The sequence below is a fragment of the Metasolibacillus sp. FSL K6-0083 genome (genome assembly GCF_038630865.1).
GTDB classification, from domain to species: domain Bacteria; phylum Bacillota; class Bacilli; order Bacillales_A; family Planococcaceae; genus Metasolibacillus; species Metasolibacillus fluoroglycofenilyticus.
This window is the reverse complement of the sequence record NZ_CP152046.1, coordinates 1,960,829-2,076,171: the sequence shown is the minus strand read 5'-3', so window position 1 is coordinate 2,076,171 and position 115,343 is coordinate 1,960,829. Positions and strand designations below refer to the sequence as shown.

Below are 115,343 nucleotides of genomic sequence, written 5' to 3'. Positions count from 1 at the left end.
CGGATACATTAAAATCAACAGGTGGGCTTGGTACTGTAGCAACGCGTGCGGATATTATCGAAAAGCTTTTTAACTCATTTATGATTGAAAAGCGCTGTGGCAAGGATATTTTTATTACTTCAAAAGGCCGTCAGTTACTCGATTTAGCACCGGAGGAGCTGCGTTCACCCGCGACAACTGCCGAGTGGGAACAGAAGCTTGAATTAATTGCTAAAGGCAAGCTACAAAAGGATGTCTTTATTAATGAAATGAAGGAGCATACGAAGGAAATTGTAGCAGATATTAAAAATAGCGATAAAAAATATAAGCATGATAATATTTCAACAAAAACATGTCCAGACTGCGGAAAGCCAATGCTTGAGGTTAATGGTAAAAAGGGTAAAATGCTTGTCTGTCAAGACCGTGAGTGTGGCCATCGTAAAAATGTTTCGCGTACGACAAATGCACGTTGCCCACAATGCAAGAAGAAACTTGAGTTACGTGGTGAGGGAGAGGGTCAAATTTTCGTATGTAAATGTGGTTATCGTGAAAAGCTATCTGCATTTGAAGCGCGCCGCAAAAAGGAAGGCACAGGCAAAGTCGATAAGCGTGCTGTTCAAAAATATATGAAGCAGCAGGATAAAGAAGCAGAGCCATTAAATAACGCATTTGCAGCATTATTGAAGGATTTTGATGTGAAAAAGTGATTTCAAGCTGGCGGAGTTCGTGAATGTAGATTCCGCATTAAAACATAAGCCATCATTTAATGTCTTTTAGTAGAAGTCGGGGCTGTCCAAAAAGCCTAGCATAGCCGGCATTTTGGACAGGAGCGATGATGTTTCACAAAATGTTGATTCCTATAAAGTGAACCTTCAATCAGTGGGGGCTTTGCCCCCCACTGATTGGTGATAGAGGAACACAAGCTAGAATCTTCGCATCCTGCGAAAACGCTTGTGTGACCAACATCGTGTTGGCCTCATTCTTAGTTTTTACAGGCTGTTTGATCCCCCACTTAAACATCTTGTTTTTATCTGCTGTTTTGAAGTGGGGGTATTATAGCCTGCTCCTGCGATTACTCGTCGCAAACAAATTTGTTAATACGCGATAAATAGAGAACGCCTCTTTTAAAATGGGATGAACATTGACTTTAGCAGTGTACTCCTTCAGTAAAAGGGAAGCGATGAAAACATTGATTTCAATGCGGTGGCAAAACAAAATGGACTTTTCAGACAACTACAGCTTGCGTGGTGCTGGTCAGTCAACTGTTGGCACGTGTCATGACAATTTTAGATTGCTTACTCGAGGCGTAATTGATACGAAAATAAGCTAGGACTATCTAAAGTATGCGTGTTGCTACTTGGATAGTCCTAATTTTGTTTCAAATTTATCCCGCATTAACGGGCAGTAAGATTCTCACTTCAAGACTTAAGTGAAGAGCGGTTTAAGGATAAGAGGGAGTCTTACTGCCCGTAAAAACCCGATTGAAGTTGCACTTTATAATGAAAATCTAGGTTTCAAAAAGCTATTTTCAAGAATGAACTTTGAAATTTATTAAAGCAATATTACTTACGAACCAATTATCGTTTTATTTAATGAAAGAAAGCGCTGTTATCTGATATAATCGTCTTAATAAAGTGAGGCTAGCGGTATGTGAAGGGCTTTATTTCCCTCAAACTGTTAGATTCATCAATCGGAGCTTTAACGTCTTTCGGCAATTTTTACTGGGACGAGTAACTGTAGGAGCATATGTTTTTTGTGCGCAAGGCGTAGCGACAAATTATATTTATACCGATAGCAAGTCGACAGGTACAGAAGTCATTCACCTCTACGGATGGCGAGATGAATGCGAGCAGTAGACCGATTTTCAGTAGCGGTCACAGGCTGTGACGATTTTAGGTTAACTTCCACTAAACAGCTTAGAAAAAATTGGACACAATTACGCCGATGCGTAATTGATAAAGAGGGAAGAGGTGAAATTTATGAAAATAGCAAGCTTGATGCAAAATAGGCTACTAGATTTTGAGGATCGTAAAAAAGCGTTGCAGCGTAGGGAAATGGGCGAGGCTTATAAAAGAACAGCGCAGTTCGCAAAGGCTAGTCAAAATCCGATGCTAGTGGCGCTAGAAAATTTATTGTCTGGTAAAACGGAGAAGGATTTACTAGCCGCAGATGCAAAAACAAGCAATCTCCAACAGGACAAAATACAAGAAAAGATAGAAACACCTGAAACAAAAGCCCATTTGCGCCAGCTACAAATGACAGAGGACGAAGTGAAGGCGCATGAACAAGCACATAAGGCAGCAGGAGCAAGTGTGACTGGACCAGTTTCGTATACGTATACGAAAGGACCAGACGACCAGCTTTACGTGAGTGGTGGAGAAGTATCGATTCAAGTACCTACAAGTGGCACAGATGATGAAACAATTAAAATATTAGAGCAAGTACGGAAGGCGGCGTTAGCACCAGCTCAACCATCTCCACAAGATTTGCGAGTGGCAGCGAGCGCAACAGCACAAATTCAGCAGGTGCAGACAGGGACGACTGTTGAGGAGGAGCTACAAGAGGAGCCCCCATTTGCCGATGAAGATTTAACTGTTCGTGTGCCTGCGCATTTTATGAATGAAGTTGAACGAGACGTGACAGCACCAACTATTTTCGGTAAGGAATTAGAAAATTTAATTGTACAAAGAGCGTATAATAAAGCGAAAATACAATATCAAAGTCATATCGAGATGGTGAAAAATGGCTATCGTGCAGGTACGGAGTCGGTATTTTCAAGAATTGCGTAAATCGAAAAGTTGTTCTAGTATGTATGCTAGAACAGCTTTTTTTGTACGCGAAAATAGGAGGATTTTCAAATGGCAAAGAAAACAGCCAAAACAAATGCGATTCGCATGATTGAGCAACAGAAAATTCCACATGAAGTGCTAGAATATACAATTGATGATAGCGCAGTAGATGGGATATCAGTGGCACAAAAAATAAATCAGAAAATAGAAATGGTATTTAAAACGCTTATTGCAGCGAACGGAAAAGGACAGTTTTATGTATTTGTCATTCCGGTGGCAAAGGAGCTAGATTTAAAGGCAGCTGCAAAAATAGCGGGTGAGAAAAAAGTGGAGCTTATTGCGGTGAAGGAGCTATTAGGCTTAACAGGCTATGTTCGAGGGGGTTGCTCACCAGTGGGGATGAAAAAGCTTTTTCCAACTTTTATTGATCAGTCAGCGGAGCAGCTAGATTTTATGATTGTTAGCGCAGGAAAAATCGGTATGCAAATGAAATTATCACCAGCACATTTGCTTAAAGTAGTGAATGCAAAATATGGAGAGCTAACGGTTTAACGTCTTTCAGCAATGTTTACTGCGACGAGTAACCATAGGAGCACATGTTTTTGTGCCGATAGCATAGCGACAAATCTAATTTGTATCGCTAGCCTAGCGACAGGTACAGAAGTCTACCACCTCTATAGGTAACGAGGTGCATGCAAGCAATAGACCGATTGTCCAATCACTCGCTGAATCATAGGAACTCACATTCTAAGCTAACAACTGAGTGACCAACATCGTGTTGCCCTAAAACCTCTGGCAGATGTCACAGGACGTGAGGGTTTTAAGTTAACTCCAGCAAATAGCCTGGAAAAATCCAGAAACAATTACGCTGAGGTGTAATAGATTAAAACACAAACGAAGCATCCGAAAAGCAGTGTTTTATATGATTTTCGGATGCCTTTATTAACGAAAGAAGGCAATTATATGCAAAAAAAATTTGCGTGGCAGTGGACATTCTTTTTTATCGGTCTCGCTGTTATGTCATTAGGTATTTCTTTAACAATTAAGGGGAATGCTCTTGGAACGGGTCCCTGGGATGTATTACATATTGGTTTGTTTAAGCAGTTTGGTTTGACAATTGGAACTTGGTCTATTTTAACTGGACTAATTATTGTTGTGAGTACATCTATCTTTTTACGCCGATTACCGAAAGTTGCAACATGGTTGAATATGCTGTTAATTGGCTCCTTTATTGACTTATTTAATTGGTTGTTGCCATCAACATCCGCTTTTGTAGGTGAGCTTTCTTATTTTATCTCAGGGTTTTTTGTAATGAGTGTTGGCTGTGCTTTATATATTTCAGCGAATGTTGGGGCGGGTCCACGCGATACGATTATGATGATTATTGTGGAGCAGTTTGGAGGTTCAGTGCGTTTGGCGAGGACGATTATGGAGGTTTTTGCGGCGACAGCTGGCTGGTTGCTTGGTGGACCGGTTGGCGTAGGAACAGTGATACTTGCGCTAGGCACGGGGCAAATTATTCAATGGGCATTGCCGTTCTTTAGAAATAAGCTAGAGCAGCTAGTTGGCGAGTCAGTACAGTAAATAATGTAATTATGTTAAAATCAAAATAAAGCCTCTAGTTAACTTCAAAGGCTGGGGCGTATTTTATCTTACACGAAGGGATGAAGTGCTTTGTCAAAAATATTAGATGCATTTTTAGAAGAAAACTTACAAGCGTTGCATGAGCAAGGGTTATATAATGAAATCGATCCAGTAGAAGGGGCAAATGGACCGATTATTAAAGTGCGCGGTCAAAATTTAATTAATTTATCTTCTAATAATTATTTGGGCTTAGCTACAAATGATGAGCTGAAAGAAGTGGCGAAAAAGACGCTCGATAAATACGGCGTTGGCGCGGGGGCTGTACGTACAATTAATGGAACGCTTGATTTGCACGTGAAATTAGAGGAAAAGCTAGCTGAATTCAAAGGTACAGAGGCAGCTATTTCATACCAATCAGGCTTTAACTGTAATATGGCAGCCATTTCGGCTGTGATGGATAAAAATGATGCCATTTTATCAGACCAATTAAATCATGCTTCAATTATTGATGGTTGCCGCTTATCAAAAGCGAAAATTATTGCTTATAATCACTCCGATATGGATGATTTACGCACAAAAGCAAAAGCAGCGAAGGAGTCGGGTCTATATAATAAAATAATGGTGATTACAGATGGCGTGTTCTCGATGGATGGCGATATTGCAAAGCTTCCAGAAATCGTTGAAATCGCAAAGGAATATGACCTTATTACTTACGTGGACGATGCACATGGTTCAGGTGTGACAGGTAAAGGGAAAGGAACAGTAAAGCATTTTGGCTTAGAAAATGAGATTGACTTCCAAATCGGTACATTATCAAAAGCAATTGGCGTTGTTGGCGGCTATGTAGCAGGGAAGAAGCAGTTAATTGATTGGTTAAAAGTACGCTCACGTCCGTTTTTATTCTCAACGGCATTACCGCCAGCGGATGTTGCAGCAATTACAAGCGCAGTGCAAATGATTATTGACTCTACAGAGCTACATGATAAGCTGTGGGAAAATGGCGATTATTTGAAAAAAGGCTTAGCTGAATTAGGCTTCAATATCGGCGAGTCCGAAACACCAATTACACCATGTATTATTGGAGATGAAAAGCTAACACAGGAGTTTTCAAAGCGCTTATTTGAAGAGGGTGTTTATGCGAAATCAATTGTCTTCCCAACGGTACCAAAAGGAACAGGGCGCGTGCGCAACATGCCTACAGCAGCACACACGAAAGAAATGTTAGATGACGCATTAGCGATTTATGCAAAAGTAGGTCGCGAGCTTGGCGTAATTAAATAGAGAAACTAAAAAGGTTGTCTGGAAAGCATGCGAACGCGCGCTTTTCAGGCAATTTTTTTTGCTATTGTGTGGAATTAGGAAAAGGGATGTCTAAAACACCGATTTTAAAATAACTAAAATTAAGATGTCTATTGTATTAAAGATAATTTAGTTTGCCCCTCAGCTTTTTGAAAAAAGTATATTTTAATATTTTTTAGCATATATCAAGTTAGTCCTTATTGATGAGCAGACAGCGAAAATGATTGGAAAACAGATTGCTTTACACAGGGTAATAATGACCCTAGTAGCCACTAGGGAAATTATCATTAGAACAAAAATGATTGGGAGATTGCCAGAGCAACTACAACAACAAGGCAATTTCTTTAAAAAGCTCTTTACATCATGGATTGAACAACATTCCGAGGAAAGCGTGGATTGATTGTGGTGAAAAAGGAAATTTTAATGGTAAGAAAACAAGATAGGCGTATTTTATCGAATATTCCAGACCCGGAAAATACACGTAGCTTAGTTGACCGTCGAGGAGCTAGCTATCAGCAAGCAGAAATAGATGTAGCAGATGTGAATGAATTATTTTGGCTTCAGTCATTAAGCTTACGTTATAGTACGGCATTTCCTGTGAAAATTTTAAAGTCAGATGTTTCAGCTAAGTTTATTTGTGAGGATATTTCTGTAACTGGCATTCTCATTTCTTGTGACATATCAAATGCGTTCCAAATAGATGAGGTGATGCGAATGCGCTTCACAATACCTGATGGTGCAATGCCTGAAGGCTACGAGGCTAATGTCAAGCTAAAGGGAAGGGTTATTCGCACGTTTACAAAAGAGGTAGAGGGGCAAATTCGCTATTACTATGCATACGAATTTTTACAGCCATTGCATAAATATTTGAGCAAGAGACGCTGGGGACTGTCTGTCTTTACTGCTAGTCTCATACTGCTGGCGGCTGCATTGACGATTATGCTGATGCGGGCTGAAAGTGTCATTTATTTCAAATTTAATAAATCTTTATATTTATATAGTATGATTGCTGCTGCATTTTTGCTAAGTCGCTATTTATTTGGCATGTTTTATCGTAACTTAGTGATAAATCCTCATTATGAGCCCGGTGTATCAATTATTATTCCCGTTTTTAATGAAGAAAAATGGATTCAAAGTACAATATTAAGCTGCATAAATCAATACTATCCAGTTGACAAGCTTGAAGTAATTATCGTTGATGATTGCTCTACTGATCAAACAAAGCAAAGGGCTGAAGAAATAGCTGCTCTTATTCATCAAGAAGGTGAACGCTTTAAAACGAAAGGGCGTTTAATTGTGCATCAATTGCCACAAAACGGTGGAAAGCGTGAGGCATTAATGACAGGAGTACGTATGGCAAAGCATGATTTAGTTATTTTTGTTGATTCTGATAGTTTCTTAGAGCCTCATGCTGTACGCAATTTAGTGCAGCCATTTCAGGACCCCAAAATGGGTGGTGTAGCAGGACGCACGGAAGTAGCAAATAAATTTACCAATGCTTTAACGAAATTACAAACAGTTCGCTATTATGTTGCATTTCGTATTATGAAGGCGGCAGAATCATGGTTTGATGCAGTGACCTGTTTATCTGGCCCGCTCTCCTGCTATCGCAAGGAGCTTGTTTTGCAAAATGGAGAAGCATGGCTTAATCAAAAGTTTCTTGGGCAGCCTGCTACGTTTGGCGATGACCGTAGTATGACAAATTATATTTTAAAAACACATCGGACAGCATATCAAGATAGCGCTGTTTGCTCAACAATCGTTCCATCGAGCACAATGGCCTTTTTATCACAGCAAATGCGCTGGAAACGTTCGTGGCTTAGGGAATCATTACGGGCTTGTACATTTATTTGGAGAAAAGAGCCATTCATGTTTTTGTTTTTTATTATCGGTTTAATTGTGCCAATCGCAGCACCCATTGTCGTTGTTTATAATTTACTTTGGGTTCCTTTTACTCAAGGGATTTTCCCTAGAACGTTTCTTGTTGGTCTATTATTAATGGCAATGCTAATGAGCTTAGCGCATCTTTATTTTAAAAGAAGTAAGCTCTGGTCATTCGGTTTTATTTTTGTTTTATTTTATGAGTTTGTATTGCTTTGGCAAATGCCTGTTGCTTGGGTAACGTTTTGGAAATCAACATGGGGTACACGGGAAACGCCGCAGGATGTATTAGCGAAACAAAGGAAGCTAGAAAGAAAAGCGCGGCGCAAAGAAAAACGTCTATTAAAAGATGCGGGTGATAAAGATGAATAACAAGAAAGTAGCATTAAATGCTCAATTAAAAAATCGTAAAAAAATCATTCGCTCTATTATTCAAGCAGTTATCATTGCTTTTCTTGCAACAATTTTAATACGTACAATCTTTTTGTTAAATCAGTTTGAAGATAGCGCAATAGCAATGGAAAATACGGAAGGCTTTATTGCATTATCGTATTTTGGGGTGAGTCGTGGTGAGTCACCAAAGTACGTGACAAAAGGCAATTTAGATAAGCAATTATCGCTACTAGCAAAGCAAGGCTATGAAACAATTTCCCAGCAGGATATTATTGATTTTTATGAGCTAGGGAAGCCGCTGCCTGAAAAAGCTTTATATTTATCATTTGAGGATGGGCGCACAGATTCAAGTATTTTCGCTCAAAAAATATTAGAAAAATTGAATTATAAAGCAACGATGTATACGTATGCCAATAAAATGGATACAAAAGATACAAAATTTTTAAAGCCTAAGCATTTGAGGTTAATGGAAGATAGCGGATTTTGGGAGCTCGGCTCGAATGGCTATCGCTTAACATATATTAATATATTTAATGATGAGGGACAGTCGTTAGGTGTTATTGATGAAAATGATGTACCTGATAAAATGATGATTGAGTATTACAATCATTATTTAATGGATTTTATTCGAGATGAATATATGATTCCTACAGAAACAAGAGCGGAGATGGAGGCACGCATTGCAGGTGACTATGAATTGATGCAGGAAATTTATATGAATACGCTTGAGGAAGTGCCAAAGGCTTATGCGATTATGCACGCCAATTCACTTTATAATAATATGGATACGCTCGTGGAAAACGTCAATGACCGACATATTAAAAAATTATATAAAATGCATTTTAATTTAGAGCTAGATGCTTATAATGACGCAGATGCAAATATTTATAATCTAAGCAGACTTCAAGTTTCACCATATTGGTCTACAAATCATTTGATGATGAAAATTCAGCAGGCTAGCAAACGGCGTGTTGAGTTTGTAATTGGTGATAAAAAGCTTGCGGAACAGTGGGAAATTTCTAATGGGGCGGCAGAGTTTTTAAATAATGAGATTATTTTAACTTCCTTGCCTTCAGAGGAAGCGACAATGTTTTTACAGCAAAGGATGCCGACAGCCTATCATCTAGAATTTGATTTTCACGGAAATGTTGTCGGAGAGCAGTCGGTTTACATTTATCATAAGAATATGAGCTATATGCGTATCATGCTAAAGGATAATGAGGTAATTATTTTTGAAAAGCAACTAAATAAAACGGAGACTGAAATCGAGCGTCATTCTTTGCAGGAAATCGGGTGGAGCGGTGAAGATTATGCTTTCAATAAGGCAACGGTTTATTCCTATCATGATACACAGCAAGGCTCACGTATTGATGAAGAAGAGTATCCACGCAATTTAAAAAATCGACGTCATTTTTCGTTACAAGTAGAGCAAGGTGAAATCAAGCTCGCTATTGATGAGGAGCTAGTAACAACGCTTGCAATTAGCGATGCAATCGAAGGTACACAAATTGGCTTCGGCGCAGCATACTCAAAAAAGGATACAACGCATGAGCAATATGCGGATGATATATACGATACAGTAATTGAAAATATAAAAATAACAGACGAGGCTCAGCAGGTTCTTTTCACAAATCAATATACAAAGGCAGCGAAAATAAAATATAACTTAGGGACATGGTTCAATAGTTTAGTAGATTTTTTTATTAAAACTTTTTAATGTTTTATCATTTATATTGTGGAAGGAAACAATACAAGCTAAATCTTTTGCAATGTTGGAGAAAAACAAGCGCTTCTACGGGCGTATTTTGGTGTGACCGCAGAAGTGCATATGTTTTTTTACAAAAGAATAAGAAAGCAAAGGTTTTTAGCATTTGAACAGTGTTTAGGCTAAAACGCCAGCCTCTCGGTTATTTCAAGTATTCATGTAAAAGTGGTGAGCGTTTATTTTTGCATCTGTACTTTCCAATGTCTATCGGCGCTAGACGAACGCTTTTCTAATGTATGATTTTATTCGGAAATTTCCTCGTTAAAAAATATTCAGTGCGGCAATTCGCTGCATTGCCTCGCGTAGCCGCTCCTCATTTACAAGTAAGCCAACACGTACATAGCCTTCACCGAATTGTCCAAAGCCATTTCCACTAGCGACAGCAACATTCGCTTTGTTTAGTAACAGGTTAGTAAATTGCTCGCTCGTGTAACCTTCTGGCACAGGTAGCCAAGCGAAGAAGGAGCCAGCGGGAGCTTCTACCTGCCAGCCAATTTTATGGGCCTCATCAATTAATGCATTGCGTCTGTTTTCATACGTGGCGCGTAGTTGCTCGACAGCACTTTGCTCAGCTGTAAGGGCATGTGCGGCTGCATGCTGAATAGCTGGGAATAGACTGCAAAATAGATGGTCTTGTAATAGCTGGATAGCTTCAATCATTTGGGCATTTCCGACCGCAAAGCCAACGCGCCAGCCAGCCATATTAAATGTTTTTGATAATGTATAAAACTCGATTCCAACATCCTTTGCACCGTCCACTTGTAAGAAGCTAATCGGCTTTTGCCCATCAAAGCCAATCGCACCATAGGCAAAGTCATGTGCAACTGCGATGTTATGCTGTTTGGCGAATGCGACTGTTTCTTCAAAAAACCCATAGGTTGCAATTGCACCAGTTGGATTGTTAGGATAGTTAATATAGAGTAGCTTTGCGCGCTCTTTTATTTCGTCATTTAAGGCGTTGTAATCAGGTAAAAATTGATTTTCTGGTAGCAAGGGCATCGTATCAAATTTCACATCTGCCAATGCAACACCTGATAAATAATCCGGATACCCTGGGTCTGGCAATAGCATATAATCACCTGGATTCATTAATGCAAGTGGCAACTCAACAAGCCCAATTTTCGTGCCACCTACGATAGCGACTTCTGTTTTAGGGTCGATTGTCACGCCGTATTCACGTAAATAAAATGCTGCCGCTGCCTCGCGTAGCTCCTCAATTCCGCGAAATGGCGGATATTTATGGCTAAGTGGGTTTTCGGCTGTTTGCTGTAAAGCTTCAATTATATGTGCTGGTGTTGGTTGGTCAGGATTGCCTTGACCTAAATTAATAACATCTCGTCCTTCAGCGATTGCTGCATTGACGTTTTGAACGAGTGAAGCGAAAAATTGCGGTGGTAGCTGCTGTAGTTTTTTTGAAAATTCCATGCAAATCCCTCGTTTTCTGAATATAATGAAATATGGTAACCTTTTTTTTCTAAAATGTCTATATAGGAAGTGAAGCAATGAAAATAGGATGTATTCAATTAAATGTTCGCTTTGGTAAAGTCGATGAAAATTTTGAGAGAGCAGAGCAATTTATTCGTCAAGCTGCACAAGGTGGCGCTGAAATAATCGTGCTACCAGAAATGTGGAATACAGGCTATGCACTTGAAAAATTGCCCGAGCTAGCAGATGAAAATGGCGAGCGCACAAAGCAATTTTTAAGCTTTCTTGCCAAGGAACTGTCCGTTCATATTGTTGGTGGTTCTGTTGCCATTCGTGTTGGTGATGAATTTTTTAATACGATGTACACGTTTAATAAAGAAGGAGAGCTTGTTGGTGAATATAGTAAAGCGCATTTATTCCGTTTAATGGACGAGCATTTATATTTACAGGCTGGAGATAAGCTAAATCGCTTTGCACTTGGCGATATAGAAGCAGGCGGTGTTATTTGCTACGATATTCGTTTCCCAGAATGGTTACGCTCACATGCATTACAAGGCGCTAAAGTGCTTTTTGTGCCAGCGCAATGGCCTACGCCGCGTATCGACCATTGGAAAACATTATTACAGGCACGTGCCATTGAAAATCAATGCTTCGTCATAGCAGTTAATCGTATTGCAAATAAGGTAGAAAACTTCAACGGTCAATCGATGATTATTCAGCCTTGGGGCGAGGTGCTTTGGACAGGTGCGGAGAACGAAGAGTTAGCGATTATTGAAGTTGATTTTTCAATTGTTGACGAAGTGCGGACACGCATCCCAGTATACGATGACCGCAGACCAAATTTATATGAGGAAGTTGTGAAGGTAGCGTCTGAAAAGCCATTTTAAGACGACCTTTTTGTGCTGAAAGCGAAGCGACAGGTACAGAAGTTTCCCACCTTTATAGGAGGCGAGATGAATGCAAGTATAAGACCGATTCCAGTTGGTGTCAAACACTCACTGATAAAGATGAACCCAGTCTAAGAACATCGCATATTAAGATAACAACTGAGTGACCAACATCTCGTGTTGGCCTAAAGCCTTCGGTGGATGTCAGGAATTTTGAATTGTGCTTGCACAATTCAAAATCCCGACATGATTAAGCGGAGGCGTAATTGAATATAGAAGCAAGGGCTATTCGAAAAGTGTACATCTTTTCGGATAGCCTCTTTTTTGTGGGGAATAGCTAAATGAAATTGCTATCCTCAAAAGCTTTCGATTTGATAGCATTTTTACACGAAAAGAAAATTAATGATTGTCTTTTTCAAAAGAACATTTTATAATTAATTTCAATAAAAGTACAAATGAACCGCGTCATTGCAATGTTTAAATGTCTTTTTAGGGTGTACAAATGTATAACGCCACAGGAGGGTACGGGAATGAAAAAAATTATTGTGACAGGTGCACTTGGTCAAATTGGCTCAGAGTTAGTAGGGAAATTACGTGCAATTTATGGAACTGATGCTGTTTTAGCGACAGATATTCGCGCAGCACAGCAAGATGGTCCATTTGAAATATTAGATGTAACAGACGGTAAGCGAATGCATGAGCTTGCAAAGGATTTTGGTGCAGATACGATGATTCATATGGCTGCACTATTATCAGCAACCGCTGAAAAAAATCCTGTTTTTGCATGGAATTTGAATATGGGTGGCTTAATGAACGCATTGGAAGTATCACGTGAGCTGAATTTGCAGTTTTTCACACCAAGCTCGATTGGTGCATTCGGTCCATCTACGCCAAAGGATAATACGCCACAGGATACGTTACAGCGTCCTACAACAATGTATGGTGTCAATAAAGTAGCAGGAGAATTGCTATGTGATTATTACTTCACAAGATTTGGTGTGGATACACGAGGTGTTCGTTTCCCAGGCTTAATCTCTTACGCTACGCCACCAGGTGGGGGAACGACGGATTATGCAGTCGATATTTATTATAAAGCGATTGAAGAAGGGAAATACACATCTTATATCGCCGAAGGCACGTATATGGATATGATGTATATGCCTGACGCATTGCAGGCGATTGTTGATTTAATGGAGGCGGATGGTTCGAAGTTAGCGCATCGTAATGCTTTCAATATTTCAGCGATGAGCTTTGAGCCTTCACAAATTGCGGCAGAAATTAAGAAGCATATCCCAGGCTTTGAAATTGCCTACGATGTTGACCCGGTGCGTCAAGCAATCGCTGATAGCTGGCCAAACTCGATTGATTCATCTGCGGCAAAAGCTGAATGGGGCTTTAACGCACAATACGATTTAGCTTCAATGACTGTTGATATGCTAGGGAAATTGAAATAAGTAGGGCGTCCAAAATGCCGTGCGTTTGCCGGCGTTTTGGACGCTGTTGTTTGGTGTTATGGTGCTAGGAAGCTATGTTTGAAAATGGGAGAAACACGGACTTTAGCGGTGTTTATTCTCAGTAAAAATCAAGAGGCAACAATTTTTTCATTGCGTTGCTAATACAAAACTGCATTCAATGGCTTTCTTTTTTTTCCTTAGAGGCGTTAACTAATGCTTCTACCGTCTGCCAATCTCCATTTGCTAATGCGTCGACAATTTTACTGCCAACGATGACACCGTCGCTAAAGCGAGCGAATTTTTTTACTTGCTCAGGTGTGGAAATACCGAAGCCCGCTAGGACAGGTAAGGAGCTGACTGCTTTCAATTTGGCGAAATGCTCTTCTAGCTCGTTTGCAAAATCACTACGTGCACCCGTAATGCCGTTAACTGTAACCGCATAAATAAAGCCTTCACTTGCTGTAGCGAGTTGTGCGATACGCTTAGTAGGGCTTGTTAAGGAGACAAGCTGCACGAGTGCGATTTGTTCCTTTTGTAATGCGCTATAAATAATTGCGCGTTCCTCTAAAGGCATATCAGGAATGATGACACCGTGAATGCCAGCTTGCTTTGCATCATATGCGAATTTTTCTGCCCCATAGGCTAAAACAGGGTTCAAATAGGTCATTGCAACGAGAGGTACAGTGATTTCATTTGCAAAGCTTGCCAATGTCGCTAAGACAGATTTTAATGTTGTACCATTTTGTAATGCGCGTTGTCCTGCTAGCTCAATGGTTGGCCCATCTGCGACAGGGTCTGTAAAGGGAATGCCGACTTCAATCGCTGTTACGCCTATTCGCTGTAAGCGTAAAATAGTTGATTTTAATGTCGCTAAGCCACCGTCACCTGCCATAATATAAGGAACGAAGGCGCGGTCACCACGTGCTAAAACCTGTTCAATTGCTTGTTGAATCATGCCTCTTTACCTCCAATCGCATCAATTAATGTATGGACATCTTTATCGCCACGACCTGATAAACAAACGACAATGATTTCATCAGCCGATTTCGACCTAGCAAGCTGAGCCGCATAATAAATGGCATGGGCACTTTCTAATGCAGGTAAAATTCCCTCTGTTTCAGCGAGCAATTTAACACCCTCCAAAGCTTCTACATCTGTCACACTTTCGTAAAGAGCACGTCCGATATCGTTTAAATAGCAATGCTCAGGTCCAACTCCTGGGTAATCAAGCCCTGCTGAAATCGAATGTGCCTCCTGTATAAAGCCGTTGTCATCCTGCAATAAATACATATAAGCACCGTGTAGTACACCTTTTTGCGCACCGTAAATCGCTGCCGCATGCTTGTCTGTAGTAAGTCCAGCACCCGCCGCCTCAACACCAATTAACTGTACATTTTGGTCTTCAACAAATGGATAAAACATACCAATGGCATTACTACCACCACCGATACAAGCGATGACCGTGTCTGGCAGCCGACCTTCCTGCTCGATGATTTGTGTGCGTGTTTCATCACCAATGACGCGCTGGAAATCACGTACAATCGTTGGAAAAGGATGTGGACCAAGCGCAGAGCCTAAAATATAATGTGTATCCTCCACATTCGTTACCCAGTGACGTAAAGCCTCATTCACTGCGTCCTTTAAAGTAGCCGAGCCTTTATCGACAGCAACGACCTTTGCACCAAGCAGCTCCATACGGAAAACATTCAATGCTTGACGTTTTACATCCTCTGCCCCCATATAAACGATGCATTCTAAATCAAGCAAAGCACATGCAGTAGCTGTTGCGACACCGTGCTGACCTGCACCTGTTTCAGCAACAACTTTCTTTTTGCCCATACGCTTTGCAAGGAGTGCCTGTCCAATCGCATTATTTATTTTATGTGCGCCTGTATGGTTTAAATCTTCGCGCTTTAAATAAATTTTTGCACCGCCACATTTAGCCGTTAAGCGCTCCGCAAAATAGAGAGGCGTTTCGCGCCCTACATATTGCTGCAAATAATAATGAAATAGTGCTAAAAATTCAGGGTCATTTTTGGTCTTTTCATAAGCCCGTTCTAGCTCAAGAAGAGGCGTCATTAATGTTTCGGGGACGAATTGCCCACCGTATTCACCGAAACGTCCTTTTACAGTTGTCATTGTATTGCTCCTTTCGCATTGCGAATAAATGTTTGGATTAAGGTAGCATCTTTTATACCGTTCTTTTCAACACCGCTTGACACATCAACCACCGCTGGACGAATTAATTGAATCGCATCGGCAACATTGCTAGGCGTTAAGCCACCAGCGACGATTACTTTTTCCTGTGCTATATTGGCTTTCTTTAATAAAGACCAATCGAAAGTATGTCCGCTACCCCCACGAAAATCTGTGCCGGGTGCATCGAATAAATAGTATTCAACAGCAAAGGTGGCAGCCTTTTTAATATCATCAGCATTGCGCACGGAAAAAGCTTTCAATGCAGGCAAGCCGACCTGCTGAACAAAATCATTCGTTTCATCGCCGTGATACTGGATATAATCAAGTGAAACAGCTTTTGCAATGGTTTGAATAACGTCTGCCTCCTCATTAACGAAGACACCAACCTTTTTGATATGTGCAGGTATATGTTTAGCGAGCAGTGCTGCTTCCTCTATCGAAACACGGCGTTTGCTAGGTGCGAAGACGAAGCCGACAAAATCCGCCCCAGCCTTCACTGCCGCTTCGACATGCTCAGCCGTCTTTAAGCCACAAATTTTGACCATTGTCATTCTATTTCACCAGCCTTTGCTAATGGAATTTGCAATGCCTGTAAATCAGTAGCTACGTTATTGCTACGCATAAGCGATTCGCCAACAAGCACACCACAAGCCCCAGCCGCCGCTACAATTTCTACATCCTCTGGTCCCCAAATACCGCTTTCGCTAATAAAGGCGATATCGTCATTTGTTAAATGTTGAGCCACCTCAGCGGTTTGTGCCAAATCAACCTCAAATGTTTTTAAATTACGGTTATTCACACCGATTATTTTTGGATTTATTTGCAATGCGCGTTGTAGCTCATCTATGTCATGCACCTCTACTAAAACATCGAGCTGTAAAGCTGTTGCATAGGCATGTAGAGAGGCAAGCTCCTCATCTGTTAAAGCAGCGACAATGAGCAAAATTACTGATGCACCAGCAGCCTTTGCATAATCGATTTGCACTGGATCAATAATAAAATCCTTGCATAGTACAGGAATATGAACAGCCTGTGCCACCGCATGTAAGTCAGCAAAAGAGCCTTTGAAAAATTTCCCTTCAGTTAAAACTGAAATACAAATAGCGCCTGCCTGTTCATAAATTTTTGCTTGCTCTACTGGTTCAACATTTGTTGCAATATCGCCCTTTGAGGGGGAGGCGCGCTTCATCTCTGCAATAATCTGAACAGTTGTAGCTTGACGCAGCCGCTCGTAAAGAGAGGGGCGTTTTACCGTTTCAGTAAAATTAGGTTTTACAGTGCGTAAATTAGCTAGTTCGGTTTTTTTATGCTCAATAATTTGAGTTAAAATCGTCATTGGATTTCCTCCTTTTGCTGCGAATAGGCAATAACCGCCTGTAATTTTTCGAGAGCACGCCCTGAAAAAATGCTATCCTTGGCGATTTCGATTCCCTCTTTAATTGTTTGTGCGGAGCCGTATGCAAAGAAACCAATTCCTGCATTGAGCAGCACTGTATCTAAATAAGCGCCCTGCTGTCCATTTAATAAATCAAGCATAATTTTTGCATTTTCCTGTGCATTCCCCCCGCGAACTGCTGACAATGGTGCAGCGCGTAAGCCGACATCCTCAGCACGTAGCTTGAACGGGATAATGTCGCCAAGGTCGAGTAATGCAAGTGTGTTTTCTCCCTCTAACGATGCCTCATCCATGCCTCTCGTGCCAGATACGACAATTGCCCGTTTGCGACCAAGCATATCTAATACTTGCGCATAATCTGTCGTAAAATGCGGACGATTAATTCCGACAAATTGTGTTTTTAATGGGACAGGATTCGTCAAAGGTCCAACTAAATTGAAAATAGTCGGTTTGCCGATAGCCTGACGTATTGCGCCTATACGCTTTAATTTAGGATGCATATTAGGTGCGTGTAAAAAAGCGATACCATGCTGTGCAAGCAACTCAGTTGTTTCCTCTACGGAAGGAAGCAGCCGAATTTGCAGCGCCTCCAATACGTCAGAGCTACCAGCAGCACTTGATATTTTACGATTGCCATGCTTTGCCACGAGCAGACCGCCACCAGCGAGAACGAATGCTGTTGTTGTACTAATATTAAAGCTTTGCAAGCCATCGCCACCTGTACCGCAATTATCGATATAAATGCCCTCAGGCACATTAATTTTTACCGCATTATCACGCATAATCATTGCTAGACCTGCAACCTCTTGTGCTGTTTCTCCTTTGACACTAAGGTTTATTAAAAAATCAGCAATATCCTCTGCTGCTGTTGCCTCGGAAAAAATGAACGTTGCTGCGTCCTTCATTTCATCAATCGTTAAATTTTCATTTTTTTTAACTTTCGCTATATATTGTTGTAATACCATTTGATTCACCCCTCCGTTGTAAAATCAATTTGCCCATTAAAGCCGATATAGCCTAACATAGATGGAATGTTTTTGGCTGCTTCAGCTAATGCATCAATCGAGTGAGCAGAAGGGGGGAGTTGCCCATCTTCAGCCCATTCAATCACTTCAGGAATCTTCGTTGTGACAGTACTATTTTTCACGTTAATGACGCTATTTGTCGATGAACCAATCAAGATGTCATTGGAAAACTCTACATAATATAAATAAGCTGCTCTTTGCTCTACGCGAAATGTGCGGTAGTCAGCAAAAGCTCCATTTATACTGTGCATGTTGTTGCCATTTGTTAATTGTTCAATTAGTAGGTCAAAATTTGGGGCTTGCTGCTCGATTTCGATATTGGTATGAACAATCGCCAGCTCGTCTGTCATATGGTCAAAAATAATGACGGTATCATACACTTGAAACAGTACCTCATTGTCGTGAATGTAACCGATAGCACCTCCCATGAAAGGGTATTCTGTATGCTGAGAAATGCGCGGCATCATTTGCTTGAGTGATTGAATTAAGTCGCCATAATGCGTATAGGTTTGATTTGTTAAATGATTGATTTCCTGTAAAATATCACCGCTACCGCTATATGTTTTGCGTGGGTTTGCACCAATAAAGGAATAGCGTCCAGCCGTTTCGTGCTTCATGGCACTTTCTAATAAAAACTTTTGTGTACCTTGCAACCGATTAAAAATAATAATAGGGGTTAGACAATCGCCATTTATTTTTCGAATCGTTGTCCGTGAAAATTTTTGCATATTTTTTCCTCCTTCTAAAATAAAAAAAGTCCTCTACAAAAAGGAATTTCCTTTTTGTAGAGGACGATAAATACCGCGTTGCCACCTCAGCTTGAAGCATATTTGCTTCCACTCAATCCCCTTATAACGTAGGGGAATTCCGTCCGTCGACAAGCTAATGCCAACAGCTCTCCTAAGGCCCATTCACAATTGTTTATGGTACATTTTCACCAGCCATGCACTCTCTCAAACATAAAACAATTGCTACTATTCTTAGTCATCAATTTTTCTCAGCTCAAACTAAACTCTACTCATCTCGTCTTATGGTGGTCGCGCTCCCGCAACCTGCTACCATGCCCGAACAAAGATGTAGTGCCATTGTAAAAGGTATGTGTAAAAAAGTCAATCAATTCTGATAAATTAGGCGGAAAAATTGCAATTGAAAAGCATTTTCAAAGAAGGCAGTAATGGCTGCTGCAGAGGTAAAGACTTTTTTATATAAAAGCGAAGGCTGTCCGAAAAGATAAAATCTTTTCGGACAGCCTTTCCTGACACAGCCTTAGAGCGCCACGCACGCGCAACAGCTTTATATTAGTTTATTAAAATCAAGTCGCTTGTTCAATAAATACATAATTGGGGCGCTAATCGCTAACACAGTGAATTCACCAACTGCAACGACAAGCCAAGTTTCCCAAAATGGTAGCTCTAATACTAAATTTAATTGGAACGCAATAATAAACATCGTAAACGTAAATAGAAACGTATTGATGATTAAGCGAGCCCAAATATTTTTGACATATTTACAAATAAAAATAAAGATGCCCAGCGTTACAACAGTATGTCCTACGCCAAAAATTAAATCAATTGGTCCAACTGAAGAAAATAAAAAGTTGGAAATAAGTACGCCAAGTACGACACCAACCATGTAACGAGGGTTAAATGCCACTAAATGGTTAAACATTTCAGCAATGCGGAACTGCACTTGCCCAAAGCTAATAGGAGCAACGAGCATTGTCACTGCGATATACAGTGCTGCAATAATGGCACTCGCTGCTAAAAATTTTACCTTCATATTGAATTCCTCCTAGTTTTTTTGCGTGGGATGGTTGCGAACCACGGTGTATAAACACAAATAGATATTATAACTAAAATTTTATACTAGAGCAATAGAGAACATAAAATAATTAGTCATCTTAATTCAGTGAATGTTTTCTAGAAGGAGTGAAACTTTACCTTACGAAAAGCGGGAGTTGAGTGGCATAAAGACTTAATAACATCACGAATTTTTAAAAGACTACTAACTCGTTGTAAGCTATAAAAATAGGGTGAGAGTTAGCTGGTGCACAATTAATCAAAAAAGACACAAAAAGTTCACAATTTATAAAACGCTTTAGTTTAGCGGTTTAAAGCGCCAAATTGTAAGAATATTTATGTATTTCGTCATCGGAACATTTTTAATATTATTGACTACGTAAAAGGTCACGTGTAATATTACGATAATTATCACTTTATTCAAATGAAGTGAGGCAAGAATTATGGGGGGATTCATTTACTATGAGAAACAAACTAGCATTTTTACTTGTAGCAGTACTTTTGCTTCTAGCAGCATGTGGTACTGGCTCAGATAATCAGTCATCTACTAATACAGAGACAAACAATAATAATGCTTCAGACGAGGCAAAAACTTATAAAATTGGGGTGACACAAATTGTCGAGCACCCTTCATTAGATGCAGCATATAAAGGCTTCCAGGCGGCATTTGCGGATGCGGGTATTGAAGCAGAATTTATTTACAACACGGCAAATGGTGATAATAATGCGAATATGTCGATTGCACAAAAGCTAGTAGGAGATCAAGTAGATTTAATTTTTGCAAACTCTACACCATCTGCTCAAGCGGCAAAAAGTGCAACATCTGATATTCCGATTGTTTTCACATCTGTAACTGATGCAATGGATGCACAATTAATAGATTCAATGGAAGCACCGGGTGGCAATGTAACAGGAACGATTGACTTACATCCAGATACTATCGCCAACACGATAGCCTTTATGAAAAACGAGCTGGGTGCAACAAAAGTCGGCACAGTTTATAATTCAGGTGAGCAAAACTCGGTTGCACAAATTGCGCAAGTGAAGCAAGCATTAACAGATGCGGGTTTAGAATTAGTTGAAGCATCAGTAGCAACATCTGCTGAGGTAAAGCAAGCAACAGAGTCATTAGTAGGAAAAGTAGACGCACTCTATATCGTAACAGATAATACAGTCGTTTCCGCATTAGAATCGGTAATCGATGTAGCAAAAGCAAACAATCTACCAACGATGGTAGGGGAGCTAGATTCAGTTGCACGCGGTGGCTTAGGTGCATATGGCTTTGAATATTACGATATCGGCTATGAAGCAGGACAGATGGCAATTAAAATTTTACAAGAGGGTAAATCGCCAAGCGAAGTACCTGCAGCATATCCTGCGAATTTAAAACTAGTAATCAATAAAGATACAGCAGATTCATTAGGCATTGAAGTGGAAGATGCGTGGAATGCTGAAGTAAAATAATTTTTTTGGGAGATGATTCAATATGTTTACAGCATTATTTGGCTCAGTGGAGCAAGGAATCATCTATGCAATTATGGCACTCGGAGTGTATTTAACATTCCGAGTGTTAGACTTTCCAGATTTAACGGTTGATGGAAGCTTTGTGACAGGAGCAGCGACAGCAGCGATGATGATTGTGCTCGGCTATCATCCAATTATCGCTACATTAGTGGCAATTGTGGCTGGATTTATTGCAGGATGTATGACGGGCTTACTACACACAAAAGGAAAAATAAATCCACTGCTTTCTGGGATTTTAATGATGATCGCATTATGGTCAATTAATTTGCGAATAATGGGGTTAACTGCTGAAAACTCAATCGGACGTTCGAATATCCCTTTATTAAATGAGGGTACAATTTTTACACAGTTTTATGATTTTTGGCGTAATTTGGGTATTGATGATGCACTCAATAATATTTTGAAGAGCATGGGCATTACTCCAGTACCTTCAACATGGGGTACGTTGCTTGTCGTGATTATTATTACGGTTATTATTAAATTTATTGTGGATTGGTTCTTAAAAACAGAGGTAGGACTTGCGATTCGTGCGACAGGTGACAACAAGCGAATGATTCGTAGTTTTTCGGCTAATACAGATAAATTAATTATTTTAGGGCTAGGCATTTCGAATGCACTTGTCGCATTTTCTGGTGCTTTAATTGCGCAATATGCAAAATATGCTGATATTGGGCTTGGCATAGGGATGATTGTTATTGGCCTTGCATCGGTTATTATTGGCGAAGCAATTTTCGGCACAAAAACAATTTTCCGCACGACTTTAGCAGTTGTTGTTGGGGCAATTATTTATCGTATTATTTATGCGATTGCATTGCGTATCGATTGGCTCGATACAGGCGATATGAAGCTTATTACAGCAGTAATTGTTATTTTAGCGCTTGTTATTCCGCAAATAGTAAATAAGCGTAAACAGCAAAAAAATAAGACAAAGCGTTTAGCAGAGCGACAATTAACCAAGCAGGGAGGTAAACCACTTGCTTAAATTAGAACAGATTAATAAAATTTTTAATGAAGGCACACCAGATGAAAAGGTAGCATTAAATGATATTAATTTATCCCTAGCTCCTGGTGATTTTGTCACAATAATTGGCAGTAATGGTGCTGGAAAATCCACAATGATGAATATGATTTCTGGTGCGTTAACACCTGATTATGGCACTGTCTCAATTGAGGATACAGATGTTACACGTTTACCAGAATATAAGCGTTCACAATATCTTGGACGTGTGTTCCAAGACCCGATGGCAGGAACTGCACCCTCTATGACGATTGAAGAGAACTTAGCCATTGCCTATTCACGTCATGCGAAACGTACTTTACGTCGTGGTGTTGACCGCGAGCGTCGAGACTTTTTCCGCACATCGCTTGAGAGGCTACACTTAAATTTAGAAAATCGCCTTAACGCAAAAGTCGGCTTATTGTCGGGCGGAGAGCGTCAAGCCTTATCGTTATTAATGGCTACATTCACAAAGCCGGCAATCCTTTTGTTAGACGAGCATACCGCAGCGTTAGACCCTTCACGCGCGGAGCTTATTACCCGTTTAACAAAGGAGCTAGTAGAGGCGGATAATTTAACAACATTAATGGTCACACATAATATGCAACAAGCTTTAGATTTAGGAAATCGCTTAATTATGATGGACAAAGGGCAAATCATTTTACAAGTAGATGAGCAATCAAAACAAGGCTTAACAATTCCAGACCTAATGGCAGAATTCGAGCGCATCCGCGGTGAAAAAATGAATTCCGACCGTGCGCTGTTAGGCTAATGATGGAAAAGCGCAGGGAATCATTATTTCCCTGCGCTTTTTAACCTCCAATATTTTTAAAATAAAAAGAAATTTCCTGGGGAATATTATATAATATTGTCTAAAAAGGAGGGATGCTAGTGATTGTAATGGCAAGGAATATGCCAGATTATCTGCTTTATTTAGAAACCTTGCTTCAAAGAAATAGTCAGGATACAAGCTTGTATGAATTGTACCAAAGAACGAAGGTCGGCTACTTGGGGGAAAGTAGAGTAGACCGTGAATGGGCGGATATTTTTTTAGAGCAGAAGCATTATCTTTTTCATGATTATCAAATAACGAACCTAGCAAATTTCACACATCAGATTGACACCATTTTTATTTGCCAATCCTTTGTGCTGCTTCTTGAAGTAAAGCATATCATGGGGCGGTTGGATTTTGAATCACGAACACATCAATTTATCCGCACTAAAAGTGATGGCACCCAGGACGTTTATCGCAATCCAATCGACCAAATTGAACGCCATCGACTTTTCATCGAAATACTTCTTCGTAAATGGGGGATTGGACTACCTGTAATACCCGCAATTATCATGACAAGCGCCTCATCTCATATCGGTATGACACCACCGCAATATTTAATTTTCCACGTGACAGGCTTACGCACAAAACTTCAGCAACTTTTCAAAAAGTACTCCCCAACCATAACGAGTGAACAACTAACGAGTTTAAAAGAATTATTGCTTGCAAACTATGAAAGAAAACTATTTAGCAGGCCAGCTATTCCACCTGAAACAGTACTAGGTGCAATATGTCCGCATTGCCAGCCTGCTGTCCGTTTACAGCATTGGCGCGGCAAAAGCTTTCAATGCCCTTACTGTACTAAACGTTTTGATGATGCGATTTTAACAGGGTTGCATGATTATAAAATATTATTTGGCGAAAGGCTGACAAATCGCACATTTCGGGAGTTTTTTGGTATTGCTGATGTGAAGGTGGCTAGCAATTTATTAGCTCAGCTTAATTTAGAGGGAATTGGAGAAAGAAAAAAGAGGGAATATATCATACCTGAAAGTGTAACATGGAATAAAGTCTAAAAAACATGGAATAAACTCCAGAAAACATGGAATAAATCTCGAAAAACATGGAATAAATCTCGAAAAACATGGAATAAATCAAAAAATCCCCCGTACAGCAAGGGGATTTTCTTGTTCCTACACTAACAACGCAAACAATGTGCTATCTTTATTTACTTCTTTATATTCGAAGCCGTTTTCGCGCATTCGTTCTAGCAAGCCTTGATAGTCGTCACGCTGTGTGACCTCGATGCCTACGAGCGCGGGGCCGCTTTCTTTGTTGTTTTTCTTTGTATACTCAAATGTTGTAATATCGTCATTTGGACCGAGTACGGATGTTAAGAATTGGCGCAGTGCACCTGAGCGCTGAGGGAAGCTGACGATAAAGTAGTAGAGTAAGCCCTCGTAAATAAGTGAACGCTCTTTAATTTCCTGCATGCGCCCGATATCATTATTGCCGCCGCTAATAATGATGACAACCGATTTTCCTTTGATGTCCTCCGCGTAAAAATCTAGTGCTGCAACAGAAAGGGCGCCAGCCGGCTCAGCAACAATAGCGTGTTTATTATATAAATCTAAAATGGTTGTACATACTTTACCTTCTGGCACAAGAACGATATCGTCTAAATATTTGCGGCATGTATTATATGTTTCTGTGCCAACGCATTGGACGGCAGCACCATCGACGAATTTGTCGATTGTCTCGAGCGCAGTAGGGGCATCATTAGCAAACGCCGCCTTCATACTGCTAGCACCAGCTGGCTCAGCGCCGATAATTTTGCTAGAAGGAGAAAGGTTTTTCACATATGTTGAAACACCAGCCATCAGACCGCCGCCGCCAATGCTACCAAAAATATAATCGATTGGCTCTTCAATATCATTCATAATCTCGACAGCGACTGTACCTTGTCCAGCTATTACATCGAAATCATCAAAAGGATGGATGAAGATTTTCTCGTGCTCCTCGCAATAGGCTAAAGCACTTTTTGCGGAGTCGTCAAATGTATCACCAGCAAGCACAATTTCTGCATAGTTACGACCAAACATACGAACTTGGTCAATTTTTTGCTTTGGTGTTGTTTTTGGCATGAAAATAGTTGCTTGTATTTGTAAATGAGCGCACGCATAGGCAACACCTTGTGCATGATTGCCTGCACTTGCGCAAACAACCCCAACCTCACGCGCCTGAGCTTCAATTTGCTTTATTTTATAGTATGCTCCTCGTAATTTGAACGAACGAACATGCTGTAAATCTTCACGCTTTAAATAAATATTTGCCCCATATTTCTCCGATAAATAGTCATTTTTTTGAAGCGGGGTATGTGCAACGACATCCTTTAAAAAATGATGGGCAATTAAAATATTTTCAACAGCGACCGCTTTTGATTGTGCAACTTCTTCCATATATAGTAACCTCCATAATTGTTTACACCTCAGCTTATTGTTTATCTGAGGCTTTATCTAAATCCAGATAAAATATTCATTAATTCTAACATAAAATAATGACGAAATGTTGAAAATATTTAGTAAATTCAAGTGTTTACAAAATGTTCACAATGAAAGCGCATACGTTTCAAAAAAATAGAAAAAGGCCGTCTGAAAAGTTATTTTGAGACGGTTCTTTGAGATGAGGGGAGTACGAAATGAAGCTGGATACCCCTTTTTTAATTTAGAAAATCCAGTGTGCAATTACCGCAACAATTGGAATTGAAATGATTGTACGAATTAAGAAAATAATAAATAAATCCCAAAGCTTTAATGGTAATCTCGTTCCTAAAATTAACCCACCTACCTCAGATAAGTAAATTAATTGAGTGACAGAAACGGTTGCAATGAAGAAACGAGTCATATCAGATTCGATGCCTGAGCCTAGCACAGCTGGTAATAGCATATCAGCAAAGCCAACAATCATTGTTTGTGCTGCTTCGCCAGCTTCAGGAATTTGTAAAAGTGCCAAAATCGGTTCGAATGGCATACCTAAAATACGGAAAAAGCTTGTAAACTCAGCTAATACTAAAGCGATTGTAGCGAATGCCATAATAATTGGTGTAATAGCCAACCACATCTCTAAGACGTTTTTAGAGCCAGATGCGAAAATTTTACCAAGATTTTTATTTTCCTCAGCTTTTTCTAATGCATTTTTCAAACCGTATGAAAAGACGTTAAAGCCTTCCTCCACTTTTTCACGTTCTCCTACAGGTGTTTTACCATTATAAAACTTGTCAGGCTTTTTACTTAATGGATAAATGCGTGGCATAATAACCGCTAAAACAATTGTAGCGAAAATGACTGTGCCGTAAAATTGCAGGAAGTATTGTTCAATGCGAATTGTTTCCACAACTACTAAACAGAAGGTAATAGATACAACTGAAAATGTTGTAGCAATGGTTGCTGCTTCACGTGCAGTATAATTGTTTTCCTCATATTGACGATTCGTTAGTAAAACGCCAATTGTGCCATCACCAACGAAGGAAGCAAGGCAGTCAATAGCAGCACGTCCTGGAATTTTAAATAATGGGCGCATCACTTTGACCATCATCGAGCCAAAGAAATCAAGTAAGCCGAAATCTGTTAATAGCGGTAGTAATAAACCTGCAAAGAAAAATAGGACAAACATGTATGTCACAAGACCACCAGCAGGGTCAAGTAAAATACCTGCTGTATCGTCGCTATTAACTTGTTCAGGTCCAAAATCGAATAAATACATTGCGGCAAACACAACGGCTAGTACACGTACAATTGTCCAAAACCAATTAACACGGAATAGTGAATCAAGTAGTGTATGTGGGCCATTCTTTTTAGGAAAGGCTTTAATAATGAGTGCCCCTGCTGCTGCAATAATAAAGACTGCGAGTGCGAACCAATGAATAAACGGCTCTACAATGCTAGCAAGATAGTTAGCAAGTACAGCTATAGGCACTTTAATACCGCTCTCTGTACCTACAGGAACGATAAATAAAAAAACACCTAAGCTAGATAATGCAATGAACAGAAACCAAATATAAAACGAATGCTTTTTCATAAACTTAATTAAACTCCTTTTTTAATACCTGTATAATTATAAGTACATTAAACGAAAAAATCTACTCCTATTTTAACTTTATACTAAAATAATTTATAAAAATACATTTAAGAGGTCTTAAAATTAAAATAGCTGCTAGGAACAATTTTCCTAACAGCTATAAATTCAAAATGATTTTTCTAATATACCTCTTAATAAGCTACTCGTTGAATTGGTGTATTAAGCTCATCTGATTGTTGAACGACATAAAATTTCTCTATATTTAACCAGCTTTCACTCATTGGCTGCCCTTCATCTATACGTTTCGCTGTTTCTGCCATCATCCAAGCAGTTTGTGATGCATGTGCTTGCAATGCCTTCACTTTATAGTCTTTAACATTCTCGATATTCACTGTAATATGTGGCTCACCAAGCTCTTCTAAAGTATTGTTCGCAAAGGCGCAGCCAAGTAGACGGGGACGTGTCGCCTTATCGATGCGACGTACAGCCTCTTTTACAGCTCGTGCTGTGGCTTCGTGATCAGGATGTACAGCGTAGCGAGGATAGAATGAATAAATAACAGATGGGTTTAATTCTTCAATTAGTGATGTGACAAGCTGTACCATCTTTTCATCATCTTCAAATTCAAGTGTTTTATCGCGTAAGCCCATCATGCGTAAATCGGGAATAGCCATTGCCTCACATGCAGCAATTAGCTCTTGACGGCGAATATTAGGTAAAGATTCTCGCGTTGCAAATGGTGGATTGCCTAAATTACGTCCCATTTCGCCAAGCGTTAGGCAGGCATACGTAACAGGTACACCCATTTGATGATAGAGTCTCGCGACACCTGCGACAGAAAAGGCCTCATCGTCAGGATGAGGGAAAATAATTAATACATGGCGCTCTGAAGGTAATGTCATTTCTTTCACTCCTTAATAAGAAAATGGTGTTTCACTAATTTGCAAGGCAATGGCTAATTTACCTGTATAATCTAAACCAGCCATTAATAAGCGTCCATGCTCGTCTAGCTCATAGTGCGTAATTCCTTGTGCATATACCCAGCCATGCTCCATTTTTAAGCCGACACGATGCGGTGTGTCGCTGACAATTTTGCCAAGCTCGTAACGAATTTTCGCATTGCGAATAAAAGCACCAGCATTAAAAACATTAGCGTCAAAATGGCTTGCATAAGCCCCATTTGTCGTTTCTAAATGAATATAAACATCTTTATTAGCAAAAGAGTTAAGCAATTCCTGAAGTGTTTCGATATGTACCTCTTTCATTTATCGGAACTCCTTTCTAAACTATCTAAATGATAGTATAGTAGAATTTTTTTCAGAATGAAAAGAAGATGTCTCACAAATAGCGATTATTTAAAATAAAAATGAATTGGGAGGCAAGTTATAACCATTAGGAAAGACAATAATCAACGCAAAAATAGTCTAAAGAAGTGATTCATCCAATTCAATCTTCTTGGCAAAAAAGGAACTAGTTGTCGCAAACAACTAGCTCCTCTTACTTTAAATCGTCGTAACAGTAACTTCCGGTGCACCGAAGCGTGATTTTGCGCCGTGCATTACAGGACCAACATATTCATTTAATGCCCAGCCATGTGCGATAGCAGCTGAAACAAATTCTTTTGCTTCGATAACAGCCTCCTCTACAGAAAGTCCATTCGCTAAGTTTGCACAGACGCTTGCAGCGAATGTACAGCCTGCCCCGTGATTATAAGTAGATGCTACTTTTTCAGAGGCTAGCAGCTTGTATGAAGTGCCGTCATAGAATAAATCAACAGCTTTATCTGAAGCTAATGCTTTACCCCCTTTAATAACAACATTTTTAGCGCCAAGTGCATGAATTTTTGCTGCGGCTGTTTTCATTTCCTCGATTGTTTTTGGTGTGCCCGTACCAGCAAGCTGCCCCGCTTCAAAAAGATTTGGCGTTATAACGGTTGCGTATGGAAGTAAGTAGTCAATCATGGCTGTTGTGTTGCCAGGGTTTAATACCTCATCTTCGCCTTTACATACCATAACAGGGTCGATGACAACGATGCCTGTGCCAGACTTTTGAATGGCTGTGCTTGCTATTTTAATAATTTCCTCAGTTGAAAGCATTCCTGTTTTAATGGCATCTACTTTTGTTGATAACGCTGTATCGATTTGTTGTTGTAATAGCTTTGTTGGCAATGGCGTCACTTGATGATGCCAACCATTTGGATCCATCGTTACGATAACCGTTAAAGCGACCATCCCATATGTGCCGTGCTCCTGAAATGCTTTTAAATCCGCCTGCATACCAGCACCGGCAGAAGTATCAGAGCCAGCAATTGTTAATGTCTTTTTTAATGTCATAATTAAGTACTCCTTCTAAAATTATTTACATACAACTATACATTTATTCTGACTTTATAAAAATAGTCAGAAATAGTTTTTTCTTTGGTGTCAGTTGCTAAAGAATATTGTAGTATACTATTAAATAGAGGTGAGTTTGATGGCAAAGCAAGCATTTAACAACGATTGGCAGCAAGTAATCGGTGATGAATTAGATAAGCCATATTTTAATGAGCTGCGTTCATTTATTGCAAAAGAATATAGTACAGGGATAGTGTATCCGAAGCAAGAGGATGTGATGAATGCCTTCCATGCAACGAGCTATCAAGATGTGAAGGTAGTCATTTTAGGGCAAGATCCATATCATGGACCTAATCAAGCGCATGGCATGAGCTTCTCGGTTCAGCCGGGTATTCCACAGCCACCAAGCCTTCGCAATATGTTACAAGAGCTACAGGACGATTTAGGTTATCAAATGCCGAATCATGGGTACTTAATGAAGTGGGCACAGCAAGGTGTACTATTGCTAAACACAGTGTTAACTGTGCGTGCTGGACAAGCCCATTCGCATAAAGATAAAGGCTGGGAGCAGTTTACAGATGCAGTTATTCAAAAGCTAGCAGAGCGTGGAGAGCCAATTATTTTTATTTTATGGGGAAGACCTGCACAAGCAAAAACATCTATTATTAAGCGTAGTAAAACACCGCATATTATATTACAGGCCCCGCATCCAAGCCCATTGAGTGCATATCGAGGTTTTTTTGGCAGCAAGCCCTATTCTAAAGTGAATGCACAGCTAATTGCATGGGGTAAAGAGCCAATTGATTGGAGCTTATAAGCATAAAGGAGGGAAATCATGACAGTGAACTGTTTTAAATGTCGCTATTTTCGTGTCACATGGGAGCCTGCAAATCCCAGAGCTTGTACGGCATATGGCTTTAAAACAAAACAAATTCCTTCAGCTGTTGTGAGGCGATCTTCTGGAATGGACTGTTTAAAATATACACCGAGGCAGGAGGACAAGCGATGATATCATATGATGTGTTATTGAAGCAATTAGAGCAACATGTCATGCAAGCAAAAAATGCAGCAACTGAACAGGAAATGCGCGAGCAATTAACAGCGGTACGCGCGCTATGTGAAGTCGTATTGACTTCAGATGGCAAGCCACAAATGCCAGCACAAATAGCAATGGGGACACCGCAATTGCCTACGCAGTCAACTCCATTGCGTGAAAACGATGCAAATGGTCATTCTATTTTTGATTTTTAGTAATTTACGAGAGGATGTTATTTGAATGAAAGGTTCTATTATTTCAGGTGCAATTCATGGCTTTTTAGCTGTTGCACTCGGTGCGTTTGGAGCGCATGCCTTAGAAGATATACTAGACGATTATAGCACTGGCATTTGGGATACAGCAGTGCAATACCAAATGTTCCACGCTGGAGCATTGATTCTCATTGGCATTTTAATGAGCGCTAAAATATTCGGTGAAATAAAGCAATTAAAAATTGCAATGATTTGCTTGAATTTAGGCATTGTCTTCTTCTCAGGCAGTTTATTCATTTTAGCATTAACAGGCATCGGTGTTTTAGGTGCGGTTACACCAATTGGTGGCGTCTTATTTTTAACGTCATGGGTGCTAATTATTGTCGCAACATTAAAAAAAGCGTAATGTAAAAAGCTGTTCAAAAAGATTTCATTTTTGAACGGCTTTTTCGATTTACAATCTATTAAAATTTTCGGAAAAAGATGTTATATTCAAAAAAGAGGAATTGCAAATATATTTTTTCTTTAAAAGTAGTGAAAATAAATACTACTTTATTTTTTTAAGTAAGTAATGTAATTTAAAGGAAAATAAATCGATTTTAAGATTTTTTTGCAATGAAAAAGATTTTCTAAAACGTGCAGTTAAAATTTAATGGAGGAATTAATTATGAGCATAGGAAAAAAGTTAAATTTAGTATTTCTGCTTATTATCGTATTGTTAATAGCTTCTACTGGTCTTGGTTATTTGAATTTAGTAAATATTGAAAAGAAGGTAGATGAAGCGTTAGATGTACGGGTTGCAACGGTGCGTTCAATTGACCAAATCAAGCTTGCTGGTGCATCTCAGGGCTTGTTTGCACGAGCACTTGTAATTGAGTATACACAAGCAAATGATGATAATTTTGTGCGTTTTAATACATTGCTAAATGAAGAAATGGAGCGTTTAGAGGGACTGATTATTAGCGAGCAAATGCGCGGCTACTATACAGATTTAGCAGCATCCGTAGAGTCGTTTAATGGCGTTGCAGAGCAGTATTTAGCGGCTATTCGTAAGGGAGATAAAAACCTTGCAATCGGTTTAGTTATTAACGATTTGCAGCAAACTAATAAAGACATTACTGCATTTTCTGATAGCATATTGACTTATCAGGAAGAGGAGCTAAAAAAAGCTGTTGATGCATCGGATGTAGCAATGAATATGTCAAAAATAATATCGATTATTGTGTTAGTCATTATTATTATTGTGAGCATTATTGCAATTCTTTACATTCGTCGAGCGATTACATTACCTTTAGTTCGTATTACGAAATCAACGAATGTTGTCGCATCGGGTGATTTGACAGAGCCTGATTTACAGATGCAGACAAAGGATGAAATCGGTCAGCTAGCTAACGCATTTAATACGATGAAAAATAGTTTGAAAAGCTTACTTGGCAATGTTCAATCAAATACAGACCAATTAAGTGCAGCGGCAGAGGAGTTATCAGCAAGCACCGAGCAAATAACAGCTACTTCGGCTGATGTAACACGTCGTGTATCGAGTACATCAGAGAGTGCGCAAGGCGCTGCAAATGCAGCAAATGAAAGTGCGCGTGCAATGGATGAAACAGCGGTTGGTGTACAACGAATTGCTGAATTTGCGCAAGACTTGCATTCAAGCTCAGAAAATGCTCGCATAACAGCTACTAACGGCGGCTCTATTGTTCAGCATGCGAAGGAGCAAATTGAAACGATTAATCATTCGACAATTCAAGTAAATGAGCTAGTCCAAAAATTAGCACAGCAAACAGAAGAAATTAGCGATATGACAAAGGTGATTACGGATATTACAGAGCAAACGAATTTATTGGCACTCAATGCGGCAATTGAAGCTGCGCGTGCGGGTGAACATGGAAAGGGCTTTGCTGTTGTTGCTGATGAAGTACGTAAGCTTGCTGAGCAATCGAAAAATTCAGCGAATAAAATTGTCGTATTAACAGCAGAAATTCAAACGGATACAGCAAGTGTAGAAGGGGCTGTTAACGAATCCTTACTATCCGTAAAGGATGGTGTGCGTATTGTCGGGGAAGCGGGGGAGGCATTCCAAGCAATCGGCTCAGCAATTATGGAAATGACAACACAAATCGAGGAAATTTCAGCAACATCTCAGCAACTCTCAGCAAGCGCGGAGCAAGTATCGGCATCCGTTAACAGTATCGCAAATGGTGCAACAGAATCTGCTACTGACATTGAAATGGTTGCGGCGGCAATGCAGCAACAATCTGCGACAATGGAGCAAGTAAGCGATGTTGCTATTAGCTTGAGTGAAAATGCCCAGGAGCTGCAACTAGAAATACAAAAGTTCCGTTTATAACGAAGCACTAGCAATCAATTACGCTTTGCCGTATTTACGTCGGGATTTTGAATTGCGCTTGCGCAATTCAAAGTCCTTGACATCTGCCGCAGGCTTTAGGACAATACGATGTTCTTAGACTGAATTCCTCTTTAACAGCGGGTATTACAGGATGTGACTGTTTTAGGTCAACTTTCCACCAATTAGCTCGGGAAAATCTGGACTACAGCTCGCAGAGGCATAATTAATTCTTAGCTTAAGGCTGCTAAAAGCAGTGTTTATTACATGTCCAAAGAAAGTTTTCATGGAACATGAATAAAACGTCTGAAATGCAGTGTTAATCGTTGCATTTCAGACGCTTTTCCTACGGTGTTTGCGAAAAATAAGCTAGTTCCTCATCGAATTCTGCATAATCAAAATAAATCATCGGAAAGAGGAAGCGGTGGTCCGTTTTCAAATCCCGTATAATGGCATGATCGCGTCCGGCTGCCTCCACAACCCCACGAACTGCTTTTGTATTTTGTCCATTTACAGCGTTATCGAATGAAAAATAGAACACACCTGGCTTCCCTCGATTCAATCTTAAAATGTTTTCAATATAAGATTCCTCTCGTCTAGGTGATGATGGCATTTGTTGCATTGGCGGTGTCCAGTAATAAGTCAAAAGAACATCCTTTCATTTTAAATAGTTTGACATTCACTTTCGGTTGGTGAGAAAAAGCAATGTGATTTAAAGCGACCTGAATTCCACTGACCATACCATTGGGCAGGGCAATCGCCACTTGGCATGAAAAACCATAGTGAACGCGTAGCAGGGTGGAATCTTTCCCCTCGAATCACACGTTCAGCGAGGCGAATATCCTGTTGTCTTGCTCGTTGATAAAAGTAACCTTTCGTCGTGGCCTCAAAGCCTCCGGGACTTTGAAAAACCATATCCTCTATCGTTCGGATATCAGGAAAATCTAGGCAATCAGCTCTCACACGATTAACACCGACATTGCCAACCATCAACATCCCTAATTCCCCGTCTCCCTCAGCCTCAGCCCGCATTAAACGAGCAAGTAAGGCTGTTTGTGCCGTAGTTGTTGGAACGACAGCGATACAATAAACCCCCTTTTGACACTAATGTATGCATCAACTAGTAAAAAATATGTAGAATCGCCTGTATTGCTAAGTAGAAAAGTGCATATGCTGAATGGGGTGGAGTTGTCCGAAAAGTCCATTTTATTTTGACACAGCATTGAATCAAGGTTTTCATCGCTTCCCTTTTATTGAAGGAGTACACTGCTAAAGCCAATGTTTCTCCCATTTTTAAAAGAGGTGTTTTCTGTTTATCGCGTATTAACAAATTTTGTTTGCGACGAGTAACCGCAGGAGCAGGCTGTAATACCCCCACTTCAAAACAGCAGATAAAAACAAGATGTTTAAGTGGGGGATCAAACAGCCTGTAAAAACCCGAATGGTGAAACTACCAATCAGTGGGGGGCAAAGCCCCCACTGATTGAAGGTTCACTTTATATGAATCAACGTTTTGTGAAACATCATCGCTCTTGTCCAAAATGCCGGCTATGCACGGCTTTTTGGACAGCCACGTTTAATTTGATTCAGCAATTTCATATTGTATAAACACTGAATTTAAAATGAATAGGTAAAAGTTATATTTTCATTGCTTCAAAAATCTTTGACGCTCTCGACTTAGTCAATATAAAAAACTTCGCCTTTAGCAATGAAGGGTAAACGTCTCCCTTTAGGTAACACAAAAGCGTGAGGATTGCTAATTCTTAGTCGGTCTGTACCTCCGTCAGTAATAATAAGTATGGGCCCATCTTTAGGGAAGTCTTCAGCTTTCTGAATTAAATCAATCGCAGGCTGAAGAATTGTTCCACCACGTCCTTTAATTTTTACCGAACTCGCTATATCCTCCACACGCATATAGCCTACATCATAGGCTGCTGCATCACAAAATATCACGCGAACCGCTACTACTTCACGTGCAGTGCTATAACTAGCGATTGTACCTAGCGCCTTTGCTAGTAGCTTTTTGTCCATTGAGCCCGACGTGTCGAGTACGACTGCAAAAGTACGCCCCTCTAGCTCATCTTCAGGAATTGAATAGCTTGGTCGAGGAATATGAGGCGTGCTTGCTTGTCTACGTGACAGTCTAGAAAAAGTACGTCTTTTTTCGATTGGCTGAAAATATTGATCAAACCATTTTGCTAGTTCTACATCCCAACGAATAGGTGGCATGCTGAGTGCTTGTATTTCCTCAATTAAACCTGCTGGAAGAAAGCCACGACCTTGTCCAATATGATATTCTAATCCTTGCGCTAAACAGTTTTTATAAAATTCCTCCAACGTTAATCCGTCTCGCATTTTCCAAAAATCTACTGTACCATCATCAATTAAATCTTTGCCTTCGCGGCCTCGAAATGTATAAAGCTTACGATAAACCCGTAAATTCGCCACAATCATATCATAAATTGTTTCAGCGCTTAGCCCCTTTAACTCAGGGTCATATAGTGCACCAATCTCAGGCATTTCGCCGATATTCATGTCAACAAGCCAGCCATTGATTACATAATCACAGGCTACATTCCAATAATATGAATCTCGTCCTTGGCGACGCTCATGGTGACATAATCCAGCATGAAGTAGTTCATGAGCCATCACAAATCGTAGCTCCTGCATGGACAAATTTGCAGCAGGATTAATAAAAATCTCCTGATTTTTTACATCAATTGCGGCAATTGATATATCGAGGCTTTGACAAATACGTAGGTCATAAACAATGGTGAAGGTGGAGGCTAATGAACCGAGTAGGGGGAAACTGCTAATAAACCAAGATTTCGCTTGCTCAGCAGCAGATTTTTCAGTATTTTTTCCACTAAAGCTTGTCGCCACACCACTCGCCACATCAACAGCACGACTAACAGCGTCCGCTATTCCTTCTGCCAGTAAGAATCCCCAATTTTTATAACCGAAATAGCCTTCATCCTCTAGAAATAAATCTTGCTCATTTTGTCCAGATGTTCCCCATCCTATATATTGCGGCTCCACATTCCCATGCGCTACGAAATGCTTATAAAGAGCATGTTCATCCTTCGAAAAATGGTCTGTTGGGGGTGTCATACCATTCGGTGCGCGACCAATTTTCATATCGTATAAAAATCTTGCAATACTAACATCACAGGCGATATTCCAAAAAGCAGGATGCTCCATTTTTTTAAAATGCTCTAGACCTAAGTGCAACATACAATGAGCAAGTACATAAATCCATTCCTCCTTCGATAAGTTTTTCGTAGGATGGCAATAGATATGACCGTTCTGCGTGACAAAGGCATAGCTCTGATTGGAAACATTATAGCCATGTTCACGATGAATATATGTACTATAGAACATTCTCGAAAACATTGGGTGCTCATCTAAATAAATCAGCGCCTCAGAAAAACTTTTATCACTAGCTGTTTGCTGCAATTTCTTCTTCGCCATATTATTTATCCTTTCGCTCTACAAGTCGCGGTAAGTCTCGAATAATTTCCGTCATAAACCATTTCGGCAAATTGGTCTCGTCCTCTTGTGTCATAACCACAAGCTGTGCCATTTCATGGCTAATCGTGGCTAAATCTTTAATAAGTGATTTTGCTTGATGTGCAAAATTCCGTTGTGCTGCAGTAATTTTATCGTTTGCAGCAGGAAGCTCTTTCACAATTTGCGCACGGAAGCTTTGGACGAGGAAATATAAAATATCACGGTCCTCGGGCTCACTTGGGAATTTCATTTCACCAGCTAAAATTCGATTTAAGTAGTACTTCGTATCAGTTTGCTTATAAAAGGCTTTAAATTGAATGGCGTGTTGTGGTGTAATACAACCCTCTGCTAGAATACCAATGATTTCGGGTGTTAGATTTTCATCGCCGTATTCATATAAAGCGTCACTAAGCATATGCCAGCTACGCGGTGTTGAAAATGGCTCCTCATGCTTAGGTGGCTGCTTCCATAAATGATCTGGTCGAACTTGTAAATATTCAATGACAATTGGGTGAATGCCAGCGTCCATAGCCCATTCAAGCCATTCTTTTTGAGAAACCTGTAACTGTGTATGAAACATGCGATTAATAAGGGCGGAGCTCATTGTTTTAACAATGGCGCTATCTTGCGCACGGTTTCCTGCACCGATGACGATGGAACCTTCAGGTAGGGTATAGTTCCCGACACGTCTGTCATGAATTAAACTATAAAAAGATTTTTGAACTTCCTGTGAGCATGCATTCAGCTCATCTAAAAACAAGCAGTACGGCTCGTCTTTGGCAATCATTGTAGGCGGGCAGAACTCTGTTTTCCCGTTAATAATTTGTGGCACACCCATAATATCTTCTGGTGCAAGCTGACTTCCTAATAGTGAAACGCATGGCAACCCGACTTGCTTCGCAAACTCTTCAACAAGTGCTGACTTTCCAATACCGGGTGCACCCCAAATAAATACGGGGCGTATGACAGCCACGTTTAATAAAATATCCATTAATTGCTTTTGTGTAACTTTTGCTCCTAAATTCATTTATGAACTCCTTTTATATGAATTGTAATTTTTTATATATTGATAGTTGAGAGTAGCGAAAGAAGTTTTTCGCATAAGCCATTAAATTTATAGCAATTCAGTAATCGGCAGCTTATGTACGCTGTGGGTACTAAAAAGTGTTAAATAATATAGTTCCTGTTTTTATATTGTACCCTGTGTAAATTAGAAAAAGCTTATAGAGGAAAATCTTTATATATGAAAATATTACCACTATTAAATTATAGCATTTTTTTAACTTCTTTCAGTACATGTTTCCTGTACCGATAGCGAGGCGACAGATATAGAAGTCCCTACCTTCTATAGGCGGTAAGCATTAGAACTATTTCACCAAGTGGCGGGACACCGATGAAAAAGAGGAGCTCGGTCTAAGAACATCACATACTAAGATAATGGCGGAGTGACCAATATCGTGTTTGCCAAGACCCCGGCGAATGTCATAGATTTCTAAGGTAGACCTGCATAATGCACCACGTGACGGTTTTAGGTTGACTTCCACCAAACAGCTTGAAAAATCTGAACTAGTGCTAACACCTTTCTTTTCGCATTAATAAAAATAGTACAATGGCCTGTATTGCTTATGCAAAAAATGCATATGCTATGTGGGACAAGAGAAGAAGAGGTGATGAACATAAGCAGCCTATTTAGCATACTGTTCAGTGCCGTCTTAGCCTTTTTAATCGCGGCCTACTACGAACAACCACTTCATTGGTATTTATTCATTCTCATTGTTTGCATCGGCTTCTTTATTCAACTGGTTATCATTATTTTACGAGCACCAGATGAGCTATAACAACAAAATATAAGAATGGGGCTGTCCAAAGCCGTGCGTAGCCGGCATTTTGGACAGTAGCGATGATGTTTCACAAAATGTTGATTCATATAAGCAGAAAACGCTTCTTTTAAAAATGGGAGGAGCATTGGCTTTAGCGGTGTACTCCTTCAATAAAAGGGGAGCAATGAAAACCTTGATTTCAATGCTTTTTCAAAATAAAATGGACTTTTCGGACAACTCTGTCTTGCATAGACAGTGAAAATTTAATTTCCACTTATTCACTTTTATTCAGAAGAAAATCCTCTAGACCTAGTGTTTCTTCTATTTTTAAAGAATCTTCTTGTAATTCTACCCAAGTGAACTTTTTGAAGTAACACTAACGAAAGCGTCCAAAATGCCGGCAACTGCACGGCTTTTTGGACGCCCATCTTTTTATATTAATTATACAGTTAAAAGCTTTGCAAGCTTTTCTTTATCTAAAATGTTACCGACAAAGAAGGAGCCGAATTCACCGTAGCGTGCTGATACTTCGTCAAAGCGCATTTCGTACACAAGCTTCTTGAATTGTAAAACATCGTCAGAGAATAACGTTACACCCCACTCATGATCATCAAAACCGACAGAGCCTGTAATAATTTGTTTCACCTTACCAGCATAGCCACGACCAATCATGCCGTGTGAGCGCATTAATGCTTTACGCTCATCCATTGATAGCATATACCAGTTATCGTCGTTTTGGCGACGCTTATCCATTGGATAGAAACATACATATTGAGAACGTGGTAGCTCAGGATATAGGCGTGCACGAACATGTGGGTTTTGATAAGGGTCCTCATTTGATTCGCCTGCTAAATAGTTCGATAATTCTACAACGGATACGTAGGAATAGCTCGGAATTGTAAAGTCAGCAATCGCCAATTTATTGAATTCCGCCTCTAATTCCTGTAACTCATCCATCGTTTCACGCAATGTCATTAGCATGAAATCCGCTTTTTGCCCAACAATTGCATAAAAAGCATGTGCACCTGTTTTGGCAATATCCGCCTCATTTAATTTCTCTAAATAGGCGATAAACTCCTCAACTGCTGCAGTACGTTCCTCTACTGAAACAAGCTTCCAAGAGGCCCAATCAATTGAGCGGAAATCATGTAATGCATACCAGCCATCTAACGTAATCGCTGCTTCGTTCATTTATCAAACACTCCTTTTAATTGAAAATCATTCTCTATTAGTTTAGCACAACTTCCTCTATATAAGACATTCCTAAGTGCTAACTGTCACGATTTCGTCATGACTTTTCAGTGACAACTTGTTCGTGTATGCTAGAGGATAGTTGAATTTGTGAGATTAAGGAGAACAATTATGGAACAATTTTTTCAAACTTGTGAGTGGAGACTAGTAGATGAATCAAATTTACAATCGCGCTCTCCGTTAGCGTCATTTGCCATGGACGATACACTTTGTCATTTAGTCGGACATCAAATGACTACACCAACCATTCGTACATGGGTACATAAGGAATCTGTTGTGTTAGGCATCCAAGACCATCGCCTACCATTTATCGAGCAGGGCATGCACTTGCTAAATGCGCAAGGTTACACGCCGATTGTACGTAATTCAGGCGGTTTGGCAGTTGTGCTCGATCCAGGTGTACTTAATATATCTCTTGTTATTAGCGAAAAAGAACAGCCATTATCAATTAATTCAGCATTCGATATGATGGTACAATTTATTAAAATGTTGCTTCCAGAAATTGCTGAGGATATTGAGGCATATGAAATCGTAGGCTCCTATTGTCCTGGCTCCTATGATTTAAGTATTGGTGGAAAGAAATTCGCAGGAATTTCACAAAGGCGTATGCAGGGTGGCATCGCAGTGCAAATTTATTTATGTATAGAGGGTAGTGGGAGTGAGCGAGCAGAGCTTATTAAACAATTTTATGAAAGAAGCCTACAACAGGAAGAAACAAAATTTCAATATCCTCGCATTGAACCAAGTGTTATGGCATCATTACAGGAACTGACAGGTACCAATATGACGGTCGTTGATCTAAATTTGCGCATCCAACAAATGTTACAACAAAGAGGCATTAACTGGGTGCTTACACCTTTGAAGCCAACAGAAAATGAGTTATATATGTACTATTTACAGCGCGTCTTGCAGCGCAATCAAAGCATGTTGGCGAAATAAAAGCTGCGAGCAAGTCGTATAAACTAAAAAAAGCAAAACGTCAATAGAATCAAGAAAATCGCCGATAAATTGTACTAAGTTGCTGATAAAATTGAAAACACCGCGAACAAAATAGGGCAAGCCACCAATGAACAGTGTATAGCACAAAAAATAGCGAAACGCCAATAGCATAGGCATATCACAAATAAAATGGGACCAGCAAATATATTCGGGAACCATGCAAATAAACAATGGCGAATCTCAGACCACTGAAACCCGCGTGTTTGCTTTTTCATTGTCGATTTTCTAAAAAATAGATTGTCCGAAAAGTCCATTTTATTTTGAAAAAGCATTGCAATCAAGCTTTTCCTCGCTTACTTTTTATTTAATGGTAACAGCGCTAAAGCCAGTGTTCCCCACACTTTTCATTAGCAAAAATACAAGCTGTCCAAAACACCAGCTATGCATGGCTTTTTGGACAGCCTCCACTCACATTTGTATTTCATCATTTTCGATGGAAGAAATTAAATTGCCGTTACGCTCCATTTTAAAAATCGGTGCAATACGCTCTTCCTCCTCATCTAGTGCCACAAATCTGCGCGCACGATTCATAATTTGGACAAACTGCTCATAGTCCTCCCGAATTGCGATGTTTTCCTTGCGAAGCATTTCGAGCTCCTGCTCTAGCTCGCGATTTTTTTCAGTTGCTGTGTTTGCTAAGTAACGCCACTTCGAGCTTTCGGCGTCACCTGCACTATGCTGTAAACGCATTAAATAAGCAATAACAATATCTAAAGATAGCGTCGATAAAGGGATAGATTTCGCATCACCATTATCTGCTGTAACGAGTATATGTTGTGCACGGCGACGAGATGGGTTGCCCAATGCTCGCAATCTCTCTTTACGCTCCCTTTTGGCTTCTGTTAATTGCTCCTCATACATTTTTCGAACAACTGCATTCCAACGAAAACCGCAGGCAGCCGCTGTTCGATTTAGTGCATCACCAACTTCATCAAAGGCATTTAACTGTGTGCTTCCTTCTTTTACATGACGTAACACCGCCTCTGCTAATAGCTCATCGTTTTCTTTTAACCAAGCATCCTGTCTTACTTTCATTATTAATCTTACCTCCTATAATGTTCATAGTTTGATTGTTCATTACTAAGCATGACCAAATCCCAAATGATTTATGCAAAGGCTACATAAATTTTCAAATCTTTGACGGAGAAATTAGGATTTCGCTTGAATGCGAGCCCCGCCATAAGCTAAAATAGCTAGTAGATTAAAAGCGAAAATAGAAAGGTGTTGACTCTAGTGGCAAACGAATTTCGAGTTTGCGATGAATGTCAGGCCGTTAATTTAAAAACGTTAATTCCGAAATTAAAAGAAATTGATCCCGAAGCAACGATTGAAATTGGCTGTCATTCATATTGCGGTCCTGGCCGTAAAAAAACATTTACCTTCGTGAATAGTAGACCAGTTGCTGCATTAACTGAAGACGAGTTAATGGAAAAAGTTCTGGCAAAGTTGAAAAAGTAAAAAGAGCACTGTCACAGGGAGGAGATGAAATCACTCCCTGTTGTACAGGCTCTTTTTTATTGCAAGCTAAATTCGCATTTTACCACTTTACCTTGCTATAATAAATATATAAGCGGTGAGGAGGGAGAATTGAAATGAAGTTGCAAAATCCACATGACAAATTTTTTAAAGAAACGTTTGGCAATGTAGAAGTTACAAAAGATTTTATTCAATACTATCTTCCAGAAACGATAAGACAAGTAATTAATCTTGAAACACTGGAGCCGCAGAAGGATAGTTTTTTGAATCCAAAACTAGAAGAAAATTTCTCTGATCTTCTTTTCAAAGTGGCAATCAACGAGCAAGAAGGCTATTTGTATTTATTATTTGAACATAAAAGCTATGTAGATAGGGATATAGCAATTCAATTATTAAAATATATGGTGGAAATTTGGGAGGCGAAGCGCAATAAAGAGCGAGTGCGAGAATTGCCAATCGTTGTTCCTATAGTCATCTATCATGGGAAAAAAGAATGGAAGCTACCTACGAATTTGAGTGCACAACTGAATGGGTATGAAAGCCTATCATCAGACATTCACAAGTATATACCGAATTTTGAATATGTGTTGTACGATTTATCTGTTTATCATGATGAAGATATTCGAGGCTCTGTCATCACCCGTATTGTCATGACTCTGCTACGTGATGTCCAAACAAAGGAAGGGGCAGAACTAATTGACTCCATAGCAAAGGCATTTTACCACTTACGTGAACTAACAGATAAAGCTTCGGCGGTAGGTTATATAGAAACACTACTTCGATATATTTTTGAAGCGGGCAGAAAGTTAACTAAAGATGATATTAAAATCATTATTAATCAATTGGAAACAAACGAAATGAAGGGAGAGGAGTTCACAATGACATTAGCGGAAATGTGGGAGCGAGAAGGAGAGCGAAGAGGAGAACAAAGAGGAGTCCAAAAAGCAATGATAGATGTAGCACTTCTACAATTAACAAGTAAATTTGGTAAGCTACCCGATGACATAAAAGAGGCTCTAGCAAAAGCTGACACGCCAACACTCCAGCTCATTTTAACGAATATTTTTACAATCGAGCATCTTGACGAAATAAAGTATTATCTATAGAGAAATAAGGAAGTGCTTGAAAAGTCGATTTATATCTGTGTTTGGTATGAATCGGCTTTTTATAATGGTTTTTCGGCTCTCTCGCTTATCCTTGTGAAAAAATGATAAAATACGACTAACTAGAGTGAAGGAGGTATGTGAAATGAGCTATGCAACGGCGAAATTAGTTGAGGAAAAAGTGTTTAAAGACCCTGTACATCGTTATGTTCATGTGCGTGACCAAGTCATTTGGGATTTAGTCGGCACAAGAGAGTTTCAACGTTTGCGCCGCATTCGTCAGCTTGGTACGACTTATTTAGTGTTTCATGGTGCAGAGCATAGTCGCTTCAACCATTCGCTAGGAGTTTATGAAATTGTGCGCCGTATTGTTGATGATATTTTTGCAGGTAGGCCTGAATGGGATGCATCAGAGCGTTTATTAGTGCTATGTTCGGCACTGCTTCATGATTTAGGACATGGTCCATTTTCCCACGCATTTGAAAATGTTTTTGCAACAGACCATGAGGAATTTACACGTGCGATTTTGCTAGGTGACACAGAGGTAAATGCTGTACTACTTAAAGTAGCTCCCGATTTCCCTGAAAAGGTTGCACAAGTTATTGAAAAAACATATCCAAATAAACTTGTAATCAGCTTAATTTCAAGCCAAATTGATGCCGACCGCATGGATTACTTACAGCGGGACGCTTATTATACGGGTGTGAGCTATGGGCATTTTGATATGGAGCGCATTTTGCGAGTAATGCGACCTCGCATGAATCAAGTAGTTATTAAGGAAAGCGGTATGCATGCGGTAGAAGATTATATTATGTCACGCTATCAAATGTACTTACAAATTTATTTTCACCCTGTATCACGCAGCGCGGAAGTCATTTTGAATCATATATTAAAGCGTGTGAAAGTTTTGAGTGAGGAAAATTATCAATTTAAGCATGCACCTGTTCACTTTCAACCATTTTTTAATAATACGATTACTGTAGAAGATTATATTGCGTTAGACGAAAGCATTATGCTGACGTATATTCAATTTTGGATGCAGGAGGACGATGCCATATTACGTGATTTAAGTGCCCGTTTCATTAATCGCAAGTTATTTGGCTATATTAATATGAATCCAAAGAAAGAACCACAGCGCTTTGCTCGCTTACAGCAATTATTTCAACAAATAGGAATTGACACAGCCTACTACCTCGTACACGATTCAACCTCTGATTTACCATATGATTTATATCAACCAGGTGTAGCAATAGGAAAGCTACCAATTATGCTACAAATGGCAAACGGCGAAGTACGCGAGCTATCACAGGAAAGCTTACTTGTTGACGCTATAGCAGGACGCTTAAAAACAGATCATAAAGTATACTACCCTGAAGAAATATTGACAGATGAAACAATAGATGAAATTTTCAAAGAAGAATTACGGAGATTGTTATAAAATCATCATTAAAAAGTATGAAGACGTCCCAAAAGCAGTGCATTGCCTGCTTTTGGGACGCTTTTTATGATGTTTCATCAGAGAATTAACTAGGTAGAATAGAAAAGAATTTCTTTGGAAATAGGATAAACACTGAGTTTTGCGGCTTTTTTGAATTTAAAATAAAAATAAGTAGAAAGCTAATTTTCCACTGCACTGAGAAGGAGTTCGACATTGAAGAAATTATAAATACATAGAGAAAAGAACTAGTTAGAAAAATATTCGAAATTAAAATTAAGTATTTAAGACTACTTAATTTTATATTTATCCAGCCGATGATTATGGATGTAGGTCATTAAGTATATATTTTAGAATACATGATTAATCGAGATACTACCAACTTGCAATATAAGGAATAAACGGGGGCATAGGAAATTATGAAGAAAAAAATCAATACAGTAACACTTGTTTTACTAGCAGCAATTATCATCGCTTGTAGCCCAATTAAAGCATCAGCAACAATGGTGGTGGTAGAAGCACCAGTAACAGGAGTAAGCTCGGTAGCAAAATTTGATGGGGCAGAAAGTAAACATAAAGAAGTAAAGCCTGTACTGTTAAAAAACATAAAAAAATTAGTGAGCAAAGTAAAAAAATAAAAACATGAGTTAAAACCTTAACTATTTATGAACTTTCATATTTAGTTAAGGTTTTTTTGTCGGTTTTTATAATGGAAAAATTAGTTATATTACGACTTTGTAGACATATAGATTGATGAAGGTATGAAAGCCTTCTAGTACCAAAGGCTGTACAGAATTTGTTTAGGTGTCTTCCGTAAAATAGGAGTAGACAAATTAACTAAAATCTAATTCCAATTAAGCCCTTAAATATGCCGATGCTTTGAAGGAGGTGAGACAAATTTTTATCGGCTCGTTACAAAAAATGAATACACATATTTTAGGAAACAGGCAACAAAGTGACCTTGTCTCCGCTTTTCTTCAAAGATTGAATGTGTGTTCGACAATGACGACTAACTAAACTAGGAAAGAGAGACTAGCCAACTGTTTGCAGTAGCCATTCCTAACATTAGGTTACACGTCGTCAGCAAACAACAAGGGCAATCTCTCACACCTAAGAAGAGGAGAGGGACATGAGGAAAAAGATTAATATTGCAATGCTGACAATGCTATTAGTGTTCCAGACGTTGATTGGACCGTTAAGTGCATTTGGTACAGTATTTGCTGCGGGTACTCCGCAAGAAGACCTAGAGCTTAGTTTTGTACATTTAGATTATAACGGTACATTAATTAAGTCAACGGCTGATGCGAATGCTGTAAAACCGCAAGCGGGCGATTCAGTAAAGCTTCGCTATGAATTTTCAACATCGGATGAATTGGAATTTGAAGATGGAGATACGTTCCAATTTAATTTACCAGATTCATTTTTAGTATTTGATAAACAATCTTTACAAGGCAATGTTTCATTTAGCGGTGTAAAGTATTTCGAATACAGTGTTGATGAAAATAAACTGGTAACTGTTACAGCAAAAAGATATGTTCCAGGTGGAATCACAAATGGCTGGTTTGAGTTTTCAGCTAAATTTGGCAACTTTGCAACAGAAGACTTGGAACAAGAATTGAAAATTCCTCAATATGGAGTAGCCACAACAACAGATATTCGTTTCACATTTAGCCCTAAAGGGGGAAGCTCAGCACTTTCAAAGGAAGGTGTAGAGGTAAATGCGAGTGAAGTACCGAATGGCGATTCAGCTAAACGCTATATCAAGTGGACAGCATGGGTCAATCAATCAGCGCAAGCAATGACACAATTCCAATTCAATGATAGTTGGGCAAATGGTGACTTAACGCTTGTACCAAATTCAGTGAAAATTGAAAGCGTACAACTAGAACCTAAATTAAGTGAGATTGCAATCGTAGGAACACCGACAACAGTTACTACGCCAACTATCACTGACAATGCAACAGGTTTGAACTTTACATTATCAGGTCTTACAGGTACAAATGCTTATAAAGTAACATATATCACAGAAGTAGCACGTACACCAAAGACAGAAGTAGAAAACTTCGAAAACAAGGTAGCGGTAACGCCTACAATTAGTGGTAACACACTGAATTGGGATGCTGATGCTACAGTAGACCTTGAATATGGTAAGCCGCTTGAAAAAACCTATACAGGTGATAAGTATGAGGCGGAGTGGCAAGTTGCTTATAACTATATTGGCAATCAAATTCAAGGTAAAGTATTAAAAGATTCATTGGGTACTAATAGCTTACACCAATATGACGCAGATTCAATTAAGCTATACGAAGTGAATGGTACTGAGGAAACAGAGGTAGATCCAAGCTTTGCAACAATTGACACAGATTTGGTTGAGAAAAGCATCACAGTGACATTCAACGAACCAACAACAAAGCCGTATATTCTAAAATATACAACAAAGGCCACAATGGATGTTATTCATGGTGAAAATGGAGCAGCACCAGCACCAGTAGCGAATACAGTGGAAGTCGGCACACCAGGAGAAGGCTATGATTACAGGGTTTCTACGGATCTTTATATGGGGGAAGGTATAGGTCGCAAAGATGTAAGTAGCGTTGACTACTCCCAGAAGGAAGTTGAGTGGAAGGTTGAATTAAATGCTGACCTTAAAACAATGGAAGATGTAGTCATTAAAGATACATTGGACATTGATGGGAATTTAGGGCTAATTTCCTATACAGGAGGTAACTATTTCAGAAGTGAAAGTGGGGTTGACCCAAATACTTTAACTCCTACAATCGATGCGAATGGATTTACATTAAATGTTGGTACAATTACTGACAAAATGGTTTTCTACTATAAAACTAATTTTGATGTGTTAGAACGGTACTTAGCTGCTAGTGGAAAAACAGCCTATCAAAATCATATCCAGTTTGAATGGGGTGGAGGCGACAATAGACCTGATGAAAGAAAAACAGGTACATTTACGCCATTAGAAGCATTCCAAAACAATGCGATTAAATCAGGTAGCTATAATTACCAAACACAAGAATTCACATGGACATTAAAGGCAAACGTAAATCAAAACGAGATTGATAGAGTTGTAGATACATTGGATAATTATCAAGATTTTAAAGGGACAGCAGCACCTGATTTAGAAATCTACCCACTTACTGTCCAGCCGAATGGTCAATTAGTGCGAGGCGATAATGCATTAACAGCTGGTTATACAGCGAATGTTGCAGGGAAATCATTAACAATTACATTTACTAGTCCTACAACATCAGCCTATGAAATCGTCTATAAAACAAAAGATAGCGATGGCATTATTGGTACAGGTAACTCAGGAAATGATAAGCAAAATAAAACGTACAAAAATAATGCACAAATTTTCCTAGGCAACGTATTAAAAGGGCAGCCGAGAGAGGCAGAAGTCACAGTGGATGTGGCAGATAACTTGATTGATAAAAGAGGCGCTGTGAATTCGGCAGACTCTACAATCGAATGGGCAGTGGATATTAATAAATCTCGCTCACAAATTGAAGGAGTGACGGTGAAGGATGCGTTATCAAGTGCAAATTCAGATGTTCGTCAATTCTATGTAAAGAATTCATTTAAATTAGCACCGTATAATCACACTGCTAACGGAGTGACATTAGGTGAACCAGTGTCTATACCTGGAGAAGACATAACCTTCAATAGTGATGGCACAACATTTGAATACATTTTACCTGAGTCCAATCCTTCTTATCAATTAACCTATCAAACATTTTATGAAGGACCTAATGGCGAAACAGTAACCAACAGTGCTGTATTAAATTATACGATTACATCATCTGGTACATCTGTAAGCGATGAATCGACGAAATCTGAGGTAAACACACAATTCGTCTACAACGACTCAGACGCTGGAATGGCATTTAGTCGTGTAGATCTTGAAATTACAAAACAAGGAATCAACCATGACGATGCTACTAAAAATAAGACGTTAGATGGCGTTGAATTTACAATATGGAATAAGTCAGGTAAGTTCCAAGTAATGGATGATGTGTTTACGACTAATTCAGAAGGTAAGATTCAAATTCCTAATATCGGTACAGGTACGTATGTAATAAAAGAAAAGCTACCAGCAGGCTATGTAGCCCCAACGACACTTTTAGGTGCTTCGAATATTGAAGTAGTGGTAGAAGAAGGTGGAGCGAAGTACGCAAAATACACAGTAACAGTTGGAAATTTAACAGATGCAGGTACTGATCAAAAAACTTGGACAGTTAATAATGATGAAGTATTGCAATCGGTTGAATTAACGAAGCGAAATAATCAAAGTCAATCGTTACAAGGTGTAGTATTTGTGTTGAAAAAGGGTGGCACAGTTGTAACGCAAGATATGAAAAACAACCCTATTGGAACATCTATCTCAAAAGGTGGAGAAACATATAATAATGCCTTTGAAACCGATGCAAGCGGTAAAATTTATATTCCGTATTTACCGGTAGGCAACGACTACACATTTGAGGAAGTAGCAACAGTGCCAGGTTATATCTTAGATGCTACGCCTGTTTCTGTACCAGAAATTAAAACAGATGCTATTGCAAAGGTATCTCAATCGGTAACAAATCAACCGATTAAGGTAACTGTAGAAAATAGAGAGAAGGATAAACCGACAAAGAAAATTGAAGGTTCAACATTTGCAGTTTATAAAGTAAATGCTTGTCCAACAATCGACCCTACAGATGGAAAAGTGTCAATTCCAGACCCACTAGATTCAAATTGGACACTTGTTGAAGAACGTACAACAGATAGCGAAGGTGAAAGCGAAGGTGAATTTGAAATTGATTTCACAGATTCTAAATACGGAGCAGGTACGTATGTTATTGTTCAAAAAGAAGCAAATAAATACTATGTCAATAGAGCAAATGCTTCTGTAACAGCGGACTGTATCGAAATCACACCAGAAACACCAACAGCACCAATAATTCCTCCATTTGAAAATGAGCGTGATCAAACAGAGGGCGGTGTCGGAGCTTTAACGTTAACGAAAGAATTGCGTGATGAAAATGGAGTTACCAATACACCAATCGAAAACGCAATTATTCAATTAACAGGTGTGGAAACAGGGAATACTTATTTCGGTAAAACGGATGAGGACGGCGAGATTGGAGTTTGGTATGGAACTAGGGCTAACCTCGATTCAAAATCGACCCCTGTAACAACTATTGTACAAGATAAATATCGAGTAACAGAGCTATACACAAATAATCCAAACTTCGCATATGAAGGTCTTGCTAAAAAAGTTAGCGCACCTGGATTTACAACTGATGCAGGTATAGTCTTTGATTACGATAAAATAACTGGTGAGACAAATATTGGGGTAACCAACAAAAAGCTCCTACGCACAGTCATTATTACAAATAGCTGCGGTGTAGAAGCCACAACATATCGATTAATTGGTCCAGATGGTAACCCTGTGACACATGATGCTCTAGGTAACGTTATTGACGGTATTGATCCAACAACAGGTATCATCACAATTGAAGCGGGTGAGAATAAAATCCAGCTTGAAGACTTACATTTAGCAAGTGGTGAATATACAGTGAGTCAATTAACTATTTCACCGGGATGTGAATCTGGTAATCCTTCAGACCCAGTGACTGTTACACCAGATGAACCTGGGGATCTTGAGTTCCCAGAAGAGGATGATCCAATTAAAGTAACAGTAACAAATGAAGATCCAAATGGCGATCCGATCCCGGGTGCCAGATTCAAAGTGTATAAGAAGAATCCTTTAGCGGCATGTCCAGATGGAGATGCACCGATCGATCCTTCAGATTACACAGATGTAACAAGTCGATTACATGTTTCGGAAGTTTTAACTACTGATTCAAATGGGCAGTTTGAAATCGACTTCTCAAAATTAGGTGAGGGGACATTTGTTATCATACAAGACGGTGTCAATAGCCCTTACTTTATCGACAGAGCAAATGAACCAGTCGTTATTGATAGTAGTACATGTGTAGAAAATAATAATACACCGCCAACACCACCAACACCACCAACATTTGTTAATGAGCGTGGTAAAGGTACAATTGTTATTACAAAGAAAGATGCGGATAACGGTGAACCAATCGAAGGTGCTACAATTACACTTACAGGTCAAAAAGATTCATCGGGTGAAAAAGAAGATTATACAGCTACTACAACCGCACTTGGAGTAGCGACATTCAACGATGTACTATTTGATAAGTATATAATTTCAGAATCAAAATTCCCTGTGGGCTATGAAAAATTTGCTTCAGGCTTACTGAATGATGAGCTTGTGGTAGATATTAATACACCTTTTATAAGTGGGGAGTATGAACTAGAAATTGAAAATACAAAAATCAAACGTACAGTAACAATTAATGATGCTTGTACGCTAGGTACTCGTGTATATGGTATTTATGCAAATGCAACAGATGCTACAAACGATGCTAACAGAATAGCAACAGTAACTTTAGCAGCTGGGGAATCTTCAAAAGATATTTTAGTAGCGTTTGACTTACCTGATGGAGAGGACACAGCAGACTTTGTTGTAAAGCAAATTTCAAGTACAAATCCAGAGTGTATAAATCCAGCTGAACCGACTTTCCCAGTGACACGTGATGAAGATCCAACACCTAAGAAGGAAGTTCCATTTGGTAGCAACTTAGTAGATTTAACATTTGAAGATTGCTATGGTCCAGTTGCTGGCACATTCACGTTTGAAGATACTACTTCAGGTAAACAATATGTTGTGACAGTATCGGAAGATGATAATGGTGAAGTTACTCGAAACATCCCTGTCGGCACATATAAAGTGTCAGGCTCAGGAATGGAAGAACGTACAATTGCGATTACAGCAGGTGACACTGAATATACAATCGCCACACAGGATTGTGGAACGGTTGAAATTCAATTTAATAGCTGTACAAAAGATGCTACTGGTATAACAACTGTAGATATTTATAAATCAGGTGAAACTACACCTTTTAAAATAGTTGGTGACACGCCAGGATGGACAACAACTTTACCAACAGGTACTTATGTAGCATATCCAGGTGGTACTGATTTAGCGACAACTACATTAAGCGGTAAAACATTTACAATTACAAATAATGTAACTTCAACTGTTTCTGTAGATGAGCCATGTACAGAAGAACAGATCACAATCGTCTTCAATTCATGCGATAAGCTTGGTACAACAACAGTAGATATTTACAAAAAAGATGAAAATGGAGATGTTATTGACTCTTCTAAAGTAACGGTAAGTGAGGCGAATACTTGGACTGCTGAACTATTAGAAGGTGATTACGTAGCATATCCAGGTGGAACTAAGTCGAATGGTACAGATTTCACTATCGACAAGACGAAACAACTAACATCTATCATTGTAGATGAACTATGTGGTGATGAAAAAATCATTATCAGCTTTGACCGTTGTGAAAGAGATAATACAACAGAGGCAATTCATATTTATGCAATTGACGCAGCTGGCGACAAAACAGGTACGGCAACAGTTGTTATGAAAGACGCTGTAACTGGTGAGTATACAGTTGAGTTAGCTGAAGGAGATTATATTGCTTATCCAGCTAGTGAACGAGGAAATGGAAGCAAGTTCTCTGTAACAAAGGCGAAAGCGGAAATCGTTCTAGTAGATGAGCCGTGTGACGAGGAAATTACGATTCAATTCAACAGTTGTGCAAAAGCAGGACGAACATCGGTAGATATTTATAATCGTGAAACGAATGTGCTTGTAGCAACAGTTGATGTTAATTCAAATTGGAAAGTTGAGCTTCCAGTAGGCAAATATATCGCTTATCCACATGGTACTACAGAGCATGGAAGTACAGAATTCGAAATAACAAAAACAACATCTAATACGAATCCAATCACTGTTACTGAGCTATGTGATCCAGTTCCAATAGAGATCACACTAATCGGCTGTGATCAGCTAGGTGTAACGACAGTCGATATTTACAAAGTAGATGGAAACGACGCATTAATCCCTTCTACGAAAGAAACTGTAACAATTATCAATGGAACAGCAACAAAACAATTAGATGAAGGCAAGTACGTCATTGTACTTGGTGGAACAACTGATTTTGAAGTAACTGATATTATTACAATCGACGAAAATACAACTGGTCCAATTCCAATAACAATTACACAAGATTGTAAAACAGCTAACATCACATTCAACGGTTGTGATAATCAAGGAATTCCTAACACAACATACCGATTTGATGATGGCAATGGTAAGACATTTACAGTTATAACAGATGGAAATGGCACAATTAATACAACTGTACCGCCAGCTAAATACACTGTAACAAACATGACAACAGGCTTTGAGAAGGTAATAGATCTTACATCAAGCATTACAAATTTAGTAATTGTAGAGTGTGAGGCTTGTGTTGCAAATGTGACAATCACAGAGTTAGCAAACCAAACAATTACAATTACAGATGGCTCTATTATTGAAACAGTGACAGTTGATAGCAATGGCAAATTCCAAGTTCCATTTGCAGATGGCACTGGCTTAGTAGTTAGAGATGCAGCAGGAAATATCGTAGGAACAATTACGGTAGCAGATTGTAAAGGAGAATTTGTATTCCCAGCATGTGAGTTACCGGTTATCAACCTTCCGGGTCATGCCAATACAAATGTATATGTTCTTTCAGGCACAGTCCTAGGCACAATTACAAGCGCAGATACGACAACAATTGATGTGGCAACAATTGCAACATCAAGCGACACTGCAACAGTAGGCGTGGATGGCAATTTAGCGATTGATAAAACAAAGCTAGTAATAGGCGATGAATATTACATTGTCGATCTGAACGGTGTAATCCTAAAAATTATTAAATTAGATGGTGGGACTTTAGTTATTTCTCGCCCAGATAGAACAGAAGAGGCACGTATAGAGGAATGTATTCCAAAGAACCCTATTCCGTTCGAGCCAGAGATAACGCCAGGACCAAATCCGGATCCAGGGCCAAACCCAGATCCAGGACCAAATCCAGGACCGGGACCAAACCCAGACCCAGGACCAAATCCAGGACCAAATCCAGGACCGGGACCAAACCCAGATCCAGGGCCAAACCCAGGTCCAGGACCAAATCCAGGACCGGAACCAAACCCGAATCCAGGGCCAAATCCAGGTGAACCAACAGATCCAGCGGTACCACCAACACCAGGTGAACCAACAGATCCAGCGGTACCACCAACACCAGGTGAGCCGACAGATCCAGCGGTACCACCAACACCAGGTGAGCCAACAGATCCAACAGTACCAGGTGAAACGCCAAATCCAACGGAGCCAATAACTCCAGAGGCTGAGGAAGTAATCAAGTTGATTCCAAGTATTCCAGGTATCGTGCCTGTACCACCAACACCAGGTTCAGAGGAGCCGGTACGCTATGAAGTACCAAATATCCCTCAAATTGTTGAAGAACTAGCGAAAAATCCAGCGAAGCTTCAGCAAACAATTCAAGACCTAGAAGCATTCATTAAGCAATATGAATCATTATCTCCAGAGGAGCAAGCATACGTTGACGAGCTTGTAAACATGGATTTAGTGAGAAGCCTTCTAAATGAATTGAAAGAAGCGGCTAACGTGCTTGCGGCAGCAAATAATAACCAAAACAAACTGCCACAAACAAATGATGCAAATTCAACAACTGCAATGGTTGTCGGCTTTGGATTATTAGCACTAGGCTTCGTGTTATTACGTCGTCGCTTTATGACAACAGAAAAATAATCAAAAAGAAACCCCCCAAGCGATGGATAATCCTGAACTGCTCCCCAATTGTTAGACACGTCTAACAATTGGAGGAGCAGTTTTTATATGGCTAAATATACATCAGAAGAAAAATTACAAGCAGTCCTACGCTACTTAGAAGGCAAAGAAAGTTCACATGAAATTGCTAAATCAATGGGAACAGATCACAAAGCAATTCTTAATTGGGCAAAACAATATGAGTATAACGGCGTAGAAACATTTATAAAACGATATACAAATTATTCGGCACAGTTTAAACTAGACGTACTAAACTATATGATTGAAAACGGTACGTCCTTACTTGAAACGGCAGCTATCTTTCATATAGCTACTCCTTCTACACTTCGTGTTTGGAAAAAACAATTTAACTGTTACGACAATTCTGTCATGGAGAATTTCTTTGGCATCATGAAGTCGGAATTTCTCTATTTAAAGGAATTTGAAAGTGTCGAGCATTTTAAAAAGGAACTTGAAAACTATATAAACTATTACAACACGAAACGTATAAAGGCAAAATTAAAAATGAGTCCGGTGCAGTACCGAACCCATTTTACCCAAGCTGCCTAAACGAAATAACCGTGTCTAACTTTTAGGGGTCACTTCAGTGCATGAGGGGTTTTTGAATGGCAAAAGTTATACAATGGTATTTTGTGTAACTCGCATGACATAGGAGGTTAGAAGAGGTATAATTAATAAAGATTGAAGTCGAAGGGGCGATGGGAAATGATAGATATTTCGCGCTGGGAACGAGATATCAAAAGCCAGGCTTCAGGAACACGGACGAAATTCTGGTTATTTGAGCCAAATACAAACTCAGAAGATAATTCGAAATACCTCTTTAAAATACCGACTAAGGATACTGGTGGGCATTGGGCTGAATTTATTGCAAGCAAAGTAGGAGCGCAGCTAGGTTTTACAACAGTTGACGTCAAATTAGCAAAATATAATGATGATATAGGAACTATTTCTAAAAATTTTAGACATAAAACTGAAGATTTATATGAAGGTGGAGACTTATTTTTAGCACGATTCACTGATTTTAATCGACATTCATTAGCCTATTATGAACTACCTTATATCATGGAGCTATTAAGTGAATATGATATAGAAAAGGAATTTGTAGCAATACCTATTTTCGATGCTTTAATTGCTAATAATGATAGGCATTGTGATAATTGGGGCATTCTTAGTGGACCTAATGGAATAAGGTTAGCACCTATTTACGATAATGGTTCTTCTCTTGGTTTTAATGAAGTGGCTGACAGGAAGCAAAATATGTTAACAGATGATAGAATGTTGGCTGGATTTTGTAACAGAGGGAGACCAAGTATTGGGCTACCTAATAGAAAGCGACCTAAACATTTGGAATTACTAACATTTTTGCAGAATTATTTACCGAATGAATTTCGGGAAGTTATTATGAGATTAAATTGTTTGAATGAGGATATGCTATTAACAATAACGAAAGATATTCCTGTCACAGTAATGAAAGAGCAAGAGAGAAAATGGGTTATTCGCCTCTTACTTTATCGAAAAGACTGGATATTGAACTGGTATGAAGGGAGTGTGAAAGTATGAGAAAGCAACCGTTTGAATTGTGGCTCATTTGGCAGAATGTTGAAACTAGACAACGCTATCACGTAGGAAGATTATTTTACGAAGATGGTCTTTACACATTTATTTATGAAACAAAAGGTGTTAGAAGAAAGTTGAAAGAAGCGATGGAGAATGGTTATCGACCTCATTTAGCATTTCCAAATACAAGTAAAATATATACTTCTTCTACTCTATTTGGTCCATTTGCACGGCGCTTGCCGGATGTTAGGAGGCCAGATTATTTAATCTTATTACAGGAGTTAGGTCTTTCCGTAGAGTGTACCGATATGGACGTACTACGAGCGACAGGAGGAATTTTAGCGACAGATGCGTATGAATTTGTTTCTCCTATTTATTTCGAAGAGCATGCCTTCGCTTTTGATTTCTTTATCGCTGGTTGGCGCTATTACGATGGAGAACGGCTAGTTCATGAGCTACAAGTAGGAGACGGCATTGATTTTTTACTAGACCCAGATAATCCACATGATAATAAAGCGGTCATTATTACCTCCTTAGCTGGAGATAAATTAGGGTTTGTGCCAGCTTTTTATAGCGGTTGGATGTTTGAAGTCATAGAAAAAGGATGTCACTTCAAAGCGAAAGTAGAGGCAATTCATCCTCATGCAGCGCCTCACCGTAAAGTAAGTATCTCGGTTGTGGGAACAGTAAATCAATTCGTGGATACGACACAAGTTTTGAATGGTAGCGCAGAATGGCAATTAATCATGTGTTGATAATACAACAGCAGAGGCTGTTAAAAAAGTCGATTTGTCACAAATTTTGTGATACAAATCGACTTTTTATTTGATTATATTTTCTCTTGTTGCAGCGCTTCTGGTGGTGCATCCAAGTCATATTGCTTTGAAAAGCTTGCCTGTACGAAGAGGCGTCTTACACCTTCATCAGCGCATGTAATAAGTGTTAATAGCGTTTCGTTTGCTACATCGTCAATGACGTGTACGGCGGTTGCTTCAACTACTTCAATTTTTGTAATATGATATTCGAAAATAGCATTAGCATTTGTTAAATATATCGTATCACCGATTTCGCTATGATATAGTGGGCCAAATAAAATATCACGGTCCTCAAAATAGTGGGCAGCTAAAGCGTAGTTTCCTTGACCCATTATTTGTTCAGGCTTCATCGTACCAGCGCCAACCGCCAATGCATTTTTGCCGACCCCTTTCAAAATTGGGAGCTGCATGTCGACACTTGGAATGCCAATACTACCAATTACAGGTAAATCTTTGCGGTTTGCCTGTGCCTGTAATACTTCCCAAATCGACAAAGATTGTACCTCTTCAAAATCGAAATCTGCCTCTATTTCATCGTTAAATTCAAACATTTCAGAAGATGTTGAAACAGTGACAAGCTCCTCGCTTAATCGTTGTACAAGTAATGCTTGAATCGGCTTGATAAAAATGAGTGTCAGCCCAACCGCAAAAAGTGCGATTATTGCCAAAATATTCAAAATAGAGCGTAATTTTTTCATAAGCACCTGCCTTATAGAAAGAAGCCGTCTGAAAAGTCATTTTGAGAAGGCCCCTTGCACTGAGGATAGTGACAATTTATTGTTACTATCGCAGAGCGAATATTTAATATAGAAGCTAAGTTGTTCGAAAAAGGTACACCCTTTTTGGATAACCATAGCTCTGTGTAATTATTTGTCGATATGGAGTACGCCTGCATTCGCGTAATGATTTTTTGACATTTCTTCAATAATAATCGAAATATTTTCTTTTGGTGCATTCACTGTTTTAGATACAGCCTCTGTGACTTCTTGCACTAAAGCACGCTTTTGCTCATTTGTGCGTCCTTCGAGCATTTTAATCGTAATGATTGGCATAATATTGCCCCCCTCTATGTATTTTAGTGTATATTATTAATAATAGCACAATTGGAGGTTATACGAGATGTTTAATGAAGAAAAACCAAAGCAAAAAATGGGCTTTACGATTATAAAAAATGACCCAACAGATGGGCATAAAGGATTTGGAATTGGTTCTTTATCATTGGAAAATGTATCGCCTGTTATTATAGATGTGGAAGAAAAAACAGCTATTGTGGATATCGGCGCAATGCATGCGAAAAGTGATGTAGAACGTGGCATTAAATTTACCGTAAATCGAGAGGATTCTGCAGGTGGTAAAAATTATTGGCTCGTATGGGTAACGATTGATTACAAAGAGGAAGGACCTTACTACGCAGGTGTGACAGCATGTGAAATGGTTGTCAACCGCGAAAAACGCCGAGGCTATAAAATTTTAGCTGACCATGTAAATAAAATGGATAAATCCATGAAACGCCAAATTATTGTTGACCATATGGATGATGTCTCCAAAAAAATACTCACTGAATTTTTACAGCAGCATAACAGTGAGCTATGGAACCGAAGCGACGCCAAGCTCCGCAATGATTTAGCCTAAATAAGTCATGGGCGGTCCACCATGTTTGACCGCCCATGCACAAGTACAAACAAGTTTTATGAAATTGTACATAAATCCCCCAAAAAATATAGATAACTTAAATACTATGAAAACCGCAGATAACCTCATGAAAAACTACAGATACCCTTACTAGACCGTACATAATTCTTTCGCAAAAACTAAGCCCCACACTAAAATACATTCACTTTATTGCTGATTTAGCTATCGTCAATCCTTTTTGCTACATTACTGAAAAATAGATGAACAAAATGTGACAATTGCCTTCAGTGGGCATAAGGTGGTTGAAAGTGCACATGAAAAAAAGTAAACTTGTATGTAAGGCTTACAGCTAGTGAGCTAGGACACTTTGGTAAATGGACAAGCTATGAGAGCTATGCGGCATTTGAACCAACCCAAGCCGAATGCCCCATGATTCTCATGCTTACGTTTACCATAAAAGAAGGCTCTTTCTTCCCACGGAAACCGTTATTCCGGGGAAGAAAGAGCTTTTTTGATTAGGTTCTGTTCATTATGACGCATTAGTTGCGCCAAAAGTTGCGGAATACTTCAAAGTCGAGCCAGCTCCCCCATGTATCTGGTCCGAAGATTTCAAAGGAGCGGCATTTTTCGGTTGGTACATCTGTTTCTTTCATATAAATAAGGCGCTGCTTTGGACATGCATCCATCCCTAGCTTGCCTGTTTCGATATCGATAACGACACCTTGAATTCCATCTGGCACCGGGAAGTTTTCGTTTGCTTTGCCATTATGAACGGTTTCCATAAAATCAATCCATACTTGCTTGGTTGCGGCCATGTCTTCTTGAACGGATAATGTTTTGCCTTGGTCGTAGCCATTCCAAACACCAGCTGTAATGCTTGGCGTATAGCCAATTAACCATTGGTCACTAATCGTTGTACCTGATTTAGCAGCGTACGTATGAGTCATACGCCCACGAATAGACACACCTGTCGCAGGTGAATAATCACTATATACAGGGTCGAATATGCCTGTCATCATATCTGTTAGTAAATAAGCATCTTGTTCAGTTAAAACATGCTTTGTTTCAGGCTCCGTATATTTATAAACGACATCTCCCTTGGCATTTGTAATTGACAAAATAGTTGTTGCGTTGCGTTTTTCTCCCCCTGCGGCAATTGTATTATAGGCATTTGTTAAATCATACAGTGATGTTTCAATTGTGCCGAGTGCAATGGAAGGGTTGTCCTTCTCGGTATAATTTAACCCAAAGCGTTGTAACATTTCCCGAAAGGCTTTATAGCCAACCTGCTCTAACGTTTTCACAGCGTAAATATTGTCTGAAATAGCCATTGCTTGTGCAAGGGACATATCCTGTGCTGCAAACTGTCCATTTACATTTTGCGGCTTATAAGTAGCACGCCCATCATCATAAGTGAATATTGTTTCACTTACATTTAAAAAGGTCAGTGGTGTAAAGCCATTTTCTAATGCCGCAGCGTACAAAATCGGTTTTATTGACGAGCCAGGCTGCCTTTCTGCAAGGGTGACACGATTAAAGGAGCTCTTGCTGTAATCACGCCCACCAACAAGCGCTGTGACGTAGCCCGTATCAACATCTAAGCTTACGAGACCGACCTGCAAGTCAGTGTTTGGCATGTTTTTTTGAACAGCCTGCTCAGCGGCATTTTGATGTGCTTGGTTTAATGTAGTTTTAATTGTCCAGCCGCCTTCGCTAATATTCATATTTTTAGACTCTAATATTTCGCTGGCTTCTGTCCATACTACATCTAAAAAATAAGGAGCAATTGATTTACTAGCGACCCATTCGCTGTTTTTATAAACAAGCTCCTCTTTTTCAGCATGAACTTTCTCTTCAGCAGTAATCTTTTCCTGCTGCTCCATTAAGCTTAAAATAAGCTTTTGACGATTCGTTGCTTTTTCAAGATTAGCAATTGGTGAATAGTAGGTCGGACCTTTTGGGATGCCTGCAAGCATCGCTGCTTCCGCTAAAGTCAGGTCGCTCGCGGATTTACCAAAATAATAGCGACTTGCTGCTTCAGCACCATACATACCGTGCCCATAATAGACCGTATTTAAGTAGCCTTCTAAAATTTCGTCCTTTGAATAGAAAATTTCTAAACGATATGCATAGAGTGCTTCATTTATTTTGCGTGTCCATGTTTTTTCATGTGATAAATATAAATTACGGGCGTATTGCTGAGTTAATGTACTTGCGCCTTGCACTTTACGTCCTGCTTTAATGTCTGCAAGTACGGCACCAGCGATTCGCGAATAATCAAATCCACCATGCTGATAAAAATCTTTATCCTCGATAGCAATAGTAGCTTCGGCTAAATACGGTGACATCTTATCTAGCTCTAACCAATAACGACGCTCTGATTGAAAGTAGTCGCCAATTTGATGGTCGTGCTGATCTAAAAAAACAGTCGCCTTCGGTACAGTCAATGTCGGCGCTCCTGCAATTTGTGCATAAATGCGAAGTGATAATAACACCACAGCGGCAGCGCAGAGCATGGCGACTGTTAATAAAGCAAGCCTTTTACCAAAGCGCTTACGTTTTTTTCGGCGAATATAATGTTGTCGTTTCATTAACAATCACCCCGTTGTTTTGAGTGCCAGGCACACACACAATTTACACACAATTCGTGCTACGTATAGTATGTGTCTGAACTCTTATTTTTCATACAAGTATCTAAAAAATCTTTGAGCTTGTGTCTATGTATACGAAAAATGTCGAATAAAGGTTTCGCATGAGGCTACTTGCGTACAATGGCAAGAATAAAATACAATAAACATGGCATTAACGAGCTAGGCGGAATAGCCCGTCGTTGAAGACCGAATAATAATAAGCAGGTGAACGACCTATGAGATTCGATGAAACATATTCAGGTAATGTATTTATTAAAAGTCATCAAAATTATGAGCAAGCAAAGGCTGTTTTATATGGTATGCCGATGGATTGGACAGTCAGCTATCGTCCAGGCTCTCGCTTCGGTCCAACACGTATTCGAGAAGTATCGATTGGCTTAGAGGAATACAGCCCATATTTAGATCGTGAGTTGGAGGAAGTAAAGTTTTTCGATGCGGGAGATATTCCACTACCATTCGGAAATCCGAAGCAGTCATTAGAGGAAATTAAAGGATTTGTGCGCAAGGTGTTAGCTGACGGTAAGGTGCCAATTGGTATGGGCGGTGAACATTTAGTATCCCTTCCGGTAATGGAGGCCGTGTACGAAAAATATAATGATTTAGCAGTAATTCATTTTGATGCACATACAGATTTACGAACAGATTATGAAGGCGAGCCGTATTCACACGCAACACCTATTCGTAAAATTGCAGAGCATATTGGACCGCATAATGTATATTCATTTGGCATTCGCTCTGGACTAAAGGAAGAATTTATTTGGGCAAAGGAAAATGGCATGCATATTTCAAAATTCGAAGTGCTAGAGCCATTAAAGCAAGTATTACCAACACTTGCTGGTCGCAATGTTTATGTAACAATCGACATCGATGTTCTAGACCCAGGACACGCACCAGGTACAGGTACAGTAGATTGCGGTGGTATTACACCGAAGGAGCTACTTGCATCTATCCACGCCATTGCAGGCAGTGGTGTCAACGTAGTTGGCTTCGATTTAGTTGAAGTAGCTCCAATTTATGATGTGTCTGAAATGACAGCTAACACAGCCGCAAAGCTTATTCGTGAAATGATTCTCGGCTGGGTGAAATAACAGAAGCTTTATAGATGATGATATGAAGTGGTTGGAGTGGGGTTTAGCTATGAGCTAACCCCACTTTTAGCCCTGTTTCTTTTTAAACTTTCACTAAACACTGCTACAGTTTGAGCTTCCATCTCTTGTAGTACATGTCCACAAACCGAATGAATCATTTCGGGAGTGTTTCCTAAACGTTCCGCAATGGCTTTATCAGGAATACTGTTATTCATAAGGATTGTAGCATGTGTATGCCGTAAACCATGTATCGTTGTGCTGGTAGCTTAACTGCCTTTACAAGGCGATTAAAGATTGCATTTAAGCCTGTAGAAACAAGTATGTGGTGATAGAAAAATAAACGAATCATCTTTCGCTAGATCATTATGTAGCTTGCGGTCATGTGAAAATAACAACGCTTTAACAGCCGTTCGATAGCTTTTGTAGCTGCTGTATGACCATGCTATCTTACACTCGCTATTCTTTGTTTTGGTAGAGCCTACACCGTTATTCCCTCTTGTTCGCTCAATTGTGATTGTTTGATTAGCAAAATCGATATTTCGCCCTTTATAAGCAATTGTTAAAAATAAGCTATAGTAAACAATATCTTCATGCTGCTTAGTATGGTTCAGTAGTACACTAAGTGGACTAGGAGTAAGGTACTTTCAAGCTTGGCAGTGTGTAAGTGGGAGTAGGTCAAATTTGAAAGGAGCATTAACATGAGTCAATTAGTATTTATTCAAGATAGCCAAGTTATTACAGACAGTTTAACAATTGCCGAAATGTTTGGAAAAGACTACGATAAAGTTGTTCGTGATATTGAAACTCAAAATTCAACGAAGCGAATGAAGGTGAATGGGGTACCACTTTAAAGGAAACGTTGAAGTATGTAATTTTGAAATTCTTTAATTTAAAGGTATTAAAAAGCGCTAGTTCTTAATGAAAAGATATTACTGTGTGACCACCTAAAGCATAGGGACCGCATTTAAGGGAATCTTGACGAGTAACATCAGCATGCTACAATAAATACGCAGCATCTAGCTGACTTCCTTTTTTCTTGAAAGGAGGTGCACTACATGCCTAAGTTCTCACGACAAAAAAGAACAAAGCTAAAAGAAAGAAAACAGCGTAAAGAAAGACTAGCCATCTTTCGATACGTAACGGATGTATTCCGTGTGATAGATACCATCTATCGTTTCTTTCGTATGATGCTGTAAACAAGGAGCACCATTCAGTATTTTACTGGGTGGTGCTTTCTTTTAGATAAAATAAAAAAACGCCCAAGAGCCACTTGGACGTTGTACTACATGCGATTCTCACGACAAGAACCTTTCTGCCTATTATTTTACCCCTTGTAGGGTAAATCGTCAAGGCATTCATAGTGTATGTAGTATTCGATATTGTTATTCACGCACAAAAGGCATTCGCTTTGAATGAATAAATGCCTTATTGTAGTGGTTAAATATAGAGGCTAGTTTTGTCCCAGCCCATTTTTAAATTTTTTAACTAAATTTTAACCTTGGCACTTTATAATAAATGGATTCGGAAATTTAAGGGAGTGAAGGAAATGCTAGCAGCTACAGTACGGCATAAATTTACAGGTGAGCAAATTACATTTATTGAGACAGCGGCATATACGAATGGTCGCTATTTATTGATAGAGGTGATGTTGCCGCCAAATGGAGAGGGACCACCATTGCATTATCATGATGAATTTGTCGAGGAGTTTACGATTTTAGAGGGCATCTTAACAGTTTCAGTGGGAGAGCAGGACCATGTTTTAACTACGGGGCAGTCGATTACTGCCGAGATTGGCACAGCACATACATTTAATAATCGCCATGAGGAAAATGTGCGATTTCGGGTGAAATTAACTCCGCCGTCACAGTTTGAGGAATCTGTTAGAATTCATTATGGCTTGATGGATGATGGATTAACGAACGAGCAAGGTGTACCAAAAAATATTTTCCATCTCATTTTAATTTTGAAATTGCAAAACACATTAATAGCGGGCAAGTCTCTAAGTATACAAAGAGTTTTATTTAATTTGCTTGTGCACCTCGGCAAGTTTTTTAAAATGTATCAATCTTTAGAAAAGTATACGGGCAAAAAAATCAACGTTTGATACAAATTTATTACGACAGTGTTTAGTTGATACCTCTTGCCTAAACAGCGAAAACCATCCTATAATAATAAGGTTATAGTCATTGACAAAAAAGGAGTGTGCCGCGCATGCAGGATGTAGGAACAAAGGTGAAAATTAAGCTTGTTTCATCCATTATCCCGACAGACGGTGAGCTTGAAACGTATGAAATGTGGCTGCAAGGCTCCTATGTGGAAAAAGCAGGCAGTTGCTATTTGCGTTATGAGGAAATGCAGAAAGAGGCTCATATTCGCACGACGGTGAAGCTAGCAAACGGACAAGCCTTTATTTTGCGTGGAGGCGATGTCAACATGCGCCTACCTTTAAATATTGAACAGAAGGAAAATGGTCATTATGAAAGCGTCTATGGCACATTACCGCTCGTAACCAAAACATACGCTTTAGCATTTGAGCCAAATAGAGGTAGTATCCAAGGCCAATTTATTGCACATTATGATTTAATTGTAGGTGGTGCAGTGGCAGGCAATTATAAATTAGAAATTCATTATACGGAGGTAAAATAATGAACGCTGTTGAGCAATTACAACAATCGATTAAAATGGCTTTAGCAAATGCAGTTGCTAAGGCGCAATTGGTTGAAGAAAGTACGGAATATACAATTCATTTAGAAACACCGAAGGATAAGGCAAATGGGGATTTTGCAACAAATATTGCGATGCAGCTAACGAAGCTTGCGAAAAAGCCACCACGCGCAATTGCAGAGGCGATTGTTGAAAATATTGATTTAGCAGGGGCGAATATTGAAAAAATTGATATTGCAGGACCGGGCTTTATTAATATTACGGTGCGCAAAGATCTTTTAACAGGCGTTGTCAAAGCGGTGCTTGAGCAAGGTGAAGCATATGGTCGTTCGACGGCCGGCGCAGGCGAAAAAGTACAAGTAGAGTTTGTATCAGCAAATCCAACAGGCGATTTACACTTAGGGCATGCACGTGGAGCGTCTGTAGGGGATTCATTGTGTAATGTACTAGATTTCGCTGGCTATGCAGTATCACGTGAATATTATATTAATGATGCTGGAAATCAAATTAATAATTTAGCTTATTCACTAGAAGCACGCTATAAGCAAGCGCTCGGTATGGAGGCGGAAATGCCAGAGGATGGCTACCATGGGCAAGATATTATCGACATTGCGGGTAAATTGGCCGAAGCACATGGCGCAAGCATTTTAGAGCAAACGGATGAAGAACGTTTTAAATTTTTCCGTGAGCATGGCCTGAAGTTAGAGCTAGAAAAATTACAAAATGATTTAAAAAACTTCCGCGTTGAATTTGATGTGTGGTATTCAGAAACATCATTATATGAAAACGGGAAAATTGAAATAGCGTTAGATAAATTGCGTGCGAATGGTCATGTTTTTGAAGAGGAAGGGGCAACTTGGTTCCGTTCGACAACATTTGGTGATGATAAAGACCGCGTGTTAATTAAAAATGATGGCTCGTTCACTTACTTAACACCAGATATCGCTTACCATGAGGATAAAATTGTGCGCGGCTTCGATAAGCTAATTAACATTTGGGGAGCTGACCACCATGGTTATATTCCACGTATGAAAGCAGCAATCGAGGCACTTGGCTACGAGCGCGATACGTTAGAGGTAGAAGTTATTCAAATGGTACAGCTTTATAAAAACGGTGAGAAGTTCAAAATGTCAAAGCGTACTGGTAACGCAGTGACGATGCGTGAGCTTGTAGAAGAGGTAGGCTTGGATGCAGTACGGTACTTCTTCGTTAAAACAGCAGGCGATTCGCATATGGACTTTGACCTTGATTTAGCTGTGTCACAGTCAAACGAAAACCCTGTTTACTATGCGCAATATGCACATGCTCGTATTTGCTCGATTTTACGTCAAGCGGATGAGCAAGGCTTACAAGCAAGCTTAGATAATTTACAGCTACTAACGGCTGAAAAAGAAATTGATGTATTGAAAAAGATAGGTGCATTCCCGCAAGTTGTTGCAGATGCAGCGAAACACCGTACGCCGCACCGTATTGCTAATTATATCCAAGAGTTAGCGGCCGCATTCCACAGCTTCTACAATGCTGAAAAAGTAATAAACGCGGAAAATGAGCAATTATCGTCTGCCCGCCTTGCATTAATTACAGCAGTACGCACGACACTAGCAAACGCTTTAAAATTAATCGGCGTAAGCGCACCCGAAAAAATGTAATATGGAAATGAAAAGCTGAGGCTGTCGAAAAAATGGACCCTCAGCTTTTTTATTTGGAAAAGTAAAACACAGATAAGTCATGGAAATGAGCAGATAATTCTACAGGTTGCAAATAAATCAAGGCAAGCTGCAAATATATTTGAAAAGTCGCAAATAAATCAAAGCAAGTCGCAAATAAACCAGGGCAAGTCGCAAATATATTTGAAAAGTCGCAAATAAATCAAGGCAAGCCGCAAATATATTTGAAAAGTCGCAAATAAGTCGGGGCAAGTCGCAAATATATTTGAAAAGTCGCAAATAAATCAAGGCAAGCCGCAAACATACTTGAGAAGTCGCAAATAAGTCGGGGCAAGTCGCAAACATATCCGAGAAGTCGCAAATAAATCAGGGCAAGCGCAAACATACTTGAAAAGTTGCAAATAAATCAAAGCAAGCCGCAAATATACCCGAGAGGTTGCAAATAAAATAGGGCCATTTGCAAATATCCAGATGACAGCTGCTAATATAATGCAAAAAACGCTGATATCTCAATGTAGGCCGCGGCTATGATTTATAAACTGCCAATATCTAAAAGCTCCTAATCATATTCAAAGCCACCGATAAATCCCAAATACTTAAAAAATCATTACTCTACGCCATGCGATTATTTTGTGGATTGGCTTTTCAACCGTATTTTAATGTCTAACTGATTGATTTGAGGCTTCTTTGACATGACTAAAATAGGCACGTTATTCAGAGAGGGAGATTCTCAAAAAAGTTTTGTCTGAAAGTTGCGTTTGCGTGTTTTCAAACTTTCTTTATTTTAAAATACCAGCATTTAATTTTTATTTTAAAAGCTATGGCATATATGCTTTTTTTGAATAATATATAAAACCTATAAAAAAACTTGGTATAAACTATTGACTTCCATTTTTGCTAGTCGTACAATCAATTTCAACATCATTCAAAATTGATTGAAAATTAGGGAGGCTATTATTGTGAGTAAACAGCTTTTCATTAAAACAACAGAACAGCGACAATGGTTAGAGAAAATTGCTACGTTGGAGGAGACGTTTAAAAGTCGCTCGCAGCAAATTGATGAGCTTGGGAGCTTCCCGCATGAAAATATTCGTGCATTAAGGGAGATTGGTTATACGAAAATTACATTGCCAAAGCAGCTTGGCGGCGAGGGCTTCACTATTTATGATGCAGTTTTATTGCATGAAACGTTGGCTAGCTATGATGCAAGTACAGCGCTCACTATAGGCTGGACGCTGTTAACTGTAGGTGATTTATTTGAACATGAGGAATGGGAGCCTGCGATGCTACAAAAATTTGCGCAGGAAGTAGCGAACGGCGCAATTATTAATCGTGCGGTTAGCGAGTTTGCTATGGGTAGTCCGACACGTGGTGGCAGACCGACAACGACTGCAAAGAAAACGGCGGAAGGCTGGTTAATTAATGGGCGTAAAAACTATACAACAGGTGCACCAGAGCTGGATTATTTTTTAACATCTGCTTGGATAGAGGAGCAAGAGAAAATTGGATTTTTCCTTATTCCACACAAAGCCAAAGGTGTCACAATCGATGAAACATGGGATGTAATTGCGATGCGTGGTACAGGTAGCCATGATTTAGTATTGCAAAATGTAGAGCTAAAGCCATCTGATTTGGTTGAAATTCCGAGTTATTCTACAGGTTTTAAGGTGAATGGTTGGGCATTATTAGTTCCTGCTACTTATTTAGGTATCGCACAAGCTGCACGTGATTATGCTGTTCATTTTGCGACAACACATAAACCAAATAGCTTAAATGGTCCGATAAGCGACTTGCCAAATGTGCAAGCACTCATTGGAGAAATTGAATTAGCACTGGCAACAGCACGCTTCACATTGTACGGGGCGGCAGAGGCTTATATAAATCCGACTCGTAAACAGTTTGTGCAGCAAGAACTCAATATTGCCAAGCATGTTGTGACAAATAATGCATTGCAAATTGTGGATAAGGCGATGCGCTTAGTTGGTGCAAAAAGCTTGCAACGCAATAATCCACTGCAGCGTTATTATCGTGATGTGAGGGCAGGCTTACACAATCCACCAATGGATGATATGACAATAAAAAAGTTGGCTGAAGCAGCTATTCAACAAGCAAAAGGAGAGACTTTACATGTTAATTAAAAAAATATTACAGTTTACAGCAATCAGCTTTGCAGCGGTTTCTATACTAGTGGCGTGCAGTGACGGCGAGGGTGCTACAACGTCAAATGGAGAAGCGGTGAAAAAAGTAAAGGTAGCTTATGACCAGTCAGGCAAGCCAATGACTTATATTGATGAAAACGGTAATCCAACAGGCTATGACGTTGAAGTAATGAAATTAGTTGATGAAATTTTAGAAGATTACGAGTTTGAATTTGTTGGAACGTCCAACGATGATTTATTAATCGGTGTTGAGCAAGGGAAGTATCAGGTAGGTGTGAAAAATGCCTTCTGGACAGAGGAGCGAACAGCAAAATTTATTTTTCCACAGGAGTTTTTAGGATTAAGTAGTGCAGGGCTTGTTGTAAAAAAAGAAAATGCCCATATTAAAAATTTAAGTGACTTTGCTTCAGCAGGGTTTACGCTAGCGCCAATCGCGGCAAATAACGCCCAGTATACAGTCATTGCTGAATACAATGAAGCGAATCCGGATAACCAAGTCAAGCTACAGGCAGGGGAGGAGTTTTCGGTTGATGTTGTGCAATGGGTGAATGAAGGGCGTGTAGATGGTGGTGTACAAATCGAAGGTAGCTTTAACGGTCAAGTATTAACGGAGGGCGGCCCGTATCATCATTTAAAGGATGAGGTTGTGTATAACGAGTTTGCAGTAATTAAAACATGGCCGCTATTTAATAAAAAGGAGCAGGAATTCGCAGATGCCTATGATAAAGCAATTCAGCAGTTAAAGGAAACGGATGCGCTAAATAAGCTAAGCGAACAATTTTACGGTAAGGATTTATTCAAAGTGCTAGATTCTGTAAAACGTTAGATTAATTGAATAGCTAAGGGAGAGCATATGCAACCTGCTTTCCCAAGAGCTGCATACATAATGAATCGGTGGTGAGATGAATGGAAAAATACTTTGATATCACTTATTTATGGTCAGCGCTTCCACAGCTATTGCCATTTTTATTTGTGACATTATATGTTGCTGCTCTTGCGGTCGTTTTTGGTAGTGTTGCTGGATTGGTACTAGCGATGGCGAAATTGAGCAATCATGCATTGCTGCGTTGGCTTGCGAATGGCTATACAACAATTATTCGTTGTACACCTTCGATCGTATTATTATTTCTTGTGTACTACGGGGTTCCGGCATTCGCTGAAAATTTATTAAATATCAATTTGCATAATGTGCATACAGGTGTTTTTGTAGTGATAACATTTAGCTTACAGTTTGCGGCGATGATGTCCGAGGTAATTCGTTCTTCTTATTTAGCAATTGATAGAGGACAGCATGAGGCAGCTGTTAGCGTCGGTCTCACACCACTGCAAGCCTATCGACGCATTGTTTTTCCACAAGCATTTGTTGTTGCCATACCGAATTTTGGCAATGGCTTAATTGCGGTATTACAGGAAGGGGCACTTGCCTATACGATAGGCTTTATCGATATTGTAGGAAAGGCAAATTTAATTATTGCGAATAACTATGGTACGCATACGTTAGAAATTTTTATGGCTTTAGCTATTATTTATTGGATTTTGTCGATTACGTTAGAGAAGCTATTTGCAAAATTGGAGCGAGCATTTAGCAAAGGGAAGAGCTCAATCAAGGCGACATAAGGAGTGATGTGCATGGATTTTATTAATATAGCATTTTTAATAGATACCTTTTGGGTTGCGCTTAGCGGTGTGCCAATTGCGTTATTGGTAACGATTGTATCGCTTATATTAGCAATACCTTTAGCTTTTCTACTTGCCATGTCGCGTATTTATGAAGTGCCGATTATTAACCGCTTAACAAAAATTTATGTGTCTTTTGTGCGTGGCACGCCAGTAATTATTCAAATTTTTGTGCTCTACAGCAGCATCCCACTCATTTTAGCAGGTCTATTTGAAAAATATAATATCAATTACTCCATTTATGATGTGAATCCATTATGGTATGCCCTTATTATATTTACGTTTAATACAGCCGCGGTGTTAACGGAAGTGTTTCGCTCGGCATTGCAAACTGTGCCTAACGGTCAGCTAGAGGCGGCATATTCTGTTGGTTTGACAACAGCGCAGGCTTACTGGCGTATTGTCATCCCACAATCTTTGGTAGCGGCGTTACCTAATTTATGTACTGCAACGATTAATTTGATTAAGGCGACATCGCTTGGTTATGCCATTTCGTTACAGGAAATTACATTGAAGGCGAAGGTTGCTGCGAATGTTGGCTACAATTATTTAGAGGCATATATCGATATTTTCATTGTTTATTTAATTTTATGTATGACGGTAGAGTATTTATTTAAACGCTATGAACGCTATTTAAGTCGCTATAAAATGAATCTTCAAAGTTAAATGTAAAGGGGGAGAGCTGATGCTACAAATTACAAATATTCATAAATCATTCGGGCGCAATGAGATTTTAAAGGGCGTTGATTTAACTGTTTCAAAAGGGGATGTTGTTGTTATTTTAGGTCCCAGTGGTTCAGGTAAAACAACATTGCTGCGCTGTATTAATTTTTTGGAGCGTGCGGATAAAGGAACGGCGAGCTTTGGTGAAATAACAGTTGATTTAAGAAATGCCTCTAAAAAGGAAGTGCTTGCTGTACGTAAAAAAACCGCCTTTGTATTTCAAAATTATAATTTATTTCATAATAAAACGGCACTGGAAAATGTCGCAGAAGGCTTAATTATAGGTAGGAAAATGAATAAGGAGAAAGCGTATGGACTTGCGAAAGAGGCACTCGATCAAGTAGGTTTGACGCATAAATATGATGCCTACCCAAGTCAATTATCTGGTGGTCAGCAGCAGCGGGTTGGTATAGCCCGAGCTATTGTATTATCGCCTGATGTAATTTTATTTGATGAGCCGACATCAGCGCTTGACCCCGAGCTTGTAGGGGAAGTTTTAGAGGTCATGAAAACAATCGCGAAGTCTGGCACAACGATGATTGTCGTCACACATGAAATGTCATTTGCGCGAGATGTAGCAAGCCATGTCATTTTTATGGATGGAGGTCAAATTGTTGAGGAAGGCTCCGCGCATGAGATTTTTGTACAACCAAAAGAGGAGCGCACAAAGCAGTTTTTACGTCGCGTACTACCTGAAGAGTATAACTACCATATTTAGCACCTACACAATCTCAATTTTTTCGCTATAATTAAAGTGGAGACATTGAGATTTTATTCATTGTCAAAGATAAAAAAGTTCATAGTGAAGCACAAAAGGTTCCTTGTAGATGATAAGGAGTAAAAGGGAAATCAGTGAAAATCTGATGCGGTCCCGCCACTGTAAATGCTAGTTTCTAGCGGTATGCCACTGAATTTTCGGGAAGGCGCTAGAGATGTATGATGCATAAGCCAGGAGACCTGCCTTTCGTGTAAAGCCAATGACAACCTACGAGGATAGGGTGGCGCCGCTATTTTAATAGTGCCCTATTATAATCTCTCGTATTTGTCGAGGGATTTTTTTGTTATTTTGTTTAATTAGGAGGAATTAGAAGTGAAAAAGTTTTGGTCAATTATAATGACGATGCTGTTAGCAACAGGCTTGCTTGCAGCGTGTGGACAGGATGACAATAAGGAGCCACAAACGCAAGGTGAGCAGCAAACAGAAGTACAGCAAGAAACGGACGAGCTCGCAGCAGCCTTTCCTGCGACAGTAACAGATGCTTTAGGCAGAGAGGTTACGCTTGAGCGTGCACCAGAAAAAATCATCTCTTTAACACCATCAAATACAGAAATTTTATTTGCTTTAAATTTAGAAAATGAGGTTGTTGGCGTCAACGATATTGATGATTATCCACCAGCAGTAGCTGAAAAAGAAAGAGTCGGTAGCATGGAATACAATGTTGAAAAAATCGTCTCCTTACAGCCCGATATTGTTTTTGCACATGAATCAAGCATGTTCGCAGTTGAGCCAGCATTAGAGCAATTAGAAGCAGCGGGCGTAACGGTGTTCGTCGTTAAAAATGCGGCAACATTTGAAGAAACATATATGACAATGGAACAAATCGGTACTTTAACAGGTAAAGTAGAAGAAGCAGAGAAAATGGTGGAATCTATTAAAACGAAGCTAGCTGATATACAGGCAAAAGTGGAAGGACAAGAAGAAAAATCAGCTTTCGTTGTTGTTGGTATGACACCAGATATTTATGCAGTTGGTCAAAACACATTTATGGATGAGATGCTAAAAGCAATCAATATTAAAAACGTTGTTGAAGCAGATGAATGGCCAATGTATAGTCCAGAGGATTTTGTTGCAAGCAATCCAAGCACAATTATCGTGACATACGCAGAAGATGTGGACGCAGTTTTAAATAACCCAGCATTTGCTGAAATGGATGCGGTGAAAAACGGCGCAGTTTACACTGTAGATGGCAGTATGACAAGCCGTCAAGGTCCTCGCATTGCGGATGGGGTAGAATCAATTGCAAAGGCAATGTATCCAGAAATTTTTAAATAAAGTGAAACTTCAATCAGTGGGATTCCTCATCCCCACTGATTGTTAGTTGACCCACTCGGGCATTTACGGGCAGTTAATCTCGCACTTATCTTTTAGCGTATTGTCACTTAAGTCTTGAAGTGGGCGTTTTACTGCCCGTTAATGCGGGATAAATCTGGATGAGGGCTGCCTAAAAGAATTATAAGAAATTGAATATTTGTTGATTATTCCAAATAAAGGGGACATCTAAAAAAACGTCTATAATCGGCGTTTTGGACGATGACTTTTTGGTAAAAGGTTTATTCCTAAGCGATAGAGAAGAAACGAAAATCTCCCTTTTAATATGATACCAATACAAAATTCCCTTTTTGGATAGTCCTACTCCAGAATAAGCGTTTATTTAAAGGCAGGCGATTCTATTTGAGTCAAAATAAAAAGGCAGTAATTGCATATGTCATATCAATTGCATTACTACTCATAAGTATATGGTTAGGAGTTGCGGTAGGTTCAGTGAACATACCGCTATCTACTTTATGGGATAGAGAGGCTGACCCAACCGCCTACAGTATTTTATGGAATATTCGAATGCCTAGAGTAATGCTTGCTGCGCTCGTTGGTGCGTCGCTGGCGATAGCGGGGGCAGCATTTCAAGGTTTATTAAAAAACCCACTCGCTGATCCATATACGCTCGGTATCTCGTCAGGGGCCTCTGTCGGTGCAGTGGCAACTATTTATTTTTCAGTATCGCTTCCGATGCTTGGCGTTTTCACATTGCCGATTTTTAGTATGCTTGGCGCAGCGATAACAATGATAATTGTGATGACTTTTGCGCGCCTTGTTGACCGAACGATGAAAATGGAGACATTAATATTAACTGGGGTTATTTTTAGCTCTTTTTTAGGTTCCTGTATTTCTTTAATGATTGCGTTGACAGGGGAGCAGCTACGAATGATTATGGGCTGGCTACTTGGTAGCGTTTCGATGCGCGGCTGGCCATATGTGCAAATGATTATCCCGTTCGTTATTATCGGTGTACTTTTAATTTGGTTAAACCGTCGTGAGTTGAATGCGATGGTTTACGGAGAAGAGCGTGCAAAGCATTTAGGCGTTGATGTGAAGCGCAGTAAATATATTATTTTAGCTGGTGGTTCTATACTGACAGGTGCTGCGGTTGCCGTCTCTGGTACGATTGGTTTCGTTGGGCTTGTCGTGCCACATATGGTGCGCATGCTTGTCGGCGCAGACCACCGTTTGCTGCTAATTTTATCGCTCATTAATGGCGCAAGCCTTCTCGTGATTTGCGATTTAGTGTCACGTACAATCATTGCGCCAACAGAGCTGCCTATTGGGGTCATTACAGCATTTATCGGTGCGCCCATTTTTGCTTATATTTTTTACAAGCAACGTAGAAAAGGGGGAGCATAATGCTACAAGTAGAGCAAATTTCTGGTGGCTACGGTGCGACACCGATTATTAAAAATGTTTCATTCACAGTATCTAAAGGGAAAATACTGGGGATTCTCGGACCGAATGGTAGTGGCAAATCTACATTGTTAAAGGTGATTAGCGGCGTTTTACCTACAATAAGTGGACAAATTTTACTCGATGGTAAGGGAATTGATGCCTATTCAACGAAGGAGCTTGCGAAAAAAATGGCTGTACTGCCTCAGTTACATGCTAACGCTTTTTCCAATTCTGTACGTGATGCGGTGTCGCTCGGTCGTTATCCGCATCAATCTAGTTTCTTTGCCAGTTGGTCGGAGCAAGATGAGCAGGCTGTACAAACGGCGATGCGACAAACAGGTGTGCAACAATATGAGCATGCTTATTTGGAATATTTATCGGGCGGTGAGCAGCAGCGTACTTTTATCGCACAGGCACTTGCGCAATGTGCGAATCTTTTATTGCTTGATGAGCCGACAAATCATTTAGATATTGCGCATCAGCAGCAAATATTAGATATGATTCGCAAACAAGCGTTAGAATGTGAATTAACGGTAGTATCAGTTTTTCACGATATGAACTTAGCGGCATTGTATTGTGACGAGCTTTTGTTAATGGATAAGGGGCAAGTCAAGGCATTCGGCAAGCCGCATGAGGTGTTACTAGAAGCGCAAATTGCAGAGGTCTACGGGGCAAGGGTGACTACATATGCACATCCCGAGCTACCAAAGCCTCAAGTAACGCAGCTACCAAGGCTCAAGCAGGAAAATGTATTCGCGCCGGTGACGAAGGAGCATTTCGCAATAACGGACAGCTATGTGCACTTTCAAGCGGAGGCACCGCTAAAGGTTGTATCATCAGCAGTTTATAATGCAGGTATGGGCTGGTATACGACCTTTATTAATCGCACTGTCGAAACTACTTATCATGCTGAAAATATGAAGGACGAGGTAGAGTCATTTTTAAGGGCTCATAACTTGGTGCTGACGAATACAGTGGTTATGCTTACAGCACTTGCTGCAAAAAATGCTGTAATTGAATCATATGCGGATGGACTTGTGCTCATTGCAGTCACAGCCGGCATAGACAATGCTGTAGATGTGACAAGAGCCTATGAGCAAGAGGAGCAGCCGCATATCGGAACAATCAATACATGGGTTATTATTAATGGGAAGCTATCTGATGAAGCATTCTATCAAGCGATGATTACAGCAACAGAAGCAAAAACAAGGGCATTAGCAGAGCAAAACATTCAAGATGCTCGAACAGGTACAATCGCGACAGGTACGAGTACAGATAGCCTTTTAATTGCCGCAACACAAAGCGGGGAAGAATTGCCCTATGCAGGACCTATTACAAAAGTGGGTAAATGGATTGGGCGAGGCGTTTTCGATGCGACATCGAAAGCAATTGCAAAATACAAAAAGGAAGGATGAGTGAAATGAAACTGTATACAAAAAAAGGGGACACAGGTAAAACAAGCATTATTGGACGCCGAGTAGACAAGGACGATTTACGCGTAGAGGCATACGGCACAATGGATGAGCTAAATTCAATTATTGGTAAAGCGATGACGGAGCTAGAGAAAGAATTGTTCCAAGATATTTTAGCGGATTTAGAAAGCATTCAGCATGAATTATTTGATGGTGGTGGCGATTTAGCCAATGTAATGAAAGAGCGTGTTTACAAGCTAACAGAAGCACCAATCGAAACAATGGAAGCTCGCATCGACATTTTAGTTGAGGAAGCACCTCCACTGCGCCGCTTCATTTTACCTGGTGGCTCGCCTGCTGCAGCCACACTTCATATTGCCCGTACAATAGCGCGCCGAGCAGAGCGCCAAACGGTAACATTAATGAAGGCTGATAATGATGTATCACCAGTCGTACAAAAATATTTGAATCGACTTTCAGACTACTTATTCGCTGCCGCGCGAGTAGTAAACGTGAGACTAAAAGTTTCAGATATAGAATACATTCGCAGTGCAGATGTGTTTAAATAAGAAGTGGAGAAAGCGTCCAAAATCCTTGCAATTGCGAGGTTTTGGACGCTTTTTGAGCACTAGCTGAAATAAGGATAAATTTGAGAACGTAGAATAAACCTTTGCAAACATGGAATAAACTTCGGAAAACGTGGAATAAACTCCGGAAAACATGGGGAATAAATCCCAGAAAACATAGAATAAACTCTAAAAAACATGGAATTTAGCTCTTGAGAGTATTCGAAATGCCTTGAATAGATAAGAAATAATAAAAATAGTATTGACTGAATGCTCATTCACAAATTACAATATGACTTATAGAAGATTACACTTTATAATAATAGGGGAAAGCGCACAAAGGGGTTTGCTTAATATAGTAATTCATGAGGGGGAAAGACAATGAGCACATTGCTAATTGTGAATTGGATAGCGTTTATCGCAGTAGTGCTGTATGGGGTTGGACTATTTGCATATTTACTAAAAACACGCTATGAATTTATTAAATTGGGGAAAAAAGAAGAATTTAATCAAAAAATGTCTGACCGAATTAGCGATATTATAGAAAAGGTATTTGGGCAGTCCAAGCTATTAAAAGATAAAAAAATGGGGATTGTACATGTACTCTTTTTCTATGGCTTTTTACTTGTTCAGCTTGGGGCAATTGATTTAATTTGGAAAGGGCTAAAGCCTGAATCGCATTTACCGTTTGGTCCGCTTTATCCGTTCTTTACATTTTTCCAAGAAATTGTGGCATTAACAATTTTAGTGGCGGTTGTTATAGCGTTTTATCGTCGTTATGTGGAGAAGCTTGTTCGCTTAAAGCGCGGCTTAAAAAATGGACTTGTGTTAATTTTCATCGGTGGTTTAATGGTCTCGACACTAATTGCCAATGGGATGGGCTTAATTTGGCATGAGCATGGTTTAACAGGCTCAGAGCCAGTAGCATCAGCTATTGCCTTTATTTTTGGTTTCTTATCACCAAAAATTGCAGCAGCTATTTTCTATGTTGCGTGGTGGGTGCATTTACTTATTTTATTAACATTCTTAGTTTATGTACCACAATCAAAGCATTTCCATCTGATTACGAGTATTTTCAATGTTTTCTTAAACCGTCAAGAGCGTATGGGCACACTTCGTCCAATCGACTTTTCAGCGCTTGAAGAGGCAGAGGATGAAGAGGACATGCCGACGCTTGGTGTAGGGAAAATTCAAGATTTTACACAAAAACAATTAATCGACCTTTATGCATGTGTGGAATGTGGGCGCTGTACAAATATGTGTCCAGCAACAGGAACAGGAAAAATGCTGTCTCCAATGGACTTAATTGTCAAATTGCGTGATCATTTAACAAATACAGGTGCTATCGTAACGAAGCAAAAGCCATGGGTACCATACCAAATGTTCAAAAATACACAAGGTAACCAACTGGCTATGGCTGCAGGAGCAGAAGGTGCGGTTATTGAAAATATCTATAGCCCATCATTAATTGGTGATGTCATTACAGAAGAAGAAATTTGGGCTTGTACAACTTGCCGTAACTGTGAGGACCAATGTCCAGTTATGAACGAGCATGTTGACAAAATTATTGATTTACGTCGTTATTTAACGATGACAGAAGGAAAAGTAAATCCAGATGCACAGCGCGCGATGACGAATATCGAGCGTCAAGGAAATCCGTGGGGCTTAAACCGTAAAGAGAAAGAAAACTGGCGCGAGCTGGATTCCTCGATTTCGATTCCAACTGTTAAGGAATTGAAAAAATCGGGCGAGGAAATGGAATATTTATTTTGGGTAGGCTCAATGGGCTCATTCGACAATCGTTCTCAAAAAATTGCATTGGCGTTTGCGCGTTTAATGAATGAGGCAGGCGTGAAATTTGCGATTTTAGGTAATAAAGAGAAAAACTCAGGTGATACACCACGTCGCTTAGGAAACGAGTTTTTATTCCAAGAGCTAGCGACGGCTAATATTGATGAATTTGAGAAAAATGATGTTAAAAAAATCGTGACAATCGATCCGCACGCTTATAATATTTTCAAAAATGAGTATAAGGACTTTGGCTGGAATGGTGAGGTATTGCACCATACAGAGCTACTATACGATTTAATTCAACAAGGTCGATTGGTTATGAATCATAAAGTAGAGGAAACAATTGTTTTCCACGATTCTTGTTACTTAGGCAGATATAATGATGTTTATGACCCACCACGTGAAATTTTAAAAGGCATTGCAGGTGTGAAGCTTGTAGAAATGGAGCGTAACCGTGAAACAGGTATGTGCTGTGGCGCTGGTGGAGGCTTAATGTGGATGGAAGAGCATGTCGGCAATCGCATTAATGTTGCCCGCACAGAGCAGGCATTAGCGACGGATGCCTCTGTTATTTCCTCTGGCTGCCCTTACTGCTTAACGATGTTATCAGATGGCACAAAAGCAAAAGAAGTAGAAGATACAGTAGGTACATTTGACATCGCAGAAATTCTAGAACGTGCCGTTTTCGGTGATAAAGTAGTGGAGGCTCCTGTAGAGGAGGAAGTTGAAGTTCTTGCTGAAGAAGGGATTCCAGAGCCAATGACTGAACAGGTTGAACCAGCTCCTATTGAGGAGGTAGCATCAGAGCAAATAGATGCAGCTGTGGAACAAGTAGAATCTACTCAAGAGGTAGAATCTGAAGCTTCTGCTACGGAGGAAGCATCGACAGAAAAAAGAGAATAGAAGTTCAAGCAAGCAGAAGAAGCCCTGAAAAAGCACAAGAAATCCATTTGATAAAAATGCCGATTTCTTGTGCTTTGAACTTCATTCAGCAATTTTTCTGCGTGGAGCACATGGTTTTGTAACGATTGCAAAATGCCAAGTATAGGTACAAAAGTATTTCCCTCATAAATGGTGAGATGAATACAAGCATTAGACTGATTTCCCATTAATTAAGAGGAACTCAGCCTAAGTCCACTGTACACTAAGGTAACGACTGAGTGACCAACATCATGTTGCTTAGACTTGCGGCGGATGTCACAGCGCGGGACGATTTTAGGTTAATTTTCATCAAACTACTTAAAAAAACAGGAAGCAATTACGTTGAGGTGTAATTGATTTCTATGGGCAAAACAACTATTAATCGGGCGAATTGTTACTTTCAGACTAGAAAAATAAATTAATCTAAGCAAGCAAGTTTAAAAAAGCTTAAAACAGTGATTGAAAATTCACATTCTTTCTAGTAAAATTTGAACTAATAGCACAATTAAATATTTTTTTATACAATAACTGAGCGAGCGTTCAGTCGAAACTAAACAAGGGGTGTTTATTTTGAATAGAACAGTTATTTTAGATGGTGCACGTACGGCATTTGGTAAGTTTGGGGGAGGCTTATCGAGCTTGCAGGCGAGTGATTTAGGAGGGGCAGCTATAAAAGCTGCATTAGAAAGAGCGAATCTCGAACCTGAAAATGTTGGAGAGGTCATCATGGGAACAGTGTTGCAGGCTGGGCAAGGGCAAATTCCTTCGCGTCAAGCTGCGACGAAAGCTGGTATTCCATGGAATGTAAAAACGGAGACGGTCAATAAAGTGTGTGCATCGGGGATGCGAAGTGTGACGCTTGCAGATCAGCTAATTCGATTAGGGGACGAGGAAGTGATTGTTGCAGGTGGTATGGAGTCGATGTCGAATGCACCGTACTATTTACCAAAGGGACGCTTTGGTTTACGTATGGGAGATGGGCAGCTTGTAGATGGTATGGTATTTGACGGACTATCTTGTGCATTTGATCCACAGCGTGTACATATGGGGACATATGGTAATCAGACTGCGGATAGCTTTCAGATTACACGTGAGCAGCAGGATGAATGGGCATTACGTAGCCATCAGCTTACATTACAAGCGATGGAATCTGGTAAGCTGGCAGAGGAAATTGTAGCAATCGAAATTCCTCAGCGTAAAGGAGAGCCAGTCGTTGTGAAGACAGATGAAGCACCACGAGCTAGCACAACTTTGGAAGCGTTATCAGGATTGAAATCAGCGTTTAGCAAGGATGGTACGATTACAGCGGGGAATGCACCAGGAGTGAACGATGGAGCTTGTGCATTAGTATGTATGAGTGAGGAGCGAGCGCAACGTGAAAATCGCAAGCCGCTTGCGACGATTATCGGACATGCGGAGGTTGGTGTAGCGCCACAGGATTTTCCGCAAACGCCAGGGCTTGTCATTCAAGCATTACTCAATAAAACAGGGAAGACATTAGCTGATATTGATTTATTTGAAATTAACGAGGCGTTCGCAGCAGTTGCACTCGTTAGCAATAAAATAGCTGGCTTAGATGAAAATAAAGTAAATGTAAATGGTGGTGCGGTTGCGCTTGGTCATCCAATAGGTGCAAGCGGTGCACGTATTATTTTAACTTTAGCTTATGAATTACGCCGTCGCGGTGGCGGTATCGGCATCGCAGCTATTTGTTCAGGTGGCGGTCAAGGGGATGCAATTATGATTGAAGTGGGGGCAGAAGCATGATTCAAAAGGTAATGGTAATTGGCGCAGGACAAATGGGCTCAGGAATTGCGCAAGTTTGTGCACAGGCTGGCTATACAGTTTTGCTAAATGATATTAAGCAGGAATTTTTTGAACGAGGCATAGGGGTAATTACAAAAAATTTAACGCGTGATGTAGAAAAGGGACGTAAAACAGAGGAAGAAAAGCAAGAAATTCTAGCGCGTATTACGATGTCGTTAGATTTACAGGATGCAAGTAATGTGGATATCGTTATTGAAGCAGCAGTGGAAAATATGGAAATAAAACAATCAATTTTCAAACAGCTTGATACGATTGCGCCAAAGCATGCGATTTTAGCGACGAATACATCGAGCTTACCAATAACAGAAATTGCTGCTGTAACAACTCGACCAGAGCAAGTGATTGGTATGCATTTTATGAATCCGGTGCCTGTAATGAAGCTGGTAGAAATTATTCGCGGCCTGGCAACTGCTGATGAAGTTTATAAAGCAGTAGAGGAGATGACAGTCAAGTTAGCGAAAACCCCTGTAGAAGTAAATGACTTCCCAGGCTTTATTTCGAACCGTATTTTAATGCCGATGATTAATGAAGCAATTTATGCACTTTATGAAGGTGTTGCGACAAAGGAAGCCATTGATGATGTGATGAAGCTCGGCATGAATCACCCAATGGGACCGTTAACATTGGCAGACTTTATTGGCTTAGACACATGTCTATACATTATGGAAATTTTACATGATGGCTTTGGTGATAGTAAGTATCGCCCTTGCCCATTGTTACGCAAATACGTAGCAGCAGGCTGGTTAGGTAAGAAATCAGGGCGCGGCTTTTACGTATACGACTAGGAGGAGTACACGATGGAATTACGTTTTACAGAAGAACAGCAAATGATGCGCGGCATGGTAAAGAACTTTGCAGAAAGTGAGATTGCACCATTTGTTGAACGAATGGAGGCTGGTGAATTTCCACGCGAAATTTTGAAGAAGATGGGCGAGCTTGGTTTAATGGGGATAACAGCACCTGAACAGTATGGCGGCTCAGAAATGGACTTTACATCATATATTATCGCTATTCATGAGCTATCGAAAGTCAGTGCAGTAGTAGGAGTTATTTTATCTGTACACACATCTGTCGGTACGAATCCAATTCTTTATTTTGGCAATGACACACAGAAGGAAAAGTATGTGTCAAAGCTAGCCACAGGAGAATATTTAGGAGCCTTCTGTTTAACTGAGCCTGGTGCTGGTAGTGATGCAGGCTCATTAAAGTCACGTGCTGTTAAAGAGGGAGACCATTATGTTATTAATGGCTCGAAAGTATTTATTACAAACGGCGGAGAAGCGGATGTTTATATTGTCTTTGCTAATACAAAGCCAGAGCTTGGCTCACGCGGTATTTCAGCGTTTATCGTAGAGAAGGATACACCTGGTTTAATTATTGGTAAGGATGAGCAAAAAATGGGCTTACATGGCTCACGCACAGTACAGCTGACATTTGAAAATATGCTAGTGCCAGCAGACAATTTGTTAGGGAACGAAGGGGAAGGTTTCAAAATCGCGATGGCAAACTTAGATGCAGGTCGCATTGGGATTGCGGCGCAGGCATTAGGCATTGCAGAAGCAGCTTTGGAGGCAGCGACAGCGTATGCTAAGGAACGTGTACAGTTTGGCAAGCCAATCGCCGCACAGCAAGGTGTAGGCTTTAAGCTAGCGGATATGGCGACGGCGGTAGAGGCGGCGAAGCTTCTCGTTTATCAGGCTGCAAATTTACGCTCGCAGGGCATGGCATGTGGAAAGGAAGCATCTATGGCGAAACTATTTGCCTCTAAAACAGCAGTTCAAGTAGCAATTGATGCGGTGCAAGTGTTTGGAGGCTACGGTTATACAGAGGATTATCCAGTGGAACGCTATTTCCGTGATGCTAAAGTAACGGAAATTTATGAGGGTACGAGTGAAATTCAGCGCATTGTTATTGGAAAAAACCTATTGAAATAAATACAAGGGGGATTAAGAAATGAATTTTCAATTAACAGAGGAACATGAGCAATTACGTGAAATGATTCGAGATTTTGCTATAAATGAAGTAGCTCCGAGTGCGGCAGAGCGCGATGAACATGAGACGTTTGACCGCGCGATTTTTGATAAAATGGCGGAGTTAGGTTTAACGGGTATTCCATGGCCAGAGGAGTATGGTGGTGCAGGTTTTGATTATCTTGCATACTGTATCGCAGTAGAGGAGCTTTCGCGCGTATGTGCATCAACAGGCGTAACATTATCAGCACATACGTCATTAGCAGGCTGGCCAATTTATAAATATGGTTCAGAGGAGCAAAAGCAAAAATATCTTCGCCCAATGGCAGAAGGTGAAAAAATCGGCGCATACGGCTTAACAGAGCCAGGCTCAGGCTCTGATGCAGGCGGTATGAAAACTTATGCAACATTAGATGGTGACCACTATGTACTAAATGGTTCGAAAATCTTTATTACAAACGGTGGGATTGCAGACATTTATGTTGTTTTTGCTGTAACTGACCCAGAGGCGAAGCATGGGACAACAGCTTTTATTGTAGAAGCAGATATGCCGGGCTTCTCTGTAGGGAAAAAAGAGAAAAAGTTAGGTATTCGTTCATCGCCAACAACGGAAATCATCTTTGATAATTGCCGTGTACCAAAGGAAAATGTGCTAGGTGAAGTCGGACAAGGCTTTATTATCGCGATGAAAACATTAGATGGCGGACGCAACGGAATTGCTGCACAAGCGGTTGGTATTGCACAAGGCGCACTAGATGCAGCGGTAGAATACGCGAAGGAACGGGTGCAATTTGGCAAGCCGATTGCAGCGAATCAAGGCGTTTCATTTAAACTTGCAGATATGGCAACAGCGGTTGAAGCATCGCGTTTATTAACATATCAGGCAGCTTGGCTGGAGTCGAATGATTTACCATACGGCCAAGCATCAGCGATGGCAAAATTAATGGCAGGCGATACAGCGATGGACGTGACAACGGAGGCAGTGCAAATTTTTGGAGGCTACGGCTATACAAAAGATTATCCTGTAGAGCGCTTTATGCGCGATGCAAAAATTACGCAGATTTACGAAGGCACACAAGAAATTCAACGCCTTGTAATTTCGCGTAATTTAACGAAGTGATATATGGCTAAGAGCAAGGAAAAACTGCAAGTTGAGACGTCTGTAAAAGATGCGCAATTAATCGAATTTCGCCGCCAACAAATTATTAATGCAGCGATTGTGCTATTTAAAGAAAAGGGCTTTCATCGAGCGACGACACGTGAAATTGCTAAAGTAGCGGGCTTTAGTATTGGTACGTTATATGAATATGTACGCACGAAGGAAGATGTGCTGTACTTGCTATGTGACAGCATTTACCACGAAGTAAAGCAGCGACTTGATCGTTTCCCACAGCATTCGGGCACAATTGATGAGCTAAAAGAAGCGATTAAGCAGTACTTTTTATTAATTGATAGCATGACAGATGCATTCACAATTATGTATCAAGAATCAAAGTCATTATCGAAAGAGGCGCTGCATTACGTTTTAAATAAAGAATTGGAAATGGTTGCACTCTTTCAAAATATACTGAAAAATTGTGCCGAACAAGAAGTCTTGCGCCTCTCAGAGCAGGAGTTATTTTTAGCAGCGAACCATATCGTTATACAAGGGCAAAGCTGGGCATTTAGAAAGTGGGCCTTGCATAAGCATTGTACAGTCGATGAGTTTATTGCATACCAAACGAATACATTGTTATTTGGTATTATGCGCAAGCAGTAGGAAAAAATTTTAGCTAAAATTAGCGCAAATTGCATACGTAGCCGCTATGCAATTTGCGCTTTTACTATAAGGGGCAAAAAGCAAGCGAAAGGGGAAAGAGCAATGGGAAAAGTAGAGGTATACCGTGCGCAGCATCATGTACGCTTCGTGACGGCATCTAGTTTATTTGATGGGCATGATGCATCGATTAATATTATGCGCCGCATTTTACAATCAAGTGGTGTGGAAGTGATTCATTTAGGACATAACCGCTCTGTTGAAGAGGTTGTGAATGCAGCTATTCAAGAGGATGCACAAGGAATCGCTATTTCAAGCTATCAAGGCGGGCATATGGAATATTTCAAATATATGTACGACCTTTTGCGAGAGAAAGGTGCACCACATATTAAAATTTATGGTGGCGGTGGTGGCGTTATTTTACCGCGTGAAATTAAAGAACTACATGAATACGGCATCGCAGGTATTTTCTCACCAGAGGATGGGCGTGTACTTGGCTTGCAGGGGATGATTAATCGTCAAATTGAGGGGACAGATTTTTCGACATTGCAAGGCGATTATTTAGAAAAACTCCATCAGCTTTCAACGGATACACCTGAAATTTTAGCAAATTTAATTACGGCTGCGGAAATTGGTGGTGAAGGTGTTCAGCCTTTATTGCAAGAGGCACGTACTAAATCGAAAAATACGCCTGTTCTCGGGATTACAGGTACTGGTGGGGCAGGTAAATCCTCTTTAACAGATGAGCTTATTCGTCGTTTCTTGCAAGAATTTCCAGATAAAAAAATCGCTATTATTTCGGTGGACCCAACGAAGCAAAAAACGGGTGGCGCATTACTAGGGGACCGTATTCGTATGAATGCAATTTTCAACAATCGTGTGTATATGCGCAGCTTAGCAACGCGAGACTCACATACGGAGCTATCTGCTTCAATTGGTGATGTACTCGATGTTGTAAAAGTAGCTGGCTATGATTTAATCGTTGTTGAAACAAGTGGTATCGGTCAGGGTGACGCTGAAATTACGAAGCATACAGATTTGTCCATGTATGTGATGACGAGCGAATTTGGTGCACCGACACAGCTTGAAAAAATTGATATGATTGATTTTGCTGATATTATTGCAATTAATAAATTTGAGCGTAAAGGCTCCGAGGATGCGCTGCGTCAAGTGCAAAAGCAGTATCAACGCTCACGTGAACTATGGACTGCTAATTTAGATGATATGCCTGTTTATGGAACGATTGCTAGTCAATTTAACGATAAAGGAACAAACTCTCTATTTGCAGCACTTGTAAAAACAATTAATGAAAAGTTTGAACTAGATTGGGAAACAGCTTATGAGCAATCTATAAAAACACAAAAGCAAGATGTGATTATTCCAAATGAGCGACGCTATTATTTACGTGAAATTACAGATGCTGTGCGTGGTTATCATAAAAAAGCCGAACAGCAAGTGGAATTTGCTCGCAAATTATATCAGCTGGAGGGAACAAGGCAGCAGCTTGCTGCATCAGAGGAAGCATTAATTGCATCAATTGATACATTAATAGAAGCTGTCAAAAATGAATTATCCGCTGAATCCAAGCGAATTTTAGCGAACTGGGCAGCTTTAAAAGAGGCGTATGCTGGTGAAGAGCTTGTAACGAAAGTGCGTGACAAGGAAATTCGTACAGTTTTGCGAACGACATCTTTATCAGGTACAAAAATTCCGAAAGTTGCCTTGCCGAAATTTGTAGACTACGGTGAAATTTTACGTTGGGTCTATGCGGAAAATGTACCGGGCGAATTCCCATATACAGCAGGAGTATTCCCGTTTAAACGTGAAGGGGAAGACCCGAAGCGTCAATTTGCTGGAGAGGGGACGCCAGAGCGCACAAATAAACGCTTCCACTATTTATCAAAGGACGATGATGCTAAGCGTTTATCAACGGCATTTGACTCGGTAACGTTATACGGCGAGGACCCACATATAAGACCTGATATTTACGGTAAAGTTGGGGAATCAGGCGTCAGCATTTGTACTTTAGATGATATGAAAAAGCTGTATGCAGGCTTTGACTTATGTGCACCTTCCACATCTGTATCAATGACAATTAATGGACCAGCGCCAATTATTTTAGCGATGTTTATGAATACAGCAATTGACCAGCAGGTAAAAAAGCATGAGGAGAAGCTAGGGCGTGTCCTCACAGTGGAAGAATTTGCTGAAGTGCGTGCAAAAACGCTTCAGGTCGTGCGTGGCACAGTGCAAGCTGATATTTTAAAGGAAGACCAAGGTCAAAATACATGTATTTTCTCTACGGAATTTGCGCTGCGCATGATGGGCGATATTCAGCAATATTTTATTGACCATAAAGTGCGCAATTACTACTCGGTATCAATTTCGGGCTATCATATTGCAGAGGCAGGGGCAAATCCAATTTCACAGCTTGCCTTTACATTAGCAAATGGCTTTACTTATGTGGAATATTATTTAAGCCGAGGCATGCATATCGATGATTTTGCACCAAATTTGAGCTTCTTCTTCTCGAACGGTTTAGACCCTGAATATACGGTAATTGGTCGTGTTGCACGCCGTATTTGGGCAATTGTAATGCGCGATAAATATGGCGCTAACGAGCGTTCGCAAAAGCTGAAATACCATATTCAAACATCAGGTCGTAGCTTACATGCACAGGAAATTGATTTCAATGATATTCGTACAACATTGCAGGCATTAATGGCACTGCAGGACAATTGTAATTCATTGCACACGAATGCCTATGACGAAGCGATTACAACACCGACTGAGGAATCTGTGCGACGCGCGATGGCCATTCAAATGATTATTACGAAAGAACACGGCTTATCGAAAAACGAAAATCCCCTACAAGGAGCCTTTATCGTGGAGGAGTTAACGGATTTAGTAGAGCAGGCTGTTCTAGAGGAATTTGACCGTATGAATGACCGTGGCGGTGTACTTGGGGCAATGGAAACGCAATATCAGCGTGGAAAGATTCAAGAAGAGTCCATGTACTATGAGCATTTGAAGCATTCTGGAGAGTTACCGATTATCGGTGTTAATACGTATCTAAATCCAAATCCACCTTCAGCAGAGCAAATTGACAGCATGGAAATTGCACGTGCAACGCAGGAGGAAAAGGATTTACAAATTGCGAACTTAGAAGCATTTAAGGCACGTCATGCAAACGAAGCAGATGAAGCAATCAAACGCTTAAAGCACGCAGCTGTGACAGGTGGCAATATTTTTGCACAATTAATGGATACTGTGCAAGTTGCAAGCTTAGGCCAAATTACGAAAGCGCTTTATGAAGTGGGCGGACAATACCGTCGTAATATGTAAATTGACTGGGGCTGTTTGGAAAGCAATTGCTTTCTGAGCGGCCCAATTTACACCTCCGATGTTAAAATTGAAAAAATTTCGAAAATGCAAATATAATAATATATTGAAGTGCTATAATTGCAGTATACTGAAGTAAGATGAATGAGACCAAAAAGGGCGGGTGGCAAAATGAAAAGCTTTCTAACATTTATGGTTATTATAACGGGCTTATTTGCCACCTTTGTATTGTACAATAGACAAATGGCCTCGATTCCTTTACTGCTTTTATCAGCATTTTTCTTTTACATAGGTGCGAAAGAGGTTGCAAAAATAAAAAATAGAAAATGAAGCTAGCATAGTTACGCTATGTTTGTATATAATGGATAACATGATTTGAAAAATTGGACTAAAATAGTTTCTAAAGGCATAATTAACTTTCAGGATCATGCCAAAACTAAATAAACGTAAAAAGAAAGGACGTGCACGATTTTGAACCTTCGTGAAATGACAAAAGAACAATTAGCTGAAGAATCACTAATCGACTTAGCATACGCAATTTTAGAAGAAAGAAAATCACCACTATTATTCGCCGATTTATTAAAAGAAATTCAAGTGTATAATGGTCTATCAGATGCTGAAATGAAAACACGCTTAATACAATTTTATACAGATATGAACATAGATGGTCGCTTCTTATTAAACCATGAAAATGGCTGGGGCTTACGCATTTGGTATAAGATTGAAACAATTGAAGAGGAAACTGCTCCAACAGTTAAAGTACGTAAGAAGAAGTCGAAGCAAGTAGAAGATGAGGATGAAGAAATTGAAGACCTTGATGAGGAAGATATCGGCTTTGAAGAAGACTTCGACGAGTTCGTAGAAGAAGAGGAAGAAATTGAAGAAGAGCTAATCGATTTTGATGATGAAGAAATCGAAGATATCGACGCTGAAATCGACGAGGACTTAATTGAGGAAGAAGATGAATTCCTTATCGATGAGGAAGAAGAATTAGAGGAAGATGAAGAGAACGAAGAGTAATTCTTCTTTTGACATGGCTCGTAATGGAAAGATTCCTAATCGTTAATACGAGATAAATTAAAATGTCATAAGCAAAAGTTCTTGACTTCTTTTCCGCTTCCATATAATCTTTTAATTGGGCTCCTTAAAAAAGGAGATTGACCGGATAAGTAACACGCTCCCCCTGCAAAATAAATGCAGGAGGAGCGTTTTTTGTTGTTGCTAACATACCCACAAAACTTGATTACCTATGATTAACTTCATTCAATGTACTGAAAGGTAGAAACCTCCCATTTCTACAAATGGTGAGATGAAGTTAAAACCTTCAGCAGATATGAAGGGGGGGAATTCAAGTTTTTCATAATTAGAAGGAGGAATACAAAATGACAAAGTATATTTTCGTAACAGGCGGCGTTGTATCTTCATTAGGAAAAGGAATCGTAGCGGCATCATTAGGTCGCATATTAAAAAATCGTGGATTGGAAGTAACGATTCAAAAATTCGACCCATACTTAAATATCGACCCAGGCACGATGAGCCCATACCAGCACGGAGAAGTTTTCGTAACAGACGATGGTGCTGAGGCTGACTTAGACTTAGGGCATTATGAGCGCTTTATCGATATCAACCTTGGCAAACACTCAACGGTTACGTCAGGTAAAGTATATCAATCTGTTTTAAATAAAGAACGACGTGGCGATTATAACGGTGGCACTGTTCAGGTAATTCCTCATGTAACAAATGAAATTAAAGAACGCATTCAACGTGCGGGTCGCGAAACTTCGGCAGACGTTGTGATTACAGAAATTGGCGGTACTGTAGGGGACTTTGAATCGCTTTCATTTCTAGAGGCAATACGCCAAATGCGTACAAACTTAGGACATAATAATGTTATGTATGTTCACTGTACATTGATGCCGTACATTAAAGCGGCGGGCGAAATGAAAACAAAGCCAACTCAACACTCTGTGAAAGAATTGCGCTCATTAGGTATTCAGCCAAACATTATCGTCTTGCGTACAGAGCAGCCTGTACCGCAAGAAATGAAGGAAAAAATTGCACTATTTTGTGACGTTCGATCATCAGATATTATTGAATCACGTGATGCAGAGCATTTATATGAAGTACCACTAAATTTATTGGCACAAGGCTTTGACCAAATTGTATTAGACCATTTTGGTATTGAAGCGCCAAAAGCAGATATGGAAGATTGGAAAGAGCTTGTTCATAAAGTGAAAAATTTAGGGAATAAAACTCGCATTGCTTTAGTAGGAAAATACGTAGAGCTTCAAGATGCCTATATTTCTGTAGTTGAAGCATTAAAGCATGCCGGCTATGTATATGACTCGGATATTGAAATTGATTGGATTAATGCCGAGGAAGTAACGGCTGCGAATGTAGAGCAAATATTAAATAAAGCGGATGGTATTTTAGTACCGGGTGGCTTTGGTGACCGTGGTATTGAAGGGAAAATCGAAGCAATTCGCTATGCGCGTGAAAATGATGTTCCATTTTTAGGTATTTGCTTAGGGATGCAGCTTGCGACAATTGAATTCGCACGCAATAAAATGGGCTTAGAAGGTGCGAATTCTACAGAATTAGATAAAGAAACAAAATATCCGATTATCGATTTCCTAGCAGACCAATCCGAGGATACAGATTTAGGCGGTACTTTACGTTTAGGCTTATATCCATGTAAGCTAAGGGAGGGTTCAGTAGCGCGCCATGCCTACAATGATGAAGAATTAGTTTATGAACGCCATCGTCACCGTTATGAATTCAACAATGAATTCCGTGAGGCGATGGAGGCGGAAGGTATTGTCTTTTCAGGTGTTTCACCAGATAATAAGCTAGTGGAAATTATCGAGCTTCCAGACAAAAAGTTCTTTGTAGCTGCACAATTCCACCCAGAGCTCATTTCACGTCCGCAACGTCCACAACCGCTATTCCGTGAGTTTGTTGGTGCGGCATTTAACAATAAATAAGTAAGAAAAGGCTGTTAGGAGAGTAGGTATACACCAATACTTCCTAACAGCCTCTTCTATTTTTCGAATTAACCAAAAGGCGACTGAATTTCATCGTCTGCCTCATCATCCACTGCAAGCATTTCGTCATAAGACAGCTTAATTGCCTCATAGACGAAAAGCGCGACTAGTAAATGTGGCATTACAATACGTGCCCCAAGCTTTGTTGGATGAGGCAAAATGGCTCCACGTAAATTTAGGGAGACGTAAGTATAAGCGAGCTCGCTTAACTTATTATTATCATCTGCACGTTCACTAGCAATTGCTGCAAAAGGAATAAACGCATCATATAGCTGCTCTGCTAATGCAAGAGCTTGCGCATCGTTAGCATGTCGAGTAAAAATACATACTCGGTCGGCTTCAGTAATAACTGCATCGTCTGTCCATAAAGCCATTTTTGTCATTGGTTCGGCTGAAAGTTGCGCATTTTGTGCTACCCCCTGCATTTCACCAAAACAGGCAAAATAGACAGTTCCTTGCCCGATAGCAGCTTGTGCTAATAGGCGAGCTGTTTCCTCGATGGCATCCTCTTCGTTTTGTTGAATTTTTTGCAATACACCTGTTAGTTGTGTTGTTAAAATTTTCGACATAAATACACCTCTCCATCATTATAATTTTCACTAAAATAAAATGCAAAAATGCAAATTATATTGCTGATTATGAATCTCACTACAAAAAAAGGAAATTAATCTCATGGAACTATTGATTTATTTCGATATATGTAATAAATTACTAACATAAGGTAATTGTTCAAATTTTAGATATTTAACTTCTTTCAATGGATGTCACAGATTTTGAAGGGAGGCAAGCCCGATGCATGTCAGTTAATCGTTGGCACGTGTCGTAATAATTTTAGGGAATAATTTACTAACAAACTCGGAAAAATCTGGATTAGAATTAACCAAAGTGTGATTGATGAATAAAGGGGGATGCTATTGTGGCAAAAATACTTATTGTAGACGATCAACAAGGGATTCGACTATTGTTAAACGAAGTTTTCAAAAAAGAGGGATATGAAACGTATTTAGCGTCAAATGGAATTGAAGCATTAAATATATTTAAAAATGAAGAAATTGATTGCGTCTTGCTTGATATGAAAATTCCTGGCATGAATGGAATTGAAATATTACGTGAATTACGTGCGCAAAGCGATGTAATAAATGTTGTTATGATGACAGCCTACGGTGAACAACAACTAATTGATGAGGCATTTCAACTAGGAGCAACAAAGTATTTTACCAAACCATTTAATATTTTTGAAGTGCGCGATGCAGTCAATGAAATACTAAATAACCGTAAAAATGAAGGTGTTTGAAATAACTTTTCAGACCCCTTCATTTTTGTTATGATAAGGATATGCGTTTATCTAGATTCAGCGAAGGCTCATTTGGAGTCAAAATAAACAATAACTGATCAACTATCCGAGGAGGATTTAATCATGGCATTAGTTTCGATGAAAGAAATGTTAATTAAAGCAAAAGCAGAAGGTTACGCAGTAGGACAGTTCAATATTAATAACTTAGAATTCACACAAGCCATTTTACAAGCTGCACAAGAAGAAAATTCACCAGTTATTTTAGGTGTATCGGAAGGTGCCGGGAAATATATGGGTGGCTTTATTGCGGTTGTTCATATGGTAAAAGGTTTAATCGAATCCTATAAGATTACAGTACCTGTGGCAATTCATTTAGACCACGGCTCGAGCTTTGAAAAATGTAAAGAGGCAATCGATGCAGGCTTTACTTCTGTTATGATTGATGCTTCTCACCATCCATTCGATGAAAATGTGAGTACAACTAAGGCTGTTGTGGAGTATGCGCATGCAAAAGGCGTATCTGTTGAAGCGGAGCTTGGCACAGTTGGTGGGGAAGAAGATGGCGTCATCGGTGGTATTATTTATGCAGATCCAGCCGAATGTAAGCGACTAGTAGAAGCAACGAATATTGATTGCTTAGCACCAGCATTAGGCTCTGTGCATGGACCATACAAAGGAGAGCCAAATTTAGGTTTTACTGAAATGGAGGAAATCTCTAAATTAGCAGACCTTCCATTAGTATTACACGGTGGAACAGGTATCCCAACAAAGGATATTCAACGTTCTATTTCATTAGGTACAGCGAAAATTAACGTCAATACAGAAAATCAAATTGCGGCAACAAAAGCAATTCGTGAAGTGCTAGCAAATGATACAAAGGTATATGACCCACGTAAATATTTAACACCTGCACGTGAAGCAATTAAAACAACAGTAGTTGGGAAAATGCGTGAATTCGGCAGCTCTCAAAAAGCATAAAATGCAATTGCAATCAGTGGGTGGGTCCTCATCCTCCACTGATTGTTAGTTTTCATCAATCATTCAGGTTATTTATCGTCCATTTGAACTGTTTTTCAGCAAATATAGGACCACTTGCCTGTATATGCGAGATAAATCATCCAAAAAATTTGGAAACAATGAATTATTCGCAGGAGAAGTGTCAGATTATTAAGCTTGACCTTCTCTTCATTTTTTGTTTGAAGTGAAATTGTTATTTAGGAGGATATTATAAAATGAAATTTTTTATTGATACAGCAAACTTTGAAGAAATCAAAGAAGCCTACTCATGGGGGATTTTATCTGGTGTTACGACAAACCCATCGCTAGTAGCAAAGGAGCCAGGTGTAAACTTCCATGATCGCCTAAAGGAAATCGCAGAGCTTGTTGACGGCTCAGTTTCTGGTGAGGTTATTTCTTTAGATGCTGAAGGAATGATTAGAGAAGGCGAGGAGCTAGCTGCAATTCATCCAAATATTACAGTGAAGCTACCGATGACGCCAGAAGGTTTAAAGGCATGTAAACATTTCTCTGAAAAAGGTATTAAAACAAACGTAACGCTTATTTTCAGCGCCAATCAAGCTTTAATGGCTGCCCGCGCAGGTGCAACTTACGTCTCTCCATTTCTAGGTCGTTTAGATGATATCGGACATAATGGTGTAGAGTTAATTTCTACAATTGCAGATATTTTCACGATACACGATATTAAAACAGAAATCATTGCTGCATCAATCCGTCACCCACAGCATATTACAGACGCAGCTCTAGCTGGTGCTCATATCTCAACAACACCATTTAAAGTATTACAGCAATTATTCAACCATCCATTAACAGATAAAGGAATTGAAGGGTTTTTAGCGGACTGGTCAAAGCGCCAAGGACAATAAAAAACACTTTCACTTTGAGGGAGATTCGTTATGGATGTTTATAAAATCACAGGACAACGACGTTTAAAAGGTACAGTGAAAGTTAGTGGAGCCAAAAATAGTGCAGTTGCTTTAATTCCGGCATCAATCCTAGCGAGTTCCTCCGTCACAATTGAAGGAATCCCTGCAATTTCAGACGCATGGACATTGAAAGCTTTACTAGAAGAAATTGGTGGGGAAGTGTCATTCGAGGACGGGCAAATGACAGTTGACCCAAGCAAGATGACAGCAATGCCACTGCCAAATGGCAATGTGAAAAAGCTACGTGCCTCATACTATATGATGGGCGCAATGCTAGGTCGCTTTAAAAAAGCAGTTATTGGCTTACCTGGAGGCTGTTTCTTAGGACCACGCCCAATTGACCAGCATATTAAAGGCTTTGAGGCATTAGGTGCAACAGTGTCAAATGAGCATGGTGCAATTTATTTACGTGCTGACGAATTGATAGGTGCGAAAATTTATTTAGACGTAGCAAGTGTAGGTGCAACTATTAATATTATGCTTGCCGCTGTTCGCGCAAAAGGACGCACAGTTATTGAGAATGCTGCGAAAGAACCAGAAATTATCGACGTTGCCACATTGTTAACAAATATGGGTGCGAAAATTAAAGGTGCAGGTACGAGCGTGATTCGCATTGATGGTGTAGAGGACTTACATGGTACAAATCATACGATTATTCCCGACCGTATTGAAGCCTCTACCTTTACGATTATGGCGGCAGCTATTGGTGATGGTGTCACAATTGATAACGTCATCCCATTGCATTTAGAGTCATTAGTAGCTAAATTAAGGGAAATGGGCGTTAAAGTAGAAATAGGAGAAGAAAGTATTTTTATACCAAAGCAAACAACTGATTTAACTGCTGTCGATATAAAAACACTTGTTTATCCTGGTATTGCCACAGATATTCAGCAGCCTTTATCTGTGCTACTAACACAAGCAAATGGCTCTTCAAAAGTAACGGATACAATCTATTCTGCAAGATTTAAGCATATTGACGAGCTGCGTAGAATGAATGCAAATGCACGAGTTGAGGGCAATACAGCAATTATTCAAGGGCCTACACAATTGCAAGGCTCAACTGTCACTGCCACAGATTTACGTGCGGGTGCAGCATTAGTATTAGCTGGATTAATTGCAGAAGGCGAAACAGAAATTCACGACATTTACCATATCGAGCGGGGTTACGGTGGATTGATTGAAAAACTTTGTGCACTTGGAGCGGAAATTCACCGTGAAACAATTGTACATACAAGCAAATAATTGACTGTTTACAATCGACGAAAAAGAAACCGTGAAGGTATGATAGCAGGAGGAAAAGGAAACATGGAACGCAGTTTATCAATGGAAGTAGTACGAGTAACAGAAGCAGCAGCGATTGCCTCTGCGAAATGGATGGGACGAGGCGAAAAAGTAGCTGCTGATGATGCAGCTACAACGGCGATGCGTACGATGTTCGATACAATTCCAATGCACGCGACAGTAGTAATTGGGGAAGGCGAAATGGACGAAGCGCCAATGCTTTATATTGGCGAAGAGCTTGGATTACGCAACGGTGGTCCAGAGGTTGACATCGCTGTAGACCCATTAGAGGGCACGAATATTATTGCTAAAGGAGCAAACGGCGCAATGACAGTGTTAGCAATTGCAGACCGCGGTAACTTGCTCAATGCACCAGATATGTATATGGATAAAATTGCTGTTGGCCCCGAGGCTGCGGGTAAAATTGATATTAATGCTTCTGTCACATATAATTTATTACAAGTTGCCAAAGCAAAAAATAAAAATGTCTCCGATGTTGTGGCTACATTACTGGATCGACCACGCCATCAAGCGATTGTCGATGAAATTCGTGAGGCAGGAGCGCGCATTAAGTTTATTCAAGATGGGGATGTAGGCGCAGCAATTAATACAGCATTCGATGAGACAGGTATCGATATTATGTTTGGTATCGGTGGCGCACCAGAAGGTGTCATCTCAGCAGTTGCGTTGAAATGCTTAGGTGGCGATTTCCAAGCGAAACTTGTACCTGAAAATGAAGAACAGTTAGAACGTTGTAATAAAATGGGCATTGATGTGAATAAAGTATTGTATATGGACGATTTAGTAAAAGGTGATGATGCTATTTTTGCAGCAACGGCTGTAACAGACTGTGAGCTTTTACGAGGCGTTCAATACAAAGGAGCATATGCCTTAACACATTCAGTTGTAATGCGTGCTAAATCGGGAACTGTACGATTTATTGAAGGTCGTCACAGCATTGAGAAAAAACCAACGTATTAAGCTTCTCTACGATAGGGCTGAGTTGAATCAGCCCTGCTCTTCTTAAGAACAATTCTCCGACAAGTAAAATTTTAAAAAGACTGGGGTCATCATATGACAGCTCTTACAATTGGGCAATTAGAAAATATGACATTAAAAGAGCTTTACGCTCTTGCACGAGATTATAAAATTTCATATTATAGCAAATTAACAAAAAAAGAATTAATTTTTGCGATTTTAAAAACACGTTCCGAGCAGGAAGGCTTCTTCTTTATGGAAGGGGTACTTGAAATTGTATCGCAGGAAGGCTTTGGATTTTTACGTCCAATCAACTACTCACCTTCTAAAGAAGACATATATATTTCTGCCTCGCAAATTCGACGTTTTGATTTACGTAATGGTGATAAAGTTTCAGGGAAGGTACGTCCACCAAAAGAAAATGAGCGCTATTATGGCTTATTACAGGTAGATGCAGTAAATGGTGAAGACCCTGAAGTTGCAAAAGAGCGAGTGCATTTCCCTGCCTTAACACCACTTTATCCAGACCGTCAAATTAAACTAGAAACAACATCTAAAAAATTATCTACACGTATCATGGATTTAATTGCACCGGTAGGATTTGGCCAGCGCGGTTTAATTGTCGCGCCACCGAAAGCAGGGAAGACATCTTTATTAAAGGAAATTGCAAATGCGATTACGACAAATTACCCTGAGGCAGAGTTAATCGTATTATTAATCGATGAGCGACCTGAAGAGGTAACAGATATTGAGCGTTCCGTAAAAGCGGACGTTGTTTCCTCGACATTCGATGAAGTACCTGAAAATCATGTCAAGGTAGCGGAAATCGTACTAGAGCGTGCGCGTCGTTTAGTAGAGCATAAACGTGATGTAATTATTTTAATGGACTCTATTACTCGTCTAGCGCGCGCTTATAACTTAGTTATTCCACCAAGTGGACGTACATTATCAGGCGGTATTGATCCTGCCGCATTCCATCGCCCAAAACGCTTCTTCGGCTCAGCCCGTAATATTGAAGAGGGTGGAAGTTTAACAATTTTAGCAACAGCTTTAGTTGATACAGGAAGCCGTATGGATGAAGTTATTTATGAGGAGTTTAAAGGTACAGGGAACTTAGAGCTGCATTTAGACCGAGCTTTAGCAGAGCGTCGAATTTTCCCTGCTTTAGATATTCGTCGCTCGGGTACGCGAAAAGAGGAATTGCTTATTCCAAAAGAGCAGCTAGATAAACTATGGGCAATTCGCAAAACATTTAGTGATGCACCAGACTTTGCTGAAAAGTTTTTACGCAAGTTGCGCACAACGGAAACAAACGAAGAATTTTTCGACAAGCTCAATGAGGACATGAAAAAAGCAACGAATGGTAAAGGGTTATTATAGGTGATAAACCTTTTGCAATAAGCTGATTTTCGCTGAATGGTGCAATTTCCCATATCTTCGTATGATAAGCATGCTAGTGTGCTTGAATTTTTGATAGAAGGGAACAGCGCATCGAATACTTGATAGATTATGAACAGCAGATAAAGCTCGTAGCCTTAAGCGCGAGAAAAATCTGCTGTTTTTCTTGTAGTTAGACGAAATTCAGTTACTTTGATAGGGGCTGTCCCAAAAAGCCGTGCATAGCCGGCTTTTGGGACAGTAGCGATGACCTTTTACAAAAGTGTTGACTCATATAAATGCGGAAGGTCTCATTTGCAAGTGTGACGAACACTCGCTTTAGCAGTGTTTCTCTTCGTAAAAGAGAAGCGATGAAAACTTTTATTTCAATGCATCGTCAAAACAAAATGGACTTTCTCCTATTAACGCAGGCATGTTGATTATGTAAATGCCTCCTATTGATTGGCGTGTTTTTAGGGAGAAATACTTTTTTAGGCAGACACTTGTTGATTGAAGTAGAGGATGGCGAGTGCTCCTAGTGGCTACTCGTCGCAAAGTAAACTTTCCAGCAGAAAGAGTGCGAGCTGTAAATCCATTTATTTCGGTATTTGCCGAAATAAATTAGTTGAAGCCGCACCTGCAACGGAAAACGATGATTTATAGGTATTATCTGTAAAATAAAGGATAATCAACAAGCCTGCTATTAACGATAAAAGAAAGGGGAATGGCGTTGTTTCATTTTCTTGATATTGAAGTGTTGAATAGCAAATTGAAACGATATGAACAGCAAAATCTTGAAAGTAACTACATATTGCTTGTCACAAAGGGAGAGGTCAATGTTACTAAAGATGACAAACAATATTACTTAACTAAAAATAGCATGTATATTTGCTCTAAGCAGAAACATCTTGCACTTCAGATAGATTTAGAGAATGTTGTCACTGCTTATCTTATTCGCTTTGACATGCATGAAAAGGAGCAAAATATTATACCTGTAAAGGAAGCAGGTGAAAAAATCTATTTAGCACAAACAGGAGAAATTATTGAACTATGCAACCGACTTGTCTGGCTCTCGAAAAGTCCAATAAAAGAAGACCAACTGCTTGGACAAGCCAATTTTTATATGCTGCTACATGCTATTGTAAAAAATCGTATATCTTCAGATAGAAATTTACTAGGTATGCTAGAAAAAACAAAGCAACATATACAATATCATTTTCATGAATCCATTCAAGTGAAGGATTTAGCCCAAATGATGAATATAAGCTCTAAGTATTATATGGAGCTATTTAGAAAACAATTTGGTCTTAGCGCTACTCAATATTTAACGAAAGTGAGAATTGAAGCATCGAAATGGCTGCTGATAAAAGAGAATAAAACGCTTCGGGAAATAGCTAGTGAGGTAGGCTATAAAGATGAATTTTATTTCAGCAGAAGATTTAAGCAAGAAGTTGGGGTTTCCCCCTCGTTATTTATGAAAAGTCGTAGAAAGAATATCGTTGTGGTAGATAGCTCCTTTTTTGGTTTACTTGCACCTTTACACTATATTCCAGTTGCAGCACCTCTTCACCCCACATGGCGATTTTATTATTATAAGGAGTTCGGCAATCATGTAGTGACTCATTTAGTTGTCGGTAGAACACCTCCTATTTTAAATGAAAATATTATGCTGCTACAGCGAAAAAATATTCAATACGACCTCATACTCTGTTTAGATAATATCAACGAGGAACAGCTCACTTCATTGCAAAAGCTAGGTCATGTATATCAATTAGCATGGACTCGTTTATCATGGCGAGAACAATTATTAGAAGTGGCTCGGCTTTTAGATGCGGAAAATGAAGCAAATAATTGGCTAATTGAATATGAGCAGGCTGTGCAAAAGGCTGTAGCCTGCCTAGAAACAACTTATCATGAGCAAACCTTTTTATTTTTATTAGTGATGGGCAATAAATGTTATCAGTATCAGGATCGTAGCATTCAAGAGGTTTTGTTGGGGGATTTAGGATTACGACTTGCAAATACATTAACGGGCGAGGAACAGCAATCTGTTACGGTGGGGCAGTTAGCGAAAATAAATCCAGACGTTATAATGGTTCTTGTTTATGAGGATGAGGAATCTATGCAAACATGGAGTGAACTGCAAGTGGATGAAACATGGCTTGAATTGAAGTCTGTACGCAATCGAAGTGTATATAGGCTGACACATTTCCCGTGGCGTGATTATGCACCTTTACCACATTATCTCATGGTGAAGGAAATAGAAAAACGGTTAACCTCCAAAAGTTCATCATAACAACCTCCTTTTCTACATGGACGAGAGGGAACTATTTATTTATCATTGATAATAGTTCTCATTCTCATTGGGGGCTAAGTGTAGAGGAGGCGTTCTTGATGAAGAAAACAATGATTATATTGAGTATTTTCATGTTTATTTTTGTATTATCAGCATGTAAAGAAAAGCAGCAGAGCTCTAGTTTACAAAACGAGGAACAAACAAAAACAATTACTTATTTAAACGATGACTATATAATTCCAGCCAAACCGCAAAAAATTATTTTCTTAAATGCTTTTGAGTCAATAGAGGATGCAATTGTTTTAGGGGTTGAGCCATATGCAGCAAGTGCAATTGGGGATGAGGAAGAGCCTTTTCCTAGCTTTTTTGGGGAAACAACAACCAATACAATTCCACTCCTAGAAACAAGTGGTGACAGCTTGGAATATATTTTGAAGCTAGCGCCAGATTTAATTATTAGTACGGATATGGAAGACCCTAAAATTTTAGAACAGCTAGAGAAAATTGCTCCAGTAATTCCAACATCGCATTATGGACCAGACTGGCAGGCGAATCTTGAAATGCTTGCAGAGGTGACGGGAAAAACAGAGAAAGCGAAAGCACTTATTGAAAACTATCATCAAGATAAGCGAGAAGCAGTTAGCTATTTAAGCTCTTTCCAAGAGAAAGATGTAATGGCAATCCGTGTTAGGGGTGGCGAGATGATGGTTTATCCTGAAGATGTCTTCCTGAACGATGTACTGTACGGCGAATTAAATCTCCGAGTACCAAAAAGCATTCAACAAGTAAATCAGCAAACAGTGATTTCGTTAGAAGGTCTTTATCAGGCTAATCCAGATTACATTTTTATTCAATATGATTTATATGAAAATGATATGGATGGAAGTATACTAGATGAGCTGCAGCAGAGTGAGGTGTGGAAAGGGCTAAAGGCAGTTCAAAGCAACCAAGTATTTGTTAACAAGATTGACCCACTCGTTATGGGGGGCGGTACATTAAATGGTCGAATCCGCATTTTAGAAGCGGCAATGCAAACGATAAAGTAAAACAACAACGGAAAGGGGAACTATGTGAATATATCAGAAAAACTTGAGCAACTGTTTTCCACTAGTTTCGAGCGGGGGCTATTTTCAGGGAATGTGCTAGTAGCTAAAGATGGTAAAGTGCTCTATACAGGGATATTCGGTTTATCGAATTACTATAGTGAAGAACAGCTTACAAGCAACTCTATCTTTGAGCTTGCCTCTGTTACGAAGCCATTAACAGCTATTGGTATTGGGATTTTAGTGGAGCAAGGAAAGCTTAATTATAGTGATTCTATTGAAAAATGGCTTCCTAATTTCCCATATCCTCGCATTACTTTGCGACATGCATTGACACATACATCTGGCTTACCTGATTATATGGAGCTGTTTGAAAAGCATTGGGATTATCAGCGAATTGCGACAAATACAGATGTTCTACATTTATTAGCTACATATAGACCCCAACCTTATTTTAATGCTGGGGAGAAATATCAGTATAGTAATACAGGCTATGTTTGTTTAGCTAGTGTAATTGAAGCGGCAGCCCGTATGCCTTATTCAACCTTTATGCAGAACTATGTTTTCACCCCTGCTAAAATGCACCGTACAAAAATAATGAATCGTAGATATAAGCCTGAATTTATCGAGGATTTTGCCTATGGCTTTATTCGGGGCGCGGAAAACTCGCCACTCATTTTGCCTGATGGACTACCAGGCTATGAATTTGTCAAATATTTAGACGGTATTCAAGGGGATGGCATGATTCATTCAACAATTATAGATTTACTTTCTTTGGACACTAAGCTACGAAGCGGTGATTTACTTAGTGCATCTTCATTAGATCTAGCTTTATCACCAATTTTGACAGAAGATGGTCAAAAAACGCCTTGTGGCTATGGCTGGTTTATCGATAATATTCCTAACATAGGAATACGAATTTCTCATAGTGGGGGATGGCCAGGCTATTCAACTATGTTAGCTAGTTATCTAGAGGCAGGCTATACTGTCATCCTACTAAGCAATGTAGAAAACTTATATGCTAAAGAGAGCATGTCCAGTTGGTTACAGCAAGTTGAACAATATATCTCTGAGAGCATTATTAGAGAAACTGAGTAAAAAATTAGGAAGCCACTTCTTACATAGTGAAGCTTTAATATAGAAACTAAGGCTGTCCGAAAAGGAATACCTTTTTGGACAGTCTTTTTTAAAATAACATTGATAATGAGAATCATTATCGTTATAATGAGGGAGTATTATAGATAAAACGAGGAGGAGCATTAATGAAGCTTTATATTAAAAAATCATTGTTCGTAATAATAGCGGTTAGTATGCTGTTCATTTTAGCAGCATGTAGTAATAAAAATAAGGATACTTCTGAAGATACGGTAAATGACATGACACGTACAGTAACAGATTCGGTAGGTCGTAAAGTAGAAATACCGACAAATCCGCAGCGTATCATCGTGGATTGGGATTTAGGTCATGTGTTAGCAGTAGGCATTGTACCAGTAGGCTCAACTACAAAGGTTATGGGCTATGGTGAGTTTTTAAAAGATTATTATCAGGGGCAAGAAATTGTTGATTTAGGGAATGAGGATGCCGTATCTTTAGAAACTGCTACTAGTCTGAAGCCAGATTTAATCATTACATATGGGGAAGAAAAAATAGAGCAATATGAGAAAATTGCACCAACTATCGTATTTAGTACAGCTGCTTATGCTGATGTGGAGGCAGAAATGACAGCGATAGGTGAGTTTTTAAATCGTCAAGAAGAGGCTAAAAAATTTATGGCAGATTATTCAGCACGTGCAAAGGCAGCTGAAGAAAAAATAAAGGCTTCTATACCAGAAGGTGTAACATTTTCACTTTTCACATTATCAGATAAGGATATTGCAGTAATCCCAAGTGGTACATCTGGTGGCGAGGCAATGTATGATTTATTGAGACTTACAGCACCAGCCTCTGTTGAAAAATTGATTGAAGACAGCAATGGAGATTGGCAAAAGCGCCGTATTTCATGGGAAATCGTAGGCGACTATGTAGGAGATTACGTAGGCGTTATAGATTACGGGGCGCAGTATGAAGCTACTTCTACATGGAAAAACTTAGATGTTGTCAAGAACAATAAAGTCATTACATTTGATGGCAAGTACTTTTTCCTAGCAGACCCAATCTCAGTTATTAATCAAGCAGAGCAAATGGCACAAAAAATAATTGAAGTAGTAGAAAAGTGATAAAGTGAAACTTCAATCAGTGGGCGTCTTGCTGCCCGTTAATGCGGGATAAATGTAGAGGAGCGGTCTGAAAGCTATTTTGAGACATGCGCTTTACGTGATAATTTATTGTGACCACCGCAGGAGCACATATTTTTTGTGCCGATAGCAAGGTGACGGGTACAGAAGTCTCCCACCTCATAATCTTTAGGCGATAAAATGAGCGTTTTTAATGAATGTCCAAAGGCACCAAGACGAGACGAAGTGTAATTACCCTGAAACGAAATAAATTGGAGGTAAGCATTATGAATTATGAAGCACATATGCTGTTGTGGGAAAATACATATGCAAAAATAAAGAAAATAGATTATGCATATCAGACAAATGCAACAATTCAACAAGTGATGCCATACAGTGCCTTGCTAGTCATCGTCGGTGGTAATGTAGACCTCTGTCTAGGCCAAACTCCTTATCATATTCAAAATTTTAGTATATTTCATGTAGGGAAATCTGAATTTCTCGATATGAAAACTACTGAAAGCTATAGTTATTACATGATTTATTATCAAGGAGATGTTATTTATCTAGATGCTTTTATCCAGCATTTATATATAGAGTACCGACCTTTTCATACTAATTTTTCTTGTCTACCTGCAAATCCAATTGCCATTGAATTATTGCTGCGGGATATGTACAACAAATGGAAGACAGAGTCGTTTCAGGAACATTTATCTGTTAAGGCAATTTTTTACGAATTAATTTATCGAATCTTTCGTGAATTTACAGAAGGACAAGGAAAGTCACATGAAGTAGATTTAGCGGAAACAGCACGCCGTTACATCGAACAGCATGTGCATGAAGCTGTTACGGTACAAAAGCTGGCAGACTCATTAAATATAAGTACTCGTCATCTACTACGTATTTTCAGAGAGCGTTATGGGGAGGGTCCACAAAATTATTTACAAAAAATGCGTCTAACACTTGCCCAAAAATATTTACAGAGCAATTCAATGAGTATTAAAGAAATTGCAGCCGCACTTGGCTATGAGGATGAATATTATTTTAGTCGAGTCTTTAAAAAGCAACTACAAATAACACCGACTGCTTTCAGGCTGAAATATCTAGCTAATATGTCTGATTTCCCTATTACAAATGATAATCATTTTCAATACAATGAGAATCAGCTTGTACAGGCAATTCGATTAGAAAGCAGGGAATATAGACTAATGAAACAAACATTTATTCATAGCATTAGAGTACCATTTATCATCAGCTTAATCGCATTATTAGCAGCTTGTGGTAATGATGAGACAGAGAAAAAAGCAGAGCAAGTAATAAAAGGGGAAGCAGAAACACGTGTAATAACAGATCTGACAGGGGAAGAGATAGAAATTCCAACAAATCCAGAGCGAATCGTCTTACAAGGAAATGCTATTGGAGATTTATTAGCACTTGGCATAGAACCTGTTGGAGTAGACCGTCGCTTTATTGATAGTGGAGTAATAGAGAATAATGGAAAAATTGCTGCAGCAGATATCGGTTATCCAACAAATTTAGAAAAAGTAGTAACGCTAAATCCAGATTTAATTATGCTAGGATATGTGCTGGAAAATGAAGTAGAAGAAGCATCTAAAATTGCACCAACCGTTGTGTTCAATGGTATGCTCCCACTCAAAGAAAGATTGCCTATTGTTGCAAATATTATTGGGAAAAAAACAGAAGCAGAGGAAGTACTTAAAAATTATGAGGAAAATGCAGAAGCAATGTGGGAACAACTTCGAGCAAATGGTTTAATAGCTGAAGGAGAGACGGCAGTAGTGCTTCAATATTATTGGAATAAAATGATGTATGTGATGAAAACAGGTGGTGTAGCCGATTTAATCTATTCTCCTATGGGGTTTGCTATGGATGAAAAGGTAGAGGAATTACAACCAAATAGCGGACCATATATCGAGATTTCTGAAGAAACTATGCATGACTTACTTATCGGTGACCATTTATTTGTACTGATATCTGTAGATGAGGAAGCTAAAAACTCTTTTAAAGAGTTACAAGAAAAACCTTTATGGAAGTCTCTACCTGCCGTGAAAAATAATAAGGTACATTATATTGAAGATAAATGGAATTATACTGATATGACGACAAGTAATATGTTATTAGAGAGGTTTCCAACTATGTTGACAGAATAATTGTCTGCAAGCTCTTTCACTTTGAAGAGATAAGATATGTCAGCAGGGGGTGCACTAATGGAGCATAATACGAATCGTTTATTATTGGAAAATATGTTTATTAAGGTGCTTTCTGTAGAGCATATCGAGTCTACTTCAATTGATTTTAAAAATACAGTTCAATCAAATGTATGGATTGTTGTTGTACATGGTGATATCCTCCTCTCTATTAATAAGCAAAGACATCATATTACTGGCTTCCAAATGCTTCACCTTACACTGCATGGCAGCCTTTCAATTAAAGCTACGACAGCAGCAAGAATCTATGTGATTTTTTATATCGGCAAAATTCCTCATCAGGATGAATTGTTGAAGGCACTCCAACAACAAGCTTCAATTAGCCGTCCAATTTCCTGCTATACATTAACAAATCCTTGGATTGTAATAGAAATGGTCGACAATCTTTATCGTCAATACGAGAAGCAGCAAATGTTGGGGGTACAGGCATATTTCCACGGTTTAATTGCGCGAATTTTTGAGGAAATTGAGCAGCAAGAATACGATAATAACAAATTACAGCAAGCGTTAATGTATATAGAACGACATTTATATCATCCGATTACCGTTCAGGATGTTGCTCGTTATACTCAACTCTCTACACAAAAGCTATTTACGTTGTTCCAATTGCATTTCGGACATGGTCCAAAGAAATACATACAGGAGCAGCAACAACAATTAGCAAAAAACTATTTACGAAAGCCTAACTATCAAATAAAAGATATTGCAAAAGCAATGCACTTTGAGTCGGAAATATACTTTAGTCGTATATTTAAAAAATGGACTGGGATGACACCAAGTGAATTCTCGGAGAAAAGTGTCAGCATGAAGTCTGATTTATCTATTAATAATGAGAATCATTTTCATTATAATAATATTCAGCTTGCGCAAGCAAAATCATTTGAGAGTAGGAGCAATGAACAAATGTTGAAAAAATTAGCAACTCCCTTTTTATTAAGTTTAATGCTGCTGTTAACAGCATGTGGAAATGACACAGCGCAAAAAGCTGTTAAAGAGAATAATGAACCTAATACAGAAAAGGCGACAACAATTGTTACAGATGATGTAGGGCGTGAAGTTGAAATTCCAATAAAGCCTGAAAGAATTGTAACAGATTGGTATTTAGGACAAGTGTTAGCACTAGATGTTGTGCCGGTAGGGGCGGTTATAGCAAATTTAGATTATGCAGCCTTTTTAAAACCGTACTATAAAGATGGTGAGATTACGAACATAGGTACAGACGGCAATGTATCGTTGGAAAAAGTAGTAGAGTTAAAACCCGATTTAATCATTACATGGAATAAAGAAGATGTAGAAAAATACGAGAAAATTGCACCAACTATTGTATTTTCTGAATCGGCACATCAGTCTGCTGTAGAAGAGGTAAAAGCAATGGGTGAATATTTAGGACGACAAGCAGAGGCAGAGACATTTGTGAATGATTTTGAAAAGCGTATAAAAGCTGCTAAAGAGAAAATTTATTCATCTATACCAGAAGGAGCTACATTTACAATTTTTGATTTATTTGAAAAGAACGCAACAATTGTGGCGAATGATAGTGTGTCAGGTGGTCGAGCGTTGTTCCAAGTTCTCGAAATGAAGCCACAAGAAAAAGTACAAGAGCTCTTTGAGACAAAAGAATCAAGTGGAGGACGCTATGAGATTTCCTACGAAGTAGTAGGAGATTATGTGGGTGACTATGTATTTGTCATAAATTTCTTCAATAAAGACGGAGAATTTCCACCAACATGGACAAATCTAGATGTGGTGAAAAACAATGAAACGATAGAGTTAGCGCCAGAATACTATTTTGCCTCTGACCCATTATCGGCATTACATCAAGCAGAAGAAATGGCAAATACTATTGTAGAAGTAACAAAATGAAATCTTAATCAGTAAAGTTTTTGATGGGCAGGACATGCTAATGCCAACGTAGTCACATAGATGTGATACTTTAGCTAGCTCTCACCAACAGGAACGTAAGACTCCCACCTCTGCTCAGGCCTTGAGGTGGAAGCCTGTTAATGCGGATAAAATGAAAGGGTATATAGCTAAAAAATGCTTGAGGAACAGGGCTGCCCAATAAGTGGTCAGCCTCTTATTTTACAGCGGACATCATAAATTTTAAAGAGAGACCTACGTGACAATGGTTAACTTCCACCAAATAGCCTGAAAAAAATCTGGACACAATTATGCCGGTGCGTAAATGATAATTGGTTGCTTAAAAATAATAAAATGTAGTATAGTTTAAATGAAAATGATAATCATTATCAATATGAACTATATAATAAATATTAGCTGTACAAAGAGGAGGCTACATCCGTGCTATTAAAACGTTTTTTTTCTTACTACAAGCCCTATAAAGGGTTATTTATACTCGATTTTTCATGTGCAATTTTAGTTGCATTAATTGAATTAGCTTTTCCACTTGTTTTAAATAAGGTGATTGATGATATTTTACCTGATGGTGAACTGAAATGGATTATAATGGTGAGTTTATTGTTGTTTGGCTTATATATTGTAAATTCGATTTTCCATTTTATCGTTTCGTATTGGGGGCATATGCTTGGGATTAATATTGAAACAGATATGCGTAAAGAAGCCTTTAGCCATGTGCAAAAACTATCATTCCGCTATTTTGATAATAATAAAACAGGGCATCTTGTCTCACGTTTAACAAATGACTTAATGGATATAGGTGAGCTTGCACATCATGGGCCAGAAGATCTTTTCATTGCTGTCATGACGATTATTGGGGCGTTTAGTGTCATGTTCTACATTGATCCTACCTTTACGATTCTTATATTTGTACTCGTACCAATTATTTTAGTGCTGACAATTATTTTTGGAAAGCTTATGTCTAAAGCATTTACACGGATGTTTGGGGATATTGCAGACTTTAATGCACGTGTTGAAAATAATGTGAGTGGTATTCGTGTCGTACAGGCCTTTACAAATGAGGCACATGAGATTCAACGCTTTAAGGTAAATAATGAGCGATTTCGTATGACCAAGCTTTTTTCTTATAAAGTGATGGCATGGAATGAAGCGATTTCAGGTATTTTAACAAAGGTACTATCATTATTCACATTATTTTTAGGAGCTTATTTTGTATTGGGTGGGCATTTAACAAGCGGTGAGTTTGTCGCATTCATCTTGCTATCAGGTATTCTATTAAATCCAATTAATAAAATTAATATGTTTATTGAAAGCTACCCAAAAGGAATGGCAGGCTTTAAGCGCTACATTGATTTTATTGAGACAGAGCCAGAAATTGCAGACCGCGCTAACGCAAAAGAGGTTATTGCTGTTGAAGGCGAAGTGGTCTTTGATAATGTATCGTTCGGTTACACAGATGATAAACGAGCTTTAAATAATATCAACTTAAAAATTAAACCGGGTGAAACAATCGCACTTGTTGGACCATCTGGTGCAGGAAAATCTACAATTTGTAGCCTATTACCACGTTTTTATGAGGTGAATGAGGGTGCGATTAAAATTGATGGGATTGATATAAGAGATTTCAAACTTCATTCCTTGCGTTCACATATAGGGATTGTACAGCAGGATGTCTTTTTATTTGATGGCACGATACGAGATAATATCGCTTATGGGAACTTGAATGCAAGTGATGAGGAAATATGGTATGCAGCAAAACGTGCGCAGCTTGAAGAGGTTATTCATGCTTTACCAGAAGGAATGGAGACGCTTATCGGAGAGCGTGGTGTTAAATTGTCTGGTGGTCAGAAGCAGCGTTTGTCTATTGCACGTATATTCTTGAAAAATCCTAAAATACTTATTTTAGATGAGGCTACATCCGCGCTAGATACTGAAACGGAGAAGGCAATTCAAGAAGCATTGAATGAGCTATCAGTGGGACGTACAACATTAGTCATAGCACATCGTCTTGCAACAATTAAGGATGCTGACCGTATTGTCGTTGTTTCTAAAAAAGGCATTGTCGAGGAAGGCACGCATGAGGAATTAATGGATAATCAGAAAGTTTACTACGGCTTATACACAGCGCAATTTGGTCTGCAATTATAAAGATAAAGTGAGGCTAGGCTGTTTCCTTGCCTATTAATACTGAATAAAAGGAGTAAAGATAAGATGACCGTCATTGAAATAGAACATGTTGCAATTGGTTATTCTTCTACACTAATCGTAAATGATTTGAGTGTTGAAATTCCAAAAGGGCAAATTTCAACAATTATTGGTCCAAATGGCTGTGGAAAATCTACATTATTAAAGGCTGTAGCCCGCGTGCTTCGAACGCAAAATGGCGCGGTATATTTAGATGGGAAAGCTATACATCAATTGAAAACGAAAGAAGTTGCTAAAAGAATGGCTATTTTGCCACAAACGGCAACAGCACCGGGGGGATTAACTGTTTTTGAATTAGTCTCCTATGGACGTTTTCCGCACCAAACCGGCTTTGGAACATTGCAAAAGGAAGATTATGAATATATTCATTGGGCAATTGATGTAACTGGTTTACGTGAATTTTGCGACCGCCCGATTGAAGCTTTATCAGGTGGGCAACGTCAACGAGTCTGGATAGCGATGGCGTTAGCACAAGGAACGGATATTCTCGTACTCGATGAACCAACAACCTACTTGGATTTAGCACATCAGCTAGACATCCTGTTGTTATTGCAAAAGCTAAACAAGGAAGAGGGACGGACAATTGTTATGGTATTGCATGATTTAAACCATGCATCGCGCTTTTCCCATTTTATGATTGCTATGAAAAGCGGTCAATTAATTGTCAACGGCAATCCAGAAGAAGTTATGACTAAAGGGAATTTACAAAAGGTTTTCAATATTGATGCAGAAATGGCTATGTGCCCTTATAGTAATAACCCTATTTGCTTGTCCTATCAACTATTTGGAAAAGAAGAATGATTATTGAGGAGAGGAATGCTGTTTTTTAAGCTTTTAACAAAAAGTTTTTTGTGATAAGTAACTACAGGAAAATATATTCTAAATAGCTCCTGTAGATAATATTAGCGATGAAATCTCGTTTTAAAGATGAGAGAGAAGAAGGCGGAACAGATTTAAGGAGGAAGCACATGGCGACGCGAGCTGAAGGAGTCGAAGGGCTCGAAAAATTACAGGAGCTACAAAGACGGACCCATCCAGTGCGTGCTTTAGTGGCACTAATTATAGGGCTTGTGAGCCTAGTATTTGCTATTGGTTTGTCCATTTCATTTGGAGCGGCAGATATTTCATTAAGCATGGTTTGGCAGGCTGTTTTTAAATTTTTACCTGATTTAACAGAACATCAAATTATTCGTGAGATTCGATTGCCACGTGTATTAGGTGCAGCATTAGTAGGTGCATGCTTTGCTGTAGCAGGGGCAATGATGCAAGGAATGACTCGAAACCCTTTGGCGGACTCAGGTTTGCTAGGTTTAAACGCTGGTGCAGCATTTATGCTAGCATTATGTTTTGCCTTTTTCCCGGGCTTACCTTATATGTATTTAATTATGTGGTCTTTTGTGGGAGCAGGGCTTGGCGTTGCAATCGTTTATGGTATTGGCTCTCTGTCCAAAGGGGGTCTAACGCCGATGCGCTTAGTTTTAGCAGGAGCTGCGGTTAGTGCCCTTTTAGGCGCACTAGGAGAGGGGATTGCACTGCATTATCGAATAGGACAAGATTTAGCCTTTTGGTATGCAGGCGGTGTTTCGGGTACAAAATGGAGCCATCTGCAAATTTTATCTCCTTGGGTACTTGTTGCGATGATAGGCGCACTCATCTTATCACGTTCTATTACACTACTGAGCTTAGGTGAAGAAATTGCGATTGGGCTTGGACAACGCACGAATGTTATAAAAGTATGGGGAATGATAATTGTTTTAATTTTGGCAGGTGCTGCTGTTTCTGTTGTAGGAGCAGTAGGGTTTGTAGGATTAATCGTTCCACATTTAACGAGATACATAGTTGGGCATGATTATCGCTGGATTATTTCCTGCTCTTTAGTATATGGTGCATTGCTTGTTGTATTAGCGGACTTTATTGCACGAAATATCAATCCTCCTTATGAGGCGCCAATTGGGGCTCTTATTGCTTTTATTGGCGTTCCATTCTTCCTCTATTTAGCTCGTAAAGGAGGAAAAGAGCTATGAGCAGTCGCTTCTTAACACCAAATCAAAAAAAAATTAGAAAGAAAAACTTGGCTATTTTAATTACATTAGTTGTACTTATTATCATTACGTTTGTAATTAGTATGAATACAGGAGTAATTAAGCTAACACCGCTAGAGGTTTTCCGAACATTATTTGGACAAGGGGATGCCCAACAGCAACTTATTTTATTTGAATTTAGACTCCCGCGCATTGTTCTCGCTGTATTAGTTGGAATAAGCTTAGCTGTTTCTGGGGCTATTTTACAAGGGATTTCAAGAAATGCTTTGGCAGACCCGGGGATTTTAGGTATTAATGCTGGGGCAGGGCTTGCCGTTATGCTGTTTGTTTCCTTTTTTTCTACAACAAAAGCTGCCCCTGTCTATTTACTACCAGTGCTAGCCTTCATAGGTTCGGGCTTGACCGCCATTGTAATTTATACACTGTCCTATAAACGGCATGAGGGAATTACACCAATGCGCTTAATTTTAACGGGTATTGCTGTAGCTGCGGGTATCAGCTCTATGATGATTGTACTGACACTGCGACTAACACCAGAAAATTACCAATTTATTGCGACATGGCTAGCAGGAAGTATTTGGGGCTCCAATTGGAAGTTTGTGTTGTCCTTATTGCCTTGGCTCATCGTCCTATTACCATTTGTTTATTCAAAATCTCGCGTATTAAATGTTCTGAATTTAGGCGAATTAACAGCTGTTGGTCTAGGTGCGTCAATTGAAAAAGAGCGACGCTTATTATTAGCCGCTTCTGTTGGATTAGCTGGGGCGAGTGTTTCAGTCAGCGGTGGTATTGGATTCGTAGGACTCGTTGCACCACATTTAGCACGTCAGCTTGTAGGGGCTAAGCATCAGTTTTTACTTCCAGCCGCAGCGTTATTGGGAGGGCTGTTAGTGTTAATGGCAGATACGATTGGTCGTTCTATTTTCGAGCCATCCGAAATTCCAGCAGGGATTGTTGTTGCTGTTCTAGGTGCACCGTATTTCCTATACTTACTAGCACGTTTAAAGGAATAAAGAGAGTATACGTAGGTCAATTATGAATAAAAAAGAAATGGGGAATTAAGCGTATGACAGAGGAAATGTATGATGTAACGATTGTAGGCGGAGGACCAGCAGGGTTATTTACAGCATTTTATAGCGGGATGCGAGATTTAAAGACGAAGATTATTGAATGTAGTGACCAGCTTGGTGGTCGTCTGTTAATTTTCCCAGAAAAAATGATTTGGGATATTGGTGGCTTGCCTCCAATTTTAGGCGGGCAATTAATTGAACAATTAATTGAGCAGGCTAAAACATTTGACCCAACAATTGTGCTCAATCAAAAGATTGAAAATTTAGAAAGACAAGCAGATGGTACTTTTATATTAACATCTGCATCAGGCGAAAAGCATTATTCGAAAACGGTCATTTTAGCTGTTGGCTACGGCGTACTTTCCTTGCAAAAGCTTGACATAGAAGGGGCAGACAAATATGAAGTAACAAATTTATATTACACGGTACAGGAATTAGAAGGATTCCGTAATAAACGTGTAGTGATTTCTGGCGGTGGCAATTCGGCTGTCGATTGGGCAAATGAATTAGCCCAAATCGCATCGAGTGTAACGGTCGTGCATCGACGAGACGAGTTTGGTGGGCACGAAAGAAATGTTGCTTTAATGCGAGAATCGGTAAATGTAAAAACACCATATGAAGTGGCACAATTACATGGAAATGATGATTTAATTCAGGCTGTCTCAATAGCACATAAAGAAACAGGAGAGATTGAACGACTTGAAGTAGATGCGGTAATTGTTAGTCATGGCTTAAAATGCGATTATGGAGCACTTGAAAAATGGGGGCTACATATTGAGGACAGCAATGCCATTGTTAATGAAAAGCGTGAAACAAATATTGATGGGGTGTTTGGAGCGGGGGATTTTGTCAGCCATCCTAGCAAAGTGCATTATATAGCAGGTGCATTTGCTGATGCGATTTTAGCGTTAAATAGCGCAAAATTGTATATGGAGCCAGATGCACCAAAGATGGCGTATGTATCTTCTCATAATATTCGTTTCAAGGAGCGCAATAAAAATATCGGTTTAGTGGACAATGATTATCGTGAGGTACGCGGCTAAATTTTTTTTCTTGAAAAAAATAAAGAGGTTATGTTATACTTTCAAAGTATGCAACGTGCACATATGAAGCTGACATATTCGGGCTTTGTAAGGTGCAGTTCGATTATACTCTGTTCCAGATGGTTCAGGGCGAGAGGAGAAAACGAATATGAAACAAGGAATCCATCCAGATTACAAAACTGCAACAGTAACTTGCTCTTGCGGTAACACATTCCAAACTGGTTCTGTAAAAGAATCAATCGTTGTCGAGTTCTGTAACGAATGTCACCCATTCTATACAGGTCGTCAAAAATTCGCGTCTGCTGACGGACGTGTGGATCGTTTCAACAAAAAATACGGTCTTAACAAATAATAATTTTAAAATGCCTGCCAGGTTTCCGACTGGCAGGCATTTTTTGAGGAATAAATGGAGGCAAAAATGGCGCAATTATTTTTTAAGCATGGTGCGATGAACAGTGGTAAGTCGATTGAAATTTTAAAAGTAGCCCATAATTATGAAGAGCAAAACAAGCCCGTTCTTATTTTTACTTCAGGTATCGACACGCGGGATGAAGTAGGTGTGGTATCAAGCCGTATTGGTCTTCGTCGTCCTGCAATTGCTGTGTTTGATGATACAAATATTTTTGAATATGTAAAAAATCATGAAGAAAAGCCATATTGTATATTAATTGACGAAGTGCAGTTTTTCTCGAAGGAGCATGTACTCCAATTAACGCAAATAGTCGATGAATTAAACATACCAGTAATGGGCTTTGGCTTAAAAAATGACTTCCAAAACGAGCTGTTTGAAGGCAGCCGTTATATGCTCATTTATGCAGATAAAATTGAGGAAATGAAAACAATTTGCTGGTTCTGTCACAAGAAGGCAACGATGAACCTGCGTGTTGACGAGAATGGCAAGCCAGTGTACACAGGTGACCAAATTTCAATTGGTGGCAATGACTCATATTATCCTGTATGCAGAAAATGCCATAGCAACCCGCCGCTTTAAAAATGTAGCAAGCATTTAAAAATTTCTTTATACTCAATTTAAGTAAATTATACAAGCGTGTTGATTATGTGAAAATTGTCTATTGATTAATATGTTTTATGGAGAGAAGCATTTTATTATTAGGCATGCACTCGTTG

Annotated in this window: 95 protein-coding genes, 2 pseudogenes, 2 riboswitches and 1 other annotated feature (1 of these 100 cut by a window edge); of the genes and pseudogenes, 74 read left to right on the top strand and 23 right to left on the bottom strand. The window is 39.5% G+C overall.

Features of this window, described 5'->3' with window-relative positions; genetic code table 11:
• The 8 genes from MHB51_RS09655 to MHB51_RS09620 form a co-directional block, all read left to right on the top strand.
• Positions 1-686, top strand: partial view of a DNA topoisomerase III gene (locus MHB51_RS09655; RefSeq protein WP_342558029.1) — the 3' end only. The gene continues 1,507 nt to the left of window position 1, outside the view; 686 of the gene's 2,193 nt are visible here — the last part of the coding sequence; its start codon lies beyond the left edge, outside the window; its stop codon occupies positions 684-686.
• Positions 687-1,958: 1,272 nt separating this feature from the next.
• Positions 1,959-2,768, top strand: coding sequence for a putative metalloprotease CJM1_0395 family protein (locus MHB51_RS09650; RefSeq protein WP_342558028.1), 810 nt, complete (start codon positions 1,959-1,961; stop codon positions 2,766-2,768).
• Between the two features lie 69 nt (positions 2,769-2,837).
• On the top strand, positions 2,838-3,320 hold the full coding sequence (gene ybaK, locus MHB51_RS09645) for a Cys-tRNA(Pro) deacylase (protein ID WP_342558027.1): 483 nt from the start codon (positions 2,838-2,840) through the stop codon (positions 3,318-3,320).
• Between the two features lie 411 nt (positions 3,321-3,731).
• Complete coding sequence (locus MHB51_RS09640) at positions 3,732-4,352, top strand: hypothetical protein (protein ID WP_066168034.1); 621 nt, start codon at positions 3,732-3,734, stop codon at positions 4,350-4,352.
• A 90-nt stretch (positions 4,353-4,442) separates the two neighbouring features.
• Positions 4,443-5,633: a glycine C-acetyltransferase gene (locus MHB51_RS09635; protein ID WP_066168037.1), complete on the top strand. Its 1,191-nt coding sequence runs from the start codon at positions 4,443-4,445 to the stop codon at positions 5,631-5,633.
• A gap of 238 nt (positions 5,634-5,871) precedes the next feature.
• The gene (locus MHB51_RS09630) at positions 5,872-6,051 is read left to right on the top strand and encodes a hypothetical protein (protein ID WP_342558026.1); all 180 of its coding nucleotides are present in this window, start codon (positions 5,872-5,874) and stop codon (positions 6,049-6,051) included.
• 23 nt (positions 6,052-6,074) lie between these two features.
• Positions 6,075-7,904 carry a glycosyltransferase gene (locus MHB51_RS09625; protein ID WP_066168441.1) on the top strand — a complete coding sequence of 610 codons (1,830 nt, stop codon included), beginning with the start codon at positions 6,075-6,077 and terminating at the stop codon, positions 7,902-7,904.
• Positions 7,897-9,642 (top strand): polysaccharide deacetylase family protein, encoded by a 1,746-nt coding sequence (locus MHB51_RS09620; RefSeq protein ID WP_342558025.1) that lies wholly within the window; start codon positions 7,897-7,899, stop codon positions 9,640-9,642. The genes MHB51_RS09625 and MHB51_RS09620 overlap by 8 nt, the downstream gene beginning before the upstream one ends.
• Positions 9,643-9,951: 309 nt before the next feature.
• On the opposite strand, the gene MHB51_RS09615 is transcribed toward MHB51_RS09620, so the two are convergent.
• Entirely contained in the window at positions 9,952-11,115 is a 1,164-nt protein-coding gene (locus MHB51_RS09615; RefSeq protein ID WP_342558024.1) for a pyridoxal phosphate-dependent aminotransferase, read from the bottom strand.
• A 77-nt stretch (positions 11,116-11,192) separates the two neighbouring features.
• Between MHB51_RS09615 and MHB51_RS09610 the strand changes: the two genes are divergently transcribed.
• On the top strand, positions 11,193-12,002 hold the full coding sequence (locus MHB51_RS09610; RefSeq protein ID WP_342558023.1) for a carbon-nitrogen family hydrolase: 810 nt from the start codon (positions 11,193-11,195) through the stop codon (positions 12,000-12,002).
• Between the two features lie 530 nt (positions 12,003-12,532).
• Positions 12,533-13,456, top strand: a complete 924-nt coding sequence (locus tag MHB51_RS09605) for an L-threonine 3-dehydrogenase (protein ID WP_066168048.1) — start codon at positions 12,533-12,535, stop codon at positions 13,454-13,456.
• Positions 13,457-13,631: 175 nt separating this feature from the next.
• Here the strand turns inward: MHB51_RS09605 and trpA are convergent, their stop codons facing one another.
• The 7 genes from trpA to MHB51_RS09570 all read right to left on the bottom strand — a co-directional run bounded on the left by trpA (position 13,632) and on the right by MHB51_RS09570 (position 19,855).
• Complete coding sequence (trpA, locus tag MHB51_RS09600) at positions 13,632-14,411, bottom strand: tryptophan synthase subunit alpha (RefSeq protein ID WP_107941991.1); 780 nt, start codon at positions 14,409-14,411, stop codon at positions 13,632-13,634.
• Entirely contained in the window at positions 14,408-15,595 is a 1,188-nt protein-coding gene (gene trpB, locus MHB51_RS09595) for a tryptophan synthase subunit beta (protein ID WP_342558022.1), read from the bottom strand. The genes trpA and trpB overlap by 4 nt, the downstream gene beginning before the upstream one ends.
• Positions 15,592-16,206, bottom strand: coding sequence for a phosphoribosylanthranilate isomerase (locus tag MHB51_RS09590; protein ID WP_342558021.1), 615 nt, complete (start codon positions 16,204-16,206; stop codon positions 15,592-15,594). Before MHB51_RS09590 ends, trpB begins: the two co-directional genes overlap by 4 nt.
• Positions 16,203-16,991, bottom strand: a complete 789-nt coding sequence (trpC, locus tag MHB51_RS09585; RefSeq protein ID WP_342471339.1) for an indole-3-glycerol phosphate synthase TrpC — start codon at positions 16,989-16,991, stop codon at positions 16,203-16,205. The genes MHB51_RS09590 and trpC overlap by 4 nt, the downstream gene beginning before the upstream one ends.
• Positions 16,988-18,016 (bottom strand): anthranilate phosphoribosyltransferase, encoded by a 1,029-nt coding sequence (gene trpD / locus MHB51_RS09580; RefSeq protein WP_107941995.1) that lies wholly within the window; start codon positions 18,014-18,016, stop codon positions 16,988-16,990. The genes trpC and trpD overlap by 4 nt, the downstream gene beginning before the upstream one ends.
• A 5-nt stretch (positions 18,017-18,021) precedes the next feature.
• A complete protein-coding gene (locus tag MHB51_RS09575) occupies positions 18,022-18,804 on the bottom strand; it encodes a metal ABC transporter ATP-binding protein (protein ID WP_342558020.1) in 783 nt (260 codons plus the stop codon).
• A 56-nt stretch (positions 18,805-18,860) separates the two neighbouring features.
• Positions 18,861-19,073, bottom strand: a binding site (T-box leader).
• A 296-nt stretch (positions 19,074-19,369) separates the two neighbouring features.
• Positions 19,370-19,855, bottom strand: coding sequence for a QueT transporter family protein (locus MHB51_RS09570; RefSeq protein WP_066168071.1), 486 nt, complete (start codon positions 19,853-19,855; stop codon positions 19,370-19,372).
• A 6-nt stretch (positions 19,856-19,861) separates the two neighbouring features.
• A riboswitch (PreQ1 riboswitch) is annotated at positions 19,862-19,906 on the bottom strand.
• Between the two features lie 431 nt (positions 19,907-20,337).
• Here MHB51_RS09570 and MHB51_RS09565 point away from each other — a divergent pair.
• The 4 genes from MHB51_RS09565 (at position 20,338) to MHB51_RS09550 (ending at position 24,244) form a co-directional block, all read left to right on the top strand.
• Positions 20,338-21,339: an ABC transporter substrate-binding protein gene (locus tag MHB51_RS09565; protein ID WP_342558019.1), complete on the top strand. Its 1,002-nt coding sequence runs from the start codon at positions 20,338-20,340 to the stop codon at positions 21,337-21,339.
• Positions 21,340-21,361: 22 nt separating this feature from the next.
• Entirely contained in the window at positions 21,362-22,381 is a 1,020-nt protein-coding gene (locus tag MHB51_RS09560; protein ID WP_066168081.1) for an ABC transporter permease, read from the top strand.
• Complete coding sequence (locus tag MHB51_RS09555; protein WP_342558018.1) at positions 22,374-23,168, top strand: ABC transporter ATP-binding protein; 795 nt, start codon at positions 22,374-22,376, stop codon at positions 23,166-23,168. Before MHB51_RS09560 ends, MHB51_RS09555 begins: the two co-directional genes overlap by 8 nt.
• A gap of 128 nt (positions 23,169-23,296) precedes the next feature.
• Positions 23,297-24,244, top strand: coding sequence for a nuclease-related domain-containing protein (locus MHB51_RS09550; RefSeq protein ID WP_342559479.1), 948 nt, complete (start codon positions 23,297-23,299; stop codon positions 24,242-24,244).
• A gap of 117 nt (positions 24,245-24,361) precedes the next feature.
• Here the strand turns inward: MHB51_RS09550 and ilvA are convergent, their stop codons facing one another.
• From ilvA to thiD, 5 genes are all read right to left on the bottom strand, one after another.
• The gene (gene ilvA, locus MHB51_RS09545; protein WP_066168092.1) at positions 24,362-25,627 is read right to left on the bottom strand and encodes a threonine ammonia-lyase IlvA; all 1,266 of its coding nucleotides are present in this window, start codon (positions 25,625-25,627) and stop codon (positions 24,362-24,364) included.
• 265 nt (positions 25,628-25,892) lie between these two features.
• Entirely contained in the window at positions 25,893-27,245 is a 1,353-nt protein-coding gene (locus MHB51_RS09540; RefSeq protein ID WP_107942002.1) for a YjiH family protein, read from the bottom strand.
• A 191-nt stretch (positions 27,246-27,436) separates the two neighbouring features.
• Positions 27,437-28,147 carry a bacillithiol biosynthesis deacetylase BshB2 gene (gene bshB2, locus MHB51_RS09535; protein WP_342558017.1) on the bottom strand — a complete coding sequence of 237 codons (711 nt, stop codon included), beginning with the start codon at positions 28,145-28,147 and terminating at the stop codon, positions 27,437-27,439.
• Positions 28,148-28,159: 12 nt separating this feature from the next.
• Positions 28,160-28,510, bottom strand: a complete 351-nt coding sequence (locus MHB51_RS09530; protein ID WP_066168103.1) for a YojF family protein — start codon at positions 28,508-28,510, stop codon at positions 28,160-28,162.
• Between the two features lie 237 nt (positions 28,511-28,747).
• On the bottom strand, positions 28,748-29,578 hold the full coding sequence (gene thiD / locus MHB51_RS09525; protein ID WP_342558016.1) for a bifunctional hydroxymethylpyrimidine kinase/phosphomethylpyrimidine kinase: 831 nt from the start codon (positions 29,576-29,578) through the stop codon (positions 28,748-28,750).
• A gap of 139 nt (positions 29,579-29,717) precedes the next feature.
• Between thiD and MHB51_RS09520 the strand changes: the two genes are divergently transcribed.
• The 5 genes from MHB51_RS09520 to MHB51_RS09500 all read left to right on the top strand — a co-directional run bounded on the left by MHB51_RS09520 (position 29,718) and on the right by MHB51_RS09500 (position 33,179).
• On the top strand, positions 29,718-30,395 hold the full coding sequence (locus tag MHB51_RS09520; protein ID WP_107942004.1) for a uracil-DNA glycosylase: 678 nt from the start codon (positions 29,718-29,720) through the stop codon (positions 30,393-30,395).
• Positions 30,396-30,413: 18 nt separating this feature from the next.
• On the top strand, positions 30,414-30,587 hold the full coding sequence (locus tag MHB51_RS09515; RefSeq protein WP_342558015.1) for a uracil-DNA glycosylase: 174 nt from the start codon (positions 30,414-30,416) through the stop codon (positions 30,585-30,587).
• Positions 30,584-30,829 (top strand): YwdI family protein, encoded by a 246-nt coding sequence (locus MHB51_RS09510; RefSeq protein WP_066168114.1) that lies wholly within the window; start codon positions 30,584-30,586, stop codon positions 30,827-30,829. The genes MHB51_RS09515 and MHB51_RS09510 overlap by 4 nt, the downstream gene beginning before the upstream one ends.
• A 25-nt stretch (positions 30,830-30,854) precedes the next feature.
• A complete protein-coding gene (locus MHB51_RS09505) occupies positions 30,855-31,232 on the top strand; it encodes a DUF423 domain-containing protein (protein ID WP_066168119.1) in 378 nt (125 codons plus the stop codon).
• Between the two features lie 261 nt (positions 31,233-31,493).
• On the top strand, positions 31,494-33,179 hold the full coding sequence (locus tag MHB51_RS09500; protein WP_066168122.1) for a HAMP domain-containing methyl-accepting chemotaxis protein: 1,686 nt from the start codon (positions 31,494-31,496) through the stop codon (positions 33,177-33,179).
• A gap of 343 nt (positions 33,180-33,522) precedes the next feature.
• On the opposite strand, the gene gerQ is transcribed toward MHB51_RS09500, so the two are convergent.
• The 4 genes from gerQ to MHB51_RS09480 all read right to left on the bottom strand — a co-directional run bounded on the left by gerQ (position 33,523) and on the right by MHB51_RS09480 (position 37,713).
• Positions 33,523-33,798 carry a spore coat protein GerQ gene (gene gerQ, locus MHB51_RS09495; protein ID WP_066168444.1) on the bottom strand — a complete coding sequence of 92 codons (276 nt, stop codon included), beginning with the start codon at positions 33,796-33,798 and terminating at the stop codon, positions 33,523-33,525.
• Between the two features lie 41 nt (positions 33,799-33,839).
• On the bottom strand, positions 33,840-34,208 hold the full coding sequence (locus MHB51_RS09490) for a cell wall hydrolase (protein WP_153061585.1): 369 nt from the start codon (positions 34,206-34,208) through the stop codon (positions 33,840-33,842).
• 645 nt (positions 34,209-34,853) lie between these two features.
• Complete coding sequence (locus tag MHB51_RS09485) at positions 34,854-36,647, bottom strand: VWA-like domain-containing protein (protein ID WP_342558014.1); 1,794 nt, start codon at positions 36,645-36,647, stop codon at positions 34,854-34,856.
• A gap of 1 nt (position 36,648) precedes the next feature.
• Positions 36,649-37,713, bottom strand: a complete 1,065-nt coding sequence (locus MHB51_RS09480; RefSeq protein ID WP_107942008.1) for an AAA family ATPase — start codon at positions 37,711-37,713, stop codon at positions 36,649-36,651.
• Positions 37,714-38,311: 598 nt separating this feature from the next.
• Here MHB51_RS09480 and MHB51_RS09475 point away from each other — a divergent pair.
• Positions 38,312-38,524, top strand: coding sequence for a hypothetical protein (locus MHB51_RS09475; RefSeq protein WP_342558013.1), 213 nt, complete (start codon positions 38,312-38,314; stop codon positions 38,522-38,524).
• A 423-nt stretch (positions 38,525-38,947) separates the two neighbouring features.
• Here the strand turns inward: MHB51_RS09475 and hemQ are convergent, their stop codons facing one another.
• On the bottom strand, positions 38,948-39,697 hold the full coding sequence (hemQ, locus tag MHB51_RS09470; RefSeq protein WP_066168134.1) for a hydrogen peroxide-dependent heme synthase: 750 nt from the start codon (positions 39,695-39,697) through the stop codon (positions 38,948-38,950).
• Between the two features lie 171 nt (positions 39,698-39,868).
• Between hemQ and MHB51_RS09465 the strand changes: the two genes are divergently transcribed.
• Positions 39,869-40,696 carry a lipoate--protein ligase family protein gene (locus tag MHB51_RS09465; RefSeq protein WP_342558012.1) on the top strand — a complete coding sequence of 276 codons (828 nt, stop codon included), beginning with the start codon at positions 39,869-39,871 and terminating at the stop codon, positions 40,694-40,696.
• A gap of 468 nt (positions 40,697-41,164) precedes the next feature.
• On the opposite strand, the gene MHB51_RS09460 is transcribed toward MHB51_RS09465, so the two are convergent.
• On the bottom strand, positions 41,165-41,794 hold the full coding sequence (locus tag MHB51_RS09460) for an RsfA family transcriptional regulator (RefSeq protein WP_066168140.1): 630 nt from the start codon (positions 41,792-41,794) through the stop codon (positions 41,165-41,167).
• Positions 41,795-41,989: 195 nt separating this feature from the next.
• On the opposite strand from MHB51_RS09460, the gene MHB51_RS09455 reads away from it, so the two are divergent.
• From MHB51_RS09455 to MHB51_RS09415, 9 genes and pseudogenes are all read left to right on the top strand, one after another.
• A complete protein-coding gene (locus MHB51_RS09455) occupies positions 41,990-42,214 on the top strand; it encodes a DUF1450 domain-containing protein (protein WP_042470727.1) in 225 nt (74 codons plus the stop codon).
• Positions 42,215-42,348: 134 nt separating this feature from the next.
• Complete coding sequence (locus tag MHB51_RS09450; RefSeq protein WP_342558011.1) at positions 42,349-43,338, top strand: Rpn family recombination-promoting nuclease/putative transposase; 990 nt, start codon at positions 42,349-42,351, stop codon at positions 43,336-43,338.
• Between the two features lie 142 nt (positions 43,339-43,480).
• Complete coding sequence (locus MHB51_RS09445) at positions 43,481-44,773, top strand: HD domain-containing protein (protein ID WP_342558010.1); 1,293 nt, start codon at positions 43,481-43,483, stop codon at positions 44,771-44,773.
• 416 nt (positions 44,774-45,189) lie between these two features.
• Positions 45,190-45,408 carry a hypothetical protein gene (locus MHB51_RS09440; protein WP_342558009.1) on the top strand — a complete coding sequence of 73 codons (219 nt, stop codon included), beginning with the start codon at positions 45,190-45,192 and terminating at the stop codon, positions 45,406-45,408.
• 491 nt (positions 45,409-45,899) lie between these two features.
• Positions 45,900-54,527: a collagen binding domain-containing protein gene (locus tag MHB51_RS09435; protein WP_342558008.1), complete on the top strand. Its 8,628-nt coding sequence runs from the start codon at positions 45,900-45,902 to the stop codon at positions 54,525-54,527.
• 87 nt (positions 54,528-54,614) lie between these two features.
• Positions 54,615-54,905, top strand: a pseudogene (locus MHB51_RS09430) (transposase); the annotation flags it as partial.
• 9 nt (positions 54,906-54,914) lie between these two features.
• Positions 54,915-55,115 (top strand): annotated as a pseudogene (locus MHB51_RS09425) (IS3 family transposase); the annotation flags it as partial.
• A 156-nt stretch (positions 55,116-55,271) separates the two neighbouring features.
• Positions 55,272-56,126: a HipA domain-containing protein gene (locus MHB51_RS09420; RefSeq protein ID WP_342558007.1), complete on the top strand. Its 855-nt coding sequence runs from the start codon at positions 55,272-55,274 to the stop codon at positions 56,124-56,126.
• Entirely contained in the window at positions 56,123-56,878 is a 756-nt protein-coding gene (locus MHB51_RS09415; RefSeq protein ID WP_342558006.1) for an HIRAN domain-containing protein, read from the top strand. Before MHB51_RS09420 ends, MHB51_RS09415 begins: the two co-directional genes overlap by 4 nt.
• Positions 56,879-56,952: 74 nt before the next feature.
• On the opposite strand, the gene MHB51_RS09410 is transcribed toward MHB51_RS09415, so the two are convergent.
• A complete protein-coding gene (locus MHB51_RS09410) occupies positions 56,953-57,636 on the bottom strand; it encodes a class A sortase (RefSeq protein ID WP_342558005.1) in 684 nt (227 codons plus the stop codon).
• A 168-nt stretch (positions 57,637-57,804) separates the two neighbouring features.
• On the bottom strand, positions 57,805-57,990 hold the full coding sequence (locus MHB51_RS09405; protein WP_342558004.1) for a 2-hydroxymuconate tautomerase: 186 nt from the start codon (positions 57,988-57,990) through the stop codon (positions 57,805-57,807).
• A 67-nt stretch (positions 57,991-58,057) separates the two neighbouring features.
• Between MHB51_RS09405 and MHB51_RS09400 the strand changes: the two genes are divergently transcribed.
• A complete protein-coding gene (locus MHB51_RS09400) occupies positions 58,058-58,570 on the top strand; it encodes a YwhD family protein (protein ID WP_066168157.1) in 513 nt (170 codons plus the stop codon).
• Between the two features lie 539 nt (positions 58,571-59,109).
• Here the strand turns inward: MHB51_RS09400 and MHB51_RS09395 are convergent.
• Complete coding sequence (locus MHB51_RS09395) at positions 59,110-61,161, bottom strand: PBP1A family penicillin-binding protein (protein ID WP_342558003.1); 2,052 nt, start codon at positions 61,159-61,161, stop codon at positions 59,110-59,112.
• 275 nt (positions 61,162-61,436) lie between these two features.
• On the opposite strand from MHB51_RS09395, the gene speB reads away from it, so the two are divergent.
• From speB to MHB51_RS09275, 24 genes are all read left to right on the top strand, one after another.
• Positions 61,437-62,309: an agmatinase gene (gene speB / locus MHB51_RS09390; RefSeq protein ID WP_066168162.1), complete on the top strand. Its 873-nt coding sequence runs from the start codon at positions 61,437-61,439 to the stop codon at positions 62,307-62,309.
• A 698-nt stretch (positions 62,310-63,007) separates the two neighbouring features.
• On the top strand, positions 63,008-63,160 hold the full coding sequence (locus MHB51_RS09385) for a hypothetical protein (RefSeq protein WP_161485097.1): 153 nt from the start codon (positions 63,008-63,010) through the stop codon (positions 63,158-63,160).
• Between the two features lie 204 nt (positions 63,161-63,364).
• Positions 63,365-63,505, top strand: a complete 141-nt coding sequence (locus tag MHB51_RS09380) for a hypothetical protein (RefSeq protein WP_342558002.1) — start codon at positions 63,365-63,367, stop codon at positions 63,503-63,505.
• A 350-nt stretch (positions 63,506-63,855) separates the two neighbouring features.
• Positions 63,856-64,413 carry a cupin domain-containing protein gene (locus tag MHB51_RS09375; protein WP_066168168.1) on the top strand — a complete coding sequence of 186 codons (558 nt, stop codon included), beginning with the start codon at positions 63,856-63,858 and terminating at the stop codon, positions 64,411-64,413.
• A gap of 107 nt (positions 64,414-64,520) precedes the next feature.
• Entirely contained in the window at positions 64,521-64,955 is a 435-nt protein-coding gene (locus MHB51_RS09370; RefSeq protein ID WP_066168170.1) for a DUF1934 domain-containing protein, read from the top strand.
• A complete protein-coding gene (gene argS / locus MHB51_RS09365; RefSeq protein ID WP_066168173.1) occupies positions 64,955-66,622 on the top strand; it encodes an arginine--tRNA ligase in 1,668 nt (555 codons plus the stop codon). Before MHB51_RS09370 ends, argS begins: the two co-directional genes overlap by 1 nt.
• Before the next feature lie 977 nt (positions 66,623-67,599).
• Entirely contained in the window at positions 67,600-68,778 is a 1,179-nt protein-coding gene (locus tag MHB51_RS09360) for an acyl-CoA dehydrogenase family protein (protein WP_342558001.1), read from the top strand.
• Positions 68,768-69,625, top strand: a complete 858-nt coding sequence (locus MHB51_RS09355) for a transporter substrate-binding domain-containing protein (protein ID WP_342558000.1) — start codon at positions 68,768-68,770, stop codon at positions 69,623-69,625. Before MHB51_RS09360 ends, MHB51_RS09355 begins: the two co-directional genes overlap by 11 nt.
• A gap of 80 nt (positions 69,626-69,705) precedes the next feature.
• Positions 69,706-70,416, top strand: a complete 711-nt coding sequence (locus MHB51_RS09350) for an amino acid ABC transporter permease (protein WP_066168181.1) — start codon at positions 69,706-69,708, stop codon at positions 70,414-70,416.
• Positions 70,417-70,428: 12 nt separating this feature from the next.
• Complete coding sequence (locus MHB51_RS09345) at positions 70,429-71,142, top strand: amino acid ABC transporter permease (protein ID WP_342557999.1); 714 nt, start codon at positions 70,429-70,431, stop codon at positions 71,140-71,142.
• Positions 71,143-71,161: 19 nt separating this feature from the next.
• Positions 71,162-71,917, top strand: coding sequence for an amino acid ABC transporter ATP-binding protein (locus MHB51_RS09340; protein ID WP_342557998.1), 756 nt, complete (start codon positions 71,162-71,164; stop codon positions 71,915-71,917).
• A gap of 79 nt (positions 71,918-71,996) precedes the next feature.
• Positions 71,997-72,179, top strand: a riboswitch (cobalamin riboswitch).
• 110 nt (positions 72,180-72,289) lie between these two features.
• Positions 72,290-73,252, top strand: a complete 963-nt coding sequence (locus MHB51_RS09335) for an ABC transporter substrate-binding protein (protein WP_342557997.1) — start codon at positions 72,290-72,292, stop codon at positions 73,250-73,252.
• A 399-nt stretch (positions 73,253-73,651) separates the two neighbouring features.
• Positions 73,652-74,656 (top strand): iron ABC transporter permease, encoded by a 1,005-nt coding sequence (locus tag MHB51_RS09330; RefSeq protein WP_066168190.1) that lies wholly within the window; start codon positions 73,652-73,654, stop codon positions 74,654-74,656.
• Complete coding sequence (locus MHB51_RS09325; RefSeq protein WP_342473130.1) at positions 74,656-76,110, top strand: adenosylcobinamide amidohydrolase; 1,455 nt, start codon at positions 74,656-74,658, stop codon at positions 76,108-76,110. The genes MHB51_RS09330 and MHB51_RS09325 overlap by 1 nt, the downstream gene beginning before the upstream one ends.
• A 5-nt stretch (positions 76,111-76,115) precedes the next feature.
• Positions 76,116-76,676, top strand: a complete 561-nt coding sequence (locus MHB51_RS09320; protein ID WP_066168449.1) for a cob(I)yrinic acid a,c-diamide adenosyltransferase — start codon at positions 76,116-76,118, stop codon at positions 76,674-76,676.
• Between the two features lie 378 nt (positions 76,677-77,054).
• The gene (locus tag MHB51_RS09315) at positions 77,055-79,367 is read left to right on the top strand and encodes a heterodisulfide reductase-related iron-sulfur binding cluster (RefSeq protein ID WP_342557996.1); all 2,313 of its coding nucleotides are present in this window, start codon (positions 77,055-77,057) and stop codon (positions 79,365-79,367) included.
• Positions 79,368-79,955: 588 nt separating this feature from the next.
• A complete protein-coding gene (locus tag MHB51_RS09310) occupies positions 79,956-81,152 on the top strand; it encodes an acetyl-CoA C-acetyltransferase (RefSeq protein ID WP_066168195.1) in 1,197 nt (398 codons plus the stop codon).
• Positions 81,149-81,997, top strand: a complete 849-nt coding sequence (locus MHB51_RS09305) for a 3-hydroxybutyryl-CoA dehydrogenase (protein WP_107942024.1) — start codon at positions 81,149-81,151, stop codon at positions 81,995-81,997. The genes MHB51_RS09310 and MHB51_RS09305 overlap by 4 nt, the downstream gene beginning before the upstream one ends.
• Positions 81,998-82,009: 12 nt before the next feature.
• A complete protein-coding gene (locus tag MHB51_RS09300; RefSeq protein ID WP_107942025.1) occupies positions 82,010-83,146 on the top strand; it encodes an acyl-CoA dehydrogenase in 1,137 nt (378 codons plus the stop codon).
• 19 nt (positions 83,147-83,165) lie between these two features.
• Positions 83,166-84,302 (top strand): acyl-CoA dehydrogenase, encoded by a 1,137-nt coding sequence (locus tag MHB51_RS09295; protein ID WP_342557995.1) that lies wholly within the window; start codon positions 83,166-83,168, stop codon positions 84,300-84,302.
• 3 nt (positions 84,303-84,305) lie between these two features.
• The gene (locus tag MHB51_RS09290; protein ID WP_066168203.1) at positions 84,306-84,941 is read left to right on the top strand and encodes a TetR/AcrR family transcriptional regulator; all 636 of its coding nucleotides are present in this window, start codon (positions 84,306-84,308) and stop codon (positions 84,939-84,941) included.
• Positions 84,942-85,043: 102 nt separating this feature from the next.
• Positions 85,044-88,283: a fused isobutyryl-CoA mutase/GTPase IcmF gene (gene icmF, locus MHB51_RS09285; RefSeq protein ID WP_342557994.1), complete on the top strand. Its 3,240-nt coding sequence runs from the start codon at positions 85,044-85,046 to the stop codon at positions 88,281-88,283.
• A 483-nt stretch (positions 88,284-88,766) separates the two neighbouring features.
• A complete protein-coding gene (gene rpoE, locus MHB51_RS09280; RefSeq protein WP_066168452.1) occupies positions 88,767-89,300 on the top strand; it encodes a DNA-directed RNA polymerase subunit delta in 534 nt (177 codons plus the stop codon).
• 362 nt (positions 89,301-89,662) lie between these two features.
• Positions 89,663-91,264 carry a CTP synthase gene (locus MHB51_RS09275; RefSeq protein WP_342557993.1) on the top strand — a complete coding sequence of 534 codons (1,602 nt, stop codon included), beginning with the start codon at positions 89,663-89,665 and terminating at the stop codon, positions 91,262-91,264.
• Between the two features lie 68 nt (positions 91,265-91,332).
• Here MHB51_RS09275 and MHB51_RS09270 read toward each other — a convergent pair whose 3' ends face one another.
• Complete coding sequence (locus tag MHB51_RS09270) at positions 91,333-91,893, bottom strand: DUF2529 family protein (RefSeq protein ID WP_066168213.1); 561 nt, start codon at positions 91,891-91,893, stop codon at positions 91,333-91,335.
• Positions 91,894-92,237: 344 nt separating this feature from the next.
• Here MHB51_RS09270 and MHB51_RS09265 point away from each other — a divergent pair, with 344 nt between their 5' ends.
• The 19 genes from MHB51_RS09265 to MHB51_RS09175 all read left to right on the top strand — a co-directional run bounded on the left by MHB51_RS09265 (position 92,238) and on the right by MHB51_RS09175 (position 115,206).
• A complete protein-coding gene (locus MHB51_RS09265) occupies positions 92,238-92,618 on the top strand; it encodes a response regulator (protein WP_235616042.1) in 381 nt (126 codons plus the stop codon).
• A gap of 123 nt (positions 92,619-92,741) precedes the next feature.
• Positions 92,742-93,596 (top strand): class II fructose-bisphosphate aldolase, encoded by an 855-nt coding sequence (locus MHB51_RS09260; protein WP_066168216.1) that lies wholly within the window; start codon positions 92,742-92,744, stop codon positions 93,594-93,596.
• Between the two features lie 254 nt (positions 93,597-93,850).
• Complete coding sequence (gene fsa / locus MHB51_RS09255) at positions 93,851-94,501, top strand: fructose-6-phosphate aldolase (RefSeq protein ID WP_066168218.1); 651 nt, start codon at positions 93,851-93,853, stop codon at positions 94,499-94,501.
• Positions 94,502-94,531: 30 nt separating this feature from the next.
• Positions 94,532-95,803 (top strand): UDP-N-acetylglucosamine 1-carboxyvinyltransferase, encoded by a 1,272-nt coding sequence (locus MHB51_RS09250; protein WP_066168220.1) that lies wholly within the window; start codon positions 94,532-94,534, stop codon positions 95,801-95,803.
• A 63-nt stretch (positions 95,804-95,866) separates the two neighbouring features.
• Positions 95,867-96,823, top strand: coding sequence for a class II fructose-bisphosphatase (glpX, locus tag MHB51_RS09245; RefSeq protein WP_066168223.1), 957 nt, complete (start codon positions 95,867-95,869; stop codon positions 96,821-96,823).
• A gap of 93 nt (positions 96,824-96,916) precedes the next feature.
• Positions 96,917-98,200, top strand: a complete 1,284-nt coding sequence (rho, locus tag MHB51_RS09240) for a transcription termination factor Rho (protein ID WP_066168225.1) — start codon at positions 96,917-96,919, stop codon at positions 98,198-98,200.
• 766 nt (positions 98,201-98,966) lie between these two features.
• Positions 98,967-100,493, top strand: coding sequence for an AraC family transcriptional regulator (locus MHB51_RS09235; protein ID WP_342557992.1), 1,527 nt, complete (start codon positions 98,967-98,969; stop codon positions 100,491-100,493).
• Positions 100,494-100,591: 98 nt separating this feature from the next.
• Positions 100,592-101,539, top strand: a complete 948-nt coding sequence (locus MHB51_RS09230; RefSeq protein WP_066168228.1) for an ABC transporter substrate-binding protein — start codon at positions 100,592-100,594, stop codon at positions 101,537-101,539.
• Between the two features lie 24 nt (positions 101,540-101,563).
• Positions 101,564-102,634 carry a serine hydrolase domain-containing protein gene (locus tag MHB51_RS09225; RefSeq protein ID WP_342557991.1) on the top strand — a complete coding sequence of 357 codons (1,071 nt, stop codon included), beginning with the start codon at positions 101,564-101,566 and terminating at the stop codon, positions 102,632-102,634.
• Between the two features lie 164 nt (positions 102,635-102,798).
• Complete coding sequence (locus MHB51_RS09220) at positions 102,799-103,752, top strand: ABC transporter substrate-binding protein (RefSeq protein WP_342473119.1); 954 nt, start codon at positions 102,799-102,801, stop codon at positions 103,750-103,752.
• A gap of 284 nt (positions 103,753-104,036) precedes the next feature.
• Positions 104,037-105,920 carry an AraC family transcriptional regulator gene (locus tag MHB51_RS09215; RefSeq protein ID WP_342557990.1) on the top strand — a complete coding sequence of 628 codons (1,884 nt, stop codon included), beginning with the start codon at positions 104,037-104,039 and terminating at the stop codon, positions 105,918-105,920.
• Between the two features lie 57 nt (positions 105,921-105,977).
• Positions 105,978-107,840 (top strand): AraC family transcriptional regulator, encoded by a 1,863-nt coding sequence (locus tag MHB51_RS09210; RefSeq protein ID WP_342557989.1) that lies wholly within the window; start codon positions 105,978-105,980, stop codon positions 107,838-107,840.
• A 438-nt stretch (positions 107,841-108,278) separates the two neighbouring features.
• Positions 108,279-110,003, top strand: a complete 1,725-nt coding sequence (locus tag MHB51_RS09205) for an ABC transporter ATP-binding protein (RefSeq protein WP_066168239.1) — start codon at positions 108,279-108,281, stop codon at positions 110,001-110,003.
• 63 nt (positions 110,004-110,066) lie between these two features.
• On the top strand, positions 110,067-110,861 hold the full coding sequence (locus MHB51_RS09200; protein ID WP_107942032.1) for an ABC transporter ATP-binding protein: 795 nt from the start codon (positions 110,067-110,069) through the stop codon (positions 110,859-110,861).
• A gap of 167 nt (positions 110,862-111,028) precedes the next feature.
• Positions 111,029-112,084 carry an iron ABC transporter permease gene (locus MHB51_RS09195; protein ID WP_342557988.1) on the top strand — a complete coding sequence of 352 codons (1,056 nt, stop codon included), beginning with the start codon at positions 111,029-111,031 and terminating at the stop codon, positions 112,082-112,084.
• Positions 112,081-113,115, top strand: coding sequence for an iron ABC transporter permease (locus MHB51_RS09190; protein ID WP_066168246.1), 1,035 nt, complete (start codon positions 112,081-112,083; stop codon positions 113,113-113,115). The genes MHB51_RS09195 and MHB51_RS09190 overlap by 4 nt, the downstream gene beginning before the upstream one ends.
• A gap of 53 nt (positions 113,116-113,168) precedes the next feature.
• On the top strand, positions 113,169-114,215 hold the full coding sequence (locus MHB51_RS09185) for an NAD(P)/FAD-dependent oxidoreductase (RefSeq protein ID WP_066168248.1): 1,047 nt from the start codon (positions 113,169-113,171) through the stop codon (positions 114,213-114,215).
• Between the two features lie 148 nt (positions 114,216-114,363).
• Positions 114,364-114,567, top strand: a complete 204-nt coding sequence (gene rpmE / locus MHB51_RS09180) for a 50S ribosomal protein L31 (protein WP_066168250.1) — start codon at positions 114,364-114,366, stop codon at positions 114,565-114,567.
• Between the two features lie 66 nt (positions 114,568-114,633).
• Positions 114,634-115,206, top strand: a complete 573-nt coding sequence (locus tag MHB51_RS09175; RefSeq protein WP_066168253.1) for a thymidine kinase — start codon at positions 114,634-114,636, stop codon at positions 115,204-115,206.
• The last annotated feature ends 137 nt before the right edge of the window (positions 115,207-115,343 follow it).

Coding starts and splice junctions, on each gene's coding strand:
- MHB51_RS09210 (WP_342557989.1), top strand. CDS start 105,978: ATGGAGCATAATACGAATCGTTTATTATTGGAAAATATGTTTATTAAG.
- MHB51_RS09370 (WP_066168170.1), top strand. CDS start 64,521: ATGCAGGATGTAGGAACAAAGGTGAAAATTAAGCTTGTTTCATCCATT.
- MHB51_RS09395 (WP_342558003.1), bottom strand. CDS start 61,161: ATGAAACGACAACATTATATTCGCCGAAAAAAACGTAAGCGCTTTGGT.
- MHB51_RS09320 (WP_066168449.1), top strand. CDS start 76,116: ATGAAACTGTATACAAAAAAAGGGGACACAGGTAAAACAAGCATTATT.
- MHB51_RS09250 (WP_066168220.1), top strand. CDS start 94,532: ATGGATGTTTATAAAATCACAGGACAACGACGTTTAAAAGGTACAGTG.
- MHB51_RS09415 (WP_342558006.1), top strand. CDS start 56,123: ATGAGAAAGCAACCGTTTGAATTGTGGCTCATTTGGCAGAATGTTGAA.
- MHB51_RS09325 (WP_342473130.1), top strand. CDS start 74,656: ATGCTACAAGTAGAGCAAATTTCTGGTGGCTACGGTGCGACACCGATT.
- MHB51_RS09640 (WP_066168034.1), top strand. CDS start 3,732: ATGCAAAAAAAATTTGCGTGGCAGTGGACATTCTTTTTTATCGGTCTC.
- MHB51_RS09400 (WP_066168157.1), top strand. CDS start 58,058: ATGTTTAATGAAGAAAAACCAAAGCAAAAAATGGGCTTTACGATTATA.
- speB (WP_066168162.1), top strand. CDS start 61,437: ATGAGATTCGATGAAACATATTCAGGTAATGTATTTATTAAAAGTCAT.
- MHB51_RS09215 (WP_342557990.1), top strand. CDS start 104,037: ATGAATTATGAAGCACATATGCTGTTGTGGGAAAATACATATGCAAAA.
- MHB51_RS09625 (WP_066168441.1), top strand. CDS start 6,075: ATGGTAAGAAAACAAGATAGGCGTATTTTATCGAATATTCCAGACCCG.
- MHB51_RS09230 (WP_066168228.1), top strand. CDS start 100,592: ATGAAGAAAACAATGATTATATTGAGTATTTTCATGTTTATTTTTGTA.
- MHB51_RS09505 (WP_066168119.1), top strand. CDS start 30,855: ATGAAAGGTTCTATTATTTCAGGTGCAATTCATGGCTTTTTAGCTGTT.
- MHB51_RS09350 (WP_066168181.1), top strand. CDS start 69,706: ATGGAAAAATACTTTGATATCACTTATTTATGGTCAGCGCTTCCACAG.
- ilvA (WP_066168092.1), bottom strand. CDS start 25,627: ATGGAAGAAGTTGCACAATCAAAAGCGGTCGCTGTTGAAAATATTTTA.
- MHB51_RS09520 (WP_107942004.1), top strand. CDS start 29,718: ATGGCAAAGCAAGCATTTAACAACGATTGGCAGCAAGTAATCGGTGAT.
- MHB51_RS09270 (WP_066168213.1), bottom strand. CDS start 91,893: ATGTCGAAAATTTTAACAACACAACTAACAGGTGTATTGCAAAAAATT.
- icmF (WP_342557994.1), top strand. CDS start 85,044: ATGGGAAAAGTAGAGGTATACCGTGCGCAGCATCATGTACGCTTCGTG.
- argS (WP_066168173.1), top strand. CDS start 64,955: ATGAACGCTGTTGAGCAATTACAACAATCGATTAAAATGGCTTTAGCA.
- MHB51_RS09450 (WP_342558011.1), top strand. CDS start 42,349: ATGAAGTTGCAAAATCCACATGACAAATTTTTTAAAGAAACGTTTGGC.
- MHB51_RS09345 (WP_342557999.1), top strand. CDS start 70,429: ATGGATTTTATTAATATAGCATTTTTAATAGATACCTTTTGGGTTGCG.
- MHB51_RS09175 (WP_066168253.1), top strand. CDS start 114,634: ATGGCGCAATTATTTTTTAAGCATGGTGCGATGAACAGTGGTAAGTCG.
- trpD (WP_107941995.1), bottom strand. CDS start 18,016: ATGGTATTACAACAATATATAGCGAAAGTTAAAAAAAATGAAAATTTA.
- MHB51_RS09530 (WP_066168103.1), bottom strand. CDS start 28,510: ATGAAAGAGGTACATATCGAAACACTTCAGGAATTGCTTAACTCTTTT.
- gerQ (WP_066168444.1), bottom strand. CDS start 33,798: ATGCAACAAATGCCATCATCACCTAGACGAGAGGAATCTTATATTGAA.
- MHB51_RS09185 (WP_066168248.1), top strand. CDS start 113,169: ATGACAGAGGAAATGTATGATGTAACGATTGTAGGCGGAGGACCAGCA.
- MHB51_RS09385 (WP_161485097.1), top strand. CDS start 63,008: ATGAGTCAATTAGTATTTATTCAAGATAGCCAAGTTATTACAGACAGT.
- MHB51_RS09380 (WP_342558002.1), top strand. CDS start 63,365: ATGCCTAAGTTCTCACGACAAAAAAGAACAAAGCTAAAAGAAAGAAAA.
- MHB51_RS09560 (WP_066168081.1), top strand. CDS start 21,362: ATGTTTACAGCATTATTTGGCTCAGTGGAGCAAGGAATCATCTATGCA.
- ybaK (WP_342558027.1), top strand. CDS start 2,838: ATGGCAAAGAAAACAGCCAAAACAAATGCGATTCGCATGATTGAGCAA.
- MHB51_RS09315 (WP_342557996.1), top strand. CDS start 77,055: ATGAGCACATTGCTAATTGTGAATTGGATAGCGTTTATCGCAGTAGTG.
- rpmE (WP_066168250.1), top strand. CDS start 114,364: ATGAAACAAGGAATCCATCCAGATTACAAAACTGCAACAGTAACTTGC.
- MHB51_RS09605 (WP_066168048.1), top strand. CDS start 12,533: ATGAAAAAAATTATTGTGACAGGTGCACTTGGTCAAATTGGCTCAGAG.
- MHB51_RS09355 (WP_342558000.1), top strand. CDS start 68,768: ATGTTAATTAAAAAAATATTACAGTTTACAGCAATCAGCTTTGCAGCG.
- trpB (WP_342558022.1), bottom strand. CDS start 15,595: ATGACAACTGTAAAAGGACGTTTCGGTGAATACGGTGGGCAATTCGTC.
- MHB51_RS09610 (WP_342558023.1), top strand. CDS start 11,193: ATGAAAATAGGATGTATTCAATTAAATGTTCGCTTTGGTAAAGTCGAT.
- bshB2 (WP_342558017.1), bottom strand. CDS start 28,147: ATGACATTACCTTCAGAGCGCCATGTATTAATTATTTTCCCTCATCCT.
- MHB51_RS09575 (WP_342558020.1), bottom strand. CDS start 18,804: ATGCAAAAATTTTCACGGACAACGATTCGAAAAATAAATGGCGATTGT.
- MHB51_RS09515 (WP_342558015.1), top strand. CDS start 30,414: ATGACAGTGAACTGTTTTAAATGTCGCTATTTTCGTGTCACATGGGAG.
- MHB51_RS09650 (WP_342558028.1), top strand. CDS start 1,959: ATGAAAATAGCAAGCTTGATGCAAAATAGGCTACTAGATTTTGAGGAT.
- MHB51_RS09375 (WP_066168168.1), top strand. CDS start 63,856: ATGCTAGCAGCTACAGTACGGCATAAATTTACAGGTGAGCAAATTACA.
- MHB51_RS09340 (WP_342557998.1), top strand. CDS start 71,162: ATGCTACAAATTACAAATATTCATAAATCATTCGGGCGCAATGAGATT.
- MHB51_RS09615 (WP_342558024.1), bottom strand. CDS start 11,115: ATGGAATTTTCAAAAAAACTACAGCAGCTACCACCGCAATTTTTCGCT.
- hemQ (WP_066168134.1), bottom strand. CDS start 39,697: ATGAACGAAGCAGCGATTACGTTAGATGGCTGGTATGCATTACATGAT.
- trpC (WP_342471339.1), bottom strand. CDS start 16,991: ATGACGATTTTAACTCAAATTATTGAGCATAAAAAAACCGAACTAGCT.
- MHB51_RS09440 (WP_342558009.1), top strand. CDS start 45,190: ATGAAGAAAAAAATCAATACAGTAACACTTGTTTTACTAGCAGCAATT.
- MHB51_RS09305 (WP_107942024.1), top strand. CDS start 81,149: ATGATTCAAAAGGTAATGGTAATTGGCGCAGGACAAATGGGCTCAGGA.
- MHB51_RS09200 (WP_107942032.1), top strand. CDS start 110,067: ATGACCGTCATTGAAATAGAACATGTTGCAATTGGTTATTCTTCTACA.
- MHB51_RS09500 (WP_066168122.1), top strand. CDS start 31,494: ATGAGCATAGGAAAAAAGTTAAATTTAGTATTTCTGCTTATTATCGTA.
- rpoE (WP_066168452.1), top strand. CDS start 88,767: ATGACAAAAGAACAATTAGCTGAAGAATCACTAATCGACTTAGCATAC.
- MHB51_RS09435 (WP_342558008.1), top strand. CDS start 45,900: ATGAGGAAAAAGATTAATATTGCAATGCTGACAATGCTATTAGTGTTC.
- MHB51_RS09465 (WP_342558012.1), top strand. CDS start 39,869: ATGGAACAATTTTTTCAAACTTGTGAGTGGAGACTAGTAGATGAATCA.
- MHB51_RS09490 (WP_153061585.1), bottom strand. CDS start 34,208: ATGCGGGCTGAGGCTGAGGGAGACGGGGAATTAGGGATGTTGATGGTT.
- MHB51_RS09410 (WP_342558005.1), bottom strand. CDS start 57,636: ATGAAAAAATTACGCTCTATTTTGAATATTTTGGCAATAATCGCACTT.
- MHB51_RS09480 (WP_107942008.1), bottom strand. CDS start 37,713: ATGAATTTAGGAGCAAAAGTTACACAAAAGCAATTAATGGATATTTTA.
- MHB51_RS09510 (WP_066168114.1), top strand. CDS start 30,584: ATGATATCATATGATGTGTTATTGAAGCAATTAGAGCAACATGTCATG.
- thiD (WP_342558016.1), bottom strand. CDS start 29,578: ATGACATTAAAAAAGACATTAACAATTGCTGGCTCTGATACTTCTGCC.
- MHB51_RS09290 (WP_066168203.1), top strand. CDS start 84,306: ATGGCTAAGAGCAAGGAAAAACTGCAAGTTGAGACGTCTGTAAAAGAT.
- MHB51_RS09420 (WP_342558007.1), top strand. CDS start 55,272: ATGATAGATATTTCGCGCTGGGAACGAGATATCAAAAGCCAGGCTTCA.
- MHB51_RS09570 (WP_066168071.1), bottom strand. CDS start 19,855: ATGAAGGTAAAATTTTTAGCAGCGAGTGCCATTATTGCAGCACTGTAT.
- trpA (WP_107941991.1), bottom strand. CDS start 14,411: ATGATTCAACAAGCAATTGAACAGGTTTTAGCACGTGGTGACCGCGCC.
- glpX (WP_066168223.1), top strand. CDS start 95,867: ATGGAACGCAGTTTATCAATGGAAGTAGTACGAGTAACAGAAGCAGCA.
- MHB51_RS09190 (WP_066168246.1), top strand. CDS start 112,081: ATGAGCAGTCGCTTCTTAACACCAAATCAAAAAAAAATTAGAAAGAAA.
- MHB51_RS09275 (WP_342557993.1), top strand. CDS start 89,663: ATGACAAAGTATATTTTCGTAACAGGCGGCGTTGTATCTTCATTAGGA.
- MHB51_RS09445 (WP_342558010.1), top strand. CDS start 43,481: ATGAGCTATGCAACGGCGAAATTAGTTGAGGAAAAAGTGTTTAAAGAC.
- MHB51_RS09540 (WP_107942002.1), bottom strand. CDS start 27,245: ATGAAAAAGCATTCGTTTTATATTTGGTTTCTGTTCATTGCATTATCT.
- MHB51_RS09405 (WP_342558004.1), bottom strand. CDS start 57,990: ATGCCAATCATTACGATTAAAATGCTCGAAGGACGCACAAATGAGCAA.
- MHB51_RS09630 (WP_342558026.1), top strand. CDS start 5,872: ATGATTGGAAAACAGATTGCTTTACACAGGGTAATAATGACCCTAGTA.
- MHB51_RS09300 (WP_107942025.1), top strand. CDS start 82,010: ATGGAATTACGTTTTACAGAAGAACAGCAAATGATGCGCGGCATGGTA.
- MHB51_RS09550 (WP_342559479.1), top strand. CDS start 23,297: ATGGCAAGGAATATGCCAGATTATCTGCTTTATTTAGAAACCTTGCTT.
- MHB51_RS09220 (WP_342473119.1), top strand. CDS start 102,799: ATGAAGCTTTATATTAAAAAATCATTGTTCGTAATAATAGCGGTTAGT.
- MHB51_RS09295 (WP_342557995.1), top strand. CDS start 83,166: ATGAATTTTCAATTAACAGAGGAACATGAGCAATTACGTGAAATGATT.
- MHB51_RS09475 (WP_342558013.1), top strand. CDS start 38,312: ATGCAAAAAATGCATATGCTATGTGGGACAAGAGAAGAAGAGGTGATG.
- MHB51_RS09565 (WP_342558019.1), top strand. CDS start 20,338: ATGAGAAACAAACTAGCATTTTTACTTGTAGCAGTACTTTTGCTTCTA.
- MHB51_RS09620 (WP_342558025.1), top strand. CDS start 7,897: ATGAATAACAAGAAAGTAGCATTAAATGCTCAATTAAAAAATCGTAAA.
- MHB51_RS09590 (WP_342558021.1), bottom strand. CDS start 16,206: ATGACAATGGTCAAAATTTGTGGCTTAAAGACGGCTGAGCATGTCGAA.
- fsa (WP_066168218.1), top strand. CDS start 93,851: ATGAAATTTTTTATTGATACAGCAAACTTTGAAGAAATCAAAGAAGCC.
- MHB51_RS09195 (WP_342557988.1), top strand. CDS start 111,029: ATGGCGACGCGAGCTGAAGGAGTCGAAGGGCTCGAAAAATTACAGGAG.
- rho (WP_066168225.1), top strand. CDS start 96,917: ATGACAGCTCTTACAATTGGGCAATTAGAAAATATGACATTAAAAGAG.
- MHB51_RS09485 (WP_342558014.1), bottom strand. CDS start 36,647: ATGGCGAAGAAGAAATTGCAGCAAACAGCTAGTGATAAAAGTTTTTCT.
- MHB51_RS09260 (WP_066168216.1), top strand. CDS start 92,742: ATGGCATTAGTTTCGATGAAAGAAATGTTAATTAAAGCAAAAGCAGAA.